Annotated in this window: 76 protein-coding genes, 4 tRNA genes and 1 pseudogene; 53 read left to right on the top strand and 28 right to left on the bottom strand. The window is 48.6% G+C overall.

Features of this window, described 5'->3' with window-relative positions; all coding sequences use genetic code 11:
* Positions 1–178 (top strand): transposase domain-containing protein (locus tag C6Y40_RS19680; RefSeq protein WP_146129465.1); only part of this gene is annotated, 178 nt, incomplete at its 5' end.
* A 233-nt stretch (positions 179–411) separates the two neighbouring features.
* On the opposite strand, the gene C6Y40_RS19675 is transcribed toward C6Y40_RS19680, so the two are convergent.
* Positions 412–4,983, bottom strand: a complete 4,572-nt coding sequence (locus C6Y40_RS19675; protein WP_105936101.1) for an EAL domain-containing protein — start codon at positions 4,981–4,983, stop codon at positions 412–414.
* Positions 4,984–5,165: 182 nt separating this feature from the next.
* Entirely contained in the window at positions 5,166–7,913 is a 2,748-nt protein-coding gene (locus C6Y40_RS19670; RefSeq protein ID WP_105936100.1) for an insulinase family protein, read from the bottom strand.
* Positions 7,914–8,069: 156 nt separating this feature from the next.
* Here C6Y40_RS19670 and sixA point away from each other — a divergent pair, with 156 nt between their 5' ends.
* Positions 8,070–8,582 carry a phosphohistidine phosphatase SixA gene (gene sixA / locus C6Y40_RS19665; RefSeq protein ID WP_105936099.1) on the top strand — a complete coding sequence of 171 codons (513 nt, stop codon included), beginning with the start codon at positions 8,070–8,072 and terminating at the stop codon, positions 8,580–8,582.
* Between the two features lie 137 nt (positions 8,583–8,719).
* Entirely contained in the window at positions 8,720–8,896 is a 177-nt protein-coding gene (locus tag C6Y40_RS24840) for a hypothetical protein (RefSeq protein WP_164464666.1), read from the top strand.
* Here C6Y40_RS24840 and C6Y40_RS19660 read toward each other — a convergent pair.
* Positions 8,886–10,178 carry an HlyC/CorC family transporter gene (locus C6Y40_RS19660; protein WP_105936098.1) on the bottom strand — a complete coding sequence of 431 codons (1,293 nt, stop codon included), beginning with the start codon at positions 10,176–10,178 and terminating at the stop codon, positions 8,886–8,888. The genes C6Y40_RS24840 and C6Y40_RS19660 overlap by 11 nt on opposite strands.
* Positions 10,179–10,260: 82 nt before the next feature.
* Positions 10,261–11,055 carry a cytochrome C assembly family protein gene (locus C6Y40_RS19655; protein WP_105936097.1) on the bottom strand — a complete coding sequence of 265 codons (795 nt, stop codon included), beginning with the start codon at positions 11,053–11,055 and terminating at the stop codon, positions 10,261–10,263.
* 170 nt (positions 11,056–11,225) lie between these two features.
* Between C6Y40_RS19655 and ffh the strand changes: the two genes are divergently transcribed.
* The 9 genes from ffh (at position 11,226) to C6Y40_RS19610 (ending at position 22,560) form a co-directional block, all read left to right on the top strand.
* Positions 11,226–12,617 carry a signal recognition particle protein gene (ffh, locus tag C6Y40_RS19650; protein WP_105936096.1) on the top strand — a complete coding sequence of 464 codons (1,392 nt, stop codon included), beginning with the start codon at positions 11,226–11,228 and terminating at the stop codon, positions 12,615–12,617.
* Between the two features lie 152 nt (positions 12,618–12,769).
* On the top strand, positions 12,770–13,639 hold the full coding sequence (locus C6Y40_RS19645) for a hypothetical protein (RefSeq protein ID WP_146129617.1): 870 nt from the start codon (positions 12,770–12,772) through the stop codon (positions 13,637–13,639).
* A 222-nt stretch (positions 13,640–13,861) separates the two neighbouring features.
* Positions 13,862–17,548 carry an ATP-binding protein gene (locus tag C6Y40_RS19640; RefSeq protein WP_105936094.1) on the top strand — a complete coding sequence of 1,229 codons (3,687 nt, stop codon included), beginning with the start codon at positions 13,862–13,864 and terminating at the stop codon, positions 17,546–17,548.
* Positions 17,545–18,180 carry a condensin complex protein MksE gene (locus C6Y40_RS19635; protein ID WP_105936093.1) on the top strand — a complete coding sequence of 212 codons (636 nt, stop codon included), beginning with the start codon at positions 17,545–17,547 and terminating at the stop codon, positions 18,178–18,180. The genes C6Y40_RS19640 and C6Y40_RS19635 overlap by 4 nt, the downstream gene beginning before the upstream one ends.
* Positions 18,177–19,397 carry a phosphoenolpyruvate carboxylase gene (locus tag C6Y40_RS19630; protein ID WP_105936092.1) on the top strand — a complete coding sequence of 407 codons (1,221 nt, stop codon included), beginning with the start codon at positions 18,177–18,179 and terminating at the stop codon, positions 19,395–19,397. The genes C6Y40_RS19635 and C6Y40_RS19630 overlap by 4 nt, the downstream gene beginning before the upstream one ends.
* Positions 19,398–19,602: 205 nt before the next feature.
* Positions 19,603–20,004 (top strand): hypothetical protein, encoded by a 402-nt coding sequence (locus tag C6Y40_RS19625; protein ID WP_105936091.1) that lies wholly within the window; start codon positions 19,603–19,605, stop codon positions 20,002–20,004.
* 187 nt (positions 20,005–20,191) lie between these two features.
* On the top strand, positions 20,192–21,298 hold the full coding sequence (locus C6Y40_RS19620) for an alpha/beta hydrolase (protein ID WP_170308539.1): 1,107 nt from the start codon (positions 20,192–20,194) through the stop codon (positions 21,296–21,298).
* 476 nt (positions 21,299–21,774) lie between these two features.
* A complete protein-coding gene (locus C6Y40_RS19615; protein WP_105936089.1) occupies positions 21,775–22,032 on the top strand; it encodes a hypothetical protein in 258 nt (85 codons plus the stop codon).
* Between the two features lie 3 nt (positions 22,033–22,035).
* On the top strand, positions 22,036–22,560 hold the full coding sequence (locus tag C6Y40_RS19610) for a DNA-binding protein (protein WP_105936088.1): 525 nt from the start codon (positions 22,036–22,038) through the stop codon (positions 22,558–22,560).
* A gap of 278 nt (positions 22,561–22,838) precedes the next feature.
* On the opposite strand, the gene C6Y40_RS19605 is transcribed toward C6Y40_RS19610, so the two are convergent.
* On the bottom strand, positions 22,839–23,735 hold the full coding sequence (locus C6Y40_RS19605) for a LysR family transcriptional regulator ArgP (protein ID WP_105936087.1): 897 nt from the start codon (positions 23,733–23,735) through the stop codon (positions 22,839–22,841).
* Positions 23,736–23,840: 105 nt separating this feature from the next.
* On the opposite strand from C6Y40_RS19605, the gene C6Y40_RS19600 reads away from it, so the two are divergent.
* Entirely contained in the window at positions 23,841–24,437 is a 597-nt protein-coding gene (locus tag C6Y40_RS19600; RefSeq protein ID WP_105936086.1) for a LysE/ArgO family amino acid transporter, read from the top strand.
* A gap of 255 nt (positions 24,438–24,692) precedes the next feature.
* Here the strand turns inward: C6Y40_RS19600 and C6Y40_RS19595 are convergent, their stop codons facing one another.
* The 3 genes from C6Y40_RS19595 to C6Y40_RS19585 all read right to left on the bottom strand — a co-directional run bounded on the left by C6Y40_RS19595 (position 24,693) and on the right by C6Y40_RS19585 (position 30,695).
* Positions 24,693–27,800 carry an efflux RND transporter permease subunit gene (locus C6Y40_RS19595; RefSeq protein WP_105936085.1) on the bottom strand — a complete coding sequence of 1,036 codons (3,108 nt, stop codon included), beginning with the start codon at positions 27,798–27,800 and terminating at the stop codon, positions 24,693–24,695.
* Positions 27,793–28,851 carry an efflux RND transporter periplasmic adaptor subunit gene (locus C6Y40_RS19590; RefSeq protein ID WP_105936084.1) on the bottom strand — a complete coding sequence of 353 codons (1,059 nt, stop codon included), beginning with the start codon at positions 28,849–28,851 and terminating at the stop codon, positions 27,793–27,795. Before C6Y40_RS19590 ends, C6Y40_RS19595 begins: the two co-directional genes overlap by 8 nt.
* Before the next feature lie 110 nt (positions 28,852–28,961).
* Complete coding sequence (locus C6Y40_RS19585; RefSeq protein ID WP_105936083.1) at positions 28,962–30,695, bottom strand: ABC transporter transmembrane domain-containing protein; 1,734 nt, start codon at positions 30,693–30,695, stop codon at positions 28,962–28,964.
* Between the two features lie 270 nt (positions 30,696–30,965).
* Here C6Y40_RS19585 and rpsP point away from each other — a divergent pair, with 270 nt between their 5' ends.
* From rpsP to C6Y40_RS19560, 5 genes are all read left to right on the top strand, one after another.
* On the top strand, positions 30,966–31,217 hold the full coding sequence (rpsP, locus tag C6Y40_RS19580) for a 30S ribosomal protein S16 (protein ID WP_105936082.1): 252 nt from the start codon (positions 30,966–30,968) through the stop codon (positions 31,215–31,217).
* A 27-nt stretch (positions 31,218–31,244) separates the two neighbouring features.
* Positions 31,245–31,766, top strand: coding sequence for a ribosome maturation factor RimM (gene rimM / locus C6Y40_RS19575; protein ID WP_105936081.1), 522 nt, complete (start codon positions 31,245–31,247; stop codon positions 31,764–31,766).
* Positions 31,767–32,528, top strand: coding sequence for a tRNA (guanosine(37)-N1)-methyltransferase TrmD (trmD, locus tag C6Y40_RS19570; RefSeq protein ID WP_105936080.1), 762 nt, complete (start codon positions 31,767–31,769; stop codon positions 32,526–32,528).
* A gap of 18 nt (positions 32,529–32,546) precedes the next feature.
* A complete protein-coding gene (gene rplS / locus C6Y40_RS19565; protein ID WP_105936106.1) occupies positions 32,547–32,906 on the top strand; it encodes a 50S ribosomal protein L19 in 360 nt (119 codons plus the stop codon).
* Between the two features lie 102 nt (positions 32,907–33,008).
* Positions 33,009–33,515, top strand: coding sequence for a maltose acetyltransferase domain-containing protein (locus C6Y40_RS19560; protein ID WP_105936079.1), 507 nt, complete (start codon positions 33,009–33,011; stop codon positions 33,513–33,515).
* A 25-nt stretch (positions 33,516–33,540) separates the two neighbouring features.
* Here C6Y40_RS19560 and C6Y40_RS19555 read toward each other — a convergent pair whose 3' ends face one another.
* The 3 genes and pseudogenes from C6Y40_RS19555 to C6Y40_RS25050 all read right to left on the bottom strand — a co-directional run bounded on the left by C6Y40_RS19555 (position 33,541) and on the right by C6Y40_RS25050 (position 35,692).
* The gene (locus C6Y40_RS19555; RefSeq protein WP_105936078.1) at positions 33,541–34,269 is read right to left on the bottom strand and encodes a glucosaminidase domain-containing protein; all 729 of its coding nucleotides are present in this window, start codon (positions 34,267–34,269) and stop codon (positions 33,541–33,543) included.
* Between the two features lie 346 nt (positions 34,270–34,615).
* Positions 34,616–35,437 (bottom strand): annotated as a pseudogene (locus tag C6Y40_RS19550) (serine hydrolase domain-containing protein); the annotation flags it as partial.
* A 12-nt stretch (positions 35,438–35,449) separates the two neighbouring features.
* Positions 35,450–35,692, bottom strand: coding sequence for a hypothetical protein (locus C6Y40_RS25050; protein WP_205664802.1), 243 nt, complete (start codon positions 35,690–35,692; stop codon positions 35,450–35,452).
* 225 nt (positions 35,693–35,917) lie between these two features.
* Between C6Y40_RS25050 and C6Y40_RS19545 the strand changes: the two genes are divergently transcribed.
* Positions 35,918–36,859, top strand: a complete 942-nt coding sequence (locus C6Y40_RS19545) for an RDD family protein (protein WP_105936077.1) — start codon at positions 35,918–35,920, stop codon at positions 36,857–36,859.
* Between the two features lie 573 nt (positions 36,860–37,432).
* Here the strand turns inward: C6Y40_RS19545 and C6Y40_RS19540 are convergent.
* Genes C6Y40_RS19540 through C6Y40_RS19520 form a run of 5 tightly spaced genes read right to left on the bottom strand, consistent with a single transcriptional unit; the run spans position 37,433 to position 42,521 of the window.
* Positions 37,433–38,689, bottom strand: a complete 1,257-nt coding sequence (locus tag C6Y40_RS19540; protein ID WP_105936076.1) for an ABC transporter permease — start codon at positions 38,687–38,689, stop codon at positions 37,433–37,435.
* Positions 38,689–39,873: an efflux RND transporter periplasmic adaptor subunit gene (locus tag C6Y40_RS19535; RefSeq protein ID WP_240622027.1), complete on the bottom strand. Its 1,185-nt coding sequence runs from the start codon at positions 39,871–39,873 to the stop codon at positions 38,689–38,691. The genes C6Y40_RS19540 and C6Y40_RS19535 overlap by 1 nt, the downstream gene beginning before the upstream one ends.
* The gene (locus C6Y40_RS19530; RefSeq protein WP_105936075.1) at positions 39,870–40,868 is read right to left on the bottom strand and encodes an HlyD family secretion protein; all 999 of its coding nucleotides are present in this window, start codon (positions 40,866–40,868) and stop codon (positions 39,870–39,872) included. Before C6Y40_RS19530 ends, C6Y40_RS19535 begins: the two co-directional genes overlap by 4 nt.
* Positions 40,858–41,847: an HlyD family secretion protein gene (locus C6Y40_RS19525; protein ID WP_105936074.1), complete on the bottom strand. Its 990-nt coding sequence runs from the start codon at positions 41,845–41,847 to the stop codon at positions 40,858–40,860. Before C6Y40_RS19525 ends, C6Y40_RS19530 begins: the two co-directional genes overlap by 11 nt.
* Positions 41,844–42,521 (bottom strand): ABC transporter ATP-binding protein, encoded by a 678-nt coding sequence (locus tag C6Y40_RS19520; protein WP_105936073.1) that lies wholly within the window; start codon positions 42,519–42,521, stop codon positions 41,844–41,846. Before C6Y40_RS19520 ends, C6Y40_RS19525 begins: the two co-directional genes overlap by 4 nt.
* 331 nt (positions 42,522–42,852) lie before the next feature.
* Between C6Y40_RS19520 and C6Y40_RS19515 the strand changes: the two genes are divergently transcribed.
* Both C6Y40_RS19515 and tyrA read left to right on the top strand, forming a co-directional pair.
* On the top strand, positions 42,853–43,944 hold the full coding sequence (locus tag C6Y40_RS19515; protein ID WP_105936072.1) for a 3-deoxy-7-phosphoheptulonate synthase: 1,092 nt from the start codon (positions 42,853–42,855) through the stop codon (positions 43,942–43,944).
* 3 nt (positions 43,945–43,947) lie between these two features.
* Positions 43,948–45,099 carry a bifunctional chorismate mutase/prephenate dehydrogenase gene (gene tyrA, locus C6Y40_RS19510; RefSeq protein ID WP_105936071.1) on the top strand — a complete coding sequence of 384 codons (1,152 nt, stop codon included), beginning with the start codon at positions 43,948–43,950 and terminating at the stop codon, positions 45,097–45,099.
* A gap of 33 nt (positions 45,100–45,132) precedes the next feature.
* On the opposite strand, the gene pheA is transcribed toward tyrA, so the two are convergent.
* From pheA to C6Y40_RS19495, 3 genes are all read right to left on the bottom strand, one after another.
* Positions 45,133–46,317: a prephenate dehydratase gene (pheA, locus tag C6Y40_RS19505; protein WP_105936070.1), complete on the bottom strand. Its 1,185-nt coding sequence runs from the start codon at positions 46,315–46,317 to the stop codon at positions 45,133–45,135.
* A 221-nt stretch (positions 46,318–46,538) separates the two neighbouring features.
* Positions 46,539–47,339, bottom strand: a complete 801-nt coding sequence (locus C6Y40_RS19500; protein WP_105936069.1) for a response regulator — start codon at positions 47,337–47,339, stop codon at positions 46,539–46,541.
* A 56-nt stretch (positions 47,340–47,395) separates the two neighbouring features.
* The gene (locus C6Y40_RS19495) at positions 47,396–47,722 is read right to left on the bottom strand and encodes an SUI1 family translation initiation factor (protein WP_105936068.1); all 327 of its coding nucleotides are present in this window, start codon (positions 47,720–47,722) and stop codon (positions 47,396–47,398) included.
* 135 nt (positions 47,723–47,857) lie between these two features.
* Between C6Y40_RS19495 and C6Y40_RS19490 the strand changes: the two genes are divergently transcribed.
* The 5 genes from C6Y40_RS19490 to C6Y40_RS25290 all read left to right on the top strand — a co-directional run bounded on the left by C6Y40_RS19490 (position 47,858) and on the right by C6Y40_RS25290 (position 52,486).
* On the top strand, positions 47,858–48,160 hold the full coding sequence (locus C6Y40_RS19490) for an STAS domain-containing protein (protein WP_105936067.1): 303 nt from the start codon (positions 47,858–47,860) through the stop codon (positions 48,158–48,160).
* Positions 48,161–48,180: 20 nt separating this feature from the next.
* On the top strand, positions 48,181–49,857 hold the full coding sequence (locus C6Y40_RS19485; RefSeq protein WP_105936066.1) for a fused response regulator/phosphatase: 1,677 nt from the start codon (positions 48,181–48,183) through the stop codon (positions 49,855–49,857).
* A gap of 97 nt (positions 49,858–49,954) precedes the next feature.
* Positions 49,955–50,395 carry a tellurite resistance TerB family protein gene (locus C6Y40_RS19480; RefSeq protein ID WP_105936065.1) on the top strand — a complete coding sequence of 147 codons (441 nt, stop codon included), beginning with the start codon at positions 49,955–49,957 and terminating at the stop codon, positions 50,393–50,395.
* A 21-nt stretch (positions 50,396–50,416) separates the two neighbouring features.
* Positions 50,417–51,541 carry a diguanylate cyclase gene (locus tag C6Y40_RS25295; protein WP_240622026.1) on the top strand — a complete coding sequence of 375 codons (1,125 nt, stop codon included), beginning with the start codon at positions 50,417–50,419 and terminating at the stop codon, positions 51,539–51,541.
* Positions 51,542–51,562: 21 nt separating this feature from the next.
* Positions 51,563–52,486 carry a putative bifunctional diguanylate cyclase/phosphodiesterase gene (locus C6Y40_RS25290; RefSeq protein WP_240622025.1) on the top strand — a complete coding sequence of 308 codons (924 nt, stop codon included), beginning with the start codon at positions 51,563–51,565 and terminating at the stop codon, positions 52,484–52,486.
* Here C6Y40_RS25290 and C6Y40_RS19470 read toward each other — a convergent pair whose 3' ends face one another.
* Entirely contained in the window at positions 52,487–52,840 is a 354-nt protein-coding gene (locus tag C6Y40_RS19470) for a hypothetical protein (protein ID WP_146129616.1), read from the bottom strand. It abuts the gene before it with no gap.
* A 71-nt stretch (positions 52,841–52,911) separates the two neighbouring features.
* A complete protein-coding gene (locus tag C6Y40_RS19465) occupies positions 52,912–54,069 on the bottom strand; it encodes a TonB-dependent receptor (RefSeq protein ID WP_146129615.1) in 1,158 nt (385 codons plus the stop codon).
* 382 nt (positions 54,070–54,451) lie between these two features.
* Here C6Y40_RS19465 and C6Y40_RS19460 point away from each other — a divergent pair, with 382 nt between their 5' ends.
* The 5 genes from C6Y40_RS19460 (at position 54,452) to C6Y40_RS19440 (ending at position 59,724) form a co-directional block, all read left to right on the top strand.
* Entirely contained in the window at positions 54,452–54,700 is a 249-nt protein-coding gene (locus C6Y40_RS19460; protein ID WP_105936062.1) for an EF-hand domain-containing protein, read from the top strand.
* 55 nt (positions 54,701–54,755) lie between these two features.
* Positions 54,756–56,213: a sensor histidine kinase gene (locus C6Y40_RS19455; RefSeq protein ID WP_240622024.1), complete on the top strand. Its 1,458-nt coding sequence runs from the start codon at positions 54,756–54,758 to the stop codon at positions 56,211–56,213.
* A 2-nt stretch (positions 56,214–56,215) separates the two neighbouring features.
* Positions 56,216–56,797 carry a hypothetical protein gene (locus tag C6Y40_RS19450; protein WP_105936060.1) on the top strand — a complete coding sequence of 194 codons (582 nt, stop codon included), beginning with the start codon at positions 56,216–56,218 and terminating at the stop codon, positions 56,795–56,797.
* Entirely contained in the window at positions 56,794–58,134 is a 1,341-nt protein-coding gene (locus tag C6Y40_RS19445; protein ID WP_105936059.1) for a sigma 54-interacting transcriptional regulator, read from the top strand. Before C6Y40_RS19450 ends, C6Y40_RS19445 begins: the two co-directional genes overlap by 4 nt.
* A gap of 246 nt (positions 58,135–58,380) precedes the next feature.
* On the top strand, positions 58,381–59,724 hold the full coding sequence (locus tag C6Y40_RS19440) for a hypothetical protein (RefSeq protein ID WP_146129614.1): 1,344 nt from the start codon (positions 58,381–58,383) through the stop codon (positions 59,722–59,724).
* A 15-nt stretch (positions 59,725–59,739) separates the two neighbouring features.
* Here C6Y40_RS19440 and C6Y40_RS19435 read toward each other — a convergent pair whose 3' ends face one another.
* Positions 59,740–60,627 (bottom strand): DUF72 domain-containing protein, encoded by an 888-nt coding sequence (locus tag C6Y40_RS19435; RefSeq protein ID WP_105936057.1) that lies wholly within the window; start codon positions 60,625–60,627, stop codon positions 59,740–59,742.
* Positions 60,628–60,823: 196 nt separating this feature from the next.
* On the opposite strand from C6Y40_RS19435, the gene aspS reads away from it, so the two are divergent.
* From aspS to C6Y40_RS19340, 19 genes are all read left to right on the top strand, one after another.
* The gene (aspS, locus tag C6Y40_RS19430) at positions 60,824–62,587 is read left to right on the top strand and encodes an aspartate--tRNA ligase (RefSeq protein WP_105936056.1); all 1,764 of its coding nucleotides are present in this window, start codon (positions 60,824–60,826) and stop codon (positions 62,585–62,587) included.
* The gene (gene nudB / locus C6Y40_RS19425) at positions 62,587–63,027 is read left to right on the top strand and encodes a dihydroneopterin triphosphate diphosphatase (protein ID WP_105936055.1); all 441 of its coding nucleotides are present in this window, start codon (positions 62,587–62,589) and stop codon (positions 63,025–63,027) included. The genes aspS and nudB overlap by 1 nt, the downstream gene beginning before the upstream one ends.
* On the top strand, positions 63,024–63,545 hold the full coding sequence (gene ruvC / locus C6Y40_RS19420) for a crossover junction endodeoxyribonuclease RuvC (RefSeq protein ID WP_240622029.1): 522 nt from the start codon (positions 63,024–63,026) through the stop codon (positions 63,543–63,545). The genes nudB and ruvC overlap by 4 nt, the downstream gene beginning before the upstream one ends.
* A 42-nt stretch (positions 63,546–63,587) precedes the next feature.
* The gene (ruvA, locus tag C6Y40_RS19415) at positions 63,588–64,220 is read left to right on the top strand and encodes a Holliday junction branch migration protein RuvA (RefSeq protein ID WP_105936053.1); all 633 of its coding nucleotides are present in this window, start codon (positions 63,588–63,590) and stop codon (positions 64,218–64,220) included.
* A 62-nt stretch (positions 64,221–64,282) separates the two neighbouring features.
* Positions 64,283–65,287, top strand: coding sequence for a Holliday junction branch migration DNA helicase RuvB (gene ruvB / locus C6Y40_RS19410; RefSeq protein ID WP_105936052.1), 1,005 nt, complete (start codon positions 64,283–64,285; stop codon positions 65,285–65,287).
* A gap of 99 nt (positions 65,288–65,386) precedes the next feature.
* Positions 65,387–65,572 (top strand): YgaP family membrane protein, encoded by a 186-nt coding sequence (locus tag C6Y40_RS19405; RefSeq protein WP_105936051.1) that lies wholly within the window; start codon positions 65,387–65,389, stop codon positions 65,570–65,572.
* A gap of 474 nt (positions 65,573–66,046) precedes the next feature.
* The gene (gene ybgC / locus C6Y40_RS19400; protein ID WP_105936050.1) at positions 66,047–66,448 is read left to right on the top strand and encodes a tol-pal system-associated acyl-CoA thioesterase; all 402 of its coding nucleotides are present in this window, start codon (positions 66,047–66,049) and stop codon (positions 66,446–66,448) included.
* Positions 66,438–67,121 carry a protein TolQ gene (tolQ, locus tag C6Y40_RS19395; RefSeq protein ID WP_105936049.1) on the top strand — a complete coding sequence of 228 codons (684 nt, stop codon included), beginning with the start codon at positions 66,438–66,440 and terminating at the stop codon, positions 67,119–67,121. Before ybgC ends, tolQ begins: the two co-directional genes overlap by 11 nt.
* Positions 67,122–67,149: 28 nt before the next feature.
* On the top strand, positions 67,150–67,572 hold the full coding sequence (tolR, locus tag C6Y40_RS19390; protein WP_105936048.1) for a protein TolR: 423 nt from the start codon (positions 67,150–67,152) through the stop codon (positions 67,570–67,572).
* A gap of 14 nt (positions 67,573–67,586) precedes the next feature.
* Entirely contained in the window at positions 67,587–68,357 is a 771-nt protein-coding gene (tolA, locus tag C6Y40_RS19385; RefSeq protein WP_240622023.1) for a cell envelope integrity protein TolA, read from the top strand.
* Positions 68,358–68,362: 5 nt separating this feature from the next.
* Positions 68,363–69,721 (top strand): Tol-Pal system beta propeller repeat protein TolB, encoded by a 1,359-nt coding sequence (tolB, locus tag C6Y40_RS19380; protein ID WP_105936103.1) that lies wholly within the window; start codon positions 68,363–68,365, stop codon positions 69,719–69,721.
* 45 nt (positions 69,722–69,766) lie between these two features.
* The gene (gene pal, locus C6Y40_RS19375; protein WP_105936047.1) at positions 69,767–70,333 is read left to right on the top strand and encodes a peptidoglycan-associated lipoprotein Pal; all 567 of its coding nucleotides are present in this window, start codon (positions 69,767–69,769) and stop codon (positions 70,331–70,333) included.
* Position 70,334: 1 nt separating this feature from the next.
* Positions 70,335–71,144: a tol-pal system protein YbgF gene (gene ybgF, locus C6Y40_RS19370; protein WP_240622022.1), complete on the top strand. Its 810-nt coding sequence runs from the start codon at positions 70,335–70,337 to the stop codon at positions 71,142–71,144.
* A 222-nt stretch (positions 71,145–71,366) separates the two neighbouring features.
* Positions 71,367–71,442 (top strand) — tRNA-Lys (locus tag C6Y40_RS19365).
* A 26-nt stretch (positions 71,443–71,468) separates the two neighbouring features.
* Positions 71,469–71,544 (top strand) — tRNA-Lys (locus C6Y40_RS19360).
* A gap of 46 nt (positions 71,545–71,590) precedes the next feature.
* Positions 71,591–71,666, top strand: a tRNA-Lys gene (locus tag C6Y40_RS19355).
* A 318-nt stretch (positions 71,667–71,984) separates the two neighbouring features.
* The gene (gene nadA / locus C6Y40_RS19350) at positions 71,985–73,043 is read left to right on the top strand and encodes a quinolinate synthase NadA (protein ID WP_105936046.1); all 1,059 of its coding nucleotides are present in this window, start codon (positions 71,985–71,987) and stop codon (positions 73,041–73,043) included.
* A 268-nt stretch (positions 73,044–73,311) separates the two neighbouring features.
* Positions 73,312–73,402: transfer RNA gene (locus C6Y40_RS19345), tRNA-Ser, on the top strand.
* Between the two features lie 232 nt (positions 73,403–73,634).
* Positions 73,635–75,263 carry a glycoside hydrolase family 43 protein gene (locus C6Y40_RS19340; RefSeq protein ID WP_105936045.1) on the top strand — a complete coding sequence of 543 codons (1,629 nt, stop codon included), beginning with the start codon at positions 73,635–73,637 and terminating at the stop codon, positions 75,261–75,263.
* A gap of 4 nt (positions 75,264–75,267) precedes the next feature.
* Here C6Y40_RS19340 and C6Y40_RS19335 read toward each other — a convergent pair whose 3' ends face one another.
* The 4 genes from C6Y40_RS19335 to C6Y40_RS19320 all read right to left on the bottom strand — a co-directional run bounded on the left by C6Y40_RS19335 (position 75,268) and on the right by C6Y40_RS19320 (position 77,987).
* Positions 75,268–75,648, bottom strand: a complete 381-nt coding sequence (locus tag C6Y40_RS19335; protein ID WP_105936044.1) for a VOC family protein — start codon at positions 75,646–75,648, stop codon at positions 75,268–75,270.
* Positions 75,649–75,670: 22 nt separating this feature from the next.
* A complete protein-coding gene (locus C6Y40_RS19330) occupies positions 75,671–76,174 on the bottom strand; it encodes a hypothetical protein (protein ID WP_105936043.1) in 504 nt (167 codons plus the stop codon).
* 33 nt (positions 76,175–76,207) lie between these two features.
* Complete coding sequence (locus C6Y40_RS19325; RefSeq protein WP_105936042.1) at positions 76,208–76,885, bottom strand: YehS family protein; 678 nt, start codon at positions 76,883–76,885, stop codon at positions 76,208–76,210.
* A gap of 181 nt (positions 76,886–77,066) precedes the next feature.
* Positions 77,067–77,987, bottom strand: a complete 921-nt coding sequence (locus C6Y40_RS19320; protein WP_105936041.1) for a LysR family transcriptional regulator — start codon at positions 77,985–77,987, stop codon at positions 77,067–77,069.
* Between the two features lie 120 nt (positions 77,988–78,107).
* Between C6Y40_RS19320 and C6Y40_RS19315 the strand changes: the two genes are divergently transcribed.
* From C6Y40_RS19315 to C6Y40_RS19305, 3 genes are read left to right on the top strand one after another with little or no spacing between them, the layout of a single operon-like run.
* Positions 78,108–79,784, top strand: a complete 1,677-nt coding sequence (locus tag C6Y40_RS19315; protein WP_105936040.1) for an ABC transporter transmembrane domain-containing protein — start codon at positions 78,108–78,110, stop codon at positions 79,782–79,784.
* The gene (locus C6Y40_RS19310) at positions 79,777–80,814 is read left to right on the top strand and encodes an efflux RND transporter periplasmic adaptor subunit (RefSeq protein WP_105936039.1); all 1,038 of its coding nucleotides are present in this window, start codon (positions 79,777–79,779) and stop codon (positions 80,812–80,814) included. The genes C6Y40_RS19315 and C6Y40_RS19310 overlap by 8 nt, the downstream gene beginning before the upstream one ends.
* A gap of 9 nt (positions 80,815–80,823) precedes the next feature.
* Positions 80,824–82,227, top strand: a complete 1,404-nt coding sequence (locus C6Y40_RS19305) for a TolC family protein (protein WP_105936038.1) — start codon at positions 80,824–80,826, stop codon at positions 82,225–82,227.
* 43 nt (positions 82,228–82,270) lie between these two features.
* Here C6Y40_RS19305 and C6Y40_RS25670 read toward each other — a convergent pair whose 3' ends face one another.
* A complete protein-coding gene (locus tag C6Y40_RS25670; protein WP_105936037.1) occupies positions 82,271–84,439 on the bottom strand; it encodes a S41 family peptidase in 2,169 nt (722 codons plus the stop codon).
* Between the two features lie 19 nt (positions 84,440–84,458).
* Positions 84,459–84,911, bottom strand: a 453-nt coding sequence (locus tag C6Y40_RS19295; RefSeq protein ID WP_146129587.1) for an IS3 family transposase, incomplete at its 5' end; no start/stop codon positions are given.

Genomic DNA, 84,911 nt, shown 5'->3' with positions numbered 1-84,911 from the left:
ACAAAGCCTGATGGTGACTTGCCGCCTGCAAGGCGTCAATCCCTACCATTACCTCGTGGATGTATTGCAGCGTGTAGCACTGCATCCGGCCAAAGACGTACTCGACCTGACGCCAAGAGTCTGGAAAGAGAGATTCGCGGACAAAAAATTAACGAGCGACTTAGATAAAATGGGGTGATCCGGGTCTATATTGATCGCTTACTTTGTAACTGGCTAATAACATGAAGGGTTTTATCAAGAAACTGCCTCAGATAGCAGTGTAAGGACAGGTTGTATGAGATTTAGTAATAAAGTGAGATGAAACAGTTATGCATTAGCATTAATCCCTGCCAGCTTACACCTAGCTAGCGGGACAGAAGAATGGCATTAAAATATGACCGGCGCCTGCGACATAAGTCATTACAGACTTAGTTAGGTTGGAGAAACCTTATTAATGATTTTATGCAGTAAGCTGTTTTCACGGAGTAGCTTCTCGAAGCGTTCTGCATTGAGTGGTTTGCTGTACAGGAAACCCTGCAGCATTTCGCAGTCGTAGCGGCGCAGAATATTCAGTTGCTCTTCATATTCCACCCCTTCGGCAACCACTTTCAGGCCCAGGTTGTGAGCAATATTGATAATTGCAGCCGCCATATGACGATCAACATTACTGTTGGCGATATCATCAATAAAGGCTTTATCGATTTTTAACGTATTGAGTGGGAATTTCTTCAGATAAGCCAGCGAAGAGTAGCCGGTACCAAAGTCATCAAGTGCCAGGTGAATACCGCGATCACGCAGCCGCTGCATCATTCTCAGGCCTTCTTCCGGGTTTTCCATCAATGTGCCTTCGGTAATCTCACACTCTAGGTGCAGAGGAGACAGACCCACCTGACGAAGTACGTTTTCTATGCGGTCATCCAGGTCCGGTAGCTCAAACTGCTTTGCCGAGATATTGACTGCCACCCGGCCGCTGAATAAGCCTTCACTGACCCAGCGCTTGGTATCTTCGCAGGCTTTGCGTAAAACCTGTTCACCAATCTCGATAATCTGCCCGGTTTGTTCCGCCAGCGGAATAAACTGTCCTGGGCTTACTATGCCTTTATTCGGGTGCTCAAAACGCACCAGCGCTTCCATGCTGACTAGTTTACCGGTGGTGATATCTACTTTCGGCTGATAGTAAACGGTAAACAAATTGTCTTTTATACCCTGACGGATCAGGTTTTCTATCTGCAATTGCCGAACGGCGTTCTGATTCATTTCGCCACTGAAAAACTGATAACTGTTACCGCCATTGTTTTTAGCGAAATACATGGCCGTATCGGCGTTTTTCAATAATTCCTGAGGTGAGGAACCATCTTCAGGGAATAGGGCAATACCAATACTGGCACCCAACACGAACTCTTGCTTGTTGATAATAAACGGCCGTGAAAGGGTGTTTAATATACTTTGAGCAAAGTGGGTGATGGTATGTATATCCGAAAAATCTTCCATCAGAATACTGAATTCGTCACCGCCAAGGCGATAGCAGGTAGAGTTGCTATCGGTCATGCGCTGGATACGCTTGGCAATTTGCTTAATTAAAATATCGCCAGTTTGGTGACCGAGCGAGTCGTTAATTTTCTTAAAGTTATCCATATCCAGGCAGAGCAGGGCATGGGGAGTCGCCCGGCGAACCAGGTTGCTGTGACTGGCCTGGAAAAACGAACGGTTAGGCAACTCAGTGAGTGGATCGGAGTTAGCCAGTTTCAATAATTCTTTTTCTGTACTCTTACGGGAGGTGATGTCTGAAAATACGCCTACAAAATGCGAGATACGACCGTCGTCGTCATGCACCGCATCGATATTCAGCTCGATTTCGTAACGTTCGCCATTTACCCGGCTACTTTCAACTTCACCGCTCCAGTTGCCTCTGGAGCGCAGCGTTTTCTTAATCTCTTCGGTAAATGCTTCCGGGTACTGATGGAAATACAGGTAAGTAGCCAATGCCTGATCCCGGGTTTCACCAGTATAAGTACAGTAGGCATTATTCACCGATATGAAGCGGAATTTGGTATCGGTAATGAACACGCCTTCAGAAATGTTTTCGATAGAGCGCTTAAACAGGTTGAGCTGCTCTTCGGCGTCTTTCAGATGTTGAATATCCTTCAATGTGCCCGTCATCCTGATGGGCTCATTGTTGTGGTCCCGCTGTACCACTTTGCCGCGATCCAGTATCCATAGCCAGGTATTGGTAAAGGTCTTGGCTCGATACGCAATTTCGTAGAAGTCAGTTTTACCTTCCAGGTGTTCCTTCAGAGCATCCTGAACGCGCTTAAGATCATGGGGATGGATATTGGCGTCATAAGCGCTACTGGTGCGGATATCGTCCTGAGGAAAGTCCAGGGTACCCCAGGTGTTTGACCGGTAAACCTGGCCTCGATAAACATCCCAGTCCCACAACTCATCGCCACTGCTCCAAAGCGTGAGTTTTAAGCGTTCTTCCGACTCGGAAACAGCAATTCGCTGACGACGACGAACGTGGTATTGACGAACTACATACAGAGTAATAATTGCCGCAAAGAAGCCATAAAATATTAAAGCTGCAGGGTGCAGCCATGGGGGGGGTAAAATTGTCAGATTCAACTCGCGAGAGGGTGACCAGATTTTACCGTCTTCTTTGGCCTGAACTTCAAATACGTAATCACCGAAAGATATATTATTGTAAGGGGCTTTTCTTTCTGTGTCTGATGTTGTCCAAGACTTATCCCAACCTCTGAGTCGGTATCGATAACTAACCGTTGCTGGAGAAACAGCGTTGAGAACTGCGAAACTGAAGCTGAACCTAGAGTCTGAATAAGATAAGGAAAGAGAGCTCTTGAGATTGAGAGGTTTATCCAAAACTGTGTCGGCTTGGTTTATTGTTTGTTCATTACCAAATAGTTTTAACGTCAACAGTTCCGGTTTTTGTGAAGGAATATCAGTAAACTTATCTAAAGATAAATACTCAGGATAGAAATGATGAAAGCCCCGATCTCCACCAAAGATCAAACCATTACTATCCGTTTTAGCAACAGCTCCTTCGGAATAATCATTTAATTCAAGCAGTGTACTGGACAAATTCAATACAGTTTCGAAATTAGGCAAAAGAATTTGCTTAATTTCATTTGATGCAGTAGCTATCCAAATTGCGTCTTTTAAACCAATAGATGAGAGAATATTTGAGTCGAAATTTAAACTATTATGGCGGACTACATTTAGGGTGCTTTTATCCACTTGGAAAAAACCGGCTGACTGGGTGGTCAACCAATAATAATTCCCCCATAGGTATACCGACATCGCTCTTGGGAGTGAATTTTGTTGATGGCCTTTAAGTGTTATTGTCTTGCTGACTTTATCTGTTGCCGGATCATAAATTTTTATTTCACCTTCTCCAGCTAGCCATATTTGGCCGTCTAGGTCAGTGTAAATAGGGGATGATATCGCTTCCTTCAATGAACTCGAGTGAAATTTTAATTCATAAGAAATAGGCTTTTCGTCTGAAGTACCTTTAGTTGGTTCTATTGATATTAGACCATCTTGTTCAGTCCAAGCCCAGATGTTCTGGCCGTCATAATGAAAATTATCTATGAGTTCGTTCTTGAGGAAAATGCCTTTTTCTATGAGTTCATTATTCTCCAACTCGTAAAATTCTATTCCTTTAGAGGTGGCAATCCAAATTTGATCAAACCGGTCAATTATAAGGTCCCACAACTGATTGTTTCGATTTTTCAGATAATATCTTTGTTCTTCTTCTTGAAAGTTTATGCGGTTTAATCCCGCACTCTGAGTCGCTATCCAAAAATTGCCTTTACTATCTTCTTCAAGAGACCAGATTCTTTGAGAGCCAATGTTTTCTTCTTTTTCTTCATCCTCATCCTTAGCTTCATCTTTATTTTCATCTCTTAAGTGCGAATAAAGTCGTAAAGGGTTAAAGCCTGCTGAATAACGATATAATCCTTCCAAAGTTCCAAGCCAGACTGAGGATAAAGAATCTTTGTAAATACGTAATATGAATTGGTTATCGAGGTAAGTGATATTTTTCATATCAGCATCGATGACCTTTATTTTATCTTTAACTTCATTGTAGATAACCAAGCCATCTTCAGTACCGATCCAGATTATATCTTTAGATATCTGCGAAATAGATCGAATAGTACTGTTTTTGAGGTTTGGATAGCTTGATTTATTAATCCTTTTAACAACTCTTCCCTCGTTGCTTATTATTTCTATGCCAGAGTTGGTTGCTATCCAGTAATTGCCGTTAATAGTTTGAATATCAAAGACGGTGTCTGCTTGTAGGTTGATTTGCCATGGGTTGACCGATTTCAGGGAGAAAAGCTGACGACGCTTTTTGTCATAAATGTAAGCTCCAGATGAAATAGTTGCTATCCAAATCCGGTTTGTTTCATTTCTAATTTTTTCGATGTCATCCGGAAAATCTATTCGTCCGTCCAGAAGCGCTAACTCCCCGGTTTCTCGACTAATTGTGTAGAGGTTTGAAACATCGGCAATAAGGATGTTCCCAGAATTATCTTCATCAATCGACCAGATTACATTATTTCTTAATATTGAATTATCGATATTAAATATTTTGAAATTGTCATTGTCGGGTTGGTACTTAGCTAATCCATTGTATGTACCTACCCATAGCTCGTCATCTGAGGATGCAAACATAGTTCTGACTGAACCTTCTGGCATTGAGTATTGATCAGTCCTGGAATGTTTATACTCGCGAAACTTATAGCCGTCGTAACGAAATAATCCTTCGGTTGCACCAACCCATATAAAGCCATTTGGGCCTTCAACGATGGATGTTATGATGTCTTCTTTGATCCCATCTTCTATCTTGTATTCTGTGAAGCTGATATCACTGAGAGCTGTGAAGCGAGTGTCACTAAAATCCGCGGCAGCAAAAGCCGCACGGGTAAATAGGAATAGCACTGAAAATATCAGTACAAAAGTCGTTCTTTGGGTTGAGCGCACCATACACCTTTGGCATTGAATGCCTTATCTTTTTTACTTCTTATCGTGTCTAGCTTCCCTACTATCCGCTACCCAATATGCCCAATAAACAGCGTCTCTACAAGGTTTTTTTTGATTGCCATCACTGCCTGTGTATTTCTTGGGCAACCCGTGGTGACAGTAGGAGGAAAGAGGGGATTAAATGCTCAAAGGTAAAATTCAACTTTAGATTTAAAATCCGCGATATTCGGAATAAAGACGTCATTTGCGACGTTCATGGTTTTAAATTTACCCGGGGCAAACAATACCAGTTGTCCGAAAGTCTGGTTGAGATTCATGTCGGTGGCGTAGTGTTCGATATCGCTGAATCGCATCGACTCGATAGCCTGTGCAAGGCGTTGGTTGTTATTAAGTTGCGGGTCTTTGGCGCCCAGGCTTTGCCAGATATTTTGAGAACGCATGGATTGATTAATATCAACATCCTGCAACTGCTTTAACAGATTGCGCTTTATGTGTGGCCAATAACCTTCGTAAAACGCTTTTTCGCTGGTTTGTTGCTGCAAAAAAGCGGATATATGATCGAGCAATACCTGCGGCGCATTGTTGGGGCTTTGAATGTAAAAAGCGATGCCCGGATGCTGATTATGCGGAACATAACCGGTGCCCACTATATAGCCGAGTTGCTTCTCTGTACGCAAGGTAGTAAAGAAGGAACCCGCCAGCATTTGCTCCAGTACCATGCACATAGCGACATCCTGGATGTCATTGCTGGGCGCCTGTAGATACAAAACAACCGCGGCGTCATCGTGCTCACAGGCTACTTCATGATATAAGGTTTTGCCCACCGGTAGTTTGGCAACCGGGCGGGGCAGCGGTGGCGCTTTGGCAGAGACTGTTTGTGTCTGCACACTGTCAACAATACGACGGGCAGCGCTGGACGACCAGTTACCGTGAATCAACCCGTCAACATGATAGTAATCAAAGGCTCTGTCTCGTAGTCGCTGAATATCGTCAAACTGACAATGCTGCACGGCATCCAGCATTTCTACCGGTGCGTGCGTGTTTTTTTGAATTAATACACTCAGGCGCGAGAATAAACGGTTAATTGGTTTATTTAGCAGTGTGTTATGTAAGCTCTGACACTGCAGTAACTGAACCTGTTTGAAGGTTTGTGGATCTGGTGTGAACCCTTTGATGGCATCAATCAGATGATTCAGTAATTGCCCTTGCTGAGCACTGAACCCTCGGGTGTGAATACTAAAGCCACCCTGATGGCCGTATATCCGGTAATGTAGTCCGGCTATTTCCGCCCGATAGAAGCGACCCTGCAGAAAATCATTAAGCGCGGCCAGCCATAGCCTTTTCGCCGCTACCTGGTGAATATTTTGGGCCAAAGACGGGATATCAAAAGACACGAAAATATCACCTTTGGGTACATTGAATATGTGATCCTGACAAAACCAGAAATCAAACCCTTTATCACTTACTATTTGTTGCGGCAGTGCAAATTGTGCTTCATTTTTACAAAGGCTGTAGCTATCACCAATAAAAGGGTTTGGAGGCGACATAAATATAGCCTGCACCGGGCTGGGAGTCTGCCACGCTGCCAGTTGCTGCTCTGTATAAGGCTCAATCGCATAGGCTGCATCGTAATAAGCACACCTTTTAGTGGTGTGCACGCCCTGAGCTATAACTTTTACCCGCAGGTTCGCCGGCGTAAAATAAGCCAGAGCATCACACAAGCTTTGCTGAGTTAAGGTTTCAGAAACACAGGCGTTGGCGATCTCATCCCAACTAAAATATTGATGTAGTTCAGCCAGTTCACTGATTGCCTGCAGAGGCTTATGGGAATCATCGTATTGCCGGGCCAATTGATTCAATTTGGCTTTTTCCTGCAAGCGCCATTCTTCCGTAGCGGCTTGCTTAAGTTGCTCAATCACATAAAACACCGCGTTGATGATATCGTTTTGCTGTTTGAGTCCGCTTTCGGTTAGTTGCAGGTTAATATTAAAATCTTTGAAATTCTGCCCTTCGATACCAGAGCCGGCAATCAGATTGCTGATCCAGCCTTTTGCTTTGAGATAGGCAAACAAGCTGCCTGAGGCCTCATCGCCCAGTACATGGCTGATAAAATCCAGCGGCTTGCTACTGATATCCAGATGCAAGGCTGGCAAAGCAAAAGTAATGATCAGGCGCTTTGCGGCCTGCAACGGCTCAATATTAATTTGCGTGCCTAATTGCCCCGCCGTATACAGGGGCGGTAATTCAAGTTCAGCAGCGGATCCCGCGGCGAGCAGGCCAAAGGAACCTTCCAACCAGGGCGTTAACTGACTAACGCTAAAAGGCGAATATACACACAAAGTAAGGTTTTTCGCGCAATAGTACTGCTCATGAAAATTGCTGAGCATTTCTTTTAGCGTAGATACCGGAAACTGGTTAAATATGAGTTCATTGCCAACTGAAAACTTGGCGAAAGGGTGCGCCGGGTTGGCCGTTTCCTTATGGATTTGATAGAGCCGTCGTAAGTCGTCCTTGCGTTTGTACTGATACTCCGCATCGATGGACTGAATTTCAGCCGCTATGCGCTCTTGCTTAAAGTGCGGTGCTCCCAGCATTGCAGCTAAAGCGGGCAGTAAGCGTGGCAACGCCTGGGCATGAGCCTGAAAATGGTAATTGGCAAATTCGGTACCGGTCCATGCATTGATAGACCCGCCAGCCTGTTCAATCAGGTCGTTAATGCCATTCGGCTCGGGGATGAGGTCGTTGCCCATAAACAACATGTGTTCCAGCAGATGCGCCAGCCCCGGACAATCAGTGGGGTCAAAGAAGTGGCCAGCCTTACCGCTAACCGACACGCAGCAGGTGTCTACTTCAGGTTTATGAATAACGAGTACCCGGAGTCCATTTTCGAGAACAAGTGATTCAGTACTGTTTAAGTCCTGGGAAATATTCAATGTATTTGTCTTCGCTTATTCGCTTATTATTATACTTCCGGCCCGGCTCACGGACTGAGTCATCCCACCTTAGTCTAAGTCAATGCGATAGTACTAGGCGAGGGGCGCGACCTTTGTTATCGTACACTTGTCATTTCTCATCATATTAGCAATGTTATGTCAGGTCAAAGCAGCAAAGACGACATTTTAATTTTTATCATGCGCCATGGTGAGGCCGAGGGACTCCTTACCGATGACAAGAGCCGGCGGCTTACTGCCGTGGGTAACGCGGAAGTTGGGGCCTCCAGCCATTGGCTGGCAGAGAGCTATTGCCTCGACAATCAGATCGCTACCGCACTGGTCAGTCCATATACCCGGACCCGTCAGTCTTATCAACAGGTTGCCAGCACGTTGCATGCCAGTCAGTTTGAAATCTGCGCCGACATCACGCCTGATGGTAATGTAAAACTGGTTCACGATTACGTCGACGTACTGGCCCGGCAGAGCATCAAGAACAATGCCGGTCAGCCGCTATTGCTGGTGAGTCATATGCCATTTGTATCGTTTTTTCTCGACGAAATCTGCGATGTGCCAAAGATGTCGTTGTTCGCCACTGGCTCAGTGGCGGTGGTGCGCTATTCATTAAGCCGCAGTAAAGGCGTGTTACTCAAGCACTATCAGGGGCTGTAACTGGCATACCAGTATGAGCTGGCGTTATCTGCAATCTTTCCTGCTTTGAATTTCTGTTTATTCTGATACATTTTTGCTTTAGAAATCCGGCCGCTTTCCGATATAGAACCTGTAGTGAATCTATTATTTGAGAGAGTATGTCCGGCCAGTCGATCCCTGAACAGTTGCGTAAATCGCTTCAGCGTCATGTTGAGGAAGCAGACCTGCACGAAGACGAAGAGCTGACGCAACTGATGGGCAAATTAAGTGATTTGTCGGCCAAGGTGGCAGCGGCCAAAGCAAAGGCTCTGGCCAAGCGGAAGATTACTCGTTAGGGGTAGGCGCGCTTTCCCGGAAATACTCAGGCATCACCCGCACGGTTTTAATCATATTTTCGTTAATATCAATAATCTCAATTGGATATCCTGCTAAACGCAGGCTGACATTGTTCTCCGGAATTTCTTCCAGGTATTCCAGAATCAAACCGTTAAGGGTTTTAGGACCTTCGGTAGGAAAACTCCAGTCCATCTCTTTATTTAATTCACGAATGTTGGCACTGCCATCTACCAATACGCTGCCGTCTTGTTGAATGGAGACTTCCTTACTGTGGTCGGGCAGGTTAGTGGTGGTGAAGTCACCAATAATTTCTTCCAGAATATCTTCCAGTGTTACCAGGCCCTGAATATCACCGTATTCATCAACGACCAGGGCAATCCGCTCTTTCTCAGCCTGAAACTGATACATCAGGGTATGCAGGGGAATAGACTCGGGCGCAAAATAGATTTCCCTTACTGCGCGTAGCAGTGAGGCCTTGGTAAATTGATCTTTAGATAACAAGCGCAGGGCGTCGCGCACGTGCACAAAGCCAACCGCATCATCAATACTATCGCGGTATAACAACACGCGGGTATGTTGCGCCGTAGTGAGTTGCTTCTGAATGATTTTCCAGTCGTCATTAATATCAATGGCAACAATATCACTGCGCGGCACCATAATGTCTTCTGCAGTAACATTTTCTAAATCCAGAATGCTAACCAGCATGTCCTGGTGCTTTTTAGGGATCATGGTACCGGCCTCATACACCACGGTTCGCAGCTCTTCCCGGCTGAGGGAGTCGCCCGCACCGTCATGTGGCCTGATACGCATTATCGCCAGAATGCCGTTGGTAATGCCGTTAATAAAGGCAACGAAAGGGTAAAGGACTTTCAGTAACGGCGACAGGATCAGCGAGCTGGGAAAAGCAATTTTTTCCGGGTACAGCGCCGCCAGTGTTTTAGGCGTCACTTCAGCAAAAATAAGCAGGATGATGGTCAGGCCAATGGTGGTAGCAAACACCGCCCAGTATTCGCCAAACCAGCGGGTACAAATAATGGTCGCTATGGCTGAGGCGGCAATGTTAACCAGGTTATTACCGATAAGGATCAAACCGATCAAACGGTCTGGGCGGTCGAGGAGTTTCTGGACCCGGTTAGCCCCGCGGTGCCCTTCGCCCTGAAGGTGCTTTAAGCGGTAGCGGTTGATAGACATCATTCCAGTTTCCGAACTGGAAAAATAGGCTGAAAGTGCAATCAAAATGCCCAGTGCAATCAGCAGTGCACTGGTAGATATGTCGTCCAACTAAGGAATCCCTTGTACTAATTAGAACCACCAATGTAGACAGTCAGCTACGTGGTTTCAAGTGTTTATTCGGTGAATGCGACTATAAGAGTACTTCGCTGACAAACCGGCTGCCAAAATAAGCCAGAGAGAGCAGAATTACGCCAACTACAGTTAGTGATATGACTTGTTTTCCGCGCCAGCCCCAGAGTTTCTGGCCAACCAGCAGCACAATAAAAACAATCAGACCGGCAATGGATAATACCGTTTTATGGATATAACCGCGACTAAACATGTTGTCGAGGAAGATAAAGCCACTTAACTGAGCAATAACCAGCAAGATGGTGCCCAGTAAAATCAGCTTGAAAAGTATCGACTCAACCAGCATAAGCGGCGGCAGCGAAGAGTGTAATAAGCCAGCGCCTTTATGTTTAAGCTGGTGGGTTATATAAGACATCTGCAGCGCATATAAAAAGCCAATCACCAGCGCCCCGTAGGCAAACAGTGATAACGTAATATGAATCACCAGTCCCGGACGCATGTCGATATGCATAATATGGCTGACCGGTACAAACATGGATGCCAGCACCGTAAACGCGGAAAAGCTGAATACCACGGGTAATAAGATGGTATTGGGTAACAGGCTGCTGCTAACCAGCATTGATAACGTTATCAGCCAGGCAACCAGTGAGAGTACGTTGGTAATACTCATATTCTGTCCGGCCTGAGCGGCCAGAATCGCATCGCCCAGATAAAATGAGTGAAATACCACTGCCAGTGCCGCAATACTCAGCGACAGCATGCGGTTAGGCCCCTGATTATGAAAAAATCGCCCCGTCACCGAAACCGCTGAAAACAAATAGGCAGCAACTGCCAACAGCGCAAACAAGGTAGCCATTCGTTGTAGATAACCCGTTGATGATAAATAAGTCCGTATAGATACGTCAGAATAACAAAGAATTCAACCAGATGTCTGCCTGATTGCGATAAATCGTTAATCCCCCCTACGTAAACAGCGTAAATTTCGGTATACTTCAGCGATTACTTTTTGTTTCAGGTTATTGATTTATGTTTGAGAATCTCTCCGAACGCCTCGGCCAGACACTTCGCAATGTAAGCGGGCGCGGCCGTCTGACCGAAGACAACATCAAAGATACGCTGCGAGAAGTGCGTATGGCACTGCTTGAGGCAGACGTAGCCTTACCGGTTGTTAAGGAATTTGTTAGTCAAGTGAAAGCCCGTGCCGTGGGTACCGAGGTCACCAAAAGCCTTAAGCCGGGTCAGGTTTTCATTAAAATAGTTCAGTCCGAACTGGAATCGGTGATGGGGGAGGCGAACGAAAAGCTGAACCTGGCAACACAGCCGCCGGCAGTAGTACTGATGGCCGGTTTGCAAGGGGCGGGTAAAACCACCTCAGTAGGCAAACTGGCAAAGTATCTCACCGAACGTGAGAAGAAAAAGGTCATGGTGGTCAGTGCCGACGTTTACCGTCCGGCAGCTATCAAGCAGTTGGAGACCCTGGCCGAAGAAGTAGGCGTAACATTTTTCCCGTCCACTATTTTGCAAAAGCCTATCGATATTGTTAACGACGCTATCGATGATGCGCGTAAGCAATTCTTTGATGTGCTGTTAGTCGATACCGCCGGTCGTTTGCATGTCGATAACGACATGATGGACGAAATTAAAGGCCTGCATGCAGCGGTTAAGCCGGTAGAAACTCTGTTTGTGGTAGATGCCATGACCGGTCAGGATGCAGCGAATACCGCCAAAGCTTTTAACGAAGCCTTGCCACTTACCGGGGTTATTCTTACCAAAGCCGATGGTGACGCCCGTGGCGGTGCGGCTCTCTCGGTACGAAAAATTACTGGTAAGCCCATTAAATTCCTTGGTATGGGTGAAAAACTCGATGCCCTGGAGCCGTTCCACCCGGAACGAATCGCTTCTCGTATTCTGGGCATGGGTGATGTGCTTAGCCTTATTGAAGAGGTGGAGCGCAAAGTCGACAAAGATAAGGCCCAAAAACTTGCCAGGAAAGTGCAAAAAGGTAAGGGATTTGATCTGCAGGACTTTAAAGAGCAGCTCGAGCAAATGCGCAACATGGGCGGCATGATGGGCATGCTCGATAAAATGCCGGGCATGGGCAATATGACCGCCAAGATCAAGGATCAGGCTAACGACAAGCAATTTGTGCAAATGGAAGCCATCATCAATTCCATGACGCCGGCTGAGCGTGAAAAGCCTGAAGTCATCAAAGGATCACGAAAACGGCGAATTGCAGCCGGTTCGGGCACCCAAATTCAGGACGTGAACCGGTTGCTTAAGCAGTTTACGCAAATGCAAAAAATGATGAAGAAAATGTCTGGCGGCGGTATGAAGAAAATGATGCGCCAGATGAAAGGCATGATGCCACCAGGTGGCGGCGGCCCGGGTGGTATGGGGGGGATGTTCCCACCACGGTAATGTAACCAACGCCGAACAGTCTGATTATTCTGTTCGGCGTTTTAGTATCGTTACATCATAAAATAAAAAGTTGTAACCGCTGTCTGCGAAAAGCTCATCGCAACGGCTATACTTACTCAACTCGTTATTGAAATCATGCTACTTGCTGTTAAATGGAAAGAACTATTCCCCCTGCTTTGCATACTGCTATCTTGCTGCTTACGTTGCTCACAGCGGATTTGTGGTCTGGTCAGGGCTCACTGGCTGCTGAAGAAACGCGCGCCAACCCCCAGGTGGATATTCGCTGGATAAAAAACCCATCACCGCCTTTTCATATTCTGGATGGGCATCATGCCGGCTACGGTATTTGCGATGTGCTGGTGGATAAAATAAATGCCAGGCTGTCACCGCTTGATACCACTATTGACGTGTACCCGCAGTCAAGAATAAACCGGTTAATCGAAGGTACGGAAAATCTGTGTTTTCCTTGCATGATTAAGCGTCAGGATACCGACCGTTTTGTCTATAGTAAAAAGACTACCGTCTACCCACCACTGGGTATTATTCTGCGTAAAGAGCTACTGACAGAATTATATCCAACTCCTCCGGAAACACTGTCACTAAGAGATTTGCTCAACAACGATTCGCTAATATTCGGCTTTGCCGGTGCGCGACGTTTTCCTGAAGAGTTGCAAAGTGCCATTGACGCTCACAAAGATGACGATAATGTCCTCGCGCTCCCCGGCGTGTTGGGCCCGCTGCGACTGCTGCAGCAAATTGACTTTGAACGGGTCCATTACACGCTCGATTATCCCGGCGTCCTGCGCTATTTCGCAATCAAAGAAAATAACCAGTCGCTAACCTATATGCTCACCACGGAATACGGTGAACAGCCCGTTTATGGTGCTATCGGTTGTACCAACAATGCCTGGGGCAAACGCGCGATAAGAGCCATCGACTCGGTGCTGGATGAGGTCATAGCGGATCCGGAGTACCGGGAAAACCAGACGTTGTGGTTAAATACGCTGCCCGATAACCCGTAGAGTCACAAAGCTTGGTTAAATAATACGCGATCGTGGCGATTTTTCTGCATAAGCCCAAAACTGGCCCCTTCAAACCTGTGCAACAGCACAATTTCATAATAAACTGACGCGTTAATTTCGCCGTGCCGTAAAGCCAGCCATCAGCCGCGCTGGCAATCGCTCTTCAGTTAATAAACCAAACAATCACGGTGAAGAATATTCTAATAAAGAAACAGGAATCCTATGGCCGGTCTTAAACGAATTATACTTATCGACACTCATTTACCGGGCGTCGTTGAACTTAAGCTTGACGGGCACACTAACATTTGCGGAACCAATGCCTCGGGTAAAACCACACTACAACGTTTGATCCCGGTTTTTTACGGCGAATATCCGAGTCGGGTAGTGCCGGCAACCCGTGATAGTTTCGAACGCTGGTATCTGCCGCGTCAGTCATCTTTTATCATCTATGAATATACTCGCGCCGACGGCGAACTGTGCCAGGCGGTGTTAAGCTCAAATGGCACCGGTGTTAATTACCGCTTCATTGCCAAAGCATTCGATTTGGATGACTACCTCTATCAGCAAAAAAGCGGTAAGCATGCGTCGCTGTCCTCCACCGAAATCGCCCGCGCCATGAAGCGCAATAATATTGTGGTATCGAGCCTGTTAACCACCAAAGACTTTCGTGCGGTATTGCAAAACGATCAGGGGGTGCTGAATCAAAGCAGCAGTGCCCGTGAGTTACTCGGATACGCCAAGGTATTCAGCCTGAGTGAGTCTAACGAGCATTTACGTCATATCGAAAAGCTGGCTAAAGCGGTACACTCCAAGGAAGGCAAAATGGAAACCATCAAGGCCATGATTGCCGCTATTCTGGAAGAGGACGGCGTGCAGCCGCCTACCTCCAGTTTGTCGCGCAACCGGGTAGACGACTGGATCCGCGAATGCCACCTAATCCGCGCCTTCGACAAGGTACGCCCCGAGTTTACCCGCCTGGAGCAGGCCAATATGGCCCTGCAGGAAGCCGAAAGTGGCCTGGCAGAGATCAGTCAGGCCTTTGCACTGGATAAGACCAAACTTACCGCGCGCAGCGAAGAGGCTCGTCAGCAACTTGATGACGTATTGCATCAGAAAAAACTCAGCGACAGCACCTGGAACGAACGCCGCGACGAACTTAACCAGCAGGTCTCCGCCTCGCGGGCCGATGTGGAAAAGTACACCGCAGAGCTTGATTCCGTAGAGCGCGAGTTCGATAACTGGCAGGATCAGAACATCGAACAACTGAAAGAAGACGTGGCCAAACTGCCCCAGTGGCAGCGCGATTTAGAGTTGGTTTCCAGCCGCTATACACTGCTTACTGAACAGCATCAGGATATTGAATCAGCCTATAACCGCCGCGTGGCTGAAATTGGCGAAAGGTTGAGTGCCCAGGTAGAAGAACTGTCGGCAGCCCGCCAGGAAGCTGCAGAAAAACGCAGCGAGCAGCAACAGCAGGAGCGGGAAGCGCTCCAGGACATTAAAGCCGATTACGAAGCACAAATTCATACTTTAAGCGACAGCTACCACGCCAAGCTTAACGAACTCAAAGTCAGTGAGGCAGAAGCCAAAGTAGCGCTGGCCAATGCCGGTTATAACGAGTTCGAACAGTCACAGCTTGAACTGCTTGATGCCGCGATTAAAGAGGCAAGCATCAGCGAAGACAGCGTACGTAGCGAATACCGGCAGACACAAAGCAGCTATCAGAAGGCTGTTCAGCAGCGCGACGCTGCCAATCAGGCGCTGGAAAAAGCCCGGACCGCGCACCGCAAAGCCGAGCAGCAGGTAGAAGAAGTTAACGCACTGCTGTACCCCGGTGAAGGCTCACTGCTGGAGTATTTGCGCGCCAATGTGGATGATTGGGAAGGCTCTGTCGGCCGCCTTATCCGCCCTGAATTACTCGACCGCACGGATCTGAACCCTAAGCCGGCCGATAGTGCTGGCGGACTGTATGGCGTAGCACTGGCGCTGGAACATCTGGACGCGCCGGCTTATGCGAAAACCGAGCAGGAACTGAAAAAGGCGCTGGGTGAGGCCGAAGCCGCGCTCTCTGATGCGCTGGATAAACAAAATGAATGCGAAGCCGAGCTGGCTAAGTGTAATGAAGCGGTGCGTGTGGCCGAACTGGCAATGACCCGCCAGGACAACGCGGTACGCAGCGCAGAAGCGGCCCGTAAACGCGCAACGCAAGACAAAGAGTCGGTACTCAGCGAGTATCAGCATGCGCTTAAAGAGCGTAAGCAACGTGCGAAATCTCAGTTGGAAACAAACCAGCAAGCGCAAAAGAAACTGCAAAACCAGTTTGAAATGGATCGCGATGATATTAAGGATCAGCAGCGCGAAGCCGTTACTGAACATAGCTTCCACTGGCAGCAACTGATTGCCGACAGCGACGCTCGCCTGGCGCAACTGGATGGCGAAATTAAGCAAGCTAAAGCGTCGGCGGCTCAGGACCGGGAAGAAATGGCCAAATGGCTGGAAAACGAGCTTAACCAGCGCGGTCTGGATGTCGATGAAATTGGCCAGCTTAAAAAGCAAGTGAAGAGTCTGAAAGACGCCATTTATAAAACCGAAACCCAGCGCCATAAAGTGGCTGACTACGACCGCTGGTACCAAACGGTATTTACCGGCCAGAAGGTTACCTGGCAGCAGGGCTTAACCAAAGCCCGCAAGGTGTTAAGCGAGGCTGAGCGTGAGCTGAACGATTTGCAGGTGCAGTATCGTGAAACTCGCGAGAGTTTAAAAACCAAACAGTCAGAGCTGGAGAAACTGCTTAGCGTAGCTACCGAGCAGCTAGGTCAGGTAGATACTCTGGCAAAGAATCTGGCCAAACAAACGCTGCCTAAGGTTGAGGCCGTGGCCGAATGGCAACATGACGAGCTTAGCATCACTCAGCGGTTATCCCGTGCTCAGGCGCTACTAAAAGAGCGGGAAGAGCTACTCAGCGATATCCGCAATTATGTTGAACGTTTCGACCAGCTGATTGCCGCTCAGGCCGGTACCGGCCTGTCAGACACCTGGGAACGCGCGCGTGAAGAATGCGCAGTGATCAACGCTCACGGCGTGAAAGGCATTGATCATCGCCGCATGGTGGGGCACTTATCCCAGTTGTTAAACGTGATTGTACCGCAGAAAATTCAGGGGCTGCGCGAACAGGGCCGGATCTTTGGTGCCGACCTGAGTCAGTACTATTTTGTGCTGGCAGACATTGACAAGCGTATCGTTAGTCAGAGCCGTCGTATCAGTAAGGAAGTGGATGGCGAGTTATTCCTCGACGGCGTATCGGATTCCGCGGTGAAAATTCGTTCCCGCATCAGTGAGCTGGAATTCTGGCCTGAGCTGGAGCATTTCCGCACCCTGTACGACAGCTGGATGGAAGAGGGCGCCCACGAACTGCCGGACGATGAATACGGTCAGAGCATGCGCCGGGTGCTGGATATTCTGGGCCGTGCCGCGCTTTCTGGTGGTATAAGTAAACTGCTGGATATCGAACTGCACCTGCGCGAGGGCAACAGTGATTTGGTGATCCGCACCGACAGACAGCTGAATGAGTCTTCGAGCCATGGTATGGCTTACCTGATTCTATGTAAGTTCCTGCTGGCCTTTACCCGCTTACTACGTGGTGAAGCAGATGCGGTTATCCACTGGCCAATTGATGAGCTCGGTACCTTGCACCAGAGCAACGTGAAAAAGATTTTCGATGCCTGTCAGGCTAACAATATCAGTGTCGTTGGCGCGTTCCCGAATCCGGAGTCTGATGTATTAAAACTGTTTGAGAACCGTTATCTCATCGACAAAGTGTCTAAGCAATTACAGGTGGTTCAGCCGAAGAGCTCAAACCTGTCATCATTGATTCAGGCCCGTAAAGCTAAGCAGGAGGTGTCAGCATGATGACCGAACAGGGCAAAGTATTGAGCGCATTACTCAATGGCCAGTTTATTTGTCAGGTGAGTGATGAAGACAGCTGGCGCTTTTTAAAAAGCCGCGATAATGCCAGTAAACTCGAACCGCATTTAAACCTGCTTAACCGCACCCTGGCCACCACCGGCGAGGGCGAAGTGTTTTTTGCCGGCTATCTCACGCTGGGCGACGAAGAACGTAAAGTATTACTGCAGCAGTTTCAGGAAACCACCTCCAGTCTGGTGCCATTGGTGGAGTGGTTGTTACTGGTTCAGCAGGCTAGTGAATCGGATATGCCGCTCACCATGGGCAATGCTATCCGCTTAAATGAGCTGCAAACCGTTATCGAGGATACCCCGGCTTACAGTGAGCAACTGGAAAAAATTTCCCGCTACCGCTTGTTTGGCTCCACCAGTGTCAATCTGGACGGCCAGCTTAAGCAGGTGTTTAAAAAGCTCACCGACTTAGGGTACTTAATGAAGCCCAATCCGGAAAAGCAGATTTATCTGGCTACCGGCAAAGTAGAGCACTTATTCGAAGTGATCCGCTTTATCGACGAGACCGAGTCGCTGTCGTTATCAGAGCAGGCAGAAGCGGCTATTCAGCAGGGCAGTCTGCTATGAGTCAGGTGCTTATTCAGGCAGGGAGCCGGTTTTTAAATGCATTGGGTCGCCACAGCGATCTCATTATGCACGCCTACGTGAACGGCTCGGTGGATGAGTCAAACTTTAGCCGCAAGGTCCTCGAGCAGCTCATTCAACTGGGAATTTTATGGCGACCGGATCCACAAAGTGCACTGCGGCTTAAAAGTGCAGTCAGAAACTTGTTGGAAAGCGGCCTGCAGGATGAACGCAACCGCAACATTAACGCCAATATCGGTACCGCGCTGGCGAGTTTAAAAACCATTGCAGAGCACTATAAAGAATCACTGCACTACAACCGGTTTAACGAAGCTCACGCTTACATGACCGACCTGACTGAGCACGTGTATCAGCTCACCGAATCGCTGGCTAACAGCGTGCGGGTGATGTTTAGCCGCATTAATAACGAGTTTGGTTACGTATCCTCAGTGGAAGCCAAAATCCGCGAGAATGAGCTGGCCCAAGGGCAGGTATCGGAGCTATTGAATCAACTGGAATGCTTCCGTTTTGATGAGCTCAGTGAAATCGCTGGCAGTAATCGTGAATTGCGCCATTTGCTGGTGGTTGCCCTACAGCAAAGCTTCTCTAAAGCAACCCAGGAGCTGTCGGTTGCACAAGCACGACTGCTCGATTTACTTGGGCGTTTTCGTGAGTTCCAGGGCCGTACACGGCTGCTTAAAGGCTTTTTACTGCACATGGAGCATCACCCTGACTTTGCGCCCGGTAATTACCCGAATCTTACTCAGGTTCCGGTATTGTTTAATCAGTCGGCGGCCATGCTTAAACCGGCCAGCATCGATGTTAATCAGGTTGCTCACGAACAGGAATTACAGCAGATTGTTGCCTCGTTGAGCTCGGTGTATCGCCGTAAGCCCACTGTGAGCGAACCGGAAAAAGCATCGACCATTGATGTCAGTGAACAGCAGTCAGTGGATTTAGACAGCGATCCGCTACAGGAAGAGGTGGATGCTTACTTTTGTGAAGTGATTGATAACGGTCAGTCCTTATCGGCGCTGGATTATTTCAGCCAGCGCGAGCTTGAGTTCGATCCGGAAGTGTGGATTTATCAGGTGATTGGTGGTTATCAGGCACTTGATGATGAAGACAAGCAGTTCTTCGCTATCGATCCGGTAGGGCGCGCCGATGAAAAATATACCGGTAACTTTGTGATCCATGATGTCACTTTGGGACTAAGATAACAGTACCCAATCAGCGTGATGTAAAACGGCTCGCTGTCGGTTAGGCAGGAGCCGTTTTTTATTGCCTTAAAAGCCGGTTTTTAGATGAAATTGGTCTTGGAAAATCACAATTTAAACTTATAATTAACATGTGTGTAACATGATAGGGTACTATCTGTTAAAGAGGTTACCGGCCGGATGCCGGTTGTAGTGAACAGGAGCTGTTATGCATTTGTCAGAAGAACAAAAATTTAATCAGGCGCTGATAAAACTTGCGGTATTGTTTTATCAGGTCGACAGAAAAATTCTGCTCAGCGAGCAGGACTACCTTGAAGAGCTGGTAGAATCCCTCGAATGGGACAGTCCCATCTGCCGTGAAGCTTACGTTAACGAAGTTATCTACCAAACCCGAACGGCCTTGGATACCGGTGACGCCGCTGATATTTTACGCAGCTTGCAGACTGATTTAGCGTTTAATGCCAATCAGGCGCTGGAAGTGGCCATGGCGATGTCGGGTGTAGACGGCGAGCGCAGCGAAGAAGAAACCGAGCTCCTGAGCCTGCTAACGCACAAAATACTGGCCCGGGAACTCACTGCCAGCCGAGTAGAGTTACCGGTTGCCTCCTGAAGTACTTATTGAAATGCAGCCGGAACGAAGGTAGGGTCAGGAATATTTAGCACAATCAGACCATCCCTGCCTGATGAAATTATTTCGGCTGTTTTGCCTGGTGTTATTGGTGATAACTGGCTCGGCCATGCTTTTGAGCAGTTGTCAGCAAACCCACGATGAAAGATTTTCTCCGTCGGACACCCTCGTGCCGACCACAATTACTCCCTTTTCGGATTACCAGCTAGCCGTTGCCTACTGGCTTAACGAACACCGTCAACTCACCGGCTCAGATAAGCCGCGGGAGATCAAGATCAACACTCCTTTCGAATGTGGTGTCGGCAATAAAAAAGGCGTGTTGTTTATCCACGGTCTGGGGGACTCGCCGTACTTTTTTCAGGATGTTGCCCAACGCCTGTGTGACCAGGATGTATGGGTGAGAACGATACTTCTACCCGGCCATGGCTCCAAACCCGGTGATATGCTGAACGCTAGCTATGAACTATGGCAACAAGCCACTAATTTCCATGTCGAGCAGTTCTCACGCGAGGTGGATGAGTTATATCTGGCCGGATTTTCCACCGGCACTAATCTGGCCGTTGTGGCCGCGGGTCAGCGTGATGATATTGCCGGGTTATTGCTGTTTTCGCCGGCATTTGAATCCCGTTTCGCGGTCACCTGGCTGGCGCCGTATTTAACCGGCGTGTTCAGCTGGCCAAACGTAGAACCTGAAGATAACCCGACACGGTATAACTCCATGGCCATGCAAGGGTTTGCCGCGTATCAGAAAAGCGTTGATGCGGTTCAGGTGTCATTGCATCAGCAATTAGTTTCTGTACCCGCGTTACTGGTGGTGCCAGAGGGCGATAGTGTGGTGGATGTGAATACGGTAGCTGAGCTTTACACTGTGCATTTTCGTCACCCGAAGAGTGAGTTGTTGTGGTTGGGTGAAGAAGAGGGGGCGCCTGCTGACAGTCAGGTGCTGAGCATGAAAATACCGGCGCAGCGGATTTATGGGAAAGTTTCAAATAGTTTAGCGATTGTCACGAACTATTCGGCCCTTAAGAAAAGCTTTGGTGCAGATAAAAACTTCAAGTTGCATGCTGGTGTTGTCAATTATATTGATTATGAAAATGAAGGTTTTAAACTTCCTATAACCTCAGCACGATTTGGACGTGTATTGACCAAAGAAAGAGCTTACGGTGATGAAAGAGAGTTACGTATTTTCTTTGAAGACCATGGAATGGTTAATGATTTAATTGATACAACAGTTGCGTTTGATTATTTTCCTTCTGAAGAACTAATCAAGGACTAGAAACAGGGAGTTAAACCTGAAGTAGATTTGAATATCTTAATCGAGAGAATAATAATTAATCCAGATGCTGACCTTGAATTTGTTAATAAAGTTAAAAATACTGTAGGTGACTTACTTCCAAAGCTTGATCCCACAAAGATAGTACAATCGTCTTTAAAAGACTATAAACCTCAAAAGCCCAGACCATTCGATTACCCATAATAAGTAGAAGTTTGCTTTTGACCAAATGAAGAAATCCAGTGGTAAAAGCCTGACCGTCCGCTGTTTGTCTGTTGATGCCCTTGGAAGCTCGATGTAGAGCAACTCCGTGCGTATATAAGACGCTTAATATCCCTTTCCCTGAAAACCCAGATATAGTTTTTCTGAGGAAACGGGTATTAGTATGGACTCTTAGTAATAACTTGTTACTAGCAAGGTTGTCAGTTGACAACCTTCTTTTATTCACCTACACTCTACCAAAAGATTTTTGATTAAGCATGCCTAGAAAAAAACATTCGAAAAAGGAAATTGAGGAAGCATTGAATTACGCTGAAGAGCTTGGTTGGAGAGTGGAAGTAGGTGGTGGTCATGCTTGGGGTAAAATATATTGCCCTTACAATGATAAAGAGTGTCGCTGTGGTGAATTTTGTATTTCAAGTGTCTGGAGTACACCTAAAAATGCTAGTAATCACGCCAAGCAAATTAAGAGAGTTGTTGATAACTGCACTGCTCGGGATACTGACCCGGAGGAGTAAATTATGAAAGAATTTGAATTTACGTTAAAATTTTCACTTCCAGATTCTTCCCAAGATCCGCAAGACTACATTGATGCTCTTGGAGCAGCTGGTTGCGACGATGCTATTATTGGAATAGCTCAAAAAGGCCGTGTTGCGCTTCAGTTTACACGAGAAGCTAGTGATGCATTTTCTGCTGTGACATCAGCGATAGGGGATGTTAAATCAGCTATTCCAGATGCCAAATTAATTGAATCCACACCAGATTTAGTTGGGCTTACTGATATAGCCAAATTAATGGGAGTTACTCGGCAATATTTGCGTAAGTTGGAAACTACTAAGATAAATTTTCCACAACCTGTTCATACTGGAAAAGTTGCAATTTGGCATCTTTCTAACTTTCTGCAATGGTATGAAGTGTCTCAGCGTAAGCAAGTAAACATAGCCATAAAAGAGATTGCGTCTGCAAATATGCAAATAAATATTGCTAAAGAATGGGCTCAATTAGATTCCAGCACTAGATCAAAAATATCTTCGTTAGCACTTTAAGCATAACAATCAAATTAGGCCGTGCGCCAGAGGCGCACTGGGACAACAACATGCAGGCTCAGCTCAATTCACTTCGTTCGCAGTTTTGCCTACGTTTTATAGCTCCTGCTTGGGCCGTTTGACCGTCCGCTCCTTGTCTTTTGGAGCCAGTCATTCTGTAGGGCTGAAGTGTACGTATTGCAGACATTGACATCAAGAATTTTCAATTGCAGTTGAGAGCAAATAAAGAATATAGGTTTCTTGAAATATATATGACTGCCTCACTCAAGAAATAGCCTTCAAGGAATTTTTATTAAACGTTTAGCAGCAACTTTAACTGCATGGGTTCTTAACGCTTTTAAAGGAGGGCTTTCCGCTTCCCAGCAATGCCAGTATAAAGGCGTATCCAAATGGTAGTCTGGCATAAGGTTAACCAGTTCCCCTTTCTCAACTGAATCTCCCAGCTGCAAGATAGGAAGAAGCCCATATCCCAACCCTGCAAGCATTGCCTGCTTAAATCCTTCTGGTGAGGGGCAAATGTGTGTATAGCGAGGGACTGAATCACTCAGTTGTGCGAGAAATTCATGTTGTAATTTGTCATGCTCATCAAATACCAAACATGGAAGGTCTGCAAGCTGGTGTGGAGATGTAATGTCGTAACGCTTTATGAAAGAGGGGCTACATATAGCTTGATATCGTAAAGCTCCCAGTTCATATGCCAGACTGCCGTTAACTGGCGAAGCATTCGAACATATACAAACCATGACCTCCCCAGCCTTCATTCTCTTCAAGCCGACCGATTGGTCTTCCGTTAAAATTTCAAATCTGTAATTATATTCAAAACTCTCCTGAGGAGCTGTCAAAGCCTCAGGCAGCCATGTTGCCAAGGAGTCAGCATTCGCTGCGAGCTTAACGGTGATAGGTTGGCGGTTATCGTAATGGAAGTCACTGCCTTTCAGGTTCAACGATAATTCGAGTTGTTGAACCTGTTGCAGGTGAACCAACAATTTGGTTCCTAGCTCTGTGGGTTTGGGCGGCTTTGTTCGAATTAGGACAGGCTCGCCCAGCAACGACTCTAGGTGATGTATACGCCTGCTAACAGCAGACTGTGTCAAAAACAATCTCTTAGCGGCCTTTTCAAATCCCTTCTCCGCGACTACTGCAAACAACGCTTCAAGCAGCTGATAATCTATCATGATGAAAATTCATGTATGGGAAATATTATTCATTAGACGCATGATATTACAGTGAATAAAATTCCACCACTCATTTGAATGTATCCGATAACTAGGTGGTAATAGGTGTCTTTTGTATCAGGTCTAATTTTAGGATTGAGTTTAATAATTGCGATTGGCGCTCAGAATATATGGGTGTTAAGTCAAAGTATGGCAGGCGCAAATAGGCTGGTAATCGCTTCGGTTTGCATTTTATGCGATGCATCACTGATAGTTATCGGCGTTTACTCAGCAAGTGAATTACAAGAGTGGATACCAGAGTTTGTGCCATGGCTCACGTGGGCTGGGATTGGGTTATTACTTTATCTGGCTTTTGGTTCAGCGACGCGAGCATACAAAGGCTCCTCAGCACTGCATATTAGCCAAACAGTTGCCACTGATTGGCGGAAAACTGCTTTTACCGCTCTGGCAATCAGTTTACTCAATCCTCATGTTTATTTAGACACGGTACTTTTGCTTGGAGGTGTTGGGGCGTTGCAACCAAATCCGACATTATTTGCTTTTGGCGCATGTGTCGGCTCAATAGTTTGGTTCGTAAGTTTGGTATCATTTTCTCCAAAACTTAAGCGATTACTTAGCTCTACATTCCGGTGGCGTGTTTTTGATACCGTTATTTCTATACTTCTTTGCACTGTTGCCTTTCAGCTCTTCACTTATACCTGACTATCATATTTTTTTGGAACTGCCACCATAGACCCTCTAAAAAAATATCGGTGATACCCATCTAAGCTATTTAATGCAGCGACGACTATCTTCGTTAAACCGAACGTCCGCTCATTGTCTTGAGCAGACTAATCTACCTGAATTTCTGATGTGCTCCTTTCGCTCATAGCCGCCCTGGAAAGTTCGCTACAAATTTGTCCGCCGCAATAAAAACAGCCCGCATTAAGCGGGCTGGTTAATCGTTAAATAACGGTTTTATACCTCGGCAGCTGCCAATTCATCTTCAAGCTGTCTTGTTTCATCTGCCCGTGGTTTGGTAAAGCGCGCAAGACCAAGGTAGATAACCGGCGTTAGGTAAAGGGTAAAGATTACCGCGATACCAAGCCCACCAAAAACAACCCAACCAATGGCGTTACGAGCTTCCGCGCCGGCGCCGCTGGATAAGATGAGCGGTAAGCCACCTAAAATGGTTGAAACCAGTGTCATCATAATGGGGCGTAGGCGAACCTTACCGGCTTCAACTATTGCTTCGTAAACACCATAACCACGGTCACGCAATTGGTCGGCAAATTCAACCAGCAGGATGGCATTTTTGGCCAGCAGACCTATCAGCATTACCAGCCCAATTTGTGAATACACATTGATTGAGGTGTTCGTAAGGTAAAGGGCATAAATTGCAGCAGCGATACCGAATGGCACGGTGAGCATAACAACCACGGCGCTGTTCACACTTTCGAACTGCGCGGCCAGTACTAAAAACACAATCACAAACGCCAAGATGTAAGTCATGGCGACTTGTTGTGAGGTTTCCTCGTATGCCTGCGCCTCGCCGAGGAAAATCGTACCAATGCCTTCCGGCAGCACTTCGTCACCAATGTTTCTAAGCTTCGTTACGGCATCATTGATAGTGATATCTTCCGGCATGCTCATGTCGAGTTTGATGGCGCGGCGCTGGGCCTGACGCTCTAGCTCGGCAGCTACACCTTCTTCAGTGATGTAGGCCACGCTGGATAACGGGATAAGACTGCCGTTATCTGACTTCACATACAGGTTGGTGAGGTCAGACGGATCGCTGGTATTTCTGTCATTGGTTTGCAGAATGATAGGGATAGCCTGATCGCCAATATTCAAATCAATGATGTCATTACCGCCGATAGCGGCACGCAGGGTTGAGGATATATCACTAAGCGGTACACCTAACTCATCAGCCCGGCGGCGGTCGATGTTAACTCGCAATTGCGGCTGAGTGGGTTTATAGCTAATTCGGGGCGCACCTAGCTCCGGCATTTGCTCTTCAATGGCCGCAGCATAGACCAGGGCAGCGTCATAAATACGCTCGTAGGTGTCACCGGTAAGCGCCAGCTCAAGGCCACCACTCTGACCTCGCAGATTGAGACTGTTGCCACCAAAGGCATTACCCGGTGCTCCCGGCACTGATTGCAGTTTAGGGCGTATTTCACCAATGATTTCCTGTACCGATTTGTCACGCTCATCCCAGTGTTTCAAATCGGCGGTAATGAATACGATGTTCGGATCCCAACTGCCTACTACAGTGTAAATCGACGCGATTTCCTCACTTTCCACGTATGGCATCAACAGGCTTTCCATACTCATGGCCTGGCGGTCCATAAAGTTGCGTCCTACGCCGTCTGGCCCGCGGGCAAATATCCGAATGGTGCCGCGGTCTTCGCTGGGCAGTAACTCGTTTTCAATGCTCTGTGACGTAAAGTAAGCGCCGCCAGCAGCCAGTAAACACAATGCCAGCACTAACCAGGCGTATCTTAACGACCATACCAGGGTGGTTTTGTAAAACTGCAGGCAGTAGTGACCGAGTCGGCCCAGCGTGGCATCAAACAAACTGCGTTTATTGGCTTTTGGTGATTTTACTGGCAGTCGGGCGGTTAGTGCGGGTACCAGTGACAAGGCCACAAAAGAGGAAATGATCACTGAACCGGCCAGTACACCGCCAAATTCTCGGAATAATCGCCCGGCCGTTGAAGGCAGAAAAGCAATGGGGATGAATACCGACGCTAATACCGCCGTGGTAGCGATAACCGCGAAAAATACTTCCCGGGTGCCAATTACGGCTGCTGCTCTGGCACCTAAGCCCATGGCACGGCGTCGCTGAATGTTTTCTGATACCACGATGGCGTCATCTACAATCATGCCGGTGGCGAGAACCAGTGCCAGCAGGGTTAGAATATTTACTGAAAAGCCGAGCAGCCAGATGATTGCCAGGGCACCCGTCAGAGATACCGGAATGGATAACGCTGGCACAATGGTCGCCCGCCAGGAACCGATAAAAAACAGCAGGGTAAACACCACCAGAATAATGGTTAAGCCCAGGGAAAAGGCGACCTCTTCCACCGAGTCGCGAATAAATTCGGCGTCATCGGAGGTAACCTGAATTTGCATTTCAGGAAAGCGCTCATCGAAGGTGTCGACCATGGCCAGAATTTCATCAGAAATCTCAATGGTGTTTGAGCTGGCCTGACGGATAACGCCAATACCAATTACCGGTTTGCCGTCCAGGCGAACAGCGCTGGTGGAATCGGCCGGGCCGAAATACACACTGGCCACATCTCCAATGCGGGTATCGCCAGTGATCACTATGTCTTTAATATCTTCGGCGGTGAGGGAGGTAGCATCGGCCCGTACGATGAGCATCTGATCGCTGGACTGGATGCTGCCTGCCGGTACGTCAAACGGGGCGGTGCGCAGCACATTGGCTACGTCAGTCATCGACAACCCAAAGCTGGTAAGGCGCAGAGGATCTACCGAGACTCGCAGTACCCGTTCGCGATCGCCGTTAAGGGTAACATCTGCCACGCCGGGAATACTTAAAAATAGCGGCGCTAAATCGGTATCAACTCTCTCTGTGAGTGTTTCCGCATCGAGGGTTTCGCTGGAAATAGCCAGACTAACAACGGCCTGAGCATCGTTATCTGCCTTGATAATAGACACCTGTTCTACTTCATCGGGCAATTGCCGTTGTACGCGGCTGACTGATTCACGAGTTTCGTTGGCGGCATCGTCAAGGTTAATGCCGGGGCGAAATTCCACCCGCACCCGGGCCGAGTTTTCTTCGCTCTGGGCGTAGATGTTTTTCACGCCACTCACCCGGGCTACCGCACCTTCGAGGTGAGCGGTGACTTCTGCATCTACCGTTTCCGGTGACGCATTAGGATATTGCGCACTTACCGTAATGGTTGGCGTGTCTACATCGGGCAGTTCACGTACTTCAAGCCCGTTTAAGGCGGCATAGCCGGCTATCGCAATCAGCAGGTTTAATACAATGATAAGTACCGGACGGCGAATCGATAACGAGGGCAGGTCGTTATGATTGTCAGCAAGGTTACTCATTGGTGTCTCTCCGCGCCAACGAGGTGGTAATAGACTGTCCTTCACGCAGCGACTGAATACCTTCTGCAACCAGCAGATCGCCGTCAGTTAAATCGCCACTCACCAGAATTGTACCGCGCAGGCGCTGATGCACACTCACATCCACACGCTTGGCTTTGTTATCTACCGCGGTGTAGATATATGCACCGGTAGCGCCCCACAATAAAGCAGCCTCAGGGATAGCGGCGTATCGTTCACCCTGCAGATTGAGTTTTACCCGAAAGCTCATGCCCGGACGGTAGCGGTCGCTTTCGTTGGGCAGTAGAGCTCGCGCCGCCATAGTACGGTCTGTATTGTTAATACGCGAGTCCAGCTGCGCAATATCCGCGGTTAGCGATACATCCCGTGAAGCCCAGGGCTGTAATGTCACCGAGGTTTCAGACATTAACAGCGACACCGCAGACTCCGGCGCACGAAAATTCACATATAAACTGGAACGGTCATCGAGGGTGGTAATGACGGTAGTGGTGGTTATCCGGTCGCCAACTTCCACGTCGGTTAAACCCACATAGCCAGAAAAAGGCGCCGCAATATGGCGGTCTTCCAAATCGGCTTTGGCTTCATCAAGGGTTACTTTTGCCAGGTCGCGGGCGGTGCGGGCGATATCGATTTCACTTTCTGCCACTGCGCCGCGGTCGCGGCTGTCGACCAGGCGCTTCAAAGCTCGCTCAGTATCTTCAAGTTGTAATTCAGCACGGCGCACAGCAACTACCTGACGGCGATCGTCCAGGGTCAGCAGAATATCGCCTTTATTGACTTTTTGTCCCGGCACAAAATTTACCGCGGTCACCTCGTCAGCCACGGCGGGGTAGAGGGTGACAGATTTAACCGCTTCAGCTGTGCCAACCGCTTCTACATTTTTTTGTTCGTGCATAAACTCAATTTTATTGAGAACAACCAGCTTGGCACTGTTGCCCCTGCCGCCCCAGCTCTGCGCTGAGACCGGAGTTGTCATTATCACCAGGTGAGCCAGAGCACCTATACAGAGCATTCTTTTCAAATTTTTTATCATGTCGCTTCCTGAATACCTCTATCACCAACTGCTACGTAGTTAACACAAAGAGGGAGCATTATTATTTTATTGTTAATAATTCGTATTATCGCTAATGGTATGTTTGCGGGCTAGGGAATGAGTTGCAACTCGGCGTACTCCTTATACAGGGTGTCGCTTTTGATTAATTCCCCGTGTTTTCCCGAGCCTCTGACCGTGCCGTTATCCATTACAACGATGCGATCGCACATTTGTACCGTGGCCAGACGGTGAGCGATCACGAGTGTGGTGCGTCCTTTTATAAGGTACTTAAGTGCCTGCTGGACTTTATACTCACTTACCGCGTCGAGTGCGCTGGTGGCTTCATCAAGCAACAGCACCGGGCGATCCGCCAGAAACGCGCGGGCAATAGCGATACGCTGACGCTGACCACCTGAGAGCTTTACGCCGCGTTCACCGAGTTGAGTGTGATAACCGTCGCTGAGCTCATTAATAAAGTCATCGGCAAACGCCTGTTTTGCCGCTTCAACCACCTCGGCTTCGCTGGCGTAGGGCCGGCCATAGCGAATATTCTCAATCACCGTGCTGGCAAAAATGACCGGTTCCTGGGGCACCAGGGCAATTTGTTGACGCAGGCTGTCGAGGGTAAGCTCGGTAACCGGGCTGTCATTGAGTTTGATGGCGCCGCCCTGAATAGGGTAGAAGTGCTGGAGCAGTTGAAATAAAGACGATTTACCCGCACCGCTTGGGCCTACTAACGCAACGCACTCGCCTGGTTGCACCTGCAAAGAGAAACCTTTGAATAAAGTGGCGTAAGCGGTATACCCAAAGTTCACCTGTTCAAAACTGATTTTGGGCGGCGAGTCGAGTGTTGGCAGCACTACCTGGCCAGAATTGTTATTGGCAGTGGTGGCGAGCAGTTCAAGCAGCCGTTCACTGGCACCCACACCACGCTGAATATCACCGAGGACTTCGCTGATGGTGGCTATACTGCTGCCGGCCAGTACGGCATAAAATAGGAATGCTGAGAGTTGGCCCGCGCTGATGTCGCCGCTCATGACTTGCCTGATCCCCAGCCAGCCGATACCAATCACCGATAGCATACTCACCAGCATAATCACGCCGATTAACATTGAACGGTAATGGATGCGCGTGGCAGCGGCCTGCAGGGCTGAGCTAACCTTCTGGGTGAATTTTTGTTGTTCGCCGGATACTGCATTAAATGCCTGCACCACCATAATTTCGTGCAGGGTTTCATCTATTTGTGAGCCCATGTCGGCAATGCGGTCCTGACTAAGGCGTGAATAATGGCGCACTTTAGGGGCAATAAGTTTGAGCGGTACCAGAATAAAGGGCACGGCCACCAGTACACACAAGGTCAGCATGGGGCTGGTAAAGGTCATTAATATAAGTGCGCCCACAAATCCCACCAGCGAACGCAGGGCCATGGATAAACTCATGCCCACAACGGTTTGAATAACACTGGTATCGTTGGTAAAGCGGGAAATCACTTCGCCGGTACGGATTTCGGCAAAAAAGCCGGGCGTCAGAGTAAGCAGATGATGATATACCTGAATACGAATATCGGCGCTGATACGCTCGCCGAGCCAGGTCATCAGATAAAAGCGAAAGTAAGTGGCCAGGCAACCCACCACGGCAAACAGGATAACCCAGCCAATGGCTGCATCCAGCCGGTTGATGTTGCCGGCGCTGAGTCCTTCATCAACAGTAAGCTTAATGCCCTGTCCGAGCAGCAGCCAGGCGGCAGCCGCAACAGTAAGTGCGATAACTGCACAAACGACTTTAAGTTTATAGGGCTTAAGTAACTGCGCCAGCCATATCAGTACGTCTTTGGTTAATATCAATGCATTACCACGGGAGTGATTGTTATGTTGTGAGTATTATGAGTGAGAGTCGTTGCGATGCCCAGTTAAGATGAGTTAAGGAGTGTAAAGGAGGAGCCAGGTTACTTTCGGGTTCGTTTTATTCTGCCTGTTCAGGGCAATTAATCGCTGATAAGCCTTGCAATTTCATTGCGTATACGTATAATTCCGCGGCCTTTCGCCTTGTATGTATTTCATTCAGGGTTTGAAAAGGTAAGTTAACGGTAACGCTACAACGAGTTTGAGGCATTTATGGTTACTATTCGTTTACAGCGTGGTGGCGCCAAAAAGCGTCCATTTTATCAAGTAGTGGTTGCAGAAAGCAGCCGTGCAAGAAACGGTCGTTTCATCGAAAACGTCGGTTTCTTTAACCCAACTGCACAAGGTCAGGCTGAGCGTCTGCGTTTAGATCTTGAGCGTGTAGAGTACTGGGTTGGTGTTGGCGCAAGCTTATCTGAGCGCGTTAACAGCTTGGTAAAAGAAGCTAAAAAAGCGGCAGCGTAAGCTGTCCTTAATTTCTGGTAGGTTTAGATGAGTCAAGCGTCTGACAAAGTGGTTATTGGCAAAATCGGTGCGCCATATGGTGTTAAAGGTTGGGTCAAAATCAACAGCTTTACCGAGGTACCAGAAGGTATTTTTGACTACAGCCCGTGGTTACTGGCTGATGAGAAAGAATATCAGATTGATCAATGGCGACCGCATGGCAAAGCCATCGTAGCGAAGCTGATTGATATCGATAGCCGGGATGATGCCGAGCGCATTAAAAACCTGGATATCAGTATCGACGCTGAGCAACTCCCTGAATTGGGTGACGATGAGGTTTACTGGCGTGAGCTTAACGGCATGCAGGTGGTAACTACGCAAGGTTACCAGCTGGGTGTGGTTAAAGAAGTGTTTAATACCGGCGCCAACGACGTGATCCGCGTTAAGGCAAAGGCAAACGATGCTTTTGGTCAGAAAGAAAGACTAATACCGTTTGTATTCGACTCTGTTGTACAAACGGTAGATAAAACCGAGCGGGTGATTACGGTTGAATGGGATCCGGGGTTTTAAGTGACCGCGGAAAAATGGTTCGGCATTATCAGTTTGTTTCCTGAAATGTTCGCTCCTTTTACTCAACAAGGAGTAATAGGGCGGGCAGTGAAGAACGGCACACTGGCAGTTGAACACTTTAACCCACGAGACTACACACACGATCGTCATCGCACTGTCGATGATCGCCCTTATGGTGGTGGTCCTGGCATGCTGATGATGGTTAAACCGCTAACTGACGCAATTACCGCAGCCAAACAGGCGGGCGGTGAAAACAGTAAAGTGATTTACCTTTCTCCACAGGGTAAACCGCTAACCCAGGCTGGCGTTAAGTCGCTGGCAGCCAACGACAAGTTAATCTTGTTGTGTGGTCGGTACGAAGGGGTGGATGAGCGCGTGATTGAAAGCCATGTTGACGAAGAATGGTCAATTGGTGATTACGTGTTAAGTGGCGGCGAACTGCCTGCCATGGTGATGATGGACGCAATTGCACGGTTAGTGCCGGGAGTACTCGGTCACAGTGATTCTGCAGTTGAAGATTCATTTACCCATGGTTTGCTGGATTGCCCACACTATACTCGCCCGGAAGTACTCGACGGTAAAGCGGTACCTGCTGTGTTAAGAAGCGGTGATCACGAAAAAATCAGACAGTGGCGTCTGCAACAATCTTTAGGTAGAACCTGGTTGCGCCGCCCTGAGTTATTAAACGACCTAGCTCTGACTGAGGAGCAACAACGGTTACTGGAAGCATTTCAGGCGTCGTTGCAGCAAGATGACAGTTAACTAGGATGAGAGGATATGATGAGCAAAGTCAGTCAAGATATCATCAAAAAAATTGAGCAAGCACAGCTTAAAACTGATGTTCCTGCGTTCGGCCCAGGTGACACAGTGATTGTTAAAGTTCGTGTAACTGAAGGTGACAAAGAACGTCTTCAGGCATACGAAGGTGTTGTTATCGCTAAGCGTAACCGTGGTCTTCACTCGTCTTTTACAGTACGTAAAATTTCAAGTGGCGAAGGCGTAGAGCGTGTGTTCCAAACACACAGCCCGGCGGTATCTTCTATTGAAGTGAAACGTCGCGGTGCAGTGCGTCGCGCCAAGCTTTACTATCTGCGTGAGCGTTCAGGTAAATCTGCACGTATCAAAGAGAAGCTTAACTAAGATTACTAATCCTTGCGTTACTGTTAACTTCAAAAAGCCCGCACTTGTTGCGGGCTTTTTTGTGGCTTACCATCGGGGAATATTCTGTTTACCGATCTTATTATGACCGAACCTCAGGACGCTATCTGGCAGCAAATATACAGCGGCCAGTGGTATCAGACCCACCATCCACAATTAGTGCAAGCGCGCGAGCTGGCTAAGCGATTATGCAATGAGCTAAATCAACTGCCGCTGAGCGAAGTGGCAAAACGACAGGCGCTTGTCTGCCAGCTTTTACCCAACGCCAAAAGTACCGCAGTTGGTAATGACTTTGCCTGTGATTACGGAATTAATATTCACGCGGATAATCCGGTTGTTATGGGGAGCAGGGTAGTGATCCTGGATGCTGCGCCCGTGTTGTTTGGCGCAAATGTTAGAGTTGAGAATGGCGTTGTGATTGCGTCGCTCACGCACCCGCTGGAAGCAGCAAAACGCAAAGCAGGGTGGCAACAGGCCAACCCCGTTAAAATCGGCGATAACGTGGTACTGTGTGAAGGTTGCACGGTTCTGCCGGGGGCTGTTATCCCGGCAGGTGCGGTTATCGAACAGGGTAAAGTGGTTACCCGGTAGTCAGTTGCTTAAGCTGTTTGACGTGTTAGTCGTACTGCGTAAGTTTATTAAAGCTAATCATGGCTCTGAGCTCTTTGCCGTATTCCTCACCGCGCTCTGAATAACTGTTCAATCCGTGACTCAGTTCAATGCCGGTAATATCAGCATCCTGCTTCCGCAACGACTGACGAATGTTTCTTAACGGCCGGTAAGCATCGTGACTGTTGAGGTTCATCATGTAACTGGCAACGGAGTCGCGGGGTGAGCGAAAATCCGCAACTTCATGCACCTGGTCCTGGCCGCGATCGTTCGGCACGATGCCGCAGCCTTTCACAAAACACCACTGGCCAAAAAAATTATTCCCCAGCTGGGCAAACCGTGAGGTGCCCCAGGCGCTTTCGTTTGCAGCCTGAGCCAGCGCCAACGAAGCCGGCACGATATCTACCCGGCGCAGTAAGACTGTGCACAGTGACTCTGCCTCAACATCTGTTTTATCCACCCGATACTGAACCGCCAAATCAGAAAGGGCGGCGTCATTTTCGGCATCCGCTGTGCAGACTTCTTTCACTTGGGCTCTGTCGGCCAGTATGTCCTTGTTCACATCGGCTACCAGGGGCTCAAAGTAGCCAAAAAATGCTGTTTTACGTTCTGGGCCAGCCTGGTACTGGGAGAAGTCCGGGGGCGTTACCCGGCTAAAGAAGGCAAACCAAATGGCGATAGCCACCAGGATGGCAACCAGAGTCAGCAATACTTTGTTATTTTTAAGGTTAATCATACTTTCTCCGTATAGCTTTTATCAGGCGCGAGAATTCATATCACTAGGGGCTGTTGATCTTTGCTGTACACTTTTGCAGCAGTCTGTGTGTCATTTAGACAAGGCGACTGTTTGCAGGTCTAGTGGGCTAAATCAAAAACAGTCAACACAGTATAAATGACACACAGGCGCTGCCCGAAGGGGTCGTCATGAAAGCATTTTACTCTTTGTCACAGCCCTTTGACGTAGAACAACTATGCCTGCAGGACTGTTTGGCGATTAAAATGCTTTCATATAGACCAAAATTCGTACAGCAAAGATCAACAGCCCCTAGTCATTGATAGCAGTCAGAGGCTAAAACAGATCATTATTGGCCGGTACTGGCGGTATGTCTGCGTTGGTCGGCTATTTTCAGTATGCGCCGGTAAATGATGTCACAAATCAGCCAGGGATCATCGCCGCTGGTACTGGCAAACATCACCACCACGGTATCGGTTGGTTCATCATACCGCGCAAAACTTAAATAGCCCGGTAACCAGCCATCATGACTATTAACGTAGAGGTTGTTATAGAGCGCTTGTTCTTTTTGAGTAAGTAATGAGCCATCATTAAGTGCTCTGAGAAAAACCGCAACGTCTTCTGCGGTGGCTACCATAGCACCGGCAGGGCTTTTAAAGGCGAGGCTTTTCAGGTCAGCATCGTATCCTGTTACATAACCACTCATTAGTGCGGGGAGTAACGGTTCGATTAACATCCCATAGGTATGTTGTAATCCTAGTGGCTGCAAAAATTCTTTACGGATATAGTCGCGGTAACTGTAACCCAGCGTTTTATCCATTATCCGGCCGAGCAACAGATAGTTAGTGTTGGAGTAGGCATAATCTGTTCCCGGCTCAAATAAGGCTGGCTTATCGTAAATCAAAGCCAGGCTTCTTTCGGTCACGCTGGCTTCATCAAAGGGTTCAAACCAGTTAAATGCCGGGTCGTCGGTATAATTGGCAATACCACTTCGATGCTGCACCAGCATCTGCAGAGTAATATTTTCGGCTTGGGTTATCCGGGCGCTTTGTTGTGGGAGATACTCAAGTAACGAGGCGTCGGGATCCAGCTGGCCATTCGCTGCGAGGCGGGTCACCGCCGCTGCCACATAAAGTTTACTTACACTGGCTATTTTAAACAGTGCGTCGGTCTGCGCTGGTTGTTAGGTTTGCCTGTTATGCAAGCCCGCAGCATAACTTTGCGGCAGTGTATTTTTGCCAGCGTCTACATGAACAATCATGCCCGCAATGCCACTATCGATGGCACGGTCGAGCTCGGTCTGAATATCTTCGCTCTGTGGCGCCAGATAGATGAAAAGAGCTTTAACTGGCGCGAACAAGGCTATGCTGGATATCACAACAACCAGTGCCAGTTTTCGTAAGGCATTAACGGTTTTACGTTGCATTGCCGTATGTCTTTGTAATGAGTTAAGTAACAATAGCCTAAGGCTAGTTGTGACGGATTACCAGCAGCCTTTGTAACAAGGTGTTTTATTGGCGGTTTTTTGCTTAACATTCTGATTATGCTTGCTATATTGGGTTAGCAAAGCGAATAACAATATTATCTGGCAGCGGCTTCTCAGGCATTTAATGCGCCTAATCAGTCAGTCAAAGCACATAAGGAATGGAAAATGACTCAGCAACCTGATTTACCCTGGATATCCGGATTCTGGCGGCGAATTGTCGCACTGATTGTCGACTCAATATTACTGGCGCTGGGGGGATTTGCGCTGGGGGTGGTGCTCGAATCGGTGTTTATACAAATGGGTAGCTGGTCGGTATTCATCGGCTTCTTTCTCTCACTGGGTTATTTCGGCGTGATGAACAGTCGCTACGCCGAAGGCCAGACGTTGGGTAAAAGGCTTCTGGGTATTCGGGTTGTCGACGGTAATAATCAGACTATTTCGCTGGGGCGTTCACTGCTGAGATATTGTGTTTACGGTATCCCTATTGCTTTACAGGTTGATTTTCTACCAGCAGACGGTTCTGATTTCTGGCTCCTGTATCCCATAGGGGCCCTCCTTATAGGCGGTTCCTTCTCGATACTGTATTTGTACGTGTTTAACCGGCGAACACGGCAATCCCTGCACGACCTGGTCGTTGGTACATATGTAGTTTATGCTGATGCACAACAGGAGGAAGTCAGAGAGGTGTGGAAGCCACACCTGGTAATCGTTGCACTGTTGTTCATAATTGGTTTTATCAGCCCTAGAGCTATCTTTATAGTTTTTTCCTCCGGCGAGTTTGAACAGATGCTCGCAACGCGGGCCGCATTAATGCAGGAACCTGGAGTTAATAAAGTTGGGATTATGGACAGCTCAACCAGCTATTACGCCGAACCCTCGGACCAGGGAAATACTTCGCAGAAAAGCGTAGATCTGGCTGTATATATCGATTCCAATCGTGTGGATGATATGGAATATGCAAGGGAATTAGCTGAAAAAGTGTTAGTGCATTATCCCGATGCCATGGACAAAGATGTTATCTCTGTCGACCTCTATTACGGCTACGACATTGGTATCTGGTCGAGTTGGGATGTAGGTAGTTATGAGTTTAATCCGTCCGGTTTGTAAGCCGGGATTGCCCTCAGGGATTGCCCTCAGGGATAGCCCTCAGGAATTGCCTCAATACGTAATACCGGCTGAATTTTACATTCATCCCGGCCGCCGAGCCGGGATCTTCTAAAAAGGCTGGCTCGTCTCAAACAGCTTTTTTCCTCAAGGATATAATAAACCCACAATATCACGTCAGGAGATCCCCGCTTAAAGCATGCGGGGATGACGATTTATAGTTATGTCATCCCGGCCGCTGAGCCGGGATCTGCTAAAAAGTCAGTAGTCTTATTGTGTGAGCAAAACTTTTCATGAGATACCGGGTAGCGACTAAAGCCGCTTACGGTATGCCGTATTAAAGTGAGCCCTAATAGCAATCCCGGATAACCCCTTGCGGAGTTTCGGGATAAAATAGTCAGTAATAGAGGCGATCCCGGTGTTTGCGTTGCAAAACCGGGATAAAAATAGTCAGAAATGGCGGGAGATCCCGGATAACCCCTTACGGAGTTTCCGGGATAAAACCGGACTGTGTAATAGGGGAGATCCCGGTCTTTGCGTTGCAAAACCGGGATAAAAATAAGCTTATGCTTATTTTTAGTCTGAATGGAGGGCGTCTATTGGGTTGAGCTTTGAGGCTTTTATGGCGGGGAATACGCCAAAGCCAACACCTACCAACAGGCAAATCGATACTGATAGTACAATCGCTGTAAGCGACCAGCTTACTGCCCAGTCTGAGTAGAAACCGATAATCTCGGATAGCACCAGGCCAAAGAAAATCCCCAACAGGCCGCCAATCACTGAAATTACAAAACTCTCGGCGATAAATTGCAATTTAATGTCCTGCTGAGTGGCACCTACTGCACGTAGTAACCCAATTTCTTTGGTACGCTCCAGCACGTTTGCCAGCATAATGTTCATAATGCCGATGCCACCAACCAGTAATGAGATACCGGCCACACACGCCATTACGATGTTGAAGATGCGCTGGGTATTTTCCTGTTGTGCCAGCAGTTCCACCGGAATGATCAGGCTGTAGTCGTCAATGCCGCCGTGGCGTTGAGCAAGCAACTGGGTAACGGCTTTCGCCGCCAGTACGGTAGAGTAATCATCTTCGACTTCAAACTTCACCACATCCAGTTCGCTGGCGAGGGGTTCCATGTTGAGCTTTTTCTGGCTGGTGGATAACGGGATAAACACGCGGTTTCTGTCACCGTTAATTTTCACGCCCTGAAAGGCTTCCTTATTAAATTCTGGTGCCGCAATCACGCCAACGACCTCAAACCACACATGGTTGATTTTAAGAAACTGGCCTAGCGGATCTTTATCAGGGAACAGGGTGTTGGCGACATCGGCGCCGAGCACTGCAACCTGCGATACGTGCAACTCATCATCATCGCTGAGTAAGCGGCCCTTAGCAGCGGTCATGCTGGCAAGGTCAAAGTAGCTGCTGGTAACGCCCACGGCTGATGCATCAGCTTTGGCAAAATCGCTGTAGAGGGCAAATAGCTTAATCTGTTTTTCACCGCTGTAGTGAGTAATAAAGGGCAGGGTCGCCATGGCGGCTTCCACATCAGCAAGGTTGAGGCCGAGCGACTCTTCGCGGATATCTTTCAGCTCTTCGGCGGTGTAGCTTTTGGATTCTACAATCAGGTTTTGTAACCCCATAGAGCCAATCATTTTTAGCGCTTCCTGCTCCGCACCTTTACCAATGTTGAGCATAGCGATTACCGCGCCAACGCCAAAAATCATGCCCAGCAGGGTTAAGAAAGTGCGAAGTTTTTGTGCCAGTAATTCATGTAAAGCGTCGCTTACCAGCAACCGGGTTTTGGTTATCGTAAGTTGGTTTAACATTAAATAAGCTCCCGGTACGACAGGGCAATACTATCGCCTTCGCTGAGGCCGTTGGTGACTTCCACAAAGTGCAGGTTTTTCTGGCCAATTTGAATTTGCTGGCGGCTGAAGCCAGCGCCATCTTTACGGAACACGTAGTTGACTCCCTGTTCGTTGTAGATGGCCTGAATCGGCACCATCAGCTTGCTTTCGCCTTTGGATACCTCAATCCGGGCATTTAGTTTGCGCCCCGGAGAGAGAATAGGTGAGTCCTGATCGTCAATATCTATCGTCACCTCAAAGTACTTAGTGGGATCGTTTCGGGCAATGGTTCTGGAGAAGCCCGAAACCTGTTTTAAGGTGCCGGTGAATACCTTGTTAGGGTAAGCTTCCAGGGAGATGGTAACCGGCTGGCCGGGAGCCAGGCCGATGGCCTGTTTATCCAGCACGTAGCCCTTGGCCTGCATTTTCGACAAGTCCGGAAGTTTAGCGATAGGCCGCCCCGGAAATACGGTTTCGCCTACCGATGGCTTCTCGCCACGCCAGTTAGATTCGTATACCAGCAGGCCGTCGTATGGCGCATGAATCTCAAGCGTCTCAATGGCTGACTTAATCTGGTTATACTTCTGCTCACTGCCTTTTTTGCGAATACTTAAGACGTCTATGGCGCTGGAGTTTTGCTCCACCACGCTTTCTTTTTTCCAGTCCAGGTAGTTGTCTTTGGCACCGAGGTATTCTTTGTTTTGCATGTTTTCGATAATTTCGATACGCGAATAGACCCGCAAATCATCGATGGTAAATTCGTCTGCAAAGGCAAACTCTTTAACCACCAGCGCCTTGTCCATTTCTACGTCGAGCTCTTCTTGTGTCAGGGTAGAGCGGTTCAGCTTCATGTCTTCCTCAAGGAGCATCATGGCGAGCATTTCCCTGCGCATGTCGAGGTTAAGCTGTTCAGCATCAAAACGGGCGATTAACTGGCCTTTTTTAACATTGGTGTACTCTTTTTCCAGCCACGCGATGGTCATCGGGCGGCGGCTCGATGCGCCAATGGCCGTTGCACTGGCGGCTTCCAGCTCACCCTTTACCGGCACCATAAGCTCAAAGGGCTGGCGTTCAACCTGGTAGGTGGGGGTTGTTTGTTCTGTTTCGCTGCAACCGCTCAATAGTAAGGCTGCCATAAGGCAGGTAAACCACTTAGGAGTCATGATAAGTTATCCTCCTGAACTTCGATATTGGCTTTCATGCCTGGGCGCATCCGCGACGGGTCGATTTTTTCCAGTTCAATTTGCACATCAAACACAATACTAAGATTGGTGGAGGACTTTTCTTTATAGGCTTCACCAAGGGAGACAATTTTGCCGGCGTAAGGCACTTCAGGGTAGGCGTCCAGCGTCACTTTCACTTTTGATCCGATGCTTAGCTTAGCTGTGTCTGCCTCATCAAACTGGGCTTTAACCGCCAGCTTATCCAGTGAAGGAATGGTCAGAATGGTGCGGCCCATAAAGACTGAATCGCCTACCGCAACTTTTTCGCCATCCGGCGCGGCTTTGTACATTATCAAGCCTGGCTTGGGTGACTTAACCGTGAGCTTGGCAATGTAGCGCTGAGTTTGCCCGAGCTTGGATTGCAAACGGTTAATTTTGCTTTGCGCCAGTTGCTCATTGAGCTTGCGGGTTTCGGCAAACTGTTTGGCCTGTTGCGTAGCCTGATTCAGTCTAGCTCTGGCTATTTCAAACTCTTTTTGCTGCTTTTCTTTTTCGACCCGCTTAGTAGAAATATCAACGATTTCCGCCAGACGTTTTTCTTTTTCATAGTTCATTTGGGCCTCAGCCAGTGCCAGCTTTAACTCTTCGGCCCGGGCTTCGTTTTCGAGCAGCTCTTTCTCAAAGTTCTTTTTCTCAGCATCCAGCTCGCTTTGTTGCTCAATCAGCTTGGTTTGTAATTGCTGACCATCAAACTTGAGCAGCATATCGCCTTCTTTTATGTTGGTGTTTTCCGGCACCAGAAACTGCACTTTCATCTGCCACATGCCACGAATCGAAGGCGGTGACACACTGGCACTGTCCAGCGACACAATTTCACCAGAAGCGGTGAGCGGGGCGCTCAGCGTTTTCTCCGACGCTATTTCAATCGCCTTATCGTTGCTGCAGGCGCCGAGCGTTAATGCGGCACACAGCAAAACAGAAAACTTAACGTGCATGACTTAACTCCTGTGCCGCAGGGATAACCACCCGGACACTCATTCCCGGCAGTAATTTTTTGTCGGGCATATCGGTAAACGACAGCTCAATCTGGTAGTAAGCGCTGTCGCCCCAGCCGGCTTTCTTCTCTGGTTGAGAGACCTCGCTGGTGACCGTTGCGGTATAGCTCTGGCCAGGATAGGCATCGAGAGAAACCAGCGCCTGCTGACCTACATCCACGCGGTCGGCATCTATTTCGTGCACCCAGGCATCCACTTTAAAGCCTTTGATATCCTGTACTTCCATTACCTTCATGGCGGCCTGTAAGGTGGTGCCGGCGGTAATTTTTTCGTTGGTCCAGGGATGGTACATATGGCTGACAACACCAGCTATAGTCGACTCTACTTTTAAGCGGGTTAACTGATAGCGCTGGTAATTGATATTCTCTTCCAGCTTGGTAATTTCAATTTGTTGCTTTTGCAGCGTGTTTTCCTGCTCAATCAGCTTTTGTTCCAGTGCCTGTTGGGCTTTAAACTGTTCTACCAGCGCGCGCTCCAGTGCAAGTTTGTACTGGCCCTTGTCATACTCACTAACGTCGGTACTTTCAATTTCGGCCTCAATGCGGGCTTTTTCGACTTCCAGATCGGCAATTTTCAACGCACTGCGCGCATCGGCCACGGCCTGAGCCAGCTCCACCCGCTTACTTTCCATTTCCAGGGTCTGGGTATTCAGTGAATCTTCATTTTGTTCCAGCTGAGCATCCACACTGCCGGAGTCGAAAAGCGCAATGGTATCGCCCGGCTCAACAATGCTGCCTTCATCAACCATCCACTGGATTTGAATATTCCAGCGGTCGGTGCGCGGTGCCGAAACAACCTGTACATTGGAAGAGGTGACTTTGCCGGTCACGATTAGCTGACTGGCAGTATCCTCTGCTTTGGCACTCAATACCGACATGCTGAGGCCGCACATCAATAAGTAAACAATTGATTGTCTCATGAGTTGGTTTTCTCGCTGATGATTTGGCCGTCTTTCATGGTGATCACTTTTTGTGCGAAATCAGCAATGTTTTCTTCGTGGGTGACCATTACGATGGTTTGCCCTTGCTGGTGTAATTCGGTGAGCAGGGCCATGATATCGTCAGAGGTTTTACTATCGAGGTTACCGGTAGGCTCATCCGCCAGGATCATGGTGGGACGGTTAATCAAGGCCCGGGCAATAGCAACCCGCTGGCGTTGTCCGCCAGACATTTCAAAAGGGCGATGGTGCATGCGGTGACCAAGGCCTACTTTTTCCAGCAGGGCCTGGGCACGTTGGGTCGCTTCTTCCTCCGACACGTCGCTGTAGCGCAGGGGGAGCTTGACGTTGCCAATAGCATCCAGTTTGGGCAGCAGATGGAAAGTCTGAAAAATAAAACCGATATGCTCATTGCGAATTTTTGACAAAGCTTCATCGGTTAACTCATTCACGGCATTGCCGTTTAACAAATATTCGCCGCTATCGGGCGTATCGAGGCAACCAAGAATATTCATCATGGTTGATTTGCCGGAACCTGAACTGCCCATAAAGGAGACAAATTCATTTTCCTGAATGGATAAAGAAACATCGTTGAGTGCTACAATGGTTTCTTCACCATTGGTAAAACTCTTACGAATATCCTTGAGTGTAATCATCTGTCTTCGCTCGTTTTTATTTTGTCGTTGATAAGATTCTCAGACATTGGAATGCTACTTTAGTGGTGTCTGCGTTATCATACAACCCAATAAATACGCCACATGGGCTCTGGTAACAGTTCGTTACAAATAAGTATAAATTTGGAACTTTCACTTGCTTCGCTTATAGATTCTTGGTAAAAAGTCAACGCCTTAAAGCAATGTAGTAATATTTCACTGTAAATATAATTGTACATCTGTATTTTTTGCCCGGCTCTGCTTTAATTATTAAAAAGGTTGAGGCCTTGTTGAAGCGGCATTGAAATGACTTTCACCCAATAAGAGCGACCCTATGATTAAGGACACTATTAACAATATTCACGTTAGCGCAGAGAAGGTACTGGTAACGCCAGACGCGCTGGCGGCAGAACTTCCCGCCTCAGAAAGAGGCCTGGAGGTTATCCGACAATCCCGTCAGATCATTTCTGACATTATCCACCGTCGTGATCATCGCTTACTGGTGGTGTGCGGCCCATGTTCGATTCACGATATTGAAGCGGCTAAAGATTATGCACTGCGACTGAAAGAGCTGCACGAATGCTATAAAGACACCCTGTATATCGTAATGCGCGTGTATTTCGAAAAGCCCAGAACCACCACCGGCTGGAAAGGGTTAATTAACGACCCGCATATCAACGATACCTTTGATATTGAAACCGGTTTACGCAAAGCGCGTGAATTACTGATCTGGCTTGCCGAGCTTGAACTGCCGGTTGCAACAGAGGCACTGGATCCTATCAGTCCACAGTACCTGGCGGAGCTGTTCAGCTGGAGCGCTATTGGTGCGCGTACCTCAGAGTCACAGACTCACCGCGAAATGGCCAGTGGTCTGTCAATGCCGGTAGGCTTTAAAAACGGTACTGACGGTAGCCTTGATATTGCGGTAAACGCTTTACGCTCAGCAGCGTCATCTCACCGCTTTATGGGGATCAACAAACAAGGGCAGGTGAGTATTATCGAAACTGCCGGTAACCCCGATGGTCATATTATTTTGCGTGGTGGTAAGCAACCTAACTATGATTCGGTATGTGTTTCTGAATGCGAAGAATGGATGGACAAAGCCGGCCTTACTGCTGGTCTGGTAGTGGATTGTTCACACGCTAACTCCAACAAGGATTATCGTCGTCAACCGCTGGTGGCTAAGAATGTGGTTAATCAGATCCTTGAGGGCAACCAGTCGATCATCGGTATCATGCTGGAAAGTCACCTTAAAGAAGGTAACCAGAAGTCTGACGGTGTCGATTTTAAAGATCTCGAATATGGAGTGTCGATTACCGATGGCTGTATTGACTGGGAAACCACCGAAAGCCTGCTGGATCAAATGCGTGACAAACTGATTACTGTGCTACCATTGCGTCAAAACAAGCGTACGGAATTAGCCTAATCTATGTCACAGAACGACCACGAACAGTTTGCTCAGCAACTGAGTGAATTACGTCATGGCATTGATGAGCTGGATAACCAGCTCATCGACATTCTCGCAAAACGCGCCGAACTCACCAGTAAAGTGGGTGAAGTCAAAGCCAAAACCGGCATGCCCATTTATGTGCCGGAACGGGAAGCGCAAATGCTCGAAAAACGCCGGGAACAGGCTGCAGAACGCGGTGTTTCCGGGTCGTTAATCGAAGATCTCATGCGCCGTATTATGCGTGAATCCTACCATACTCAGAACAATCGCTACCGGTGTATTAACCCGGGCATAAAACGGGTTGTGGTTATCGGTGGAGCCGGCGCACTGGGTAAAGTGTTTGTCGGTCTGTTCGAGCGTAGTGGTTACAATGTAGAAATTCTCGAAAAAGACGACTGGAGCCGGGCCGACAGCCTGTTTGCTGAAGCCAGTCTGGTGCTCGTCTCAGTGCCTATTAACCTTACTGTCGACGTGGTGGCCAAACTCAATAGTTTGCCTGAAGACTGTATTCTGGCTGACATCACCAGTATCAAACATAAGCCGCTGGATGCCATGATGCAGGCTCACAAAGGGCCGGTTGTCGGGTTACATCCAATGTTCGGACCGGATGCGCCGGGTATGATCAAGCAGGTTGTGGTGGTATGTCACGGACGCGGAGCGTCGCACTACAGCTGGCTACTGGGGCAAATGAAAACCTGGGGCGCCACGCTGTTTGAGGTCACTGCTCAGGAACACGACAAAGCCATGGCGTTTATTCAGGTTATGCGTCATTTTAACACCTTTGTTTACGGTGCCCATTTGGCCGGTGAAAACCCTAACCTTAATCTGCTTACTCAGCTCAGTTCACCTATCTACAGGCTGGAACTGGCGATGGTTGGACGCCTTTTTGCTCAATCCGGCCAACTTTATGCCGATATAATCTTTAATAACCCTGAAAACTTTTTATTATTAAAACGCTTCCACCAACGTTTTGGTGAAGCATTGTCTATTCTGGACAAAGGAGACAAAGCCGAATTTATTCGCCAGTTCAACGGCATTGGTGAGTGGTTTGGTGATTACGCAAAAACCTGCCTGGTAGATAGTAAACGCCTGTTGCTAAAAGCTGATGATGACCAAATGCTGAGAACCTGAGAAGTGCCCTGTTTGGCACTTCTCAGATAAAAATTACCCTGCCGTCAGCGCTTTTGAAGCCGCAACCTTAGTGGGGTTAATCTCTTCACTGGGGTAGCAACCCAGCACCTTCAGGTAACGGGTGATGCGCTTGAGCTCAATCAACGCACTCTGCACCGGTCCATCCTGAGTGTTACCTTCCACATCAATATAAAATAACTCTTCCCACGGGTTACCCGGGATCGGACGGGATTCCAGTTTAGTCATGTTGATGTTGTTTTCTTTAAGCACCATCAAGGCCTCAACCAGAGCGCCCGGCTTTTGCACGGTCGACATAACAAATGTGGTTTTAGCCGGTACCTGTAACGGTACCACTACCGGCTGTTTGGCCACTACGATGAAACGGCTGTGGTTTTCTTTCTGGTTAGCCAGGTTCGACTTGATGGCAAACAGGCCATACAGATTACCGCCGGCTTCGCTGCCGATAGCCGCCACATCGTCACGGTTCAGTTCACTCACCTTTAGCATGGCCGAAGAAGTGGCATCCATGGTTTTTACTTCAACATTACCCAGTTCGGCCAGGAAGTGGCTGCACTGAGTGAACACCTGAGGGTGTGCATAGAGCGTTTTGATATTGGCTAGCGTGGTTTCTTTGGCAACCAGCAGGGAATGCTTGATAGCGTGAGTCAGTTCGCCAATGATGCTTAATTCGGTATTCTGCAGTTGGTCATAAACCTCGTTAATGCTGCCTGAGGTAGTGTTTTCTACCGGCAGCACGGCGTAATCAGCTTCATTATTTTCTACTTTACCAACCACTTCGCGGAAGCTCTGGCAGCCCAGCTCTAACAAGTCGCCAGGGCGACGGGAAAAGTACTTCTGGGTGGCCAGGTAGCTGTATGAACCGCGATCACCTAAAAACGCTACACGGTTAAGAGGCAGGGCGCTGCCGGGGTTGGCTCGCTCGGCCAGCATCGCCTGCTGGTTTAATACCGAGTCTTCAATGATCACATGAAAAATCTGCGTGATGTAGTGGGCATCTAGTCCTTTTTGCTGACCTTCTTTAATCAGCCGAATCAGCAATTGCTCTTCGCGAGCCTGGTCGCGCACCGGAATATGGTGTTTGATTTTGGTTTCAGCAACCTGGTTGGTCAGGCCACGACGTTCAGATAGCAAGCTGAGTAGCTCGGTATCCAGCGCTGTAATACGCTCTCTAATTTGATCTAATTCAGGGGCAGACATAAATTCTCTCTTAACACTTCAGGCAAAAAAAAACCTCCCGTAGGGAGGTTTGTTCGCACGCGCTACGTATCCTCCCTCAGATGAAGGTGATAAACACGAAGAAGCGAGCGATGATGTTTGGATTACATAATTTCATACCGGTACTTTATTTCGCCACTGGCTGACTGTCAACCCATTTTTACGCGTGAGGTAATATTATTCATGGGTATTTCTTGACAGGCTTAGTCACTCAGCAGCGCCGCCAACATGGTTCTCACTTCCGCCGGTTCAAAGGGCTTGTCACACAAAGCGTTGACACCGGTTTGCTGGATATTGGCCATGTGAACACTGTTAGCGGCTTCGGAGGTCACCATAATGATCGGGATATGCGACGTTTCCGGATTAAAGCGAATGAACTCGGATAGTTCCCGGCCGTCCATCTCTGGCATGTTGTAGTCGGTAACCACCAAATCAAAGGGTTCGTCTTTAATCAGCGTTAACGCCATGGCGCCATTTTCTGCCTCTTTAATTTTTTGCAGCCCCATGCCCTCTAATACCCGGCGAATATGATTTCTGGCCAGCTTACTGTCATCTACCAGCAGGACGCGTACTTCATGGATGTCAAACAGGTCGAGTTCGAGTTCGTCGGTGTTGAGCAAATCCAGGCTGGCATTCAGCGCCCGGTGCAAATGAATGGTTTCAAACGGTTTCGGCAGGATAGCCGCCACACCGGCTTGTTTAAATTCTTCAAGCTTGCTGGTGCGGGATTCACTGGACACCAGCATAAAAGGAATATGCTTATAAGAAGCATGTTCTTTGGTAAATTTGAGTAAATCCAGCGCCGTGCCGTCTTCAAAATACATGGCGCTGACAATCAGGTCGGCACCGTGCAGCTCAACCAGTTTTCTGGCCTCAGCAATGTTGGCTGCGGTGTCGATTTGCTTCACATTTTCTTTTGTGAGCATGCCGGAAATAATCTTACGCTGTGTATCGGAAGGCTCTACCAACACGATATTCAGATCTGAGATTGATAACTTTTCCATTCAAATTCTCTTCGTTGTGTATTCTGGTTGTTATTATATTGACGTTTGGATTAGTACTAACCACCTGCCACTTTGGATTTGATACCCTGCTGTTCAAGTAATTGCTGAATTTTATCCCTGGCGTCAGTTTGCAGCTCAATGGTGCCGGCCTTAATCGCGCCACCACAGCCACATTTTTTCTTTAATACAGTACACAGCGCTTTTAATTCATCAGCATTTTGGTCGAGCCCGGTAATGATAGATACCCCTTTACCTTTGCGACCTTTGGTTTCGCGCTGAATACGGGCGATTCCATCTTTATTAACCGAGCGGGTGTCCGCTGCTTGCCGGGACTGATCGACTTTACCGCCATCAGTGCTGTAAACGAGTCTCGAATTTTGCATACTTTGCTGTAACTCTTTAAAACTGGACTACAATCAAATAAGCCGAAGTGGTTGTAACAACTTATTCTGCAGTGGATAAATTAACGCGTTGCTAGTATTAATAGTAGCAAACGCCAGTTGTGAGTGGGAGCACAAATGAGTATAAAAGCTGAAGTTGTCAATGATTCGACCTTCAACATTAAAATTGGTGAGCGGTTTGACTTCTCGTTGGTAACCGAGTTTCGTAATACCTACGAAGATCTCGATCCCCGGGTAAACCAAATCGACATTGATTTATCAGCCACACAGTATATGGATAGTTCGGCTCTGGGCATGTTGCTGAATATGCAAAAAGTACTGGCAGAGCGCCAGTTAACCTACCGTATCCTGAATACCCGACCACAAATAGCGCGGATCCTGCAAATTTCGCGATTTAATAAAAAGTTTGATATTCAATAGAAGCGGGTAGTGGTCTCTGCATGATAAAAATCCTGATAGTTGACGATGAAGAAATCAACCGCATTATGCTGCGGGAAATACTCATTGAAGCGGGCTACAGTGATTTTATCGAAGCAGGCAATGGCCTGGAAGCGGTTGAAGTAGCCCGGCGGCATAAGCCGGATATTGTTTTGCTCGATGTGATCATGCCGGGGATGTCGGGCATAGAAGCAGCCCCGCAAATCAAAGCCTCGTCACCGGATTGTTATTTACCCATCTTGTTTATTACCAGTCTGGATGACGAACAAAGCCTGGTAAAATGCCTGGAAAGCGGCGGCGATGACTTTATTTCCAAACCCTTTGAAAAAATCATCCTGCATGCCAAGGTAAAAGCCCATGAGCGAACCCGGCAGCTGAGTCTGGAAATTCAGGATAAAAACCAGTCGCTCACGTATTTCCAACTGGAAGTGGAAAGAAATCACCATATTGTTGAGCATATTTTTGATAATGCCATTGGTCGCAATCCAATAACCACGGATTATTTCGATTTTTATACCCAGCCTGAAGCACAATTCAACGGCGATCTGTTTTTATGTGAGCAAAGCCCCTCCGGCGGGGTTTATTTGTTTATCGGCGATTTTACCGGTCATGGTCTGGCTTCGGCGATTGGCGCTATACCGGTTGCCCAACTGTTTACGGCCATGACATTAAAAGGCCTGGCTGTGGGCGAGATGGCCTCAAGGCTTAATCGCTTGCTGGTTAACTTATTACCTGCTGATATGTTTTGCGTGGCCAGCATCTTAGAAATTCATGCTAACGGCAAAAATTTTACGCTGTGGAGCGGTGGCCTGCCCAGGCTGGCAGTGAAAACACCAGAGCAGGAGATTCGACTGCTAATTGATCCACAGCATATGCCGCTGGGCATTCTCGAAGATCACGAGTTTGACAACCAGACCCAGAATTTTGAAACCGAGTGGGGCGATACCTTACTACTCTACACTGATGGCCTGATGGAAAGTCATCATAAAGAATTAGGGATGCTTGGCGAGGAAGGGGTGGAACAGTGGTTTACCCGCAACAACCAGGTAAATGCTCAGTTATTGGTCGATAAGGCAGAGCTCTATCGCGCCGGAGCTGCGGCTGAAGATGATATTACCATTGTCTTGTTCAAGAGCAGGCCATTTCAGTTTAAACTCCCGGAGCTGCTGGCTGAGCCAATTCCGTTTAATCTGTCATTTCATTTAACCGCGCAACACATTAAAGACGCTCAGGTGATCGACCAGGTCGTTGCTATCGTAAACAGTATTCCGGGTCTGGCCGCGATACGTTCTGAGCTGTTTACTGTTATCACCGAGCTTACCAACAATGCCATAGAGCATGGCATTCTGGGCTTGTCATCAGACCTGAAAGCCGAACCGGAAGGGTTCATTGAATATTATGAACAGCGCACGGAAAGAATTGAGCAGTTGGAGCAGGGCGATATCTGGATTACCGTGGAGCGGCTGATGCCAGAAAACGTGTTGGAAATTAGTATGCAGGATAGTGGCCCTGGTTTTGACGCGGCATCGCTTAAAAATTGCGAAGATGAAACCTTTGGCCGCGGTTTCGTGCTGATAAAAGAATTATGTCAGTCCTTGCAAATATCCGGTTCTGGCAAGCAAATCAAAGTAATACTACCCATTGCTCCCATTATTGATGATGCCGATATCCCCAGTTAGGTTCAGTGCTACAAAACGCAGGATTAACGAAAGATTTCCTGGCTCAGTTCGCGGTCAAATTAATGAACTAATGGACAATAGCAAAGCGGAGTAAAGCATGTTGAAATCCATCCTGAATCTGTTTAAAGATTCACCAGAAGTCAGCCAGAGCCCTCATCAGGTGGAGATCGCTACTGCGGCGTTATTGAGTGAGGTGGTCAGAGCAGATAGCCTGTCCGATGAACGTGAATTGGCTACACTTAAACAACTAATTCGCGAAAACTTTGATCTGACTGAAGAAGAGATAACAAATATTGTCAGTGTGGGTGAAAAACGTTCAGAAGAAGCCGTAGATTTAGTACAGTTTACCAAAGCATTAAATGAAGGAATGAGTGCTGAACACAAGGAGCGGGTGATGAGAGGGTTATGGCAGATTGCTTTCGCAGATGCAACGCTGAGCCCGGATGAAGAACATATAATACGTAAGATTGCCGACCTGCTTTATATTCCTCATAGCCGTTTCATTAAGGCAAAGCTGGAAGTGCAGACCACGAAATAAGATGATGAGATAACCTTTATAATGTTCAGTAGTATCCGAACGGCGATGGCCGTGATATTGAGCATCGTTGTGATGACATCTTCAACATGGGTGCTTTGGCTCGCTGTTGCTGAACATGAAGAACTTTTTCTCGAATCGCAGAAGAACAACCTGTTCGCGCTAACCCGAAATATGGCTAACGACTTGGTGCCCTACATGGAGCAGACCGAGAGGGATAGTTTTGCGCTGAGTATCGTCTTGTTGAGGCTTGAGCCGTACAATAATGTGATCAACGCCACTATTTATGACAACGAGTATAACCAGGTTGAGCATTACGTAGGGCGCGGCGCACGCCGAACTGAGCAGGGCTTACAGGACCCGCCGATAGATCCGTCAGTGTATGAACTGGGAATTAACATTGAACAGGGCAAACTGATTAGCCTGGAACGTATCGGTGAACAGGCTTTCCCGGTTGGCTATCTGTTGATCGTAAATGATCTGAACACCAGCCTGGCAGAAAGCCGCCGCTCATTAATTTTCAGAACAACACCCTGGGTGGTACTGCTTCTGACTGCGACTATTTTTCTTTCTTTAATAATGCTTCGGCGCTCCTTTAAGCCGTTGGAGCTGTTATCCCGTTTTACCCAGATGGTCATCGACTCCAAGGATTACACCTCCCGTCATGATGTGCAGGGTACCTCAGAAATCAAGCGTCTTGGCGAACACATCAACCGCCTGATGGCGACCATTGAAGATGAACTATCAATTAACCAGCAGCAAACTCAAACATTGATGGAGCAGCAGGTCACCATGACCCGGCTGGCCAACTTTGACAGCCTGACCGGTTTACCTAACCGGCAGTTTGTAATGGATACGATTCGAATTGAACTGTCGCGGGCAAAGCGTGCAGACAGCGACCTGATCCTGATGTTTTTCGACCTTGACGGCTTCAAAGGTATCAACGACTCTTTAGGTCATGAAACCGGCGATATGATCCTGATCGAAGTGGCTGAAAGGGTGAAAGCTATTCTGCGTGATGGTGATATTCTCGCCCGGCTGGGCGGTGACGAGTTTTTAATCATCCCGGACCGCGATGTTACTGAACTGAATATGGCCACCGTATCGGAACGGGTATTGTCGGCATTTGCAGAGCCTTTCAAACTATAAGGCCTGTCGCTGAGAGTTGGCGTGAGTATTGGCGTGGCGAAAGCCCGCGAAGCCGGTTACGACCTCAGTCAACTGGTGAGTAATGCCGACCTTGCCATGTATCGTTCAAAAGCGCGGGGGCGGGGTGTTTATACAATATTCGACCCTGAGATGTCGGAATCTCATAAGCGCAAGATCCTCATCGCCAACAGCATAGAAGCGGCGATAGAAGAAAACCAGTTCAGCTTACATTATCAGCCTAAAATTAACCTGAATGGCGAGATTGATTCGCTGGAGGCGCTAATTCGCTGGCACCATCCTGAGTTAGGTCCGGTCATGCCCTCTGAGTTTATCCTGGTCGCTGAACAGGCGGGTAAAATTACTTCTATTACCCAGTGGGTACTTAATCAGGCCAGTAAGGAACTGGCCGAGCTGATGAGTATCTACACACCTAAAATACGCCTGGCGATCAATTTATCGGTGCATGATTTGCGTCATAGCGAGTTATTTGACTGGATATATAATGCGTTTCAGGCTCACTCCGTCAATCCGGAGAATGTGGAGTTTGAGGTAACTGAGTCTGCCTACCTCGACAACTTTGAAACCAGCGAATCCTTATTTAAGCGCTTGCACAACCTCGGTTGTACCATCGCATTGGATGACTTTGGCACCGGCTACTCGTCGCTAAGCTATCTGACCCGGATTACGATAGATACCCTCAAAATTGACCGTCAGTTTGTGATGGAGCTGGATACCTCTGAACGCAGTCGGTTGGTGACTATCTCGATTATCGATCTGGCGCGGCGGCTGTCACTGAAGATTTGCGCCGAAGGTGTGGAAACGATTTCGCAGTGGGAATACCTTAAGGCGTTAGGCTGCGACACGCTACAGGGATACCTGTTCAGTAAACCCCGGCCATTAGCCGACATTAAAAACCAACCGGACTATCAGCGTCAGGCTGGTTAGTTACTGCGCAGAGCTGCGATAAATTATCTTAATATCTTCGGGTAATGGCGTGCCTTCCGGCAGATACCCTATGGTGTCTTTTGAAGACTCTATCATTAAAATCAGCTCATCAATACTGTCTGCGGTCTCTGGCCGTTGTTGCCGACCGCTGAAGCGCATTTGCGCCCAGTATGCCTGGATCCGTGACTCGGTGAGTCCGATGACCCTGATGTTAAAAATCGAGCGGGCCACTTCTCCCGGCGACAGTGCAATGGGTGTTACGTCAGGCAATGCCAGATTACTCATAAACAGGTTTCTCAGTTGAGATTTACTGATGGTATTAATGGATGAGTCCTGACGCGTTATAACGACCACATGATCACTGCTTTTAGCATGAGCCGCTAAGCAATTGACTAACAGACAAGTTAAAAGGAATAGACGTTTCATCAGAACACCCACTCCAAAGCCACCTGATATAGCGTGGCAGAATTGTCGAAGTCAGCATTTTTTACTTCAAAAAAGGCTCTCTGCTGGCCTTGTCCGCGCAAGAAGGATACATCGCCTTTGATAGCGAAGTGGGCGTTAAAATCGTAGCGCATGCCAATGGCAATACTGTTCAGTGAGTCACGGTTAAACTGGTCAAAAATCGATTCGTAAGCGGTAGATAAAACGTCTAACTCTGGCGAGAGTCCAAGGGGGATCTCATTTGTAGGCTCAGGATACGAAACTGACGATGTCGCCAGAGTAACATGGTAAGTCATAGGCGGACTGTAGATGCCGGTTGTCAGGTAAGCGCTGAGCATAGCCGGAAATGCCGATGGCTCGCCTATGAGTTTCATCACCTCAGCTTCTGCAAAATAATCAAAGCTATGATATGACAGACCAGCAGTTAACACTTCTACTTTGCCTTTCGGTGACAGGGAGTCTGCCGACACACTATAACCAGCAGACTGCAGAATTGAGCGGAAATCATCCAGCTCCTGCAGGGTCACATCGATATCGCCACGATGGAAAGCCAGCGTAAACTGCAGATTCTGACGATTTATCCGACCAATAAAACCATGCAGATTCGTTACATCGGGTTTTACCTGTACATCGGCAATTTCGTATTCATCGTTATAACTGCCCCAATAGGCTTCAATGGATGCCTGTATGTCTTCGTTACCAAACCGATAATTAACATTCACCCCTTCATAGGTAGGGAACAGTACACCGTTGTAAAGTTGCTGAGGCGGGTTTATCCAATGATAAGCAAAACCAACATTAAGCACGTCGGAATAGTGGAAAAAAGGCGTACGCTGTTTTCCGGCACGAAACTGCCAGTTGTCATTGAGTTGATAGGTCAGGTATAACCATTCTACACCAGATTCCCGATCTGAGTTACTGTGAGCCAGTAATTGCGAGGTGACGCTGAGTTTATCAGTTGCCTGCCAATCGAGCTGCAATGCTGCCAGAGACTGACTGTCAAACTTGAACTCATCGGTGTAATCAAGATAAGCGGCATCGCCGGTATCCAGATAGCCGCCAATAACACGGCCGAAACCGGACACCTTAAACCCGGAGGCCAGCTCCACATCCGCCTGGCTTGCAGCCGGGACAAGCATAAAAAAGGTGCTAAGCAGGCAGACAACAGGAGATAAATGCTTTTTAAACCACATCATCATTTACCAAACATACTGATGCATTAAAAGTAATCCAAGCCCTGGGTTTTCACAAGTTTACTCGCGGCTTTATTTGCTTTATCTGCGGGGCTGCGAGCATTGAAAGTAGCTTGGTGGCTTTACCGTTATTACAAAAACGCTGCTAACGAGCGGGCCTTTCTTGCAAAGAACTGTTGCTTAATAGCAACAAATAAGTGTTGTCAGAACGCCGAAATATCTGGTGATTATATTTAAGTATATGAAAAGTATATAAAATGATGTTTTGGTACGAGTTCTGCTCTGGTAAGGAAACATAACCGAATAAAGACAATAAGCGGAGACAGCCATGCGTACTATTATTCTGGCCTTAGCAGCGGTAACAACCTTTTCAGCAGCAGCGATTCCAACCAGTCAGGAATTCATGGAAAAGATGGACTCTGACGATGATGGATTTATTACCCTGCGCGAAGCAGTAAAAAACACCGATTTGTTGCGCGAGTTTGGTGACATCGATATCAACGAAGATGGCAAAATCAGTGAAGCCGAATTAATCAGTTCAGATTATGGCCGTGAAGTACTGTCGCTGTCAGTGTAAATCAGCGTTTTGCAGCCATTTAGTCCGGTGAATTTGCCAAATAGGCGTTAACACGTTGTCGAACTCTCAACGCTATGCGATGCTTGCGTCACGTTTAATAGATAGTGGTTCGCTCTTGCGTTTAGGGTCGTTACGTCAGCTCATTATCGGCAGCTTTTTAGTTGCCCTCATCCCGTTGGCCGCCTTGTTGTGGCAAAGTCATACCGACTTAACCAGAGTTAGTCGGATGACCATTGATGAAACTCAGCAAATAGCGGGTATCGTCTCGAAAGTGCAACAACTCGAAAGTGCCAGCGTGGTGCTTGAGCGTGCTTTGCGCCAGTATCAGGTACTTAAAAACGACGTCGCGGAACGGTTGGTGCAAAATGCGTTAATACGTTTTGATGAACGCTATGCGGCACTCTGCGATGCTAAGGTCAGCGTAGATGGCTGTGAATCGGTAAATACTGTTCTGGCCGAACTTAAATCTTTTTCAGCCTTTACCAGCGAAGCCGATTTAGCGCCCGGGCTGGGACGTTTGCGCACAGCGCTGGTGGATGTTCACGAAAGTGTGGATGATGCCATTGAGGCGCGCTTAACGGTACAGCGCCAGGACGTGGCAGACATGCAGGCTAAGCAGTCCTGGCTGAGCGCATTGTTAGTATCGGTATCGCTGGCGCTGATTTTGTTAGGCAGCCAGTTGGTTATCAACCCGGTGCGTAAGTTAAAATTAATCATCCGCATGCTTGCCAGACAACAAGGCCGATTGCCGCCGCTGTCGACCCGGGCACCCAAAGAACTGGTCGGTGTAGAGAAAGATCTTCACTGGCTGGGCGAGCGGCTGGCGCAACTGGAGCATATTCGCACTGCGCTGCTAAGACACGCCGCTCACGAATTAAAAACCCCGTTAGCGAGTATAAAGGAAGGGTGTGCATTACTTACCGATGGTACGGTAGGAGCACTATCCGAATCCCAGCAAGAAGTCATGAGTTTGCTGGCCAGCAGTACGTCACGGTTAAACACGTTGATTGAAAAACTTCTGGATTACAACCTGCTGTTACAACAGGCTCAGGCCAGTTTTACCCGGGTGGATGTGGAACAAATGGTTAGCCAGTGTATCGAAGATTATCAGTTGGCCTTGCAGAACCATAAATTAGCGGTGAATATTGAAGCCAGCAGCATCAGCGCTGATGCTGAACTATTGCGCCGTATATTCGATAATTTGTTGTCTAATGCGGTGGCACACGGCGCCTTAGACAAAACCATTTATATCCGGGTGGCTGTTGAAAATGATACCGCGCTGATAGACGTTGCTAACCACGGTAGCAAAATTCCGCCGGAAAAAATTAGTAATTTATTTGAACCCTTTGTGCGCGGCGATGGTGCCCGAAACGATAATGTGATCGGCACCGGACTGGGCTTATCCATTGTGGCGGATTGTGCCAGGATCATGCACGGAGAAGTAAATGTGATTGACGTAGATTACGCCGAGGTTTGTTTTCGGGTTGTAATCCCTCAGCAGGAAGACCAATAACAATGAAGCACTTTGCTGCCCTGAGCGCAGCTCTTATTTTAACCGGTTGTACGTTAACACCGGAAAAGGAACCCCAGACTCAACCTGACAACTATCAACCGACGCTGGAGGCGAGTGAGGACGATTGTGTGTTTCAGTCAGACATGCAATTGGATCCGGCCCGCTGTGATTTAGGCTTCTGGCTTGATTACTGGGCGCAGGTCGACCAGATGACCTGGCCAAAGCGGGAATCACTGATTGAGCAGCTTGGGGATGCCCCCGACATGTTGTTGCAAAAAGTCATTTTGTCGCAGCCGGTTAATACACCCTACAAAGCCAGATTGCGCGCTCAGCACTGGTTTGAACAACTGCTGCCGGCATTATCGCCAGCAAATCAGCAGCGCATGAAAGCGATTATTCATAAGCCGAGTGAACATATGCTGGAGTTTGAGTCGGCAGTAACACTGCTCAGCAAAATGAATAACGGCCAGGATAAAACCATTGAGGCCCAGGAAAACCAAATTAATGAGTTAAAAGCCCAGCTTGAGGCATTACTCAATATCGAATCAAACCTGATGAGTCAGGAAGAGGAGACACAGCAGTGAGTGTTAACGCAGAGCAGCCATCGCATATTCTTTTGGTCGATGACGATCAAAGCCTGTTACGCTTAATGACCATTCGTCTGCAAAGCGAAGGGTTTCAGGTAACCGCAGTGGAAGATGGCCAGGCAGCCCTCAAAAAAATCAACACCGGCACCTTTGATTTGGTGCTAAGTGACCTGCGAATGCCGGGACTGGACGGCCTCAGCCTGTTTGAAGAAATTATGGCCATCCGCTCTGATATACCGGTGATCCTGATGACTGCCCACGGCACCATCTCAGACGCGGTTGAAGCAACCCAGCGCGGCGTGTTTGGCTTCTTAACCAAGCCGGTAGATCACGATAAACTACGGGAGTTGCTGGGTAAGGCGCTGCAACATTCAAAAGCGGCTGAGCCGGGCGAGTGGTGTAAGGAAATTATTACCCGTTCACCTGAAATGTTACATGTGCTCGATCAGGCATACCGTATTGCCAAGCGGGAAGTCAGTGTGCTGGTTACCGGCGCCAGCGGCACGGGTAAAGAGTTGCTGGCAAATGCCATACATCGTGCCAGCGATCGTGCGGATTACCCGTTTGTCGCTATTAACTGCGGCGCGCTGCCGGAGAACCTGCTGGAGTCAGAATTATTCGGTCACGTAAAAGGGGCTTTTACCGGCGCCGTTACCGCTAACCAGGGCCTGTTCAGAGAAGCTCATGGCGGCACCTTGTTCCTCGACGAAATTGGCGATATGCCCATGACTCTGCAGGTTAAGTTACTCCGTGCACTACAAGAACGTCAGATCCGACCGGTGGGCAGCAGTAAGTCGGTGGATATCGATGTCCGGGTGATTTCTGCAACGCACAAAGATTTACACAAGGAAATGGAAGAGGGCAGTTTTCGGGAAGATCTGTTTTATCGCCTGAATGTGGTTAACCTTAAATTACCTGCACTAAAACAACGCAGCGAAGATATTCCGCTACTGGCCCGCAGCCTGCTCAAACAAAGTGCTGAGCGCCACGGTGTAAAGGTTACTCAGTTTTCTGAAGATGCCATGCAATTACTGGTAAAAAGTGACTGGCCGGGCAATGTACGCCAGCTGGTAAACGTGGTGGAGCAGTGTGTCGCCCTCACGCAAACGCCTGTGGTGCCGTTACACCTGGTTGAACAGGCGCTGTCTGCCACGCGTCAAAGCTGGCCAACCCTGACCGAAGCCCGCGATGCCTTTGAACAGAAATATCTGTTTAAACTGCTTAAAATGACCGACGGTAATGTCACCCGTGCAGCTGAGCTCGCCGGCCGCAACCGCACCGACATGCATAAATTGATGAAAAAACATAGCCTCGACGCCGGCGACTTCCGCTAGGCTGATCTTATCTGGTAACGCCGGGGGACAACGTCCTCCGGGTATCCGGGCCTTCCATCGATAGTTAATAAAGCGTAAACAGCAGCCATTTTTAGGTTGGCAAAAAGAGTCAGTCATGGGATAGTGTGTCGATATTGGACGACAGTATACTTTTGACCGGTAGTGATGGAAGCACGTATTAACATCTGGATTATTGTAGCAAGCTTTATTGTCATATTTTGTGGACAGCCTGCTCAGGCACAGGCAATGAAAGAATCGCAGATCGTCACCCGGTTAAATGACATCATTCGCGCAAAAAATACGCCCGCCAATCTACAAATCGACCAGGTTAATGAGTTACTCGCCAGCGCCAATGCATTGCATGCCGATGCTGCAGAAAATGCTATTCTGGCTTACAAGTTACTTATCACAGCACAGCAGGAAAACTTCGAACCCGTTCGCAGCATGGCCGATGAAGTGCTGACCACAGCCGTTCGTCGTCAGGATTATCGTTCACAGGCATTTACTTTGCGGGCCAAACTGCGCTATCAGGCCATCGCTTCTCCCGATGACGTAGAGTCGAGTAAACAACAGTTGCTTGGTCTGCTATCCCGTCGTTTATCCGCTGAAGATAAAGCACAAATATTGTTTGATATTGGTGTGGCAGATATTCAGACCGGCAACGTTATGTCGGCGCTGGAATACTTTAATCAGGCTCAGGAAGCGTTCTGGGCACAAAGTAATTATGTCAGCTGGCGTGAAGTGTTGAATCAGCAAATAGAGTTACTGGTTGCCATGCAGTGGTTTGACCGGGCACTGGAAAAAGTTCGTCAGTTGGTCGACTTTTCAAAAGATGTTGGCGGCGAAGCTGGCATAGCGCTACACGATAAGTTACTGGCTATTATGGCAGCAGATAATCAGTGGCAAGACATGGAGACGGTTGCCCTTACGCTGCTGGAAGAGAGTGCTGAAAGTGGCAGTATCAAAGGGCAGTTTATTGCTGGCTACTGGCTTATGCATGCGAATGTGCAGCAACAGAACATGGATCTGGTGGTACGCTGGAACCGTAAAATTGAAGACTGGCTGGATGAACACCCGCAACTTTCAGCGCCAAAGTTATATACTCTGAATAAAATTACTTATTTGATTGAATCCGGTGATCTGTCTGCCGCAAAGTCGCTACAGGCGTCGGTGACGATGGGCAATGAGGAAGACGTTTTATTGACTTACCTGACTACCCGCCAACATTTACTCAATCAGGTTGGTCTTGCCGCAGCGAATAATAATATTGCAGGTATTACATCAGCCTATGAAGAGCTGATTGCCTGGATGGACGCAGAGCGAAACCGTGTATTAAGCCTCACAATGGATCAGATTTCTCAGGATTTCGCAGCCATGCAGCGCAGCACTCAGCGAGAAATTCTGTCGCTCAATCAAACACTCGAAAGTGAAAAAGAAGCGGTCAGCAAAGAAGCCACTTTTAATAACCTGTTAATTGTTATTGTTGGCTTACTTATGGGCGTTATCGCCGTATTAAGCTACTTCTATATTCGCCTCAAAAACCAGAAACATTCCACTCGTCGCCGACGCAGTTCACGCTCGCGTACTTAAACCCAATCAGGTTTATCAGAACAGTTGGTTTTGCAGATCATCCTGGTCTGGAGCAAAGTGTAGTGCTGGTATGGCAGCGTCCGGAAAACGCTGATTATACGCTGCAATAAACTGCTGAGCCAACCAGGGCGCGTCCTGATTGTCGGGACGATGAAAAAATAAATAGCAGGCTTTACCCTGTTTCCGCCATTGCTGACATTTATCTATCCAGGGTTGTAAACAGGCCGCATTGTCCTGCTCGTTATTGTTACCCACAAAGCGCATTACCGGCTGATTTGAGGTAGCGATAACATTCACTGGCACCCGTGGCTTCTTGGTTCGCACTTCGGCCGTCAGCGCACTATCCTCTGGCCCGGTAAACAAAGCCCGGGTATCCATTATCACACGGTTAACACCATGCGTCATAAGCAGCCTGTTAAGGGCTTTCTCTTCCTCACCCTTGGCAAAGAATGCCAGATGACGGACTTCCACCGCATAACTGAAAGCCGGCGATAAACGCTTAAGGAATGCTGCCAGTACCGGTAGCTGAGCGGGACCGAATCCGGCGGGTAACTGCAGCATCAGCTGGCCCAATCGATGCTCTAAGCGAGCCAGCAGATTAAGTTGCTCCGTTACCAGGTGGTCACAATGCTGTAAGCTGCTTTTGTGACTGATGTCACTATGAAATTTAAACGTGAAACGAAAATCTGCTGGTGTTGCCGCTGCCCAGTTATCCAAGGTCTGAGGCGAGGGTAGGTGATAAAATGTGGTATTTCCCTCAACACTGTTTAGTTGCCTTGCGTAATCGGCCAGTTGCGTGCCCGATCGGTTAGCAAACCAGCGTTTTGGCCAGCTACTGTGCTGCCATTGGGGAAGACCGATAAAAACAGGGCCTAATGTGCTGGTTGATTGGATATTTGTCATTGGGCTTTGGGTAGCATTTGTTTATACTATGCGGCCTTAAATTTAAAACATAACAGACGTGTTGGCGGTCATTATCCTCATGCCGGTAAAGCAGGTAAAGGAATAATCAGGTGATTATCGGTAGATTCAGGTCGGTATAGCCAGCACCTTCACGCAACCACAAAATAGCTAACAAAGTAATTAGGGGTCGAAGACCATGCGCACAGATTACTGTGGGAAAATTAACGCATCTTATATTGGACAAGAAGTCACGCTGTGTGGCTGGGTAAACAAACGCCGCGACTTAGGAGGCCTGATTTTTATCGATCTGCGCGACCGCGAAGGCTTAGTACAGGTTGTTTTTGACCCGAATTTACCCGAAGTGCAGGCGTTGGCCAATACACTGCGTGCCGAATTCTGTATCAAGTTAACTGGCACAGTGCGCGCTCGTCCTGAAGGACAGGTCAATAAGCAAATGACCACCGGTGAAGTGGAAATTCTGGGTACGGGCCTGGAAATCTTTAATAAGTCGGCCGTGTTACCACTGGACTGGAATCAGGAAAACTCTGAAGAACAGCGTTTACGTTATCGCTATCTGGATCTGCGTCGCCCGGTAATGAGCAATAAACTGCAGTTTCGCGCCAAGGTGACTGCAGCGGTTCGCCGTTATCTGGAAGGCGAAGGCTTCCTTGACATCGAAACCCCAATTCTGACTAAAGCCACACCAGAAGGGGCCCGTGATTATCTGGTTCCAAGCCGAACCCACAAAGGCGAATTTTTCGCTTTGCCGCAGTCACCACAATTGTTTAAGCAATTGCTGATGATGTCGGGCATGGACCGCTACTACCAAATCGTTAAGTGTTTCCGTGATGAAGATTTGCGTGCCGATCGTCAGCCGGAATTTACCCAAATCGATATCGAAACCACCTTCTTAGGTGCCGATGGCGTAATGGCCATTACCGAAGGTCTGATCCGCGATTTGTTTAAGCAAATGCTTGATGTCGACTTAGGCGACTTCCCACAAATGACCTACGCCGAAGCGATGAAGCGCTACGGTAGTGACAAGCCGGACTTACGTAACCCGCTGGAACTGACCGATGTGGCAGACTTGCTGGCAAACGTTGACTTTAAAGTGTTCAGTGGCCCGGCCAACGATCCGAAAGGACGCGTTGCTGCTATCCGTGTACCGGGTGGTGCATCGCTGTCGCGTAAGCAAATTGATGAGTACACCAAGTTTGTCGGCATTTACGGCGCGAAAGGTCTGGCCTGGGTCAAAGTTAACGAAAAAGCCAACGGCCTGGAGGGGTTACAGTCGCCAATCCTTAAATTCCTTAACGCTGAAATCGTTAGTGAAATCCTTGCTCGTACCGGTGCTGAAGATGGCGATATTCTGTTATTTGGCGCTGATAATGCAACGGTTGTTACCGAAGCCATGGGGGCATTACGCCTGAAGCTGGGTGAAGATTTTGAGTTGTTGGAAGGTGATTGGCGCCCGCTGTGGGTGGTTGACTTCCCAATGTTCGAAGAAGCCGATGGTCAGTTGCACGCGCTGCACCATCCGTTTACTGCACCGCGCAACTTAACGCCGGAGCAACTGGCACAAGCGCCTGAAACCGCTTTATCTGATGCCTATGACATGGTGTTAAATGGTGTTGAATTAGGCGGTGGTTCGGTTCGTATCCACGACCAGGCCATGCAATCGGCAGTGTTCAGCATTCTGGGTATTGAGAAAGAAGAAGCCGAGCTGAAATTTGGCTTCCTGCTTGAGGCGCTGCGCTACGGTGCACCACCACACGCTGGTCTGGCTTTCGGCCTTGATCGTCTGGTGATGCTGATGACCGGTGCTACCTCTATCCGTGATGTGATGGCGTTCCCGAAAACCACCACTGCCGCTTGTCCGCTGACCGATGCGCCGAGCCCGGCTAATCCTCAGCAACTGGCCGATTTGGCCATCGCAACAGTGAAGAAAGACGCCGAATAATGGCTTATAAGCGTCCCGAGTCGGTCCTGGTTGTGCTCTACAATGAGCACAACCAGGTGCTTATTATGCAGCGCAATGATGATGCGGATTTCTGGCAGTCGGTGACCGGCACCATCGAAGAAGGCGAACTGCCGCTCGCGACAGCCTATCGTGAAGTCGCTGAGGAAACTGGCGTTATGCTGTCTCCCGAGTCAGGTGACATTATTGATTGCCAGCACATTAATCAGTATGAGATCCGCCCCGAGTGGCGCTACCGCTATCCCCCCGATGCCTTTGTGAACACAGAATACGTGTTCGTAGTACAAATCAGCAGTCAGGCACCTATCATCTTAACCGAACACTCCGCTTACGAATGGGTTGAAAAATCCGTTGCCGCAGAGCGTGTTTGGTCACCTTCTAATCAAGCTGCCATTCTGGCATTTGTACCTGAGTCAAAATAATGGTAATACTGGGTATAGATCCAGGTTCTCGCGTCACCGGCTATGGTTTAATTCGTCGGCATCAGGGCAAATTACATTATGTGGCCAGCGGTTGTATTCGTTTAACCGATAAACCATTGGCGCCCCGGCTGGACAAAATTTTTATTGGTGTGAGTGAGTTAATCGAGCAGTTTAAACCGGATTGCCTGGCCATTGAGCAGGTGTTTCTGGCCCGCAACCCCGACTCAGCATTAAAGCTGGGCCATGCCAGGGGAGCGGCGATGATTGCCGCAACGCAGGCCAGTTTAAGTGTGTCAGAGTATTCCGCCCGGCAAATAAAGCAAGCTGTGGTAGGCACCGGTGGCGCCGATAAAACCCAGGTGCAGCATATGGTGAAACACCTGTTAGGGTTATCCGGCACACCGCAGGCCGATGCGGCCGATGCGCTGGCAGTGGCATTATGTCATGCCCACAGTGAGCAAAACCTGGTGAAGTTAGCCGGCCAGGCGCGTAAAACGGTACGCGGTCGGTTGCGGTAAACGCCTCACTTCGAGCATAGCAAAACGGAGTAAAAGAATATCATGATTGGACGTATTCACGGCCAGCTATTGGAAAAAGCACCACCTGATGTGTTGGTAGATGCAGGCGGTGTGGGTTATGAGCTGCAGCTTCCCATGACCAGTTTTTACCAGTTACCCGCGGTGGGAGAGACCTGCACGTTATACACGCATTTTGTGGTGCGTGAAGATGCCCAGCTGCTATTTGGCTTTGCCGATAAACTGGAGCGTGGCCTGTTTCGTGAGCTTATTAAGGCTAATGGCGTGGGGCCGAAACTGGGGTTGGCCATCTTATCCGGAATGTCTGCTAAACAGTTTTTACAGGTGGTTCAGCACGAAGACGTAACCTCGCTGACCAAGCTGCCTGGTATCGGTAAGAAAACCGCGGAAAGATTAGTGGTAGAGTTACGCGACCGGCTGGCGAAGTTTACCCAGAATTTAGAAACATCTGGTAGTGAACTGCTTGTTGCTGGTAGTCTCGACAATGGTGGCGAAAACGCTATTGTGGCGCTCAGCGGCGTAAAAGAAGAAGCCATGAGCGCATTGGTAGCGTTAGGTTATAAACCGCCGCAGGCAAGCAAAATGGTGAATGCGGTGTATCAGGACGGTATGGATAGCGAGGCCCTGATTCGCCAGGCGCTAAAAGCCGCTTTGTAAGCGCCAGTCAGTGGCGTGTTGAATTCAGCAATAAGTATCAGCAGTGATAGAGAGAACAGTAAATGATTGAAGCAGACCGTTTAATATCTGCCAGTGAAAGCGACGAAGATGCCGTGATTGACCGGGCGATTCGGCCTAAGCTGTTGCAGGATTATACCGGGCAGCAACATGTCTGCGATCAGATGGAAATCTTCATTGAAGCTGCCCGTCGTCGCGAAGACGCGCTCGATCATTTGCTGATTTTTGGCCCGCCGGGGTTGGGGAAAACAACACTGGCCAACATCGTGGCCAATGAGATGGGGGTAAACATTAAAACTACGTCTGGGCCCGTCCTCGAGAAGGCCGGAGATTTGGCGGCGCTGCTGACCAACCTGGAGCACAACGATGTGCTGTTCATTGACGAGATTCACCGCTTAAGCCCGGTGGTGGAAGAAATACTTTACCCGGCCATGGAAGACTATCAGTTAGACATTATGATTGGCGAAGGGCCGGCAGCGCGTTCCATTAAACTGGATTTACCGCCCTTTACACTGGTAGGAGCGACCACCCGGGCTGGCTCACTAACTTCACCGCTCAGAGACCGGTTTGGCATTGTTCAGCGTCTGGAATTTTATTCGGTAAAAGATCTCACCGACATCGTTGCTCGCAGCGCGCATTACATGCAACTGGAAATGGACGAGAGCGGTGCGTTTGAAGTGGCTAAGCGGTCTCGTGGTACACCGCGTATTGCCAATCGGCTATTGCGCCGGGTGCGGGATTACGCCGAGATTAAATCGGATGGGACGGTAAATGGTGGGGTAGCGGCCGCTGCACTGGATATGCTCGATGTGGATAAAGAAGGTTTTGACTACATGGACCGCAAGCTGCTAAATGCCATCATCGAAAAATTTGATGGCGGTCCGGTAGGCCTGGAAAACCTCGCTGCGGCCATTGGCGAAGAAAAAGAAACCATTGAAGATGTTATTGAGCCCTTCCTTATTCAGCAGGGCTTCCTGCAGCGCACCCCGCGCGGACGCATAGCCACCCAACGCGCTTATCTGCATCTGGGATTTCAGGTGGGCAGCTAATAGCTGCCCTACAAGACCAGGGTCTGATTTTAATCAATATTCAACTTGCCAGCGTATCTACTATAGCGATGACATTATCGTATCAGTGGAGGATAACAAATGAACGCAAACGTTGGTGGCATAGATAAAGTACTAAGGGTCGTATTTGGACTACTCATCATTTCGGCTGGCGTGTATTACCAGTCCTGGTGGGGTGCAGTTGGCGCCATAATTCTGCTCACCGGCATTATTAATTTTTGCCCGTTATACCTGCCATTCGGTATTTCTTCCTGTAAAAAAGACTGAGCCGCTAATATCCCGAGTGACATTATGATGATACAGAGTGCTGTATTGTGGTTTACTGTGTTTGTGCGAAAAATAAAATCACCCGAAAAACAGGCAAAAAAAACCCGCTTCAGAGAAGCGGGGTGAGAACAACAAGTGTTGAAGGAAAAAATCCAGGGAACTCATGTCTAACAGGCAATAAATAGAGAACTCATTCATCTGTCGACTTGATGAGGCGTATTATAGAGATAATTTGGTTGCTCACAATTGAGAATATTTTAGTTTTAAGATTAGAAAAACTAATCTGTAAATGAAATGTTAACGGCGGGGGTTTTTATCCTTAGCCTAGTAATATTAAGCTTTTGCGGTAGATCTCTGGTGGCTGATGCAATTCATCTTGCGATACATTTACTTGGTCGTAGTTCTCAGGCGCTATAGACAGCAAACCGCCTTTTACCTACCATGTGAAGCATCTTAATTAACAGAGATTTCAAGGTGCACACACTCAGTATACGGGTCTACTACGAAGATACCGACGCCGGTGGCATAGTGTATTACGCTAATTATTTAAAGTTTGCGGAGCGGGCCAGAACCGAGTGGCTCAGAGATTTAGGCTTCGAACAAGACGAATTGCTGGAACAAAACATTGCCTTTGTCGTCAAACACGTTGAAATGCACAATAATGCGCCTGCTCGCTTCAATCAAATGTTGAGTATTCACTCGCACATTGTAGAATTGAAGGGCGCTAGCATGACATTTAAACAAGATATTATAAATGCACAGGACCAGAAGCTACTGGTTACCGTGCAAGCAAAAATCGCCTGTGTGGATTTGGCCAATATGCGGCCGCGTCGAATACCAGAGGCAATGTTAGGGGAATTTTCGCGTGTCATCTGATTTAACCTTTATAGGCTTGTTTTTACAGGCAAGCTTCGTAGTACAACTGGTTATGTTATTGCTAATCAGTGTTTCCATTGCCTCCTGGGCGTTTATTTTTCAGCGTCAGAAAGCGCTTAACGGTGCCCGCGGTGAAATGAAGAACTTTGAAGATGAGTTCTGGTCGGGCGCCGATCTGAACCGCTTATACCAACAACTTTCCAGCGAAGAGCAGGTAAGTGGTATGGGCCATATCTTCTGTGCTGGCTTTAAAGAGTTTGTGCGCCTGCGTAAAAGCAATACCAACGCTAATGTGGTTGTCGACGGTACCTACCGGGCAATGCGCGTGGCGTTATCACGGGAAGTGGACAACCTTGAAAGCCGCCTGTCATTCCTTGCCACGGCCGGCTCTATCAGCCCTTATATCGGCTTATTTGGCACCGTATGGGGTATTATGAACGCCTTTATTGCACTGGGCGAAGTTCAACAGGCTACATTATCTATGGTTGCGCCGGGGATTGCTGAAGCACTGATAGCCACCGCGATAGGTTTATTTGCCGCGATCCCTGCGGTGATTGCCTATAACCGCTTTAGCCACCAGGTAGAGAAACTGGAAAACAGTTACGTCAACTTTATGGAAGAGTTTTCAGCCATCCTGCAGCGTCAGGCCCATGCGTCGCAGCAAAGCGCATAACATCCTAAGTTAACAGGAGAGTCCCGCTATGTATGTGCGTAAACGCCGTCGTCCGGTTTCTGAAATAAACGTGGTGCCTTACATCGACGTAATGCTGGTGCTGCTGATTATCTTTATGGTTACCGCTCCTTTGATCTCCCAGGGCGTTAAAGTGGATTTACCCAAAGCCAGCGCCCAGCCCATAGAGCAGGAAGATAAACCACCCATTATTGCGTCGGTGGATATTAAGGGCGATTACTACCTTAATCTGGGCGATAACCAGGAGCAGGCCGTTGATGAAGAAGAAATGGCGGCACTGGTTCAGGCGCAGTTAAAGCAAAGCCCTGACACGCCGGTAGTGGTTAAAGGGGATGGCCAGGTTGCCTATAACGAAGTGATTCAATTGATGGTACTGCTGCAAAAAGCGGGTGTGCCTTCGGTCGGCCTGATGACCGATCCGGTTGAAAAGTAAAACAGGCGCAGATTGTGGATCAAGCGGATAAATCGGCCTTAGTTAAATCACTGGGTTTGCACCTGCTCCTTGTGATAGTGTTGCTAATAAGCGTCAGTTTGTCATCGTCACCGGTAATGCCAGTGGCCAACAGTACGCCTGCGCCGGTGATTAAAGCTACTTTTATAGATGCGCAGGCTATTTACGATCAGCAGCGAGCCCAGGCCCAGGCAGAAGCTCAGGCCCGGGCCGAAGAGCAGCGCAAACGCCAAGCGGCTGAAGAACGAAAGCGCCAGGAAGCGGCTGCACGCAAAGCCCGTGAGCAAAAAGCCCGGGAAGCGGCAGAAGCAAAACGCCAGTCTGAATTGCGCCGGTTAGCCGAACAAAAGGCACAGGAACGCAAAGAGCGCGAAGCGGCCGAGAAAGCCGAAGCGGCGCGTAAAGCCAAAGAGGCAAAAGAACGCGCCGAAATGGAAAGAATTATGCAAGAGCAGTTAGCGAAAGAGCAGGCGGCTATGCAGCAGCAGCGTCGCCAGCAGGTATTGTCGGAAGTTGAGCGTTATCAAATAATGATACAACAAACCATCATGCGCTATCTGAATGCAGACTTTAAAGGTAAGAGCTGCCGGCTGAAATTAAAACTGGCAACCACCGGTTTTGTTTCCCAGGTCAGCATAGTCGACGGCGATAGCGCATTGTGCAGGGCTGCCGAAAGTGCGGTAAGACGCGCTGAAACACTGCCTATGTCAGAAGACCCGGCGGTTTACGAAGAACTTAAAGACATTGATTTGAAGGTGGAGTTGTAATGCCTATGAGAAAACTGGGTTTATGGATTACCCTGGCCTATTTTAGCGTGGTTGGTCAGTTACATGCTGCGCTGGAAATTGTAATCACTGAAGGCGTGGACAGTGCCCGGCCTATTGCGGTGGTGCCTTTTAAATGGGAAGGCGAGGGCATGTTACCCGGTGATCTGACCGATGTGGTGATGAACGACTTACGCCGCAGTGGCAAGTTTAACCCGGTTGCGCGTTCAGCTATGCCGGAATACCCGTCTACCGATAGCGAAGTTAACTACGGTGCCTGGGCGGCGCAGGGTATTGATACCGTGGTAGTCGGCAGCGTTAAGCCTGAAGGCGTCGACCGCTATCTGGTGAGTTTTGAGATCATTGATGTGCTGCGCGGACAAATAACCGGTGGTCAGTCGAAAGTACTTAATAAAGACGGCGGTCTGATTAACAGTAAAGACCATATTATTGATGAACGTGCGGTGGTCATTGGCGGCGATGATTTCAGACAATACTCGCACCGAATTAGTGATGTCATCTATGAAAAACTGACCGGTGTTAAGGGGGCGTTTTTAACTCGTATCGCATACGTGATTGTGCGCGACCGTACTAAGGTGAAGCTTCCTTATCAGCTGGTAATCGCGGATTACGATGGCTTTAACGAAACCCGATTGCTGTCGTCGCCAGAGCCATTAATGTCACCATCATGGTCTCCGGATGGCGAAAAACTTGCCTATGTGAGTTTTGAAAACAAACGCCCGCAAATTTTTGTGCAGAATATTTATACCATGGAGCGTGAGCGGATCACGAATTTCCCGGGTATTAACGGCAGCCCGGTGTTCTCGCCAGACGGCAAGCAGATGGCCATGGTACTGTCGAAAGATGGGAACCCTGAAATCTATGTTATGGATTTAGCCAGTAAAAATTTACGCAGAATTACCCGAAATCGGGCAATTGATACCGAGCCAGCCTGGGCTCCTGATGGCAAGAGTCTGATATTTAGCTCCGAACGGGGTGGTAAACCACAGATTTATCGCGTAAATTTAGATACTGGCACAGTTAGGCGTTTAACCTTCGAAGGTGAACAGAACTTAGGAGCCACTTTTACACCCGACGGCCAGGAGGTCGTTTTGGTGAACAGGACCCGCGGCGACTACCACATTGCCAGACAAGATGTGGATAGCGGTGCGATTCAGGTACTGACGAGAACCTATTTAGATGAATCTCCCAGTATCGCTCCGAATGGAAGCATGATAATTTATAGTACATTATACGGGGATACTCAGGTATTGTCGTTGGTGTCACTGGATGGGCGCTTTAAAGCGAGATTACCGGTGGCTGACGGGCAGGTTAAATCGCCGAGCTGGTCACCTTATTTGTTTTAACAGATTTGATAGAATCACAACGATATAAGTATAAGGATTAAGAGGATGCAAATGAATAAAGTAATGAAGAGCTTCATCATCGCCCTGCCAGTGGTGACTATGATGGCATGTTCATCAGGTCCTAGCGAAGAGGAACTGGCTGCAGAGCGTAACCGCATCGCGCAACAACAAGCCGCTGAAGAGCAAGCCGCTCAGGAAGCAGAAGAAGCGCGCGTTAAGGCTGAAGCAGTAAAACGTCAGCAAATGGCTGAAGAAATGGTTAAACAAGAGCTGCAGGCTCTGCAGAATGAACAGACTGTTTATTTTGATTTCGACCGTTCAAATATCAAATCTGATTTCTTCCCGGTACTGGATAAGCATGCCGAGTTCCTGATTAAGAATCCAGGTACTAAAGTGGTGATTGAAGGCCATACTGATAGCCGTGGTACGCCTGAGTACAACATCGCCCTGGGTGAGCGTCGTGCTAAATCTGTACAAACCTACCTGCTTAACGCTGGTGTTAGCTCAAGCCAGATTTCAGTAGTCTCTTACGGTGAAGAGAAGCCAGAAGTGATGGGTTCTTCTGAGTATGCATTTGCTCAGAACCGTCGTGGTGTAATTGTTTACCAATAAGATGAGCAATCCCAACAAATCCTATAAGAAAGCCATTGCACCTGTTGCAATGGCTTTGTTGTGTCTGCCGTTAGGTGCTTTAGCGCAGTCGACAGGTGCGCCTGTTTACAACGTTAATGATAACGACATCGAATCACGGTTAACCGTGTTAGAACGAAAAGTTGATAACCGTTCGCAAATGCAACATCGCCTGCAACAACAGATCGACAACATGCAAATCGAGTTGGACGAGCTACGCGGAGCCGTTGAGGTACATACTAATCAACTGCAAAAAGTACTCGACCGACAACGCGAATTGTATCTGGAAATCGATAAGCGCGTAGAGGCGTTAAAACAGTCAGGATTTAGTGGTGGGGCAGGCAACGGCGCTGCGGCCGTAACCAGCACGCAGCCAACGGTGACGCCGTCATCAACGCCAGCTTCAACGGCAAACGCTGCGGCAGGGATGTCGGAGTCTGATGCTTACGAAAAAGCCGTAAATCTGATCCTTAAGTCCCGTGAGTACGATAAAGCGATCCCTGAGTTTCAGGCCTTTATTGAGCGCTTTCCGGACAGCAGTTATGCGCCTAATGCCCACTACTGGCTTGGACAGCTGCTGTTTAATAAGCAACAGTGGCAGGATGCCGCCGCGCAATTTGAAGTGGTGGCGACTAAGTTTGCGGATTCAGCTAAGCGTCCTGATGCATTACTTAAACTCGGTGTAATCGCCGAGAAAGTAGGTAATCAGGCTCGGGCTAAAGCGTTATTCGAAGAAGTGATTAACACTTATCCGGACTCGTCGGCTCGAAAATTAGCCGAGGCCAGACTATAATTTTCTGACGCGGTATCAATGTTTAAAAAAGGAGCCAGCGGCTCCTTTTTTATTTTACTGAGGAACATTCAGTTCGATTACCATCCGAATTGATTTGTTTTTAAGCGGTTAAACGGTTTTTGCCACAAAAGTGCAAATAAATCGTTTTTTAAGGTTGCACCGCCGCCGGAAATGAGTAATATATGCGCCCGTCGCCAAGACAAGGTGACGCGATAAATCGAAGGGTCGTTAGCTCAGTTGGTAGAGCAGTTGACTTTTAATCAATTGGTCGCTGGTTCGAATCCAGCACGACCCACCACTCCTCGATTTATCACCATTTGAAATGGGTCGTTAGCTCAGTTGGTAGAGCAGTTGACTTTTAATCAATTGGTCGCTGGTTCGAATCCAGCACGACCCACCATTTCAAAGATTCTCAGGTTACTCCCGGTTTTATACCAGATTAAGATGGGTCGTTAGCTCAGTTGGTAGAGCAGTTGACTTTTAATCAATTGGTCGCTGGTTCGAATCCAGCACGACCCACCATCTTCCTCAATAGCAATAACCCTATCACTGTATGAACAAACCATACATGCCCGCGTAGGATACGAACCAGCGAAGCTGTTCGACACTAAACTATTCCTCTTATCAGCTCGTAGTAGGGCAAAGCTTGAGGAGTGGTGTCTACGCTCTAGATCTGCTGCTTGAAAGAAGCAACACCAGCCCCACATCTACAAAGAGAGGCAAACCGTAAACATTATTCTGATTATTTAATAAACAAGCGTCCGAGTGTATGAAATTTTTATGACACTCGTGTATAATCGCCGCCCGTTGAGCCATAACCAGGTTAGGTATTTAGTAGCCATGACAATAGCGTATCGTATCGACCAGATTGATTATCCGTTTCCGGCAAAACCAGCCGTGCTGTCTGACGCCCGTAAAGCGCAGCTTAAAGATAAGATCAAAGCGTTGCTGAAAGAAAAAAATGCAACCATGGTCGCGCACTACTATACCGAACCTGAAATTCAGGCGCTGGCAGAAGAGACCGGAGGTTGCGTTGCAGATTCACTGGAAATGGCGCGTTTTGGTCGTGATGCCGCCGAGCAAACGCTGTTGGTTGCCGGCGTAAAGTTTATGGGCGAAACAGCCAAAATCCTGAGCCCCGAAAAGCGCGTTTTTATGCCTACCATGGAAGCAACCTGCTCGTTGGACTTAGGCTGTCCTATTGAAGAGTTCTCTGCGTTCTGTGATGCGCATCCTGATCACACTGTAGTGGTGTACGCTAATACCTCAGCCGCGGTTAAAGCTCGTGCCGACTGGGTGGTTACTTCCAGTATCGCGCTTGAAATCGTCGAGCACTTAGACAGCCTGGGCAAACCTATTATCTGGGGCCCGGATCGTCACTTAGGTTCTTATATTGCTAAGAAGACCGGTGCTGACATGCTAATGTGGCAGGGCGAGTGTATCGTTCATGACGAATTCTCCTCACAAGCACTGCAGGACATGAAAGCACTGTATCCTGAAGCGGCAGTACTGGTTCACCCGGAATCGCCGGCCAGCGTGGTTGAGATGGCTGATGCGGTGGGATCTACCAGTCAGCTGATTCAGGCTGCACAGGATATGCCTAACCAAACCTTTATCGTGGCTACCGATAAAGGCATTTTTTATAAAATGCAGCAGTTGATGCCTGAGAAGCAGTTTATTGAAGCCCCTACGGCTGGCAATGGCGCTACCTGTAAAAGCTGCGCACACTGCCCGTGGATGGCGATGAATGGCCTTGAGGCTATCTATGAGTCGCTTTCTACCGACGACACCAGTGCTCACGAAATCTTTGTTGATGACGCACTTCGTGAAAGAGCCCTTATACCGCTGAACAGAATGTTGGACTTTTCAGCGCAGTTAAAAGCAAAGAAAAGCGCATAGTGCTTAATTAATCAGCATTTGGCTGATTTTTTAAGGGTAGTTCTTGATTCGAAGCGCGGCTTTACCTACTATACGCGCACTTATTCGCAGCGATGCGGTAAAAACAATTTTTCAGAGATGGCTGAATGGGTGAGCATTCGGTTGTCGAAGACAAAAAAGGGTGACTTAACGTCAAGCTTTTAGAAGCGCAACGGCTCGACAGGACGTCGAGACTGGGTGACGATCATCAGGGATGTGTTAATGATTATGTGCTTCGAAGAAACAATTTGGAGAGATGGCTGAGTGGCTGAAGGCGCACGCCTGGAAAGTGTGTATACGTTTATAGCGTATCGAGGGTTCGAATCCCTCTCTCTCCGCCAGATATAAAGAAACCGGCTTTTGCCGGTTTTTTGTGTTCTCTAAAATCTGTCATGCGTCTGGTTATTCTTTCTTAATCCCACAGGTTAAAAAAGTTAAATATAACAACCGGCTCGTCTTAAAAGGTAAAGCCTGTGGCATTTACCCTCCCGGAGAATTCGCCTAGTGTGCAACATACTGTAATGCCGAACACTTTTGTGGTGGCGGTTTTGAGTGCTAAGCGTGTAGGTGTTAATGATGAAATCGTTCGGTGTGGTAGGTAGTCTTTTATTGGCTTTTCTTTGTCATCAGGCGAGTGCTGCGCAAAACCCCGTGATCTGGGCTGACGTTCCGGATGTCAGCACAATCAGAGTGGGCAATACTTATTACATGAGCAGTACCACCATGCATATGAGTCCGGGCCTGCCCATTATGAAATCCAGTGACCTGGTTAACTGGGAGATCGCAGGCTACGCCTATGATCGTCTGGTCGAAAACGACAAAATGAACCTTGAGAATGGTCAGGATGCCTACGGCAAAGGCTCATGGGCAAGCAGCTTGCGATATCACAACGGCATGTTTTACGTCGCCACGTTTTCAGCCACCACCGGTAAAACCCATGTTTACAAAACCCCTGACATCGAAAACGGCCCGTGGCAGGCCCACGAATTTGCGCCGGTGTTACACGATAATTCGTTATTTTTTGACGATGACGGCCGTGTTTACATGATATACGGCGGCGGCAAGCTTTCTCTTGTTGAGCTTAAATCTGACGCGTCAGATATCAAGCCGGGTGGTACACATAAAGTCATTATCGAAAATGTTAATAAGGCTTTTGGTGAGAATGAAGTTGGCGGGCTGCCAGGCGAAGGCTCGCAAATGCACAAGATTAACGGTAAATACTACCTGTTTACTATTGCCTCGCCGAAAAGTCGTTGGGCACGTTCTGTTATTATTAATCGCGCTGACAACATTGAAGGGCCTTATGAAAGTCGTGTGGCACTCGACTTTGCGCATATTGCTCAGGGCGGGTTGGTCGATACCCCCGATGGTGACTGGTATGCCATGCTATTTGGCGATCGGGGCAGTGTCGGGCGTATTCCGTATCTTGTTCCGGTTACCTGGCAGGATGGCTGGCCGGTACTCGGCGAAGACGGCAAGGTGCCGGAAAAATTGCCGCTACCCGATAATAAAGCCGGTATTCAGGGTATTGTCGCCTCAGACGACTTTGAAAGAAGCCCGGGGCAACTAGCATTGCCGCTGGTGTGGCAATGGAATCATAACCCGGATAACGCTAACTGGGCGGTGCTGGATAATCCCGGGCGCTTAAAAATTACCACCGGGCGTACCGATAAAACGGTCCTTACGGCCAAAAACACATTGACACAAAGAACCTTTGGTCCTCATAGCTCCGCCACCACGGCCATTAATGTTCAGCATATGAAGGCGGGTGACGTTGCCGGGTTGATTGCGCTGCAAAATAAATATGGTTATGTAGCGGTGAAGGCCGGTAGCAATGGGCAGAAGTCACTGGTTATGGTGCGTTCTATTCTGGGCATCGATAACGAAGACGAAAAGCAAGGGATCGTTGGCGTGCATCAATTAAGTCTGCGCTATGAAACACTTGCCACACTGCCGGTAAAACAAGACAGGGTATATTTACGAGTCGATACGGATTTTAACCGTGACACGGCTTTGTTTTATTACAGTCTGGATGGCGAGCGCTGGCATCAAATAGGCAAACCGTTACAAATGCTATATACCTTTACCAAGCACTTTATGGGGTATCGCTACGGGCTATTTAACTATGCTACGGAGCAGGCTGGCGGCTATGTTGAGTTCGATTATTTTAACATCGGAGCAACCCACGATAAGCCTTTTTAGGCTATCAGGCTTTGATGTTGACCTTCCAGGGCGGGTTCAGCCGATTGTCACCGGCCCAATACAACTTAATTTTGTTGCCAGAAGGATCGTGCAAAATGGCCTCTTTCCACAGATAACGTTGCTCTGTGGGCGGTTGCTCAAAAACGATACCCTTTTCAAGTAACTCCTCGTAGAGCTCATCGAGCGCTTCATGTTCAAAATAAATCACCGTAGGATTGGTTATCCCGGCATCTTCCAGCGACAGTGAGAAGGTGGTATCGCCATCAGGGCAACTAAAGCGCGCGTAGTGGGGTGTATCAACAATCTGGGTAAAGCCCAGGGTTAAATAAAACTGCACCGCTTGTGACATGTCCTGCACTGGCAGGGTGACCTGATTGAGCTCCATATCGCTGATTTCCTCAACTGTGTTAATAATGCTTTTTACGGGTGTGCCATTGCACGGCATAAAATATAACCGCCCCAAGCATACCACTGTACAGACAGAGTTTGTGCAGGGTACTCACAGATATCATTCCCAGCAACGGGTTATCCAACGTCAATGGATACGCGGGCTGGACATCGCCATGCATGATGGCATCCAGTCCCACGTGGCTGTAACTGCCAATGAAGGCGCTCAGAAACGCGACCCACCAGGCGATAATGATTGGCTGGGCGGGCTTAGCGATACCTAACAATCTCAGACCAAACTCGGATAAATACTTACCGGTTAACGCGGCGAATATTGCAATGAGTGAGCTGCCGATTATGGTGTGAGAAAAACCGTGCAGGTGGCCGTGACCAACAATCATCACCCACAACGGCTGCACGTCCATCACAATTTGCGTCCAGCCAAAAACCATCAGACTAAAGCTACCTTGCAGCAGCGCTTTAATCAGCAGGCCCGGGCCCATATGTACAGGTGTAAATGGCATAACAGGTTCAGCCTATAAGATCAGCGGCGGCGATTAATCCTGCTTGCGGCGTTTAGCCGGGCGTTTGCTACTGTGACTATCATCAGGCTTATGCCAAACGGATATACGGCCACCGGATTTTGTGCGCTTTTCATCAGTAGTTTTAACGGCACCGGTGCGTTTGGGTTTGGTGTTCTTTTTCAACGATTTTTTGATCGCTGGTGAGTTAACCGGGGCACCATTGTCAGTTACCGGGGTGGTTACATCGGGTCTTAACTTGCGGGCCAGACCGAGCAGAAAATACCGTAGGACCTGGTCGCCACAGGGTTTAAAATTACGGTGGTCGGGCTTACGAAAAAACGCCGACATTTCGCCCTTACTCATATTGAAGTTGCCGAGCTTCATCACTTCCAGCATGTCATCGTCACGAAAGGATAACGCTATTCTCAGTTTGCGCAGGATTTCGTTGTTACTTAAAAATACACCTTTAGCCAAAGGTGTGGGAGGCGTATCAGACTGGGCACCGCGCATTTTGATGATCAGACCATCGAGAAACATCGCCATCACGCTGTCGCGGCAGGGCAGGTAACCGGCCTCTTCCTCTTTTCGCATATTGGCCTTTAAATACTCAATATCCATTTTATAACCAGCTAGCTGGAAAATATTAATGGCAGCGGTATCGTCTATTCGCAGGGCGAAGCGCACTCTGCGTAAAACATCATTGTGGTTCATATTGATTGGGACTTATAAGTTGTCGTAGGTCTGTTACGCCAGGGGGTCATTTGCGTGTTGCATGCAGCAGGATGAGCCAGTAAGGCAGCCAGGCCCGAAATAGGTGGCGGTAAGTGCCACGTCACTAGTTAACAGTATACGTTAATTCTGCCTTGCGCGTATTCTTAGTTGCTATCTATAGCTAATTTTTAACGTGTTTGTGCTGAGTCTGGCCCAGCAGGGTCTTTGCTTCGGCCACTATACTGTTAACCAACACATGCTGAGCACGGTTTTTGCCGGTAATAGCATAAAAACGCTCGGTAATATCGGCAATTTCGCCGATGCATGCCACGTTATAAAAATCGGCCACGTGGTCGGCTATTGCTGAGGGTGCGCAAAATACACCAAAGCCTTCGCTGCCAAACACTTTGAGCAGTGCGCTGTCGTCAAACTCGGCCACAATTCTGGGGTGCAGCTGGTTGGCCTCGAGCCAGCTTGTAAGGCCAAGGGTAATGCCCGATTTAATGCCCGGTAACAATAAACTCACGCCATTGAGCGAACGAGGGAAGTCCTGATGATGACTGAGCTGAGCATGACTGGCAAAAAAGCTTAAGTGAGATTCACCCAAAAAGTGGCTGTTGGCATTTAGCTGAGTGCCTGGCGCCACCCCTCGGTCAGCGATGATCAGATCCACATGGTTTAACGCTAAGTCACTGATTAACGAGTCAAATGGTCCTTCTCTGAAAATAAAGCGTACATTATTTGATAGCGCCATGGTGGAATGCACAAAATCATAGGCCAATACCTTGGGGATGGCATCAGTAATCCCTATAACAAAAGTCTGATCGATGGCTTCGTTATCGGCATGGAGCAATTCAACCAGTCTGGCGCCTTTTTCAAATATTTCACTGGCATGCTGGTAAACCAGTTTACCTTTGCTGTTAAGGTAAAGGCGCTTACTCACCCGATCAAACAGGGAATAACCCAGTTGTTTCTCAAATGTACTAAGCTGACCGCTAACGGTTTGCGGTGTAACATGCAACAGTTTAGCGGCACTGGCGATACTGCCTTCACGGGCGATCAGGTAAAAGTAGTACAGGTGATGATAGTTTAATTGATGCATAATAAGGAAAATTCGATGTTTATAGTAGAATATAACAGTTTTATTCTTTTTTGTGGCCGGTTTATTATTGTCTTTAGTAAATGATATTGCATTCTTATCTTTAGTTGGATAAATATTGAAATGGAAAAAAACATCGATTTACGACAAACCAAAAAATACCTGCTTTCCTTGTTAAAGCCGGAAAGCGGCTTTTTTGGAGTGGCTGCGGTGTATGGCGTGGCAATCAGCTTGCTCACCCTGGCCGTGCCGATTGCGGTGCAAACCCTGATCAACAGTATTGCCAACATTGGCTCCATCCGTGCGGTAACTATTCTGGCGGCTATTCTGTTTACTACGCTTTTTGTTTCAGGCATTTTCAGTGCGCTACGTATGCGGGTGATGGAGTACTACGAGCGCCGCGTATATACCCGGCTGGTTTCTCAGTTGGGGCTTAAAACCATTATGGCACCCCACAGTTTTTTTGAAGGGCGGCGTAACACGTCAATTACCCACCGCTATTTCGATATCATGACATTACAGAAAAACATCCCGTCACTGATGGTCGATGGGTTCGCCCTGGTACTGCAAATTATTGTGGGTTTTACCCTGGTATCGTTTTATCACCCGTTTCTGTTTGTGCTCAATATGATCATTTTGCTGGTGATGTATCTGGTGTGGAAAATATGGGGACCGGGTGCCAAACGAACCGCTATTGAACTGTCTCAAACCAAATACGATACCGCGAAGTGGTTAAACGATGTGGCCGCTGCCCATGAGTTTTTTAAATCCTCCGACCATATGGATTACGCCGGGCGCAATACCGAAAGCTTTATTAAAAACTACATTGCCAAACATAAGGGCCACTTTACCTTTACCTTTTCGCAAGCGGTGTCCTTTCTGCTGCTGTATGCCTTTGCCAGCGCTACCTTGCTCGGCCTCGGCGGCTTTCTGGTCGTGCAGGGGCAACTGTCTATCGGTCAGCTTGTTGCGGCAGAACTGATTATGTCGGCGGTGTTTTTTGGGATCTCGCGGTTCAGCCAGTACCTTAAACTGTATTACGAACTGTATGGCGCAGCAGAAAAGATAGGTTCTGCATTAGTTATCCCGCAAGAAGAAACGCACGATGATGGCGCACGCATTCCGTCCTCATCCAAGCTGGTATTTAAACGCCTGGCGCTGCGCCATTTTGATGACAGCTGTTATCTGGATGCCACGCTGGAAGCGGGTCACAAGTACTTTATTACTACCCGCAAGAGCTGGGTACAAAAGCAGTTGGTGGGTTTTCTTAAACGCTTTGAGCGCCCGGCAAAGGGGGAGATTCTGCTCGGCGATTACAGTTTATTCGACTACGACATGTACGAATTACGGCAGGCGGTAAGCACGTTAGACCGCTCGTTAATTGTTGAGTGTACTATCGAGGAATACCTGCGCCTGGCGGCGCCGGAGGCAACGGTAGCAGAAGTCCGTAAAGCCTTAGAGTATGTTGGTCTTGATGAAGTGATTGATAACCTGGATGAGGGCATTGCAACGCGTATCTCGGTGCTTGGCGATCCCTTGCAACCGCTGGAGTTTCTGTTGTTAAAACTGGCTGCTGCAGTCCTTTCAAAACCGCAGGTACTGGTGATCAATCAGCATTTCGATGCCATTCCTCATAGCATTAAAGAGCGCTTGCTGGAACGCATCGCCCGGCTAGACTGCACCGTTTTATACTTTACTAATATGCCGCTTAAAGGCGTGTTTAATGCCACCCTAAATTTGCAGGACGTGTTATACGTGGAAGACAGTGTTGCCGACAATAAGGGAGAAGGTCATGAGTAAAGCCGAAAACCGTTTTATGCAAAATATTACCTCCTTACCTGCGCAAATTATTCCCAGCGTGCATAAGGTAGTGTGTTGGGTGATCGCATTCTTAGTATTGGTGGTGGCGGCAGGACTGTACTTTACGCCGTGGATCCAAACAGCACATGGCTCGGGTGCGGTAGACTCGCTAGACCCGGTAGATCGCATGCAGGCGATATCGGCGTTGGTTGACGGCCAGATCCAAACCTGGCACGTGCGAGAGGGAATGCAGGTAAGAGCCGGCGATCCCATTGTTACGCTCATTGATGTGGATGCTCAGCGACTGGAAAAACTGCAGTCGCAGTTAGCCGCTACCCGGTTGGCCCATCAGGCCAACGAAACCGCAGTCGCCAATGCTGATAGCAACCTGCAACGCCAGCAGGCACTCCAGGAGCAGGGACTGGTATCCCGTAAGGATGTGGAAGCGGCCCTGATCAAAGTGCAGGAGCTAAAAGCCAAGGCGGCTTCATCGCTGGCCGATATTAATCAGGTGTCTATGGTGCTCTCCCGTCAGGCTACCATGACCAAAACGGCACCGGTCGACGGCACTATCCTGCGTTTATTTAACGGCGGTGGTTCAACTTTTGTGAAAGCCGGTGATGTGCTGGCGCAGTTTATTCCGAAAAACGCCGAGCGCACGGTTCGGGTTATCATTAGCGGGCTGGATGCACCACTGGTGAAGCCCGGTGCAAAAGCCCGCCTGCAGTTTGAGGGCTGGCCGGTATTTCAGTTTAGTGGTTGGCCGGGTACTGCCATTGGTACCTTTGGTGGAGTGGTCACTTATGTTGAGCCTGTGGCGGACGCCACCGGTGCGTTTCAGGTGTGGATAAAGCCCGATGAAACCGAGATGCCCTGGCCGGAGGAAAACATTGCCCGCTTAGGCAGTCGGGTCAAAGCGTGGATCCTGCTGGAAGAAGTGCGCCTGGGCTACGAGTTGTGGCGACAACTGAATAACTTCCCGCCTCAGAAACCGCCCACGCAGGCCAGTTCGTCTGCACCAGGCTGGTAGGGGGCCGTAATGACTAAACGTATTTTAGCGATGGCCCTGCTAACACTTACCAGTGGGGCAATTACGTCGCTTAAGGCTGAGCAGGTGCTGCCCACGGTGCCCTCGCTTATTAACAACATGCAGCAGTTGCATCCGTATGTGAATGTGCTGACTGAGAAAAATAACCAGCTGGTCTACGGGCTGGATAGTGCTCAGAGCGCGTTCGACGGGCGTATTGAGCAGGATGTCAGTGGCCGGGTGGCCGGTTATTACGACGGCTCTGCCGCGGCCCAGCGCTTTGTAAAACCTCTGGGTGATATGAACGCTAAGCTCATCAGTGAGTACCGTGTTGCTACCGGCGACTTTCCGGTTTACGAGGAGCAATACAATACCTTATCTGGCGGTGAGGCCAGTATTGGTGTCGCACTGTCGCTGCTGCAAAACCGCAGTATCGATAAGCGCCGGGTAGGGGTGAGTAACGCCGCGTTAGCTATAGAGCAGTACCAGGCTGAATTAGCCCTGAGCATGAATGACTTTTTGTATAAGGGCCTCAGCCAGTATTTAAAATGGTATGAGGTAAGCCTTAAAATTGCCGCGGTACAAGAGCTGCTTGGTACCCTGAAATACCGGCGCGAAGGGCTGTCTACCCGTTTGGAACGCGGCGACTTAGCCGAAGTTGATCTCACTGAGTTTGAAGCCAGTATTCTGGAGCAGAAGCTGGCCTTGTCACAACTACGTCAAACTCAACGTGCCTCGGCACAGGCGCTGGCTTTTTACTGGCGTAACAGTGATGGACAGTCACAGGTGATTGCCAGCGATGCCGAGTTGCCAGAAGATATTCAGTGGCCGTTTAACATTACCCCGGCGCAGGCGGCCCGGTTGCGTAATGCCATCATGCAACATCCGGCGTTGGCGGTGCTGCGCACCGAACAGAGCGTAACGCAGAATAAGTTTCGATTGGCAGAAAACCAGTTGTTGCCCAAACTCGACGTAAAGGCGCTGGTGGCTAAGGACATGGGCAGCGGCCCCACATCACTGGCCGAAACCGAAGGTAAAATTGGCCTGACGTTCTCGTATACGCTGGGTAACCGCAAAGCCAAAGCTGAACAGGCGACCATGCGTTCAAAACTTAAAGTGCTGGAGTATGAGGTTAGGTTGGCGCAGGACCAGCTAAATCAGCAATTTGAACAAGCTTATGCTTACTGGCAGCAGGCCCACGAAGTATTAGCACTGCAACAGCAAAATGCTGAGCTGGCGGTCACTCTGTCGCAGCTTGAACGTAAGCGGTTCGACGCCGGTGACAGCGATATGTTTAAGCTAAATGCCCGAGAGTCGGGAGTGCTGAAAGCGAAACTAAAAGCCATTGAGGCACAGGTGGATTTACTGTCTGCGGAGCTTAGCCTGCATAAAGTAGTAGCGGCGATTACGTCGTAAGAAAGAAAAGCGCTGCCCTGTTAATAGGGCAGCGCAGGTTTCGTTATGGCTCAATGTCACCCGCAGGTTCAGTAACGCCAGGATAGGCCTGAGGCGTTAAAGGTTTTACCGGACGCTGCTCAATACGCTGCTGCAGATACTCAATCGCGGCATCTAGCTGCGCATCTTCACCCCTAAAAGTGGCATGAGGCAGGTTGTCTACTTCAATGTCCGGAGCAATCCCCAATCCTTCGGTGATCCAGCGGCCATCTTCGGCAAAGACCGGCAACTCCGCTACCCGCGCCATGCCGTTATCGGCCAGGCGGTTACGGCCACGCAACCAGATGCCGGCACCAGCGGTTTGTTTGCCGATCACCGGGCCTAAATCCATGGCTTTCACGCCTGCCGTGAAGGTTTCACCGTCAGAGTAAGTATATTGGTCGGCCAGTACCACCAGGTGACCACGGAAAGTCTGTTGCATGTTGGTATTCGGCTCGCGGTTGTCACTGGTCCAGAACATCCACACTTTACGTAGCAGTTTCTCTAAAATCCAGCTATCGATATTACCGCCGCGATTACGGCGTACATCAATGATCAGGCCGTCTTTCTTGTAGGCGGCGTAAAACTCGCGAGCGAAATCCGACACATCGTTGCTACCCATGGCATACAAATGCAGGTAGCCAATATCCTGGTCGGCCTGTTCGACTTTCTGGCGGTTACGGGTTGTCCAGTCCTGGTAACGCAGGCGTGCATCGGTGCGATTACTTACCGGGTACACAATAGTTTGTAAGGCTTCACCATTACGGTTAAGACCCAACAGTACCTGACGGCCAGCCTGATTAAGCAATGCCTGATTTAATTCAGCCAGCGAGCCAATCGGGCGTGCATTAATACTGGTAATAATGTCACCTTCTTTGGCGTCAGTGCTCGGTTTTAACAACGGTGAGGCTTTGGCAGGCACTTCGTTGTCGTACTGGTATATGCTGGCAATTTGCACGCCTTCATCGGTTTGCAGCAAATTGGCGCCTAAACTGGCCGGCGCGGGGCGATCAGGCTCCTGCGGTGTGTCGCCGCCATATACCTGTGAGTGCAACACATTAAGCTCACCGGTCATCTGGCCAAGCACGTCATTAAGTTCAGCGCGGTCGGTAATGCGAGCGATCAATGGCTGGTATTTTTGTTTTATTGCCGCCCAGTCAACACCACGCATGGCCTTGTCGTAAAAATAGTCACGGTGCATCAGCCAGGCGTCATGAAACAGTTGTTGCCATTCCTGCTGTGGATCGATGCGTAACTTCCAGGCCGACACATCGGCTTTTTGATCGGTGGTGTCTGAAGGAAAACTGCTGCCAGCGCTCACAATATAAATCTGATCGTTATTGCTGCTTTGTTTTAACACCAGCATACTTTTGCCATCAGTACTAAGCTTGTAGCCGCTCAGGCCTGCCGTAAAGGTGCTGGTTTTATGATGCGGTGTTTGTTCAATTGCTTTAAGCACCGGTTTGCTGCCGGGCTCCGTCACCCGATCCCTGACATACAGGTATTTGGCGTTGGCTGCCAGGTCGCTATAGTTGCCGGGACTCACCGGTACCTGCCAGAGTCTCTCGCTTAACTGCTCCCAGTCAATAAGCGGTGCCTCTGGCGCATTCTCGGCTTCCTCGCTGTCGTCATTTTCTTCCGGTTCGGATTGTGTGTTCAGTTCGGTAGGCTTTTGGAAGGGGAAAGTCGCCTCGGCTTTCAGTGCATAGGCGAAAATCTGAGTGCGGCGGTCAAAAGTAGTCCCCATATTGCGGTCGCCCCAGGGCGAACTAGTGGTGGGGGTAAATTCCCGGTCCGACAGGAAGTACAGCCATTGCTGGTCCTGACTAAAGGCCGGAGAGTATGAGTTGTACTTGTCGCTGGTCAGCACCTGGCCGCGGTTTTCGGCAAAGTTGTGCACATAAATGCGCTGGCGTTCGTCGCCGAGTTTACTGGTGGTAATCGCCAGTAATTCACTGTCGGCACTAAACACGATATCGGCGTAAGGGCTCATTTCGGTCTGGCCTGAATAGAGCTTTTGGGTATCGCCGGTGTTGATATCGAGGATCCACAGATCGCCGTTGAAGTCGTCGTAAGCGAGCTTTTCACCGTTTGGCGATAACACCAGTTGCCAGCGGCTAATGGCGGCGCCGCTGGTGAGCTGTTTGCGCTTGGATGAACCATCGGCAGCAAACTGCCAGATTGACGTGGTCAAGCAAATTCACACAACCCAGTTAAGCAGCTTTTCCTAAGTTAGCCATTTCAGCCTCATATTGGTTTGGACTTTTGTAATCCAAGTATGAGTGCATTCTCTGACTGTTATAAAACATAGTGATGTATTGCAGGACATCCTGCTGGGCAGCATGGCGACTCTGGTAGTGACGCCACTGCACTCGCTCTTGTTTTAATGTGCCGAAGAAGCTTTCTACAACGGCATTGTCCCAACAATCACCTTTCCTGCTCATGCTACCTGTTACCTTGTACTGTGCCAGTAGCTGTCTAAATTGTCGGCTTGCATACTGCGAACCACGATCCGAATGATGTATCAGGCCTGCCTTGGGTTTACGTTGCCATAAAGCCATTGTTAAGGCATCACACACAAGCTGGGCATTCATCCGCGACGCCATACTCCAACCCACGACTTTGCGTGAGAACAGATCAATGACAACGGCCAGATACAGCCAGCC

The sequence above is a fragment of the Marisediminitalea alba genome, from assembly GCF_002993365.1.
Taxonomy (GTDB): domain Bacteria; phylum Pseudomonadota; class Gammaproteobacteria; order Enterobacterales; family Alteromonadaceae; genus Alteromonas; species Alteromonas alba.
Note: the sequence above shows the minus strand (reverse complement) of the source record. Positions and strands in the feature narration are given on the sequence as shown.

Coding starts and splice junctions, on each gene's coding strand:
- C6Y40_RS19675 (WP_105936101.1), bottom strand. CDS start 4,983: ATGGTGCGCTCAACCCAAAGAACGACTTTTGTACTGATATTTTCAGTG.
- sixA (WP_105936099.1), top strand. CDS start 8,070: ATGTCAGGTCAAAGCAGCAAAGACGACATTTTAATTTTTATCATGCGC.
- C6Y40_RS24840 (WP_164464666.1), top strand. CDS start 8,720: ATGTCCGGCCAGTCGATCCCTGAACAGTTGCGTAAATCGCTTCAGCGT.
- C6Y40_RS19655 (WP_105936097.1), bottom strand. CDS start 11,055: ATGGCTACCTTGTTTGCGCTGTTGGCAGTTGCTGCCTATTTGTTTTCA.
- ffh (WP_105936096.1), top strand. CDS start 11,226: ATGTTTGAGAATCTCTCCGAACGCCTCGGCCAGACACTTCGCAATGTA.
- C6Y40_RS19645 (WP_146129617.1), top strand. CDS start 12,770: ATGGAAAGAACTATTCCCCCTGCTTTGCATACTGCTATCTTGCTGCTT.
- C6Y40_RS19640 (WP_105936094.1), top strand. CDS start 13,862: ATGGCCGGTCTTAAACGAATTATACTTATCGACACTCATTTACCGGGC.
- C6Y40_RS19635 (WP_105936093.1), top strand. CDS start 17,545: ATGATGACCGAACAGGGCAAAGTATTGAGCGCATTACTCAATGGCCAG.
- C6Y40_RS19630 (WP_105936092.1), top strand. CDS start 18,177: ATGAGTCAGGTGCTTATTCAGGCAGGGAGCCGGTTTTTAAATGCATTG.
- C6Y40_RS19625 (WP_105936091.1), top strand. CDS start 19,603: ATGCATTTGTCAGAAGAACAAAAATTTAATCAGGCGCTGATAAAACTT.
- C6Y40_RS19615 (WP_105936089.1), top strand. CDS start 21,775: ATGCCTAGAAAAAAACATTCGAAAAAGGAAATTGAGGAAGCATTGAAT.
- C6Y40_RS19610 (WP_105936088.1), top strand. CDS start 22,036: ATGAAAGAATTTGAATTTACGTTAAAATTTTCACTTCCAGATTCTTCC.
- C6Y40_RS19605 (WP_105936087.1), bottom strand. CDS start 23,735: ATGATAGATTATCAGCTGCTTGAAGCGTTGTTTGCAGTAGTCGCGGAG.
- C6Y40_RS19595 (WP_105936085.1), bottom strand. CDS start 27,800: ATGAGTAACCTTGCTGACAATCATAACGACCTGCCCTCGTTATCGATT.
- C6Y40_RS19590 (WP_105936084.1), bottom strand. CDS start 28,851: ATGATAAAAAATTTGAAAAGAATGCTCTGTATAGGTGCTCTGGCTCAC.
- rpsP (WP_105936082.1), top strand. CDS start 30,966: ATGGTTACTATTCGTTTACAGCGTGGTGGCGCCAAAAAGCGTCCATTT.
- rimM (WP_105936081.1), top strand. CDS start 31,245: ATGAGTCAAGCGTCTGACAAAGTGGTTATTGGCAAAATCGGTGCGCCA.
- rplS (WP_105936106.1), top strand. CDS start 32,547: ATGAGCAAAGTCAGTCAAGATATCATCAAAAAAATTGAGCAAGCACAG.
- C6Y40_RS19560 (WP_105936079.1), top strand. CDS start 33,009: ATGACCGAACCTCAGGACGCTATCTGGCAGCAAATATACAGCGGCCAG.
- C6Y40_RS19555 (WP_105936078.1), bottom strand. CDS start 34,269: ATGATTAACCTTAAAAATAACAAAGTATTGCTGACTCTGGTTGCCATC.
- C6Y40_RS25050 (WP_205664802.1), bottom strand. CDS start 35,692: ATGCAACGTAAAACCGTTAATGCCTTACGAAAACTGGCACTGGTTGTT.
- C6Y40_RS19545 (WP_105936077.1), top strand. CDS start 35,918: ATGACTCAGCAACCTGATTTACCCTGGATATCCGGATTCTGGCGGCGA.
- C6Y40_RS19540 (WP_105936076.1), bottom strand. CDS start 38,689: ATGTTAAACCAACTTACGATAACCAAAACCCGGTTGCTGGTAAGCGAC.
- C6Y40_RS19535 (WP_240622027.1), bottom strand. CDS start 39,873: ATGACTCCTAAGTGGTTTACCTGCCTTATGGCAGCCTTACTATTGAGC.
- C6Y40_RS19530 (WP_105936075.1), bottom strand. CDS start 40,868: ATGCACGTTAAGTTTTCTGTTTTGCTGTGTGCCGCATTAACGCTCGGC.
- C6Y40_RS19525 (WP_105936074.1), bottom strand. CDS start 41,847: ATGAGACAATCAATTGTTTACTTATTGATGTGCGGCCTCAGCATGTCG.
- C6Y40_RS19520 (WP_105936073.1), bottom strand. CDS start 42,521: ATGATTACACTCAAGGATATTCGTAAGAGTTTTACCAATGGTGAAGAA.
- C6Y40_RS19515 (WP_105936072.1), top strand. CDS start 42,853: ATGATTAAGGACACTATTAACAATATTCACGTTAGCGCAGAGAAGGTA.
- tyrA (WP_105936071.1), top strand. CDS start 43,948: ATGTCACAGAACGACCACGAACAGTTTGCTCAGCAACTGAGTGAATTA.
- pheA (WP_105936070.1), bottom strand. CDS start 46,317: ATGTCTGCCCCTGAATTAGATCAAATTAGAGAGCGTATTACAGCGCTG.
- C6Y40_RS19500 (WP_105936069.1), bottom strand. CDS start 47,339: ATGGAAAAGTTATCAATCTCAGATCTGAATATCGTGTTGGTAGAGCCT.
- C6Y40_RS19495 (WP_105936068.1), bottom strand. CDS start 47,722: ATGCAAAATTCGAGACTCGTTTACAGCACTGATGGCGGTAAAGTCGAT.
- C6Y40_RS19490 (WP_105936067.1), top strand. CDS start 47,858: ATGAGTATAAAAGCTGAAGTTGTCAATGATTCGACCTTCAACATTAAA.
- C6Y40_RS19485 (WP_105936066.1), top strand. CDS start 48,181: ATGATAAAAATCCTGATAGTTGACGATGAAGAAATCAACCGCATTATG.
- C6Y40_RS19480 (WP_105936065.1), top strand. CDS start 49,955: ATGTTGAAATCCATCCTGAATCTGTTTAAAGATTCACCAGAAGTCAGC.
- C6Y40_RS25295 (WP_240622026.1), top strand. CDS start 50,417: ATGTTCAGTAGTATCCGAACGGCGATGGCCGTGATATTGAGCATCGTT.
- C6Y40_RS19465 (WP_146129615.1), bottom strand. CDS start 54,069: ATGCTTGTCCCGGCTGCAAGCCAGGCGGATGTGGAGCTGGCCTCCGGG.
- C6Y40_RS19460 (WP_105936062.1), top strand. CDS start 54,452: ATGCGTACTATTATTCTGGCCTTAGCAGCGGTAACAACCTTTTCAGCA.
- C6Y40_RS19450 (WP_105936060.1), top strand. CDS start 56,216: ATGAAGCACTTTGCTGCCCTGAGCGCAGCTCTTATTTTAACCGGTTGT.
- C6Y40_RS19440 (WP_146129614.1), top strand. CDS start 58,381: ATGAAAGAATCGCAGATCGTCACCCGGTTAAATGACATCATTCGCGCA.
- C6Y40_RS19435 (WP_105936057.1), bottom strand. CDS start 60,627: ATGACAAATATCCAATCAACCAGCACATTAGGCCCTGTTTTTATCGGT.
- aspS (WP_105936056.1), top strand. CDS start 60,824: ATGCGCACAGATTACTGTGGGAAAATTAACGCATCTTATATTGGACAA.
- nudB (WP_105936055.1), top strand. CDS start 62,587: ATGGCTTATAAGCGTCCCGAGTCGGTCCTGGTTGTGCTCTACAATGAG.
- ruvA (WP_105936053.1), top strand. CDS start 63,588: ATGATTGGACGTATTCACGGCCAGCTATTGGAAAAAGCACCACCTGAT.
- ruvB (WP_105936052.1), top strand. CDS start 64,283: ATGATTGAAGCAGACCGTTTAATATCTGCCAGTGAAAGCGACGAAGAT.
- C6Y40_RS19405 (WP_105936051.1), top strand. CDS start 65,387: ATGAACGCAAACGTTGGTGGCATAGATAAAGTACTAAGGGTCGTATTT.
- tolR (WP_105936048.1), top strand. CDS start 67,150: ATGTATGTGCGTAAACGCCGTCGTCCGGTTTCTGAAATAAACGTGGTG.
- tolB (WP_105936103.1), top strand. CDS start 68,363: ATGAGAAAACTGGGTTTATGGATTACCCTGGCCTATTTTAGCGTGGTT.
- pal (WP_105936047.1), top strand. CDS start 69,767: ATGCAAATGAATAAAGTAATGAAGAGCTTCATCATCGCCCTGCCAGTG.
- ybgF (WP_240622022.1), top strand. CDS start 70,335: ATGAGCAATCCCAACAAATCCTATAAGAAAGCCATTGCACCTGTTGCA.
- nadA (WP_105936046.1), top strand. CDS start 71,985: ATGACAATAGCGTATCGTATCGACCAGATTGATTATCCGTTTCCGGCA.
- C6Y40_RS19340 (WP_105936045.1), top strand. CDS start 73,635: ATGATGAAATCGTTCGGTGTGGTAGGTAGTCTTTTATTGGCTTTTCTT.
- C6Y40_RS19335 (WP_105936044.1), bottom strand. CDS start 75,648: ATGGAGCTCAATCAGGTCACCCTGCCAGTGCAGGACATGTCACAAGCG.
- C6Y40_RS19330 (WP_105936043.1), bottom strand. CDS start 76,174: ATGCCATTTACACCTGTACATATGGGCCCGGGCCTGCTGATTAAAGCG.
- C6Y40_RS19325 (WP_105936042.1), bottom strand. CDS start 76,885: ATGAACCACAATGATGTTTTACGCAGAGTGCGCTTCGCCCTGCGAATA.
- C6Y40_RS19320 (WP_105936041.1), bottom strand. CDS start 77,987: ATGCATCAATTAAACTATCATCACCTGTACTACTTTTACCTGATCGCC.
- C6Y40_RS19315 (WP_105936040.1), top strand. CDS start 78,108: ATGGAAAAAAACATCGATTTACGACAAACCAAAAAATACCTGCTTTCC.
- C6Y40_RS19310 (WP_105936039.1), top strand. CDS start 79,777: ATGAGTAAAGCCGAAAACCGTTTTATGCAAAATATTACCTCCTTACCT.
- C6Y40_RS19305 (WP_105936038.1), top strand. CDS start 80,824: ATGACTAAACGTATTTTAGCGATGGCCCTGCTAACACTTACCAGTGGG.